Genomic DNA, 84,781 nt, shown 5'->3' on the forward strand with positions numbered 1-84,781 from the left:
CGCGCACCGCGCACCGCGCACCGCGCACCGCGCACCGCGCACCGCGCACCGCGCACCGCGCACCGCGCACCGCGCACCGCGCACCGCGCACCGCGCACCGCGACAAGCATGGGGTGCACCCCAGCACGGAGCGCCATCGCGCGTGGCGTCAACGGTCCCGCGCTACCGGCCATCCAGGCGCGCCAGGCACCACCGACCTGCCATCTGCGCGACCAGGGCGGCGATCCCCCGGGCTTGCACTACCAAGGCGGCTGCTGTCCAGGACAACCGGGGCGGTGGCCTCCTGCTGCTCGACCAGGCCGACGACCTCCGGGCTTGCTCGTCCAAGGGCGGTCCCGGCCTAGGGCAACCGGGGCGGCGATCTCCGGCACCCACAACCCAAGGCGGCGGCGTCCGGTGCCCGCAACCGGGGCGGTGGCCTCCGGCACCCACAACCAGGGTGGGCAACGCGAAGGCCCCGCACCCCACCAGGGGTACGGGGCCTTCGAAAACCAGGCGCCCTAGTCCAGGTAGTCCCGGAGGACCTGGGACCGCGACGGGTGTCGCAGCTTGGACATCGTCTTCGACTCGATCTGGCGGATCCGCTCCCGGGTCACGCCGTAGACCTTGCCGATCTCGTCCAGCGTCTTCGGCTGCCCGTCGGTCAACCCGAAGCGCATCGACACGACGCCCGCCTCTCGCTCCGACAAGGTGTCGAGAACGGAGTGCAGCTGCTCCTGCAGCAGCGTGAAGCTGACGGCGTCGGCCGGAACGATGGCCTCGGAGTCCTCGATGAGGTCACCGAACTCGCTGTCGCCCTCCTCGCCCAGCGGCGTGTGGAGGGAGATCGGCTCGCGGCCGTACTTCTGGACCTCGACGACCTTCTCGGGCGTCATGTCCAGCTCACGGGCGAGCTCTTCGGGCGTGGGCTCGCGGCCGAGGTCCTGCAGCATCTGCCGCTGGACCCGGGCCAGCTTGTTGATCACTTCGACCATGTGGACCGGGATGCGGATGGTCCGCGCCTGGTCGGCCATGGCTCGGGTGATCGCCTGCCGGATCCACCACGTGGCGTACGTGGAGAACTTGTAGCCCTTGGTGTAGTCGAACTTCTCGACGGCGCGGATCAGGCCCAGGTTGCCTTCCTGGATCAGGTCCAGGAAGAGCATGCCGCGGCCGGTGTAGCGCTTGGCCAGCGAGACCACCAGGCGGAGGTTGGCCTCCAGGAGGTGGTTCTTGGCCCGGCGGCCGTCCTCGGCGATCCACTCCAGCTCCGCCCGCACGTCGACGGGCAGGTTGTCGACCTCGCCGCCGAGCTGCTCCTCGGCGAACAGGCCGGCCTCGATGCGCTTGGCCAGCTCGACCTCCTGCTCCGCGTTGAGCAGGGGGACCTTGCCGATCTGCTTGAGGTAGTCCTTGACCGGGTCGGCGGTGGCTCCCGCGGCGGCCACCTGGGCGACCGGGGCGTCATCGTCGTCGTCGGAGAGGATGAGGACTTCTTCCTCGTTCTTCTCCGGCGCCGCGGCGGCGGCCGCGGCTTCGGCCTTGGGCTCTTCCTCGGCGTCGTCGTCGGTCTCTTCGGTCTCAGTCTCGGCCTCGGCGACGATCTCCTCGTCGTCGACCTCGATGTCCTCGAGGTCTTCGAGGTCGACATCGCCCTCAAGGTCGATGTCCTCGTCCTCGGCGCCGTCCTGGGCCTTGGGCTTGGTGTCGGCCGGGCCGGTGTTGTTGTTCTCCGGCTTGTCGGCCTTCTTGGCGGGTGCGGCCTTCTTGGCCGCCGGGGCGGCCTTCTTGGCAGGAGCAGCCTTCTTGACGGGCTCGGCTTCAGCCGCGCCCACGACCGCAGTCACGGTCTCGGGCTGCTGCTCCTTGGCGGCCGCTGCGGTCTTCGTCTTGACGGGGGCAGCGGTGCGGCGCTTTGCTGGACCACGAGACTTCTTCGGTGCCGCCGAATCCGCGGCGGTCACCACCACGGTCACGCCCTCTTTACTGAGGTTCCGCAAGAACGCGGCGGCGTGCGACATCGGGATGTCCGCCTCCTCGAAGGCTTGGCGGACATCCTCAGACTCGAGGAAACCCTGCGAGCGCCCACGCTCGAGCAGTCGCTGAATGACGGGCTCGTTCAGCTCTTGTGGCTTCGAGCGAGTCGAACTTGCAGGCGACACGAACACCTCTCGAACGAACGCGTGGCGACAATGGACCCAGATCCCCGCTGGGGGGCTATGCCTCTCTAGGAGTACGGCGAGGCCGTGCGAAGCGCAAACGGACCATCCAGCATTCTGGCATGCCCCAGCACTTCATACGGCCACCTCCCGGCGGTTGACCTCCACCCTAGGCCGACCCGGACAGTAGTGCGTACGTAAGGGCGGCACTGATACCCGAAAGCAACCCTTATGACTGTTTCATTCAGTCACTCTTCGTGGCCGGCGGAACATGAATGGCCAGCGCGGTAACGTCATCATCCTGTTCATATCCCGACAACATCCGGTCTACCAGGAAGTCCAGCAGCATATGCGAACTACTGACGACCTCGGGCGGAGCTTCGGTCACAACAGAACAAAGTTCCGCCAGACCGGCGTCCAGCCCGCGCTTCCTGTTTTCCACCAGACCGTCGGAGTAGAGCACGGCGGTATGGCCAGGCGGCACCACGAACCGGAACTGCCTTCGGCTGGTCGGCCAGCCTAGCGGAGTACCGGGCTCGGCGTCGCACAGAATCGCCGTGCCCTGCGGCGAAACCAGCACGGGCGGCGGGTGACCGGCCAGCGCCAGCGTCCCCTCGCCCGTCACCGGCTCGACCACCATGTACGCCAAAGTCGTGACCTGCTCCTCCTCTTCGGTGGCCTCGAAGACCCGGTCGAGACCGGTCAGCACGGCCGCCGGAGGCGGGTTGGTCAGCGCCAGCGCGCGCATGGCGTTGCGGATCCGGCCCATGCCGGCGGCGGCCTTGACGCCCTTGCCCATGACGTCGCCGACCACCGCGGCCACCCGGCCGTCCTGGAGCACGAAGGCGTCGTACCAGTCGCCGCCGACCTGCACGTGGCGGCTTCCTGAACGGAAGCGCTGCGCCAGCACCAGCCCCTTGACCACGGGCAGCCGGTCGGGCAGCAGGCTGCGCTGCAACGTCTCGGCGGTGCGGTGCTCGCGCTCGAACAGCGTGGCCCGCTCGACGGCGAGCGCGCACTGCCCGGCCAGCGCCTCCAGGAAGACGCCGTCCTCCTGTGAGATCTTCTGCGGCCTGGTGAAGGAGAAGCGCAGCGCGCCCAGCGCCCGGCCCGCGGCCAGCAGCGGCAGGCCCACCCAGGCCCGCTCGTCGCTGTGCTTGAGGTAGGCCGACAGGACCTCCTCGCTGCCGCCGGCTTCCAGCAGCTGCGACTTGAGGCTCTCCGGCGACTCGGCGAAGACCGGCCTGCGGCTGTTGACCGCGATCGTCATCACGCTGGTGTGGGCGAGCGGGATCTCCTCGCCCGCGGCTCCGGGCACCTCGGGCACGCCTTCGCCGTTGATCAGCTGCAGCATGGCGCGGTCGGGGTCGAGCAGCGCCACCGCGGAGCGGTCGGCGGCCAGCGCGGTGCGCCCGACGTCGATGATGACCTGAACCACGTGCTCGACCGTCAGGGCCTCGGCGAGCAGCGCGGTCGCGCCCTGCAGCCTGGCCGTGCGCAGTGCGGCGGCGCCCAGCTGGTCGGTCAGCCTGCCGCGCATCTCCTCGGCCTCGCGCTGCGGGGTCACGTCGGTGTTGGCGCCGACCCACTCGACCACCCGGCCATGCCTGATGATCGGTACGGCCCGCACCTCGAAGTGCCGGTAGCCGCTGGCCCGGGTGCGCACCCGGTAGTTCCACTCGAACATGGTCCGCCCGCGCAGGGCCTCGCGCCAGGCCTCCTCGGTCTGCTGACGCTCGTCGGGATGGACCGCGTCGAGCCAGCCCTGCCCGAGGTATTCCTCCAGCCCCTGGCCGGTGATGGCGCGCCACTGGGGCGCGTCCTCGACGACCGCGCCCGTGGGCGAGGTGATCCACACCAGCTGCGACTGCGCCTCGACCAGCGAGCGGTAGCGCTCCTCGCTGCGGCGCAGCTCCTCCTCGGTCTGGCGGCTCTCGGTCACGTCGAGCCCGACCAGCGCGACGGCACGCAGCTCGCCGCCCTCGTCGTGGATCGGCGAGAACGACAGCGACCAGTGCCGCGTGTCGCCGTCGGCCGAGCGCACGCGCACCCGGCTCTCGGTGACGGGCCCGTCGCTCTCGATCACGGCCTGTACGGCATGCGTGATCAGCTGGCTGAGGTCGGCGGCGAGCGTCTCGACAGGTGGCTTTCCGATCAGCTTGTCCGCGGGCACGCTGACGACGTCCGTGAACACGTCGTTGACCCGCTGGACGCGGCCTTCGACGTCGAAGAAGGCGAAGGCGAACTCCGCCTCGGAAAGCAGGCCCTTGAACAGGCCGGAGTCTGAGATGTCCACATCCGACTCCCGGGGACGGGGAACGGAGGTCTCGGCGCTCATGGTCGGCACCTCCGTCGCGTGCCAGGGTCTCCCACGCGGCACATCTCCATAACTGTGTATCGGCGTAGCGCAGCTCCGGGCGACCGGATTCTGCTGTACATCATCGGCGATGGGTGTGCGCGGACGGAAGCCCCCGCCACCCGCGGGTCTCCACTATGGACAACGCATCCTGTCAAAATCGCTCCACATTACGCAGCAAGATCAGGCTACTTGGCCTTCGCCGCCCTTTTGGCCTCTTGCTTGGTTGCCCTGACCTTGCCCAGGCTCTCCGGATCGGTGACGTCGGCCACCGACCTGTGGGAACCCTCCTCGCCGTAAAGTCCGGCCGCCTCGCGCCAGCCGGATGGCTGGACGCCGAGCTGCTTGCCGAGCAGAGCCAGAAAAATCTGTGCCTTCTGCTTGCCGTAGCCCGGAAGATCTTGCAGTCGCTTGAGCAAGTCCTTGCCGTCGGCGGCATCGGCCCAGATCCGCTCGGGCTCGCCCTCGTAGCGTTCCACGAGGTAGGCGGCCAGTTGCTGGACGCGGCTCGCCATCGACTTCGGATAGCGGTGCACGGCGGGTTTCTCGGCCAGCAGCGCGGCGAACGCCTCGGGGTCGTAGGAGGCGATCTCCCCGGCCGTGAGGTCGTGCCCGAGCCGCTCCGAGATGGTGTGCGGGCCGGTGAACGCCCACTCCATCGGGATCTGCTGATCGAGCAGCATGCCGACGAGCAGGGCGAGCGGGCTGCGGCCGAGTAGCTCGTCGGCCTCCGTCCGCTGGGCGAGCTGGATGCGCATGGCAACAGCTTCGCACGAAAGGGTCTCTCACGTTCGGTGGTCGGCCGTGGTCCACCACTAGGTGGGCGAGAACGTCTTGTAAACGTAGAGAACACAGTCGGCCTGGAGGCTTGACACCGGCCCGAGAACAGATGAAATGAGAGCGCAAGTCGCCCGCGTCCGCCTCCGGGGGGTTTGCCCTCGGGCTTGCAGAGGAATCTCACGACTATGCTCGCTCTGGCCACACGCATGCTCAAAGAGCCAGTTAGTCATCGGCTGGCCGAAGAGTTTCTCACCGTGCCCGTCGACACGATCGACCGATGTGTGGCCGATGTGTGCGCCTGCGCGGAGCACCTCGGCATCGAGGCGACTCCCCAGATCGTGGAGCGCATCGCGCGCGAGCACCTGCTCGCCATCGTGAACTCCGCGCCCCCGCCCCGTAGCGCCCGATAACATCGGGGTCACCAGGCTGCGTGAAACGCGCCGTTTGTGCCTGGAATGCGAGAGAGTGAGGGCGTGCGCCGACATCGAACCAATCCTGATGAAGTCTTCCAGGAGATGCTGCAGGCGGCGCGCGAACTTCTCGCCGTACGGACGCCGCTCGACGCGGAGCTGATGGTCTCCGACATGATCGGCGCCTGGTGGGGAAAGCGCGTCAAGGGCGGTGACGTCGAGCAGGTGCTCGGCGAGGGGCTGGTCGACTACGCGGCCAAGGCCGGCACGCCCGCCTCGCTGACGCTGCTCATCTGCCTGGCCTACCTCGGCACCGCGCGTCAGGGCGCCAAGGCCGAGGGCGCCGCGCTGGCGATGATGGAGGGCGGCGTGGCCAGGCCCGGCTGGGCCGACCGGGTGGGCGCGGTCAAGCCCACCGGCTGTTACGTCTCCCGCGACGCCTACGGCGACCAGGACACCGTGATCTGCACCTTCGCCTACCGGTGGGGCGAGGCCACGGCCGACCGTCCCCAGGACCGGCACGCGCTGGTGCTGGTCGTCGACCACAACATGAACGGCATGGCCCGCGACGCCTGGGTCTCCTCCCACGTGGAGAAGCTGCTCGACCAGGCCAGGACCGAGGCCGAGGCCGACCCGATGCTGCTGTTCGAGGAGATCGAGCCGCAGCAGGCGCGGGCGCTGCTGGAGTCGGCGATGAAGGCCACCATCGGAGCGCAGGAGCTCGACGGGAGAGAGCGAGGGACGAGCCAGCGAGCGGCGAAGCGGGCGCGACCATCGAACACAGTGCCCAAGACGCCGCCGCCGGTCAGCGACAGCTACAGCGCCTACCACGCCTTCGCCCGCTCCCGGCTGAAGGCGCTGCCGCCCGGCCGCAAGCGCCCGGCGCCGCTGCACATCGAGGCGCCCTACAGCCGCGAACGGCGGGCCATGCTGGCCGCGGAGTTCCTGTCCTCCGACGCCGCCGAGCACCTGTCGGACCCGTCGGCGGCCTCGCGCTGCGCCGACCACATCATCGACTACGGCTGTGAGCAGGACTTCAACCGGCCGATGCGGGTCAGCCCGGTCAAGTGCGAGACGTTCCTGCTGGACTGGCTGCCGCGCAAGGTGATGCTGAGCCGGGCCGAGCAGGAGGCGATGCCGCACGTGTTGTCGGCGTGGGTGCGCTTCGCGGCGGGCCGTACCGGATTGCCGGAGCGAGGACTGCGCGCGACGCAGGACGCGGTGTGGGAGGCGACGGCGAAGTTCCCCGAGGCCTACCGCGACCCGACCTCCTTCGGCCTGGACCTGCCGCTGCTGGAGCGGCTGCTGCCGGACGGCGACCTGTCGGCGCTGGCCAGGCGGGTCTTCGCCTTCCCGTTCCTGCAGGGCATGCACGGCGACATCGACCTCGACAAGCTGGACCCCGCCGACCAGGCCGACCGGCGCACGCTGCTGCGCTTCGACCACGTGGGCGACATCGACGAGGAGCACCTGGCCTGGCACGAGGAGATCGCGACCAGGTTGTGGGACGGCGACCCGCCGCAACTGTGGGAGGCCGCCCAGCGCCTGCTGGACCTGGGGCACGACCGCCACGACGTGCTGCACGTGCTGATCGAGATCGCCGAGCGCATCGGCGGCGACCCCGAGGAGCTCGCCGCCGCTCTCGACGACATCGCCGACATCCCGGACGAGATCTAGAACCATGCCGATGTACTCCTGGCTGGGCCCCGGCCGCTACCTCGCCACCGAACACACCCAAGGTCCCTGGCACCCGGGCTTCCAGCACATGGGCCCGGTCACCGCCCTGATCGCCTACGAACTGGGCCGCACCGCGCCGGTGCCGGGCCTGGAACTGTCCCGGCTGGCCGCCGACGTCTTCGGCCCCGTCCCGGTCGGTGAGCTGGAGGTGAGCGCGGAGGTCATCCGCGACGGCAGGCGGGTGCAGTGCCTGGCCGCCACCGTCCGGGCCGGCGGCCGCGAATACGTCAGGGCCACCGCCTGGCGCATCCGCGAGGGCGAGAGCCCCGAGATCGCCACCTCGCCGCCGCCCGCCCCCGTCCCGGACGAGCCGACCCCGCCGTCGTGGCTGTCGACCGGTTTCGGGTACGGCAGAGCCATGGACTGGCGTTTCGTCAAGGGCACCCCCGTGGAGACCGGCCCCGCCACGGCGTGGATGCGCATGCGCGTCCCCCTGGTCGAGGACGAGCCCACGACCCCGCTCGAACGCCTCCTGGCCGTGGCCGACAGCGGCAACGGGATCAGCTACGCCCTGCCGTTCGAGACGCACATGTTCGTCAACCTGGACCTCACGGTCACGTTGCTCCGCACGCCGGCCACCGAGTGGATCTGCATGGACGCCGAGACCGTCGTCGGCCCGTCCGGCCGCGGGCTCACCCGATCGGCCCTGTTCGACGAACACGGCGAAGTCGGCGCGGCCACCCAGACGCTCTTCGTCGCGCCACGGTAGAAGATAGGGCCATGGTGATCGACCTCAACGCGGATCTCGGCGAGGGATTCGGCATCTGGCGGCTCGGCGACGACCTGGCGCTGCTCGACATCGTGACCAGCGCCAACGTGGCCTGCGGCTTCCACGCCGGCGACCCCGTGACCATCAGGCGCACCTGCGCCGCCGCCGTCGACCGGGGCGTGTCGATCGGCGCGCAGGTCTCCTATCGCGACCTGGCCCACTTCGGGCGCAGGGAGATGGAGGTCGAGCCGGAAGAACTGTGCGCCGAGGTGCTCTACCAGCTCGCCGCCGTCGACGGCATCGCCCGCGCGATGGGCGGCCGCGTCTCCTACGTCAAGCCCCACGGCGCCCTGTACAACCGCATCTGCCGCGACCCCGGCCAGGCCGCCGCGGTCGTCGACGCGGTCGCCGACTACGACCCCACGCTGCCGATCCTCACGCTGCCCGGCTCCGTCGTGCACGGCGTCGCCGCCGCCGAGGGCGTGCCCACGATCGCCGAGGCCTTCGCCGACCGCGCCTACACGCCGTCGGGCGCGCTGGTGCCCCGGCGCGAGCCCGGCGCCGTGATCCACGACCCGGCCGCGGTCTCCGCGCGCGCCGTGCGCATGGCGCTCGACAAGAGCGTGCTGGCCGCCGACGGCTCCCAGGTCGAGGTCCTGGCGCGCTCCATCTGCGTCCACGGCGACACCCCTGACGCGGTACGGCTCGCGCAGGCCGTACGCGATCAGCTGCTGGAGGCCGGCGTGGTCCTGCAGGCGTTCGCATGACCGCGGCGGTGCGGTGATCAGGGCGGCCGGTGAGCACGGGCTGCTCGTGGAGACCGGGTCGCTGGAGGTGTCCCACCGGCTGGACGCACTGCTGCGTGCCGAGCGGCCGGGCTCCGTCGTGGAGATCGTCCCAGGCCCGGAGACCGTCCTCGTCGTCGCCCCCGGCGCCGACCAGCTACGCCTCCGCGAACGGCTGACGGACCTGGCCAGAGCCGCCGCCGAGCCGCCGTCCGGCGACCGGACTGCCGGGACCCCGGCCGTCGTGGTCCCGGTCGTCTACGACGGCGCCGACCTGGCAGACGTCGCCGGGGAAACCGGGCTGACACCGGAAGAGGTCGTGGCACGGCACAGCGGACGGGAACTGGTCGTGGGCTGGCTGGGTTTCTCGCCCGGATTCGCCTACCTGACCGGGCTCGACCCGGTGCTCCACGTGTCCAGGCTGGCCACACCCCGCACGTCGGTCCCGGTGGGCTCGGTGGCCATCGCCGGCCCGCACTCGGCGGTGTACCCGAGCGCCTCGCCCGGTGGGTGGCGGTTGCTGGGGCGTACCGATCTCCGGGTGTGGGACGTGCGGGCCGATCCGCCGTCCCTGTTCCGGCCCGGCACGCGTGTGCGGTTCGAGCCCGCATGATCGAAGTGATCAAGCCCGGTCCTTACGCGACCGTCCAGGACCTCGGCCGCCCCGGCTACGCCCACCTGGGCGTCCCCTACTCGGGCGCCGCCGACACCACCGCACTGCGCCTGGCCAACCGCCTGGTGGGCAACCCAGAGGGCCACGCCGGCATCGAACTGACCTTCGGAGGCGCAAGCCTGGCGTTCCCGGCAGGCGCGTGGGTGGCGGTGACCGGCGCCCCCTGCCCGCTGATCTCGGCCGGCGCGGGAATGACGGTGCCGGTCCGGGCGGGAATGGGCGCGCCGTTCTGGGTTCCGGCCGGAGGCGAACTGCGCTTCGGGACACCCGCAAGGGGCCTGCGCACCTACGTCGCCGTCCGGGGCGGGATAGCGGTCGAGCCGGTGCTGGGCAGCCGCTCGACGGACTCCCTGTCCGGCCTCGGCCCCGCCGTGCTCCGGCCGGGGACCGTACTGCCCGTCGGCCCGGTGGACGGGCTGGCGGAGATCTCGGTCGACGTGGCCCCTCTGCGTGAGCCGGGGCCGGCGGTGCTGCGGGTGGTGCCGGGGCCACGTGACGACTGGTTCGTGCCGGGAGCGCTGAAGGAACTGTGCGGACGGCCCTACGAGGTGACCCAGGACAGCAACCGGGTCGGCGTGAGACTGAGCGGGCCCGTCCTGGAGCGTGCCCGGCAGGGCGAACTGCCCAGCGAGGGCATGGTGGCGGGGGCCGTCCAGGTGCCGCCCAGCGGCCAGCCGATCATCTTCCTGGCCGACCACCCGCCGACGGGCGGCTACCCGGTGATCGCCGTCCTGTCCGCCGCTGACCTCTCGACGGCCGCCCAACTCCGCCCAGGCGACACCACTCGCTTCACCCTCCGCAAAACCCCCACCTGACAACAAGCCCCACAAGAGCCGACCGGCCTGGCGTGGATCCCGGTGGCCGGTCGGCGTGGGCCGTGACGGCGGGGACCACGTCCGACGTGAGAAGCGACCCCCACGATCGGCGCCCGCCCACGACGGCGGGTGGCGTGGGGGCGGCTGTGCCGTAACGGAAAGAAGGCGCGCCGTAACGGAAAGAAGGCGCCGTAACGGAAAGAAGGCACCGTAACGGAAAGAAGGCACCGTAGCGGAAAGAAGGCACCGTAGCGGAAAGAGGGCGCCGTAACGAAAGAGACCGCCGCAACCGACAAAGAGAGCTAGATATCGACGGCGCCGCGGATGCAGGTGACGGAAGAGCCACCGACCCAGATGACATCCGCTTCCGTGGAGATGTGGACGCGGCCGGCGCGGCCGAGGGCGGTGCCCTGCGAGGCGGTGTAGGGGGCGGTGGCGCGGCCGGTGCGGAGGAGCCAGCGGGCCAAAGAGGCGTTCAGGCTGCCGGTGACCGGGTCCTCTGCCGTGGCCCCGTGCAGGGGGAAGAACGCGCGGACCTCGAACGCCTGCGGCGACCCCTCCGGGTACGGCCCGGCCACCCCGATGTCCAGGTCCACCACACCGGGCCGCACCTCCAGCACCTCCTGCGCGCTGCCCAGCAGCACCGCCACCCACCCCGGCCCGTTGTCGGCCCACTGCGCGTCCACGATCGCGGTGCGGTCGATGCGCAGCGTCTCGGCCAGCCGTTCGACCAGTTCGTCCTCGACCGGCCCCTCGCGCAGCAGCGGCGGCGCGGCGAAGGCCAGGCCGGTGGCGGTGCGCCGGACGTCGACCAGGCCGGCGCCGCACTCCTGCACGATCGTGTCCCCGCCGGCGGGCTTGCCTCCGGCCTCCAGCCAGGCGTGGCAGGTGCCGAGCGTGGGGTGGCCGGCGAACGGCAGTTCGGTGGTGGGGGTGAAGATCCGGACCCGGTAGTCGGCCTCGGGGCTGGTGGGCGGCAGGACGAACGTGGTCTCTGACAGGTTCGTCCAGTGGGCGAAGCGCCGCATGTCCTCGGTGCTCAGCCCGTCGGCGTCGAGGACCACGGCCAGCGGGTTGCCCCGGTAGGGGGTGTCGGTGAAAACGTCGACCTGCGCGAAGTCTCGGGTCATGGGTCCAGTGTCACAGCTCGGCGAGCAGCGCCCGCATCCCGGTCACCGCTTCGGCGAGCGGGCCGGCGGGGACGTCCTCGAACAGCTCCACGCTCATGTCCTTGGGCTCCCACACCCCGGCCACCCGGCCCTGGTGGACCACCACGGGTGAGATCCAGCCCGCCGCCCGGCTGACCTTGGGCTTCACCGCGGGCGGGACGAGCGCGGCCAGGTTCCGGGGTGCGGCGAGGATGTACTGGTCGAAGCCGGGCAGCAGGTGGACCTCCTCCGACGGCCGGGTGGCGGCAAGGTCGTCCACGTGCTCGGTGAGAGCCTTCAGCGGCTCGCCGTCCACCTCCACCTCGGTCAGCTCGGGCGCCAGATCGCGGAACCAGCCCTTCAGCACCGACTTCTTCGCGACGCCGCCGAACAGCCACCTGTCGAACGTCTCCGGCGAGGCCGGTCCGTGGGCGCCCAGGTAGTCGCGCAGGAGGCGGACGCCGGCCTCTTCCTGGGGCGGCAGCTCGGCGGGCCAGGACGGCAGCCACGCGCGCGGCGCGGTGAAGGTGACCTTGCCCTCGCGCGGCGGGCCGTAGCAGAGCTCGCCCAGCCTGCTCAGGGGCTTCAGCAGCGCGCCCCATCCCGAGGTGAGCGCCTCGCGCAGGTGGGCGTCGCCGGTGCCGGCCACGACGGCGTCGACCAGTTCCTCGCGGGTCAGCGGGGTCTCGCCGAGCACCTTCGGGACCGCCTCGACGATCGCCTCGATCTCGGCCGCGGTCACGCCGTGGCCGCGCTGCCACACGCCCTTCTCCCAGAACCGCAGCGTGGCCAGGGCTGCGCAGTAGTCAGGCAGCCGATCGGCCGGCACCAGGTGCAGGGTGCCGCGCATCACCCAGGTCTTGGCCAGCGTGCGCTCCTGCCACAGGGCCCGGTCGATGGCGCCGGGATCGGGGCGCGCGCTGCGGAGCGCGACCGCCTGCTGGGCCGAGGAGGCCACCTGGGTCTGCACCCCGCACAGGCGCCTGGCCACCGCCACCGGGTCGTCGGCGCCCGGGCCGCTCACATGCTGACGCCGCAGGCGCCACGCCAAGACCTGCGACCACGTCACATTCACCTGCCCTTTCTACACCTGACCCACATGGACGCTCACCTTGGCCTCTCCTCGGGCCGCGACGGTGCGGCCGGAGGGAGAGCCGTCACTTGGTGAAGCCGATGTCCTGGTAGCGCAGGTCGTAGAAGCCGCGGGCGCCCGCGTTGGCGAGGTTGGCCTTGGTCGCCACGTTCTGCGGGCGCTGGTACAGCGGCAGCACGTTGACCTCCTGCCAGATCAGCCTGTCGGCCTGGTTCGTCTCGGTCCGCGCCTGCGCGTGGTCGAGCGCGGACCCGGCCCTCTGCATGGCCGCGTCGATGGCCGCCGAGCCGGTCCTGCCGAAGTTGGCGTTCCAGGTCTTGCCGCCGTCGGGCGAGTTCACGTAGATGCCGTAGCTGCTCGACACCGGGTACGGCGTGCCGATGTAGGCGAACGGCGTGATGTCGAAGTTGCCGGGGATGACGTACTTGGTGAAGAAGTCGTCGCTCGGCACCGCCTTCAGCGTGAGCTTGACGCCGATCTGGGCGAGCATGTTCTGGGCCAGCTCGCCCTCCGACTTGCTCAGCTGCACCCCGGTCGGCACCACGAAGCGCAGGTCCAGCGGCTTGCCGTCCTTCTGCCTGACGCCGCCGGCGAGCTTCCACCCGGCGGCGTCCAGCATCTGCTTGGCCCTCTCCGGGTTGTAGACGCCGAGCTCGCCGGCGTTGTCCTGGTAGCCCTCCTGGGTGTTCATGAAGAAGTGGTTGTTGAGCAGCGTGATCGGCCAGTCCAGGCCCTGCAGGTCGGACTGGGCGATGGCCTGCCGGTTGATGCCGAGCTGGATCGCCTGGCGGACGTTGACGTCCTTGAGCAGTTCGCTGGAGCCGTTGAAGGTGAAGTGGCGGAAGTCGGGGCCGGCGGCCTGGCGTACCTCGGCGCCCGAGGTGGACCTGGCGCGGGCGTAGTCGGGGGCCGAGGGGCCGACGTCGGTGATGTCGAGTTCGCCGTTGCCGAATGCGCCGATCAGCGAGTCCTGCTCGGAGGCGCGGTAGATGATCTGGTCGAGCTTGGCCCGGTCGCCCCACCACGCGTCGTCGCGGACGATCGTGATCGTCTTGGCGGTCTGGTCGAAAGCCTTGAAGGTGAACGGCCCCGCCGTCACCGGGATCTTGTTGAGCCAGCCGGTGTTGAAGGCCTCGGGCGAGCCGTTGGCTGACTTCGGCAGCAGCGGCCCGAACAACGACTGCCAGTCGGCGAAGGGCCGGGCGAACGTGACGACCACCTCGTAGTCGTCCTTGCCCTTCCTGACGCTCTCGATGTCCTGGTAGCCGGTCGGCGAGACGATGCGGAAGGCGGTGTCGCGGCCGTTGAGCGCCTTCCACTGGGCCGAGTAGTCCTCCCAGGTGATCGGGTCGCCGGTGGACCACTTGGCCTTCGGGTTGAGCGTGTAGGTGACCACCTGGTTGGGGTCGCTCTCGGTGATCTTCGCGTCGACGAGGTAGTCGGGGTTGACGGAGATCTCGGCCTTCTCGTTCGAGCGGAAGGGCCACGGGAGCAGGGCGTTGCTGACCACGGAGGCCATGAGGAGGTTGCCGTCGACGTGGTTGCGGTTCCACTGGGAGGGGAACTCGTTGAGCCCCCAGCGCAGCGTGCCGCCGTCGCGTACCTGATCGCGCGGCTGGAGGTTGATGTCGAACGCCTTGATCGCGGCGCCGTCGCCGGACGGTCCGGCGCCGCTGCCGCCCGCCGATCCGCCGCTGCCGCCGCCACCGCAGCCCGCCAGAGCCAGCGAGCCGGTCAGCGCGGCGGCGACGGCGAGACGTGATGCCTTCATGGATGTGACTCCTCGTGGTTCTGTACGACTTCGAGCTTCTCGGCGTAGTGGCAGGCCACGCCGTGGTCCTGGGCCAGGGCGCGCACCTCGGGCTCGCTCTCCACGCACCGGGAGCGCTCGTTCGCGGCGAGCGTCCTGAACTTCGGGCAGCGGGTACGGAAGCGGCACCCGGAGGGCGGGTCGGCGGGGCTGGGCAGGTCGCCGTCGAGCAGGATCCGGCGCCGGGTGCGCTCGCGCTCCGGGTCGGGCAGCGGGATCGCCGACAGCAACGCCTGCGTGTAGGGGTGCATGGGCCCGTCGTAGACGGTGTCCACCTGGCCGATCTCGGCGATCCGGCCCAGGTACATGACGGCCACCCGGTCGGCGATGTAGCGCACGACGGCCAGGTCGTGCGCGACGAACAGGTAGGACAGGCCGAGCCTGGACTTCAGCGCGTCGAGCAGGTTGATCACGCCGGCCTGGATGGAGACGTCGAGCGCGGAGACCGGCTCGTCCAGGACGACCAGCTTCGGTTCGAGCGCCAGCGCGCGGGCGATGCCGATGCGCTGGCGCTGGCCGCCGGAGAAGTCCTGCGGGTAGCGGGCGGCGTGGGACTCGTCGAGACCGACCAGCCGCAGGAGCTCGCGCACCCGCGAGCCGGTGTCGCCGCGCCGGTGGGTGCGCAGCGGCTCGGCCAGGATGTCGTGCACGGTCATCCGAGGGTCGAGCGAGGCCAGCGGGTCCTGGAAGACGACCTGCATGTCGCGCCTGATCGCCATCCGGTCGCCGGCGGCCAGGCGCGCGGTGTCCTGGCCGAGGACGACGATCCGGCCGTCCTGCGGCTTGACCAGCTCCAGGATCTCCATCAGCGTCGTCGTCTTGCCGCATCCGGACTCCCCCACCAGCCCGAGCGTCTCGCCCTGGCGGATGTCGAAGCTGATCCCGGCCACCGCGTGCACGGTGCCGACCCGGCGCTTGAACAACGAGCCCTTCATCAGCGGATATTGCTTGACCAGCCCGTCCACGCGCAGGACCACCTCCTGCGCGCCCCGCCCGCCACGGACGGCCGCCGCGGCCTGGGCGGCGTGCCGGCCCGGCGGCCTGACCCCGACGTCGGCCCAGCGGATGCAGGCCGCCTCGTGGCCGGGCCCGACCTCGAGCAGCGCCGGCTCGGCCACCGAGCACTCCTCGACCGCCATCGGGCAGCGCGGCTCGAACGGGCAGCCGGGCGGCAGCGCGGCGGGCGAGGGCGGCGCCCCCTCGATGGGCACCAGCGGCTGACGCCCGCCCCGGTCGACGCGCGGGATCGAACCGAGCAGCCCCACCGTGTACGGCATGCGCATCCGGTAGTAGATGTCGTCCACCGCCCCCACCTCGACCGGCCGCCCCGCGTACATCACCAGCACCCGGTCGGCGAACCCGGCCACCACCCCGAGGTCGTGGGTGATCATGACGATGGCGGCGCCGGTCTCCCGCTGGGCCGTCTTCAGCACCTCCAGCACCTGTGCCTGGATGGTGACGTCGAGCGCGGTGGTCGGCTCGTCGCAGATGATCACGTCGGGGTCGTTGGCGATCGCCATGGCGATGACCGCCCGCTGGCGCATGCCGCCGGAGAACTCGTGCGGGAAGCCCAGCGCCCGCTGCCCGGGGTTGGGGATGCCGACCAGGTCGAGCAGCTCCACCGCCCGGACCATGGCCTGCTCCTTGGTGACCTTCTGGTGGATGCGCACCGCCTCGGCGATCTGGTCGCCGACGCGGTAGACGGGGGTGAGGGCCGACAGCGGGTCCTGGAAGACCATGGAGATCGTCTTGCCGCGCAGGGCGGTCAGCCGCTTCTCCGGCGCGCCGATCAACTCCTGGCCCCTGAGCCGCACCGAGCCGGTGACGGTGGCGCTCGGGGGAAGCAGTCCCATGACCGCGGCGGAGGTGACGGACTTGCCGGACCCGGACTCGCCGACGATGCCGAGGACCTCGCCGGGCCGTACGGCATAGCTGACGCCGCGCACGGCGCGCACGTCGCCGAAGGTGACGTGCAGGTCGCGCACCTCCAGCACCGGCTCCCCCGCGGTCATCGGCGCACCTTCCTGGCGGCGGACGGGTCGAACGCGTCGCGCAGCGCGTCGCCGATGAGGTTGACGGCCAGCACGGTGACCACCAGCAGCGCGGCCACGAACCAGAACGTCCAGGGCGCGTAGACGGCGGTCTTGGCGCCGTCGGCGATGAGCGTGCCGAAGGAGACGTCGGGCGGCTGGATGCCGAAGCCGAAGTACGACAGCGAGGTCTCGGTGAGGATGGCGGCGCTGACGTTGAGCGTGGCGTCGACGATGAGCAGCGACGACAGGTTGGGGATCACGTGCCGGAAGATGATCTTCACGGGCGGGACGCCCATGAACCGGGCGGCCTGGATGTACTCGCGCTGCTTCAGCGAGATCGTCATCCCCCTGACGATCTTCGAGGTGACCATCCAGAGGAACAGCGCCAGCATGACCACGAACAGCACCCACTGCCCGTCGCCGAACAGCGGCGACATGATCGCCAGGATCAGGAAGGCGGGCAGCACCAGCAGCAGCTCGGTGATCCAGCTCAGCGTGCGGTCGGTCCAGCCGGCGAAGTAGCCGGCGAAGGCGCCGACCGTCGCGGCCAGCGCCGTGGACAGCAGCGCCGCCAGCAGGCCCACGATCAGTGACTTCTGCATGCCGCGCAGCGTGACCGCGTAGACGTCGGCGCCGGTCTGGAGCGTTCCGAACCAGTGCTCGGCCGACGGCGGCTGCAGGAACGCGGTGAAGTCCTTGTCGGTGTAGGTCCACGGGCTGAACAGCGGCCCGACGAAGGCCAGCAGGAACATCGCCGCCAGGACGGCGAAGCCGATCCGCCCCTGCGTCGAGCCGAAGAAGCGGCCGCCCACCATCCGCAGCCGCGAGGGCGCGCGCGGCGGCTGCCGGAGCTCTTCGGCGAGCTCCTCTTCCTGCAGGCTCATGCCGTTCTCACCCGCGGGTCGAGGGCGGCGTGGAGCATGTCGGCCGCGAGCGAGGCGGCCAGGACGGCGATGGCGGCCAGGAAGGCGATGGCGGCCACGGTGTTGACGTCGTTGGTGAAGATCGAGTTGATCAGCTGCTCGCCGAGCCCGTGCCAGCCGAAGATCTTCTCGGTGAACGTGGCCCCGGTCAGCAGCGTGCCGAAGGTGAAGGCGAAGTAGGTGACGACGGGGATCAGCGCGGTGCGCAGCGCATGCCTGGTCAGCGCCCTGCGCCTGCTCAGCCCCTTGGCCACCGCGGTGCGGATGAAGTCGGCGCCGAGCACGTCGAGCATCATGTTGCGCTGGTAGCGGCTGAAGGTGGCGATCAGGCCGAGCGACAGCGAGACCGTCGGCAGGATGAGGTGCTGCAGCCGGTCGAGCACGCCGCCCCAGAACCCGGTGTCGAGGCCGTCGGAGTATTCGCCGCTGACCAGGAAGACCTTGGCGCCGAAGACGTTCTCGTTGAGCCAGGTGCCGACGAGGATGAGCATGGTGGCCAGCACGACCACGGGGATCGCCAGGACGAGGAACGACATCCCCGTCGAGAGCCGGTCGAACAAGCCATATTGCTTGACCGCCGCGTAGGCGCCCACCAGCACGCCGACCAGGCTGCCGCAGATCAGCCCGAGCAGCACCAGCCGGAAGGTGACGCCGGCCCGCCGGGCGAGGTCCTCGTTGACGGAGGTGCCGGTGACGGTCCTGCCGAAGTCGCCGTGGAGCACCCCGGCCGCCCAGGTCGCGTAGCGCTGGATGAGCGGGGTCTTGTCGTTGAGGTTGAGCGCGGTCAGCTGCGCGTCGACCACGGCGGGCGGCGGCTTGGGGGTGCGGTCGGCGTAGTTGGAACGCGGGTCGAGCGCGCCGGCCGCCAGCATGTACGCGAGACTCGACGCCACCGCGACCAGCACCAGATAGTTGAGCAGCCTGCGAGCCAGGAACCCCGCCATCCACACCTCCCCTCCGTAGTCATAGTGCTACACCATGTAACGGAGGGGCCGCAGCCAAGTGTCAAAGAGGAGTTACGTTAGCGTCCGGATAGTTCGTCCACCGCTGCCCGGACATCCTCGCTGGTGATAGTGGTCAGCTCGGCGGAGCTGGCGTCGACGCCCAGCGCCGCCAGGCGCACGTCGCGCCGGAGCGCGGCCCGCTCGAACAGCGAGCGGGCGAAGCGGCCGTTGCCGAGCCCGTCGATGAGCTTCTCCCCGCACACCCAGGCGAACACCTCGTCGAGGTCGCGCAGGGCGGCCTCGTCGAAGCGGTCGCCGGCCTTGTCGGCCAGCAGGGCGGCGATCTCCGACAGCTCGCCCGGACTGTAGCTGGGGAAGGCCACGCGCTGGTTGAAGCGGCTGGCCAGGCCGGGGTTGGTGGCCAGGAAGGCGTCCATCTCGCGCTGGTAGCCGGCCAGCACGATGACGATCCGGTCGCGGTCGTCCTCGGCCCGCTTGAGCAGCATCTGCACGGCCTCGTTGCCGAAGGCGTCGCCGCCTGAATAGCCGGGGTTGACCAGGCTGTAGGCCTCGTCGATGAACAGCACCCCGCCGAGCGAGCGGTCGACGAGCTCGTTGGTCTTGATCGCGGTGGCGCCGAGGTGCTGGCCGACCAGGTCGGCGCGGTGCGCTTCGACGACGTCGGGCCTGGCCAGCAGGCCGAGCGCGGCGAAGATGCGGCCGATGACGCGGGCGACGGTGGTCTTGCCGGTGCCGGGCGGGCCGGCGAAGACGAAGTGCCGGGTCTGCGGCGGCGTGGGCAGCCCGCGCTCCTGGCGCATCCTGGCCACCTGGAGCTGGGCGGCGATCGCGTGGACCTGGCGCTTGACCGGCTCCAGGCCGGCCATGCGGTCGAGGTCGCCGAGCGCCTCCTCCAGCGTGGGCGTGGCCTCGTAGCCGCGGAAGCGGGCGGTCAGCTCGTCGAAGGCCTTGGTGAGGTCGGCCGTGGTGGTGGTGACGAGGTCCTCGGTGGTGGGGGTGCCGCCGGCGCCGACCACACGCACGTCGCGGGCCTGCGCGGCCGCCTCGACCAGGCTGCGCACGAAGCGGGCGTTGCCCAGCTCGTCGACCAGGCCGCGGCGCTGGACGTCCTCGAACAGGCCCAGCAGCGCGGCGGGCGCGCCCAGCCCCATGCGGTCGCCGCGGCGGCCCTGGAGCAGCTCGGTGATCTCGGCCAGCTCGGCCGGCGAGTAGCTGGGGAAGCGCACGCGGGTGGCGAAGCGGCTGGCCAGGCCCGGGTTGGAGCTCAGGAAGCCGGCCATCTCCTGCTCGTAGCCGGCCAGGATGATGATCAGCCGTTCCCGGTCGTCCTCGGCCCGCTTCAGCAGCGTCTGCACCGCTTCGGCGCCGAAGCGGTCGGGCTGGCCGTCGGAGGAGTTGATCAGGCTGTAGGCCTCGTCGATGAACAGCACCCCGCCGAGCGCCCGGTCGACCAGCTCGTTGGTCTTGATCGCGGTCGCGCCCAGGAACTCGCCGACCAGGTCGGCCCGCTGCGCCTCGACCACCTGCGGCGTCTCCAGCAGGCCGAACGCGTAGAAGATCTTGGCGAGGGTGCGGGCGACGCTGGTCTTGCCGGTGCCGGGGGGGCCGACGAAGACGAAGTGGCGGGTGGGCCGCTCGGGCGAATAGCCCGCCTCGGCGCGCAGCCGGGAGGCCTCGATGGAGGCGGCGATCGAGCGGACCTGGTCCTTGACCGGAGACAGCCCGATCATGCTCTCCAGCTCGGCGAGCGCCTCCTCGACCGAGATCGGCTTCTGCGGGGCGCCGCGCTCGGGCTGCGCCTCCTGCCTGCCGTCGCGGCCGCGTACGCGCACCTGCTCCTCGGAGGTCAGCTGGGCCTTGGCCCGGCGGGCCGCGACGAACCGGTAGAGCAGGATCGCGGCGGCGGCGCCGTAGGCCACCCACAGGGCCAGGCTCTCGGAGACCGGCGACAGCGCGGCGGCCAGCGCTCCGGCGGGCACGAGCGCCATGAGCGTGGTCAGCCAGGGCGGTACCCAGGTGATGAGGTGGGCGACGCCGGCCACCGGCAGCGCCAGCGCCATGAGCAGGATGGGCACGCCCGAGCGCGGCGGGAACAGCATCGTGAACACCGGCAGCAGCGCCAGCCAGCCGGCCACCACCAGCACGGTGGCGGCGGCCCGCGGGAAGCGCAGCGTCAGCGCCGTGAAGCCCAGCAGCGCCAGCGTCACCAGGAAGGTCTGGAACATGTCCCAGCCCAGCGCCGCGGCGACGCCCACGGCGACGACGAGCACGCCGACGTAGAGCACCCGGCGCACGGCCGGGGGAAGCTGGAAATACCGCAACCTCACCTGCTCGAACAGATCCCGTGCGGCGGCTCTGCCCGCCGGCCGGGCCCTGTCGGACTCCCGCATCACGCCTCCCCGGTCCGACCCCGGTTATACCGCACCGGACCGACGATTGGGCGCACCTGACACGCTAGGTGGCGGTGACGAATGCGGCGACGTGCCGGCCCAGCTCCGCGCCCGCGTCCTCCTGGAGGAAGTGGCCGGCCCCGGCGATCACGGGATGCTCAAGCCCGGAGGCCCCGGCCATGGTCCTTTTCAGGATGGGCGCCATGGCGCCGGTGATGGGGTCGCCGTCGGAGAAGGCGACGAGGAACGGCAGGCCGAGCGTGGTGAGGATCTGCCAGGCAGCGCGGTTGGCGGGCGCGGCCGGATCTTCGGGCGTGTCGGGGACCAATCCGGGCATGGCCCGCGGACCGGACTTGTAGCTCTCCTCGGGGAAGGGCGCGTCGTAGGCGGCGCGGACGGCCGGCGAGAGCTCGCTCGCGCAGCCGGACTGGACGAATCTGGCGATGTCGAGCACGGGCGCGGTCGTGATGGCGTCCTTGAAACGGTGCCAGACGTCGGGCATGGGAATGTCACCGGTCGGCAAGCCCGTGTTGGCGGCGACGATCCTGGCGAAGCGCTCCGGGTGCTCGGCGACGATCCGCAGCCCGATCAGCCCGCCCCAGTCCTGGCCGACGAGGGTGATGCCGGTCAGGCCGAGCTCGTCCAGCAGGAGGCGGCGGGTCCACTCGACGTGGCGGGCGTAGGTGTGGTCGGCGGGGTCGGCGGGCTTGTCGGAGCGGCCGAAGCCGACCAGGTCGGCGGCGATGGCGCGGAGTCCGGCCGCGGCGAGTTCGCGCATGACGTGGCGGTAGAGGAAGGACCAGCTCGGCTCGCCGTGCAGCAGCACGACCGGTTCGGCGTCTGGCGGGCCCGCTTGGTACCAGGCCATGCGGATGCCGTCCACCTCGGCGTAGCGCGGTTCGCAGGGGAAGTCCGGCACGTTCGCGAAGCGCGCTTCGGGGGTGCGCAGCAGATCCATCTCCCGACGTTAGCGGCGTTGGTGCCGCCCGGGGAACTCCCCGACCAGAACGTGGCTCGGTGTGACCCGCAGCACGTCGGAGTCGGCCAGGGCGATGCCGCGTACCTCCACCCAGAACCGGCGCTGCAGCGGGTCGGCGGCGAACACCGCGACCCTCGGGTCGGCCTCGACCGCGGTCCAGGCCCGCGGCTCGGCGATCAGGCGCAGCTCGCCCGCCCTGGTCACGGAGGCGACCGCGCCCACGACCCGGGGGCCGGCCGGGTCGGTATAGGAAAGCACCACGGATCTGGCATAGGCGAAGGCCTGCCGTACCTCCGGAGAAAGGGCCACGGACGGGGCGTCGCCGAGCAGCGGCTCGCACATGATCAGGGAGGGCCGCCACGGGCCCGGCGCGCCGCGCCACCAGGCGCGCGCCCCGCGCAGCGCGAAGAGCGCCACGACGGCGCCGAGCGCGCCCAGGCCCGCCCACCAGGCCCAGGCCAGCGCGAACACTCCCCCGGCCGCGCACGCCGGCGCCGCCACCACGACCAGCAGCGCCGCCGCCAGCAGCCACCTGTCCTCGCCGTGGCGGGCCTTGCGATAGGCCTCCATCAGCGGGTACGGCACCGCCAGCGCCACCACCGCGGCCTGCGGCTCCAGCACGAGCGCCCCCAGGACCAACGGCACCAGAACCGACCAGACCCGGCCGAGAATGATCCACAGCACGACCCCGGTGTTACGCCGCCCCTCGCGCTCCCCGCGGGCCAGCGCGAACTCCTCCAGCGCCCGCAGCGGCCGCCCCCGCCAGACGCCGCCGAGCGCGTGCAGCACGGCCAGGGCTGGCCAGCCGAGCACGAGGATGCCGGTCAGCCCAGCCCAGACCGGGTCGAACGCCGAGGTGAACGCGGGCAGCACCAGCCAGACGGCGAACGCCACCACCGCGACCAGCGCCGACACCACCGACGTGCCCAGCCAGGGCGCGCGGCCGAACATGGCCGGCACGTAGGCCCACACCCCGATCCTGCGCGCCTGCCGCACCGTCAGCACGGCCACGGCCACCAGGACAAGAGCGCCGCCCAGCCGGGCCTGCGGCCCCAGGTCGAGGCTCAGGGCGGCGAAGGCGATGGCCAGCGTGGCCACGGCGAGGAGCAGGCGGGTCTGGCGCGACCACACCTCCAGGGCCCGCCGGGCGCGGCCGCTCTCGCGCGGGTCGAGCGGCCAGGCGGGGTCGTGGTGGACGCGCGGGCTGTCCCAGCGCAGCCAGGCGAGGCCGAGGTTGACGCGGGTCTGCGGGTGGGCGATGTCACGCTCCAAGGCGGCGGCGTAAGCGATCCTGGCCCGGCGGTGCTCGCCGCGGATCAGGGCCAGGTCGCCGAGCTGGAGGTGCGGGGTCAGCTCTTCGGGGGCGAAGGCGCGGGCGAGTTCGGCCTGGCGTACCGCCCGGTCCCAGCCGCCGGGGGCGTGGCGCTGGGCGGCGGACAGGCGCAGGCGGGCCTGCCAGGATCCGGGGGCCAGCCGTACGGCGTGCTCGGCGTGGGCGAGTGACTCGGCGTCGCGGCCGAGCCGTTCCTCGGCGAGGCTGATCAGGCGGTGGGCCCATTCGGCGTCGGGGTCGAGTCCGGCGGCCTTCTGGGCGGCTTCGAGTGCGGACTCCGGGCGGCCGTCGCGCAGCCGGGCGGCTGACAGGGCGCACCATTCGCGCGGGGATCGATCAGGGTCGTCGCCTGTTTCGTCTTTCCCCACAGGGTCATGATCGGTGGGCCGGTAGGACTTTCATAGATCCGGACATATGCCTGTATCTCTCTAGAGAGGTCGGGGCGGGATGTGGATCATCCAATACCGCTGTCCCAAGTGCCGCACATCGCCTAAGCTGCCACGCATGCTTACGCGGGCCCGTTGCGACCGAGGCGGCCCGCAGGGAGTTCCATGACCGTCACCCAGGCCGTGCCCATCGTCAAACGGGCCCAGCGGGTCGGAAACGACAACCGCTGGGCCGTACTGGTGCTGCTGTGCCTGAGCCTGTTGCTGATCACCGTGGACGCCACGGTGCTCCACATCGCGGTGCCCGCGCTGACGGCCGCGCTGGAGCCGTCGGCCGTGCAGCTGCTGTGGATCATCGACGTCTACTCCCTGATCGTGGCCCCGCTGCTCATCCTGTTCGGCACGCTCGGCGACCGCTACGGGCGCAAGCGGCTGGTGCTGACCGGGTTCGTGATCTTCGGCGTGGCCTCGGCGCTGGCCTCGGCCGCGACCACCCCGGCCATGCTCATCGCGGCCCGCGCGCTGCTCGGCGTCGGCGGAGCCATGATCATGCCGGCCACGCTCTCGATCATCCGCCAGGTCTTCACCGACCGCCGTGAACGCGCCGTCGCGCTGGGCGTCTGGAGCGCGGTTGCCGCGGGAGGCGCCGCGGTCGGCCCGCTCGTCGGCGGCGTGCTGGTCGGCTGGTGGTGGGGCGCGGTCTTCCTGATCAACGTGCCCATCCTGCTCGTGCTGCTGCCCGCCGCGGCCCGCCTGCTGCCGGAGTCGCGCGAGCGCGGCGGGCGCCGCTGGGACGCGCTCAGCGCCGCCCTGTCCGTGTTCGGCATCCTGGCGCTGGCCTTCGGGCTCAAGGAGGCGGGTTCGGGCGGCCTGATGCCGTTCGGCGCCGCCCTGCTGGTCTTCTCGGCGGGGGTGGCGCTGCTGGTGTGGTTCGTCAGGCGGCAGAGCAGGCTGGCCGCGCCGCTGCTCGACGTCGGGCTGTTCCGGCGCCGGGAGTTCACCACCGGGGTCGCCGGGGTGCTGCTCGGCGTCTTCGCCCTGGTCGGGCTGCAGCTGATGCTGGCCCAGTATCTGCAGCTCGTGCTCGGTGACAGCCCGCTGCAGGCCGCCGTGCGCATGCTGCCGCTGGTCGTCTCCGCGATCTCCGGCGGGCTGGCCGCCGCGCACATCCTGCCGAGGATCGGCATGCGGGCCACCATGAGCGGCGGCCTCGCGCTGGTGGCGCTCTCCCTGTCGCCCACGCTGACCTGGGGCGTCGAGGGGCATCCCGTGATGCTCGCGCTCTGCTTCGTCGGCATCGGGTTCGGCGTGCAGGTGGCGCTGCTCGCGGCCTCCGACACGATCATGTCCGCCTGCCCCGAGTCGCGGGCGGGCGGGGCGGCGGCCATCGAGGAGACCGCCTACGAGCTCGGCGCCGGGCTCGGCGTGGCCGTGCTGGGCACCATCACCACCCTCGCCTACTCTCCCGCGCTGCCGGCCGTACCCGGTGTGCCGGAAGGCGGCATGGACCAGGCCAGGCAGTCGCTCGCCGGCGCGGCCCACGTCGCCGACCAGGTCGGCGGCGACGCCGGACGCGAGCTGCTCGGCGCCGCGCGCTGGGCCTTCGTCAACGCGCTGCACACGACGGTCGTGGTCAGCGTGGTCCTCCTCAGCCTGACCGCCCTCGCGGTGGCCACGCTGCTCCGCCGCGATTGAGGTGTGTGATGTCCCGTTCAGGGCAGGCATCTACCGTGAGACAGGCAATGCGAGATATAGCCGCTTTAGTGGCCCGCGTCGGCGTGGGCGGCCTTTTCTTCGCCAACGGCTGGAGCAAGCTGCAGGTCGGGCTGCTGGCCACCGGCGAGGCGTTCTCCAGGCAGGGCGCGCCGGCGCCCGGCGCCTGGGCGACCGTCACCATGCTCACCGAGCTCATCGGCGGCGCGCTGCTCATCGCCGGGCTGGCCGTGCCGGTGACCGGGCTGATCCTCTTCGTCGAGGCGCTGGCCGTCTTCCTGATCGCGCCGCCGCTCAACCCCATCACCACCAACGAGCTCATCGCCCTGGGCGCCGCCGCGATCCTGCTGGCCGTCGTGGGCGCCGGGCGCATCTCCGTGGACCACATGGTGGTCATCAGGCGCAGGGAGTCGGAGGCGGCATCGGAGTTCGCCGCCGACAACGAGGCCGACCAGGTCATCGCGTCGCTGCGGGAACCGTCGGCGCCGGAGATCCCCGCCCCCGCCAAGGAGGAGCCGCGGAAGCCCGAGGACCCGCCCGGCGCCAGCGAGGACACCGCGCCGCATCCCCGTCCGCGCCGCCGTAACGGGGGCCCGGACGAGGCGGCGCCCGGCGACACGCTCGTGGCCGGGCGCAAGAAGCCGCCCGCCGCGCGCGGGCGCAAGCCGCCGGAGGAGGAGTGAGCGCTCAGGCGTCCGCGCGGCTCTTCACCGGCCCGTCCAGCGGTACGGCCGCGCGTCGCCCCAGCCGGATCACCCCCTGGGTGAGCGCGATGGCCACCAGGATGACCACGGCGCCGACCGGCTGGTTCCAGGTCAGCGCCTCGCCCAGGATCACCAGCCCGGACAGGGCGGCGACGACCGGCAGCAGATAGGTCACCGTCGAGGTGGTCGTCACGCCCGCCTGCCCCTGCACCCAGTACAACATCAGGTAGGCCACGCCGGTCCCGAGCCCGCCGAGCGCGAGCATGCTCCACCACACCCCGGCCGAGACCGTGGTGTCCACCAGCGGCACCCCGGCGATCAGGGTGATCACGCCGAGCTGCGCGGCCCCGCTGAGCAGCTGTCCCGTGGCCAGCACCACGGGCGCCTCGGTGCGCCGCCCGGTGATGAACCGGCCCATGTACGCGCCGCCGACGCCGTAGCAGAGCGCGGCGGCGAAGCAGGCCAGGCTGCCGCCGAGCTGCCCGCCAGCCATCGGCTGCCAGACGCCGAGCACCACCATGACCCCGGCGAACCCGAGCCCGAGTCCGGCGACCCGGCTCGCGGTCGGCTTCTCCGCGCGCAGCAGCAGCGTGAAGGCGAGCGTGCACAGGGGCGTGGTGGCGTTCCAGATGGCGGCGACGACGGAGGAGACGTACTGCTCGCCCCAGGCGAACAGGGTGAACGGCAGTGTGGTCAGCACGATCGAGGCCACCTGGAAGTGGCCCCAGAGCCGCGGGTCGCGCGGCAGCGCCTTACGGCTGATCGCCAGGGCGGCAAGCAGCGTCAGCGCGCCGATCACCATGCGGGTGAACGACACCTGCAGCGGGTGCAGTTCGCCGACGGCGACCTTGATGAAGAAGAAGCTGTTGCCCCAGACGAGCGCCAGCACGAGGTAGGCGGGCAGCCAGCGCCGCATCGGTCCTCCCGGTCTGATGGATCGGCAGGAGCGTAGCGGCCTTTTCCTCGGTGCATGTAGGGATATCTCCCTATCTCACAGCTCGAACTTCGCGACCCTTCTGAGCTTGTTGACCGCGTCGAGCGCGGCGACCTTGTACGACTCGGCCAGCGTCGGGTAGTTGAAGACCGCGTCCACGAGGTAGTCGACGGTGCCGCCGCAGCCCATGACGGCCTGGCCGATGTGCAGCAGCTCGGTGGCGCCGGTGCCGAAGACGTGCACGCCCAGCAGGGAGCGGTCCTCGGGCGAGATCAGGAGCTTGAGCATGCCGTAGGTGTCGCCGATGATCTGGCCTCTGGCCAGCTCCCGGTAGCGGGAGATGCCCACCTCGAACGGCACGTGCGAGCGGGTCAGCTCGTCCTCGGTCTGCCCGATGAAGCTCACCTCGGGGATCGTGTAGATCCCGATCGGCTGCTGCGACGACAGCCCGCGCAGCGGCTCCCCGCACGCGTGGTGGGCGGCGATGCGGCCCTGCTCCATCGAGGTGGCCGCCAGCGAGGGGAAGCCGATCACGTCACCGACGGCGTAGATGTGCGGTACGGCGGTGCGGTAGAAGGAGTCCACCGAGATGCGCCCGCGGTCGTCGGCCGCCAGCCCCGCGGCCTCCAGGCCCAGTTCGTCGGTCATGCCGTGGCGGCCGGCCGAGTACATGACGGTCTCGGCCGGGATCTTCTTGCCGCTCTCCAGCAGCGTGATCGCGCCGCGGGGCCGCTTCTCGACGGCGGCGACGGTCTCGCCGAAGCGGAAGGTGACGGCCAGGTCGCGCAGGTGGTACTTGAGCGCCTCGACGATCTCCAGGTCGCAGAAGTCGAGCATGCGCTCGCGCCGTTCGACCACGGTGACCTTGGTGCCGAGCGCGGCGAACATCGAGGCGTACTCGATGCCGATCACGCCGGCGCCGACCACGACCAGCGAGTCGGGGACCGTGGGCAGGTTCAGGATGCCGTCGGAGTCGATGATCGTCTCTTCGTCGAACTCCACGGAGTCGGGGCGCGCGGGGCGGGTGCCCGTGGCGATGATGATCTTCGAGGCGCTGACCTTGACGTCACGGCCCTGCTCGTCGATGACGTCCACCGTGTAGGGGTCCACGAACCGCGCCGAGCCCGTCAGCACCGCGACGTGGTTGCGGGAGAGCTGGCTGCGGATCACGTCGACCTCGCGGCCGATCACGTGCTGGGTCCTGATGCCCAGGTCCGCGACCGTGACGTCGTCCTTGACCCGGTAGGACTGGCCGTACATCTCGCGCTGGTTGAGTCCGGTGAGGTAGAGCACCGCCTCACGCAGTGTCTTGGAGGGGATCGTGCCGGTGTTGATGCACACGCCGCCGATCATGTTGCGCCGTTCTACGACGGCGACCCGCTTCTCCAGCTTGGCGGCCGCGATGGCCGCCTTCTGCCCGCCAGGCCCGGAACCTATGACAAGCACGTCAAAGTCGGTCACAAGACCCACAGTACGGTCCCCCTCCGCCCCGGTCACCAGCCCCAGGCCTGCGGTTTCCCGGCCCGCGCGGCGGCACGGGCCGGGAACCGGCGGCGATCAGCTGTAGAAGGTGGTGGAGCTGTGGGTGACCGTGGTGCCGCGCTCGCCCCAGTAGGAGGAGATGTCGGCGCGGTACTGGGTGTCCTCGTAGGCCGTGGCCAGGCTGCCGCAGGTGTTGCCGGGGTGGCCGTAGTAGTTGTTCTTGTCGGTGATCGTCGGCGAGGGCCCGGGGCGGGACAGCGGGACGAGCTTGACCTTCACCCAGCGGGCGCCCTCGGTGTTGAACGCCGCGACGCAGAGGCTGTCGGTGCCGTCGTTGTAGCTGACGGTGCCGTCGCCCACGTTCCTGGAGAAGGAGTTGGCCAGCGCGGGCTGGGCGAGAGCGAAGCTGGCGGCAGCAACGGTGACGCCCACCACGGCGGTCTTGAGGAGGTTCTTCATCATTGCCCTTCGATCGGGAGCGGTGCGGGTTCCACCGCCCTCGCAGTGATCTTGGCCAACGACGCGTCCATGACAACAGGTCCTAACGGGAGAATTCTCCAGTTAGTCATTCATTCGTAGACAGCTATTCGCCCGGGACGTATCGATGACGAGAGGGACACTTCCGGCAGAGGAGACGGCGACATGCTGAACGTGATCGGCGCGGGCTTCCCGCGCACGGGGACCTCTTCGATGAAGGCGGCACTGGAACGGCTGGGCTTCGGTCCCTGCTACCACATGTTCGAGATCCTCGCCCGCCCGGACCGGGTGGACCGCTGGCTGCCCGCGATCGAGGGCCGCGCGCTCGACTGGAACCACGTCCTCGAGGGCTACCGCTCGGCCATGGACTGGCCCGCCAGCCACTTCTGGCGCGAACAGGCCGAGGCCTACCCGGAGGCCAAGGTCATCCTGACCGTACGCGACCCGGTGCGCTGGCACGCCAGCATGCAGACGCTGATCTCCGAAGGGCCCAGGACGCTGGCCATCGGCGACCTGCCTCCCGCGGCGGCGGAGATCATGGGCGCGATGCGCCGCCTGAGCCCTCTCCTGGACCTGATCGGGCGGGCCGCGTTCGGGCCGGAGTTCGCGATGGCCCGCGACATGCCGCCGGTCGAGGTGGCCACGGAGTTCTTCGATCTGCACACCGAGACCGTCAGGCGCACGATCGCGCCCGAGCGGCTGCTGGTCTTCGACGTGCGCGAGGGCTGGGAGCCGCTGTGCGCGTTCCTGGGCGCCGAGGTGCCGGACGAGCCGTTCCCCCATCTCAACGACGCCGACGCGATCAAGGTCATGATGGCGCGGCTGACGACGGAGGGCGTGGTGAGCACGCCGTTCTCTGGCGGTTAACCCCCAGCGGACTCGACGGCCCGCCCCCATGGCCTCTCACCTGGGCTTTCCCTAGCGTTGACGCATGATCACACTACGCGGGCTGACCAAGCGCTATGGCGCGCGCACCGCGGTCGACGACCTCACCCTGGAGGTACGGCCCGGCGCCGTGACGGGGTTCCTGGGCCCGAACGGCGCCGGGAAATCGACCACGATGCGCATGATCCTCGGACTCGACCGGCCGGACGCGGGCACGGCGCTCGTGGGCGGCCGGCCGTACCAGAAGATCGAGAACCCGCTGCGGACGGTCGGCGCGCTGCTGGACGCGCGCGCGGTGCATCCGGGGCGCTCGGCGCGGGCGCATCTGCTGGCGCTGGCCCGCAGCAACGGCATCGGCCGGGCCCGGGTCGGCGAGGTGCTGGAGATCGTCGGGATGGACCGCGCGGCGGGGCGGCGCGCGGGCGCGCTGTCGCTGGGGATGAGCCAGCGGCTAGGGATCGCGGCGGCGCTGCTGGGCGATCCGGCGGTGCTGATGTTCGACGAGCCGGTCAACGGGCTCGACCCGGACGGCGTGCGCTGGATCAGGCGGCTGATGCGCGGCCTGGCCGACGAGGGCAGGACGGTCTTCGTCTCCAGCCATCTGATGAGCGAGATGCAGCTGACCGCCGACCACCTGGTGGTGATCGGGCGCGGGAAGCTGATCGTGGACGCGCCGCTGGGCGAGGTGGTCGCGGCGAGCGCGGTGCGGATCCGCTCCCCGCACGCCGGAGACCTCGCGGTACGGCTGCGCGCCGCCGGCGTCGAGGTGTCCAGGACGGGCGAGAGCCAGCTCGTGGCCACCGGCGCGAGCACCGAGCGGATCGGCGACCTGGCCCACGAGGCGGGCATCAGGCTGCACGAGCTGAGCGCCCAGGAGGCCTCGCTGGAGCAGGCCTTCCACGAACTGACCGCGGACAGCACCGAATATGGGAGCCGAGTATGAGACGGGCGATCTCCGCCGAGTGGGTCAAGCTGTGGTCGGTCCGTTCGACCTGGTGGTGCCTGATGGGCGCCGCGGCGCTGATGGTGCTGGCCTCGGTCACGGTGGCCGCGGCGCTGGGCTCGCACAACGGGCAGCCGCGCACCGAACGGCTGGCCGCCACCGAGCCGGTCGTGTCGGCGGCGATCTTCGCCCAGTTCGCGCTGGTGGCGCTGGCGATGCTGGTGGTGACCTCGGAGTACTCCTCCGGCGGGATCCGGGTGGCGCTGCAGGCGACGCCGATCAGGGGACGGCTGCTGGCGGCGAAGGCGCTGGTGGTGGCGCCGGTGATGTTCGTCACCGGGGTGGTGAGCGGGGCCGTGGGGGCGGTGCTGACGTACGTGCTGCTGCGGATGGAGCCGTTCAGGGCGCCGGTCACGCTGGCGGCCGGTGAGACGGTGGGTGACCTGGTCAGGCTGGGGGCGTTCTGCGCGCTGGTGGGCGTGCTGACCGTCGGCGCGGGTGCGGCGCTGCGCAGCGCCGCGGGGACGCTGACCGTGGTGTTCCTGCTGATGATGGGGCTGCCGCTGCTGATCATGATGACCGGCGCGCCGGCGCTGATCGACGCCTCGATGCGGCTGCCGATGTTCGCCGGGCTGGCGTTCATGGAGAGCGTGGAGAACATGACGGGCGGGCCGATGCCGTACGCGGCGGGCGAGGGCCTGGCGTGGCTGCTGGTGTGGACGGCGGCGGCCCTGGCCGCCGGGTACGTCGTCCTGCGCCGGCGCGACGCCTAGACTGCGCAGCCGTGGCGGGACCTTTCGGGATGGGACTCATCGGGATGCGACTGGCCGGCGTGCTCGCCGGGCTGCTGTCCGGCCTGCTCGAACTCGCTCTGCTGGCCGTCGCCTGGCCCGCCAGGCGACGGTGGGGCCCGGCGGTCATGCGGCTCGAACACCGCCGGCTGACCTGGCTCGGCCTGGACGGCGACCCCCGGCCGCCCTCCTACCCCTACCTCGCGCTGCGGGCGCTGCTGGGCGTCACCGGCGGATACGCGGTGTTCGCGCTGCTCTTCGTCGCCGGGCTGTTCCTGGCCGGCTCGGCGTGGTCGCTGATCACCGGCAGCTCGGACATCGTCTCGCTGTCCTTCCCCGGCCTGCACCTGGAGACGATGAGCTGGACGATCGGGCTGAGCGGCGGCCTGGTCGTGCTCGCGCTGGCCGGCGGCGCGGTGGAGTCGGTCGCGTGGGCGGAGCGGCGGCTGGCCGTGCTCTTCCTCGGGCCGGGACCGGAGGAGCTGATGCGGCGGCGTATCGCCGAGCTCACCGACACCAGGCTCGGCATCGTGCGCGCCGTCGACGACGAGCGGCGCAGGATCGAGCGGGACCTGCACGACGGCGTGCAGCAGCACGGCGTGGCGCTGGCCATGCTGCTCGGCCGGGCCCGCCACAGCCCGGCCGCCGCGCCGGAACTCGTCGACCAGGCCTACGCCGAGTCGCGCAGGCTCCTCGACGAACTGCGCAGCGTCGCCTGGCGCGTCTACCCCACCGCGCTCGACGAGCTCGGGCTGAGGGCCGCGCTCGACGGAGTCGCCGAGCGCGCGGGCGTCCCCGTCACCGTCCGGTACGGCCTGCGCGCCCGCCCCGTCTCCGAAGTCGAGACCGCCCTGTACTTCGTGGCCCGCGAGGCCATCACCAACGCCGTCAAGCACGCGCACGCCCGTGACATCCTGGTCGATCTGCGCGAGGAAGGTGAGGCGATGGTGGTGATGACGGTCTCCGACGACGGCGGGGGCGGCGCCGATCCGGCGGGCGGCGGCCTGTCCGGGCTGGCCAGGCGGGTGCGGGCGCTCGACGGCCGGTTCGAGGTGGTCAGCGGCGCTGACGGGACGACCGTGCGGGCGGTGCTGCCGTGCGGCTGATCCTGGCCGACGACGCGGTCCTGCTGCGCGAGGGACTGATCAGGCTGCTGGAGGACGCCGGTCACGAGGTGGCGGCGGCGGTCGGCGACGCCGGGGCCCTGCTGGCGGCGGTCGAGGAGCATCGGCCCGAGGTGGCCGTGGTGGACGTGCGGATGCCGCCCACCCACACCGACGAGGGCCTGCGGGCGGCGCTGGAGATCCGTTCGCGCCGGCCCGAGGTCGGCGTGCTGGTCCTGTCGCAGTACGTGGAGAAGACCTACGCGGCCCGGCTGCTGTCCGGCACCGGCGTCGGCTACCTGCTGAAGGACCGGGTCTCCGAGGTCGGGGAGTTCCTGGACGCGCTGGAGCGGGTGCGGGCCGGCGGGACCGTCCTGGATCCCGAGGTGGTCAGGCAACTGCTGGCCCGTACCTCGCACGCCGACCCGCTGGCCCGGCTGAGCGCGCGCGAGCGCCAGGTCCTGGAGCACCTGGCGCAGGGCCTGGCCAACACGGCGGTCGCCGAGCGGCTGCACGTGTCGCTCAGCACGGTGGAGAAGCACGTCAACGCGATCTTCGACAAGCTGGAGCTGCCGCAGCACGGGGACTACAACCGCCGCGTGCTGGCCATCCTGCGCTACCTGGACGACTAGCCGGCCCTGGGCGGTTTCTAGACGTAGGCGTCGGCGCGGTCGACTATGCCGGTGGCGCCTTCCTGGCGGGCGCAGTGGGCGCAGCAGTACCAGGCGCGGTCCACCTGGACACCGTGGCCGATCACCCGCGCGCCGCAGTGTTCGCAGATGGGCGCCATCGCCTGGATCGCGCACTGGAAGGAGTCGAACGTGTGCACCGCACCCTGCGCGTGCACTTCGAAGCTCATGTCGTAGTCGTTGCCGCAGGTCTCGCAGGCTGCCATGGCCGTGCTCCTCTCGTTGGTCGATGCGTGGCGGAAATACCCCCTTCCACCTCGCCTTTTCCCCAACGGCGTCCCATATTCTTCACCGCCGGGCGGCGGCCACGAGCAGCGGGACGGCGAGCAGGGCCAGCGACGCCAGCGCCGCCGCCAGGCCGAACGCCGCGGACAGGGCGCCGACCAGGAGCGGGCTGGCCACGAAGCCCGCGTAGGAGATGGTGGAGATCGCGGCCACCAGCGAGCCGCCCGGGTCGTCGGCGGCCGCGCGGCTCAGCAGGGCCGGGACCGGCGGGCCGAGCGCCAGGCCGGTCAGCGCGAAGCCGGCCAGCGCCCAGGCGGGCGAGGGCGCGAGACCGGCCAGGACGATGCCGGCGCCGCCGCCCAGGCCGGCGACGGCCAGCAGCGTGCGGGTGCCGAGTCTCGGCCAGACCTGGGCCAGCAGGCGTCCCACGGTCAGGGCGGCCATGTAGACGGCGGGGGCGGAGCCGGACAGCAGGGCGGTGGCGCCCAGGTGGTCCTCCAGGAGCAGGGCCGACCACTGCTCGACCGCGTTCTCGATGATCAGCACGCAGGCGGCCAGGGCGCCCAGGAGTGCCGCCTGACGCCAGGGGGTGGGGGTGCGGCTCGCCGTACCGGATGGTGGGCCCTGGGGAAGGGACAGCGGCGCGAGCGCCGCGCCCAGCACCAGCACCAGCACCGCGACGGCGACCAGCGCGGGTCCCGGGCCGACGCCGAGCTGCCTGGCCAGGCCGGTGGCGGGCGCGGCGGCGATGACGGCCAGCGGGAAGGCCGCGTACACCGGCTGGAACAGCCTGCGCCCGCTCTGCCGCTCGGCCCGGCCTGTGGCGAGGTTCAGCGTGACGTCCAGCGCGCCGCTGGCCGCGCCGAGCAGCAGCAAAGCCCCCGCCAGCAGGTACGGCCCGCCGCCGACGGCCCCGGCGACCGCCAGGATGCTCAGGCCGAACAGCGCGGTGGCGATGGTGAGCCCGGCGCGCTCCCTGCCTCTGGCCAGGCGTCCGGCCAGCGCCATTGCCGGGATCGCGCCCACCGGGACCCCGCTCAGCGCGAGCCCGAGGTCGGCCGTGGAGATCGCGAGGTGTTCCTTGACCGCGGGTAGCAGCGCCGCCCACGAGCCCCAGAACACCCCCCAGACAGCGCAGACCAGGATGAGCGGCACGCCTACCGACGCTGCCACACGGCGGCCCGGCCGCCTTCGCCGTCGCAGGCGCGTTGCCACAGCACGGGCCAGCCGCCCCTTCCCAGCCAGGCGGCGGGGGCGAGCAGGCCGTGGGCGGCGATCCGGTCCCAGAAGGCGTCGAGGTCGGCGCCGAGCTCCAGGGCGCCGGGGCGGGCGTGGTGCCAGGGGCCGTCCTCGTCGGCGAGGCTGGAGGCCGGGTATCCGGGGATCTCCACGGCGGCCGGGCGCGCCACCGCCTCCAGGCCGTCGGACGGTCCCCAGGAGGTGACGGCCATGGTCAGCGCGCACAGCACGCCGGTGCCCGGACGGCGGGCCATCGCGCGGGCCAGCCGAGTGTCGCCGGCGCCGGCCAGGTCGCCCAGCGCCCTGCGCAGCCGCACCGCCACCAGCTCGGCCGTCCTGGCCTGGGCGATCGCCTCGTGCCTGGCCAGCTTCCGCAGCGAACCCAGCATCGGCTCGTCCCTGACCAGCGGCGCCACCCGGGCGGCCAGCGCGGGCTCAAGACCGCCGATCGCGACGCTCATCGGCCGGACGCCGGTCAGCGCCCAGAGCCCGGCGGCGCCGAACGCGTCGAGCGCGCCGCCGCACGCCCGCTCCAGCTCATCCCGACCGGCCCGCCGCAGAGCCACGAGACCGGCCTCGGCGTCCTCGTGGGGCGCGCCCCGGACGAGCGCGGACAGCTCGGGCAGCGCGTCCGCGAGCGCCCGCTCGGCCAGGGCCGTCAGCGGCTCCCCGGCCTCGCGGAACAACCGTCCAGGCCGCCGGCCGGGCCCCTTGACCGGCCGGGGCGCGCGCTCCGGCAGCCGTACCGACGGCACCGGCAGCCGGCCCACCCACGCCTGTACCCGGCGCTCCAGCTCCGCCTCCGGGTCGGCGTTGAACCTGGCCCGGATCTCCCCCACACGCCACCCGTACCGTTCGGGCTTGATCTCCAGGTTGGCCGTGATCTGTCCGTCGCCGTCGATGAGCGCGGCCAGCACGCTGCGTCCCTCCGACGCCTCCTCCAGGTAGTACGGCCCGGCGATGCAGTTGCCCATGTAGGCGGCCCACTCGGCGGGGGTCCGCGGGTCGCGTGCCCAGCGGACCGTGACCGTGGTGCCGGGCACCTGGGCGCCCTCCAGCCGGGCCAGTTCGCCGGGCAGCGGGAAGACGCCGGTCAGGGCCTCGGCGACAGCCGTACCCGCGAGAAGCCCGTCGACCAGCTCCGCCCAGGTACGGCAGCGCGAGACCCGTCCGCCCAGCGACACGAGCTGCGCCGCGCCCGCCAGGGCCAGCGCGACCGACTCCAGCCGGGGCACCAGCGGCGCGGGCTCGGCGGGCTCGGGGTCCCAGTCGCGGTGGGGGACGATCGGCCCGTGCGCGATCTCGGCGGCGTCGTGGCCGTGCGCGGCGGCGAGGGCGTCGGCCAGATCGGCCAGCCAGAGCAGGTCGCCCACCACCTCGGTCCCGTCCTGCCGCGCGGACAGCGGCTCGGCGCCGCCGCACAGGACCGGCTGGGTCCAGGTGCGGGGCGAACGGGCCTGGCTCAGGGGCACCGCCGCGCGCCAGGCGCTCAGGTCGCGGCCGGCCCACTGCCGCAGGTCCCCGTGGACGCGCTCGGGGATGTCGGCCAGCAGTTCCTCGACCCCTTCCAGCACCACGACGCCGTAGTCGCGGGCCCTGGGCAGCCGCTGGCGGGCCAGGTCGGCACGGTCCGGCCACCTGGCCAGGTCGCGGACGTAGGGGCCGGGGCGCGGCGGCAGCCCGGACAGCTTGCGCGGACCCTTCACCTTCGCGGCGGCGGCGTTGAGCTGCGCGGTCATGCTCGCCAGGGCCGCCTCGGTCCCGAGGTCGGCCACCGCCACCGAGGTACGTAGCAGGACGGTCGCGGCCATCGCGTCCTCGACCGCCGCCTGCAGCATGACCGACCAGTCGGTGGGGCCCGGCGTCCAGCGGGCGGCGTCGGCCAGCGACGGCGTCTCGCCGACGGTCATCCGGAGGCGGCGCAGCAGTTGCTCGTCGGCGTGGTGCCGGTAGAGCTCGCGCAGCTCGTCCTCACGGTCGACCTTCCCGTGCATCGCCAGCCTGGCCGCCCGCCGCGCGCCGGCCGCGTGGTGCGCGACGACCCGCTCCAACAGGTCCATGAGCAGCGCCGGCCTGCGGGGGTGTGGCACGTCCGCGAAGATCTGCCCCAGATGTACGGCCAGCCGCGACGCCCGCTCCCGCCCGACGATCCCGTCGTTCCCGGAGCATGCGCTCAGCAGGGTTTGCAGTTGCTCGGGGCCCAGGATGTCGCTGGCCGCCGAGGCCAGGGTGAGCGCGTCCCAGCGGCTCTCGGCCAGGGCCGTGGCGGCCGCGGCGCCGACCGGCTTGGTGGCGGCGGGCCCGAACAGCGCCACCAGCACCCCCGCGCGCTCCCCGAGCAGGTGGGCCCGCTCGGGCCCGAGCACCCGCAGCGCGGCGAGGACGGCATCGCGCCGGTCACCGGCCGCCCCGGCCAGCCGGGCGGAACGGAACCCGTCGCCCAGGTCCACCCCGGCCCCTGCGGCGTCCTCGCCACCGGCGGCCACCAGCCGTCGCAGCTCCGCCAGTGCGGGAGCCGGGTCCAGCCCCTCGGGCCCCACGGCGACCGCCGCGCCCGGCCGTGGACGCGCGGGGTCCAGCACCCGGACCCGCAGGCCCGGGTGGGTCACCACGCCAAAGGCCAGCCGTGTCATGATCCTCCCTCCGCTTTCCACGGTAAGGATCACGTATCCGAAATACACCTGCTTTTCGGGTGCTCAGATCGGCTGGGCAGAGACACGTCCGTGCGGAGAGGTGGCGTCTCTGCGCGTGATCAGCTGAACCGGGCCTTGCCCCGCTTGTTCCAGCCGCCGTCGACGTCGATGTAGTCCTTGGCGTACCAGTTCGTGAACTGCTTGAGCGCACGGGCGGCGCTGCCGGCGTACTCGATCTTGTCGGGGTTCCAGAGGCCGAGCTTGTGGTAGCGGTAGAGCTCCGTCCCGGCCTGCTCCTCGGACTTGGGCGGGTGGGTGTCGCCGTTCCGCAGGTCGTTCCAGGCGCGGCCCTTGGCGGTCAGGGCGCCGTCGCGGCCGATGAGCTCGTGCTTGCAGTAGGTGCGGTGCTGCCGCTTGGCGACCTTGGAGTTGTCGGAGTACTCGACCCGGTTCGGGGCGAAGGCGCACTTCTCTTTGGCGGCGGAAGCCGTACCGGGGAAGAGGGTGAGGGCGCCGAGCGCACCGGCGGCGAGGGCGGCCGTGATGATCGTTCTGGTGTTCATGCAGATGAAGATGCCCGCCCAGTCCCAAGGCCGTTTCTCGGTCACCACCCGGTTGCGTAACGGAAGTCCAGGAGAAATGCGTTGAGAGTGGCACCGGGTGGCGGTTAGGTTGCAACTGCCTGCCAACCCGGCGGCAACCGGTCCGGGTGACCGTGGAAGCGAGAGGGGGGCGGACCATGCGACGCGTCAGGAAGATCAAGCCATCGACCAAGAAACGCCCTGAGCTGGACCTGCGCACCCCGTCGGGGCGACGACTTCCTTACTGATTGTGGTCCTTACGACCAACTTACGGGTGGTTCTGTAGATAACATAGGTAACAGAAACATCACGCCGGGGGGCTGAGGATGAAGAGGCTTATGGTGGTGCCGCCGCGTATCGCCAGGCACAAGGTCCGTGACATCCGCTCGGGCGGCCGCCGCGGGCCCGTGGTCGCCGACCCCAAGGTCGTCGACCTTCGTGCCTACAGCGGCCGTAATGTGATCCTTTTCCCGGGCGGGCCGACGCCCGCCGCGTGATCACACCTTGTAGAGCTTGTCGGCGTATCCCTTGCTGTAGTACGCCTCCAGCTGCTCGACGCTCTCGGTCACCGTCTGGACGTCCTTGACGATCCGGGCGTGCGAGGGCAGCTCGTCAGGGCTCCAGGACTCCGGCTTCCACAGGGACGAGCGCATGAACGCCTTGGCGCAGTGGTGGAAGATCTGCTCGATCTCGACCACGAGCGCCAGGTGGGGCCGGTGGCCCTTGACGATCATCTCGTCGAAGAACGGCGCCTCGCGGACCAGGCGCGCCCTGCCGTTGATGCGCAGGGTCTCGTTCCTGCCGGGGATCATGTAGATCAGCCCGACGTGCGGGTTGCGCAGGATGTTGAGAAACCCGTCGGCGCGGCGGTTGCCCGGCCGGTCGGGAATGGCGATCGTGGAATCGTCGATCACATGGGTGAAGCCCGCCGGGTCTCCCTTCGGGGACACGTCGCAGGTGCCGTCGTCACTCGAGGTCGCGATCAGGCAGAACGGCGAGGCCGCCAGCCATGCCCGGTCGAGCTCGTGCAGTTTGGGCCGTTCCTTGGTCGCCGCCCTCGGCAGCACCTCGCCCAGCAGGTCGCGGAGTTCTTCAGCTGATTCGATCTCCATCCAGGTCATTGGCCCATTCTTGACCATCCGTGAACGCCGCCGGCAAGGGGGTCTACCATCGGCGGGCCCGCGCCATCACGTCCAGGAGGGCGTCGCGCTCGGCGGCGAAGGAATTCAGGTCCATGCGTTCGCGCTCGGCCCGCACGTGCAGCATGGTCAGTTCGGTGGCCGCCTGCTGGTAGTCGGACATCGCCCGGCCCAGCCCCGCCTTCTTCGCCCAGGCCCGCGCGTGTTTGCGCGCCTTCAGCGTGGTCAGCATGCCGAGGTCCTGCGGGCTGAGCAGGCCGGTGCCCTGGTAGCGGGGCAGCACGTCGCCCATCCTGGCCACCAGTGCCCGCCGCTCGCGTACCGTGACCAGGATCAGCACGACGAGCACCGCCATGATCACGAGGTAGGCGAGGCCGAAGAAGGCCGGGGAGCCGGTGGTGGCGCTGCCGTTCCAGAGCATGTGCAGCGACACCGCGCCCAGGTAGCCCAGCGGGATCGCCCAGTAGCGGCGGCGCACCGCCGCGTACGCCACCCCGATGCCGATCAGCGAGGTGTAGACCGGATGCCCGAGCGGCGAGATCACCCCGCGCAGCACGAACGTCGCCACCGCCCCGTCGATCCCGCCCTGCCCGAACGAGCCCAGGTAGTAGCCGACGTTCTCCACGGCGGCGAAGCCGAGCCCGGCCATCCCGGCATAGATGATGCCGTCGGTCAGCCCGTCGATCTCCCGCCGCCTGCGCAGCAGCGCCAGCAGGGCCGCGCCCTTCAGCGCCTCCTCGATCACCGGCGCGAGCACGACCGTGCCCACGTCGTTGGTGACGCCCGCGCTGTAGCCGAGCCCGGCGACGACCGCCTCACCCGCCATCGTGAGCGCGATCCCGAGCACGATCGCCACCCCCGCGCCCCACGCGAAGGCGAAGCCCAGGTAGAGCCGGGGCTCAGGCTCCAGCCGGTCCAGGCCGAGCACGGCGGACAGCAGGATCGGCAGCGGCGCCAGCGCGAGCAGCATCGACAGGCCCCAGCCGACGGGGCCGCCGCTGAGCAGCATGACGGTGAGCACGAGCGCGGCCAGCGCGCTGGATATCCCGAGGCCGAGCAGCAGCCGCAGGCTCGGCCGCGGCGCCAGGGCGGGGGGACGGAGGTCGACAGCCATGCCTCACTGTGCCCCCGTCCTGTCGACATCCGCTTAACAGCCGCTTGAATCTTTACTCGATCGCTTTGAGCACGGCGTCGGCGATCGAGCGCGGGTCCACGCCGAAGTGCTCGCGCACCGCCTCGCGGGTGTCGGAAAGCCCGAATCCGTCGGTGCCCAGCGAGGTCCAGGGGCGCTCGATCCACGGCGCGATCTGGTCGGGCACCGCCCGCATCCAGTCACTCACCGCGATCACCGGCCCGTCCGTCCCGGCGAGCGCCTGCTTCAGGTACGGCACGCCGTCCGTGGCCATCGCCTCCCTGCGCAGCTCACTCCAGGAGGTGACCGACCAGACGTCGACGCCCACGCCGTACTCCTCGTCGAGCGTCTTCTGGGCGGCCAGCGCCCAGTGCACGGCGGTCCCGCTGGCCAGGATGTGCGCCTGCCCGCCGCCGGAGGAGTATCTGTAGATGCCCTTGACGATGCCTTCCTCGACGCCCTCCGGCATCGCGGGCTGGGGCAGCGGCTCGTTGTAGACGGTGAGGTAGTAGAAGACGTTCTCGGGGGCGGGGCCGTACATGCGGCGCAGTCCGTCGCGCACGATCACGCCCACCTCGTAGGCGAAGGCCGGGTCGTAGGAGAGCGCGGCGGGGTTGGCCGAGGCCAGCAGGTGCGAGTGCCCGTCGGCGTGCTGGAGTCCCTCGCCGGTCATGGTGGTACGGCCCGCCGTGGCCCCGACCAGGAAACCCCGGCCGAGCTGGTCGGCCAGCGCCCACATCTGGTCGCCGGTCCGCTGCCAGCCGAACATCGAGTAGAAGATGTAGAACGGGATCATCGGCTCGCCGTGGGTGGCGTAGCTGGTGGCGGCGGCGGTGAGGGAGGCCATCGAACCGGCCTCGGTGATGCCCTCGATGAGGATCTGGCCCTGCTCCGACTCCTTGTAGGCGAGCAGGAGCTCCCGGTCGACGGAGTCGTAGCGCTGGCCGAGCGGCGAGTAGATCTTCGCGGTGGGGAAGAGCGACTCCATGCCGAACGTCCTGGCCTCGTCGGGCACGACGGGCACCCAGCGGCGGCCGGTCTCCGGCTCCTTCATCAGGTCCTTGACGAGGCGGACGAAGGCCATCGTGGTGGCCACCGGCTGTGTGGACCCCTTGGCCAGGGATTGGAAGGGCTTGTCGCCCGGTAGTTCCAGATTTTTCTGGACATATGTGCGCTTGGGGATGGGGCCGCCGAGGGCCTCGCGGCGCGCCAGCGCGTACCGGACCTCGGGCGAGTCGGGGCCCGGGTGGAGGAACGGCGGGAACTCGCCCTCCAGCGGCGGCACCGGCAGGCCCAGCCGCTCGCCCATCTCCCGGAACTCCGGCAGCGTGAGCTTCTTCATCTGGTGGTTGGCGTTGCGGGCCTCGACCCCGGCGCCGAGCGTCCAGCCCTTGACCGTCTGCACCAGGATGACCGTCGGCGCGCCCTTGACGGACTTGGCCCGCTGGTAGGCGGCGTACACCTTGCGCGGCTCGTGCCCGGCCCGGGAGCCGCCGACGACGCGGCGCAGTTCCTCGTCGCTCGCGCTCGTGCTCAGCCCGTGGAACAGGTGCTCGCGAATGTAGGCGCCGTCGGAGGCGGCGAACGTCTGGAACTGGCCGTCGGGGATCTCCCCCAGCCGGGCGACCAGCTCGTCGTCGTGGAGCAGGCCGTCCCACTCCCGGCCCCACAGCGCCTTGACCACGTGCCAGCCGGCGCCGCGGAAGACGCTCTCCAGCTCCTGGACGATGCGGGTGTTGCTGCGTACCGGGCCGTCGAGGCGCTGCAGGTTGCAGTTGATCACGAAGGTGAGGTTGTCGAGCCCTTCGCGGGCGGCCAGGGTGAGCGCCGCCGTGGACTCGGGCTCGTCCATCTCGCCGTCGCCGAGGAAGGCCCAGACATGGCTGTTGCTGGTGTCCTTGATGCCGCGGTTATGGAGATAGCGGTTGAACCTGGCCTGGTAGACCGCGTTGAGCGGGCCCAGGCCCATGGAGACGGTCGGGAACTGCCAGAAGTCCGGCAGGGCGCGCGGGTGCGGGTAGGAGGGCAGGCCGCCGAGGGTCTCGCGGCGGAAGGCGTCCAGCTGCTTTTCGCTCAGGCGGCCTTCGAGGAAGGCGCGGGCGTAGATGCCCGGGGAGGCGTGGCCCTGGAAGTAGACCTGGTCGTCGGCGCCGTTGAAGAAATGGTTGAAGCCGATCTCGTACAGCCAGGCCGCTGAGGCGTACGTGGCCATGTGGCCGCCCAGGCCCAGCTTGCTGCCCCTGCTGACCATGGCCGCGGCGTTCCAGCGGTCGTAGGCCGCGATGCGCTCCTCCAGCTCCAGGTCACCCGGGTAGGGCGGTTCCTCGGCCGTGGGCACGGTGTTCACGTAACGGGAGGACGTGGCCAGCCTCCGCAGCAGGTAGTCGGCCCGTTCGGGACCGGCGGCCCGCCTGACCGCGTCGAGCGACTCCAGCCACTCGGCGGTCTCCTGAGGATCCAGATCTTTCTCCATACCTACCATTAAACACCGGATGATCGATCATTGGGTGTTAGGGTGACTGGATTCGCGATTTAATCTTGAGTGTGAAACCCGTAGTGCGTTCCCCGCTCCGCGACGACATCCGCCGGCAGCTGCTGGACGGCCTGATCACCGGCCGCTGGGCCCCAGGCGAGCGCATCGTCGAGCGCCGCGTGGCCGCCGACCTCGGCGTCAGCCAGGCTCCGGTACGCGAGGCGCTGCGCGAGCTGGAGTCGCTGCGCCTGATCGAGTCATCCCCCAACAAGGGCGCGCGCGTACGCCCCGTCACCCGAGCCGACCTGCGCGAGGTCTACCAGGTGCGGGCCGGGCTTGAGGAGACCGCGGCCCGCCTGGGCGCCCCGGCGGTGGAGGCGCTGGAGGCCCACACCGCCAGCCTCGAAGCGGCCGCGGCGACCGGCTCGCTGTCCGGTCAGGTGTCGGCCGGGATCGCCTTCCACCGGGAGATCGTCGCCGCCTCGGGCAACGCGCTGCTGCTGTCGGTGTGGGACGGCCTGGGCCTGGAGGTGTGGACGCACCTGTCGATCCGGGTGTTCCGCGCCGAACTCCACGAGAACGCCGCCGACCACCAGCCGCTCGTGGACGCCTTCCGCACGGGCGACCCCCAGGCCCCGGGCCTCCTGCGCGACCACATCCTCAGCTACGCGCCATGAGGAAGCCCGGCCTCCTCAGCCACGCGCCATGAGGAAGCCCGGCCTGCTTAGCCACGCGCCCTGAACAAGCCGGGCCTCCTTAGCTAGACGCCGTGAGGAAGGCGGAGATGCGCGCGGACCAGGTGCGGATGTCGGCCAGGGTGGCCGAGACGTGCAGGGTGGCGGCCGGGAGCAGGTCGGCGAGGGCCTCGGCCGTGGACAGCGGGTGGCCGTCGTCGGTCTCCCAGGCCAGGATCAGCGCGGGGTGCGTCAGCGCGGGCAGTTCCGAAGGCGCGGGCAGGTCGGAGGCGGCCAGGCCGCGCATGACCGAGGGCAGCAGATCCCAGGAGACGTCCGGCAGCGGGTAGGCGGGCCCCTGGGCGAAGATCGCGGGTGGTTCCTCACCGGCCATCAGGTCGGCGAACCCCCTCGGCCCCCGGGTCTCCAGCGCCTCGGCCGCCTCCCGGTAATGGGCGGCCACCGGCTTCCTGGTCTCCCACGCGGTCGGCGGGATGATCAGCACCAGCCGTTCGAACGCCTCCGGCCGCTTCAGCGCGGCGTGCAGCACGGTGCCCGTGCCCATGGAGGCGCCCATCCCGGTGACCGGCCCGGCGTCCACGTGGTCGATCACCGCGAGCAGGTCGTCGGCCAGGTTCGTGAAGACGTAGTCATCGGGTACGGCCCGCCCGGTCGACTTGCCGTGACCACGGGCGTCGTAACGGACCAGCCTGGCCGCCTCCGCCACCGGCTCCCACAGGAACAGCCCGTGCCGCTCCTCGCCGGCCCGGCTGGACAGGGCGCCGTGGGCGTGGACCGCGAGCGGCCCGCCCTCCTCGCCGCTCACCGCGTAGGCCAGGTCGGCTCCCTCTCGGGCGACGGTCGCCATCATTTCCTCCTCAGCATGGTGTGGATGCCCACGGCGGCGACCGTACAGATCACCGCGATCGCCCACAACAGCAGGTGCCACGCGGCGGTGAAAGCCTCCGGCGCCGTCCCCTCCCCCGCCGCGATCCGGTTGGCCAGCGCGCCGTCGCCCACCTCGGCCCCGACCAGGCTCACCAGTGCCGCCCCGAACACGGCGATGACCACGGCCTCGCTCCCGATCCGCATCGTGTTGACGAACCCGGCCGCCATCCCGGCCCTCTCTGGCTCGACCATGCTCATGGCCAGCCCGTCGCCCACGCCGAACGCGATCCCCACCCCGGCCCCGACCAGCAGCAACGGCCCGGCCAGTTCGCCCAGCCCGGCCCCCGGGTGCAGCACGGTCAGCCAGGCCGCCCCGATCGCGAACATCAGCACGCTGCCCGGCACCAGCACCCCGGCAGGTACGCCCCGGTTGACCAGCCATCCGCCCACCGGCGGCACGACCAGCACGGGCGCGGTGAGGGCGAGCATCCAGGTGCCCGCCTCCCGCACGCCGAGCCCGTTCGCGCCCACGAGATAGGTCGGCAGGTAGGTCAGCAGCGTCACGAACCCGAACGTGATCGCCACCGGCACCAGGCTCAGCGCCAGGAAGGCCCGGTTGCGCACGAGCGTCAGGTCCAGGATGGGATGGGCGCTACGGCGCTGCAGCACGACGAACGCGACCAGCAGCGCGGCCGCGGCCGCGACCAGCCCGAGCACCTGGACGCTGCCCCACCCGGCCTGCGGCCCCTGCACCACGGCCACGGTGAGCAGCGCGAGCCCGCCGATGGAGGTGAGCGCCCCCGGCACGTCCACCGGCACCCGCCGCCCGGCCCGCGACTCGGCCACGAACACGGACCCGAGCAGCGACAGGCCAAGCACCACGGCGTTGGCCAGGAAGAAGGCCCGCCAGCCGAGCCCGCCGACCAGCCATCCCGCGGCGCTGGGCCCGAGGGCGAGCCCGGCTCCGGCCACGACGCCCAGCGCGGCGAAGGCCCTGGTCCTGGCGGGCCCCTCGAACAGGGTGGCCAGCAGCGCGGCGCCACCGGCCATCACGGCGGCGGCGCCGACGCCGGACAGGGCCCTGGCGGCGTCGAGCAGCCAGACGTTCTGCGCGATGCCGGCGGCCAGCGAACCGGCCGCGAAGACCGCGGCGCCGGTGGCGAAGACGCGCCGCCTGCCGTACAGGTCGGCGAGGGAGCCGGCGACCAGCATGAACGAGGCGAAGGTGAGGTTGTAGGCGTTCATCACCCATTGCAGGGGTGCGCCGGTGGCGGTCAGGTCGGCGCCGATGCGCGGCAGGGCGACAGCCGTACCGGAGATCGACATGGGGACGACGAGGAAGCCGAGCAGCACGACGGCGGCGGCTGCCAGGGGCCGGGCCGTGACGGCGCGGACGGGAGCGAGGACGGTCACACGATCTCCTTCGAAATTGCCACTCCGAGGAAAGTGCCACTGAGGGGCATTCGCTGTCAAACGGCATACGCGTTAGGGTTGCGCCATGGACCTTCGGGAGCTGCCCCTGCGCGAGCGCAAGAAGGCCCGCACCCGGCAGGCGCTGGCCGAGACGGCGCTGCGCCTGTTCACGGAGAAGGGCTTCGAGGCGACCACGCTCGACGAGCTGGTCGACGCCGTGGAGGTGTCCAAACGCACGTTCTTCCGCACGTTCCCCTCCAAGGAGGACGTGGCGCTGGCCACCGACAACGAGCTGTGGTCGGTCTTCCTCGCCGAGGTGGCCGTGATGGAGATCCGCGGGCCGGTCACCGCGGCGTTCCTGACCGCGGTGCGGACCGCGCTCGGCCGCATGGACGACGGCTGGGCCGAGCGGTTCCTGGCCACCCGGGCGCTGTGCGCGCGGGTGCCCGCCGTCGAGGCGCACAGCCTGCGCTACTGCAACGACACCACCCGCGCGGCGGTGGAACGGCTGGCCGCCCGCCTGGGCCGTGACCGGGGCGACGTCAGCCTCAGCCTGGCCGTGGAGATCTCCATCGCCGCCTGGCGCCACGCCGCCCTGACCTGGACCGACGACGGCGGCGAGGGCGGCCTGCCCGGTCTTCTCGACCGCCTCGACCACGCCTTCGCCGCCATCCCCTCAGCGGTGACGGTCTCCGCCTGACCAAAGCACCGCACCGCACTGACCGCACCGCACCGCACCGCACTGACCGCATCGACGAAAGGCCCGCGTCCCATGCCCCGCACGATCGCCACCGCGACCCGCGTCGACCTGCCCGAGCTGCTGGAGTTCTTGCGCCCGCGCCACCACGGGCTGCTGTCCACCGCCCGCGCGTCCGGCCGCCCCCAGCTCTCGCCGGTCGCCTGCGGCGTGGACGAGTCCGGGCGGATCGTGGTGTCCACCTACCCGGACCGCGCCAAGGCGCACAACGCCCGGCGCGACGAGCAGGTGTCGATCTGCGTGCTGTCCGACGACTGGAACGGCCCGTACGTGCAGGTCGACGGCCGCGCCGAGGTGCTGGACATGCCGGCGGCCGAGGACGCTCTGGTGGAGTACTTCCGGTGCATCGCCGGCGAGCACCCGGACTGGCAGGAGTACCGCGAGGCCATGCGCCAGCAGGACAAGTCGCTGATCCGGATCACCATCGACTCCTGGGGCCCGATCGCCACCGGCGGGTTCCCCGCGCGACTGGCGGACTGACATCGGGGATGCTGGAGGGGTGGCGGAAGGCATCTTCATCCGGCTGCTCGGATCGGTGAGCGCGCGGGACGGCTCGCGCGCGGTCGAGCTCGGGCCGCCGCGCAGGCAGGCCGTGCTGGCGATGCTGGCCGCCCGCGCGGGCACGCCGGTCACGCTGGACGGGCTGGTCGACGGGGTGTGGGGCGAGCGTGCGCCGCGCAGTGCCGTGCAGAACGTCCACACCTACATCGCCGGGCTACGGCGGGCGCTGGAGCCCGAGCGGTCGCCGCGCGCCCCGGCCGGGCTGCTGAGAGGCGTGCGCGGCGGCTACCTGCTGGCCTTAGACAGCTCCTGCGTCGACTCCCTGGTCTTCGCCGACCGCGTCGAACGGGCCCGCTCCTTACCCGCGGACCAGGCGCTGGCCCACCTGGAGGAGGCGCTCGGGCTGTGGCGGGGTCCGGCGCTGTTCGGCCTGCCGGGACCGTTCGCGGAGGTCGAGGGGCAGCGGCTGGAGGAGCTCCGGCTGAGCGCCGTCGAGGAAAGGGCGGCGCTGCTGCTCGACGCGGGCCGCGACGCCGACGCGCTGGACGGCCTTGAGCAGGTGGCGCGCGCCCATCCGCTGCGCGAGCGGCTGTGGGAGCTGCTGGTACGCGCCCAGGCCGCCGGCGGCCGCCGGGCGGAGGCGGCCAGATCCTTCGAGCAGGCCCGCCACAACCTGGCCGAGGAGCTGGGCGTGCACCCGGGGCAGGGGTTGCGCGAGGCTTTGGCGGGGCTGCGGCAGGCCGGTGACCGCCGCGCGCCGCAGCAGTTGCCACGCGACCTGCGCGCCTTCGTGGGCCGCGAGGCCGAGACGGCGGAGCTGTGCTCGCTGCTGGCGCCGCCGGGCGGCACGTCGCCGGCGTCCGTGGTGGCCGTCACGGGCGTGGCGGGGGCGGGCAAGTCCGCGCTCGCCGTCCACGTGGCCCACCTGCTGCACACCCGTTTCCCCGACGGCCGGCTGTTCACCAACCTGCGCGGCGCCACGCCCGGGGTCCGGGCGGTGAGCCCGCTGGAGGCGCTGGGCCGGTTCTTACGCGCGCTGGGCGTGGCGGCCGAGGACGTCCCGGTCGACCTGGACGAGGCCATCGCCCTGTGGCACAGCCGCCTGGACGGCCGGCGGCTGCTCATCGTGCTCGACGACGCCAAGGACCCGGCCCAGGTACGCCCGCTGCTGTCGGTGCCGGCGGGCAACGCCGTACTCCTGACCAGCAGAGAGTCCTTCTCCTGCGTCGACGACTGCGCGCAGGTGAGCCTGGCGACGCTGCCGGAGCCGGAGGGCGCGGCGATGCTGGCCGAGCTGGTGGGCGGCGAGCGGGTGCGGGCCGAGCCGCGGGCGGGCCGGCGGCTGGTCGAGCTGTGCGGCGGGCTGCCGCTGGCGATCAGAGTCGCGGCCGCAAGGCTGCTGGACGACCCGCACGCCGGCCTGGCCAGGCACGTCGCGCTGCTGGAGGACGAGCACTCCCGGCTGGAGGAGCTGCAGGCGGGCGACATCGCGGTGCGCTCCAGCCTGATGGGCAGCTGGAGCGCGCTGGCCGGCAGCGAGCACGAGCGCGACCGGCAGGCCGCCGCCGCCCTCGCCGCCCTGGGACTGCTCGACGTGGCCGAGATGTCGCCGCAGGTGGTGGCCGCGCTCATGGGCACCGAGGTCGCGGTCGCCGAGCGGGCGCTCAACCGGCTGGCCGCGGCGCATCTGATCGACCGCGTGCGCTCCGGCCGCTACCACCTGCACGACCTCGTACGGCTGTTCGCCCGCGAGATAGCCCCGGAAGGCCGCCGCGAACCACTGCTCAGAGCCCTGGGCTTCTACGCCGCCACGGCCCGCGCCGCCACGGTCCTGCGCGACCCGCACCGGGTGCAGCCCGCCGGCCCGCCGGTCACCGCCGAGCCGCAGCACTTCGCCGACCGGGACGAGGCGTGCGCGTGGCTCGTCGCCGAGGATCCGAACCTGGTCGCGGCGGCGTGGCAGGCGATGGGCGAGCCCGACGACGAGATCGCCGCGCTGGGCGTCGCCGTGACGTTCGCGCTGCTGTGGCACCAGATCGACGCGTGCGCCATGGCCGACATGCGGCGGCTCAACGAGCGCGCCCTGGTCGTGTCCCGGCGGCTGGGCCAGGACCGGCTGATCCTGGAGTGCCACAACCACCTGGGCCACACGGCCAACTGCTACCACCGCACGCCTGAGGCCATCTGGCACTACGAGCAGCAGCTCGACCTGGCCAGGCGGCTGGCGGACCCGTTCTGCGAGCAGCGCGCCCTGGGCAACATGGCCTCCACCCAGCACACCGGCGGCCTGTTCGCGCAGGCACTCGACTCAGCCCTGGCCCAGCTGGCGCTCGCCCGCAGGGAGGGGTTCGCCGTCGGGGAGCGTTTCGCGCTGTTCATCGCCGGTTCCGCCTACCGCGGCCTGGGCCGCTCGGCCGAGGCGCGGGACCTGCTGACGCGGGCGTTCGACCTGGCCGTCGAGGCGGGCGACGACTTCCAGGTCCTGTCGACCGGCCGCGAGCTCGCCGAGCTCTACCTGGACCTGTACGACTTCGACGAGGCGCTGGAACGGCTGACGCGCACCCACGCGCTGGCCGTCGCGCTCAACAGCAAGAAGTGCACGATCGCCTGCCTGATGGCCCTGGCCACGGCCTACCGGCGGCTCGGCGACCCGTCCAAGGCCCACGCCCACCTGACCGAGGCCGCCGCCCTCATCGAGGAGACCGGCGACGCCTATCACCTCGAACGCCTCCACCAGGAGGAACGGGCGGTCCGCCTTGATCTCAACTGAGGTTGAGGTTCTACGGTGGGGGTGTGAGACGTGGACGAATGCTCGCCGTGCTGCTCGTGGCCTGGTTCATGGCGCAGTTCGACTTCTTCGTGGTCAACGTGGCAGCGCCGGCCTTCGAGCGGGAACTGGGCGCGAGCCAGGCGCAGCTTGAGCTGATCGTGGGCGGCTACGCGTTCACGTTCGCCGCCGGGATGATCACCGGCGGCCGGCTGGGCGACCGCTACGGCTACCGCAGGATGTTCGTCATCGGGATGACCGCGTTCACCCTCGCCTCGGTCCTGTGCGGGCTGGCGCTCGACCCGGCCCAGCTCATCGCCGCCCGGCTCCTGCAAGGGCTGGCCGGCGCGATCATGGTGCCGCAGGTGCTGGCGATGGTCCCGGTGATCTTCGAGCCGCGCGAGCGTCCCAAGGCCGTCGGCTGGTACGGCCTCGCGGGCGGCGTCGGCGCGATCGCCGGGCAGGTGCTCGGCGGGCTGCTGCTCACCGCCGACGTCCTGGGCCTGGGATGGCGGATCGTCTTCCTGCTCAACCTGCCGATCGGCGTGGTCACGGTCGTCCTGGCCGCCCGCCTGCTGCCGAAGGCCGACTCGGGCGGGTACTCGCGGCTGGACCTGCGTGGGGCCGCCGGGCTGGCGATCGGGCTGGCGTTGGTGCTGGTGCCGCTCGGGCTCGGGCACAGTCTGGGCTGGCCGGTGTGGGCGTGGGTGTGCATGGCCGCCGCCGTACCGGTGCTGGCGCTGACCGGGCGCTGGCAGCGGGTGCTGGCCGCGCGCGGCGGTCAGCCCGTGCTGGACCTGGCGTTGCTGAAGGTGCGCTCCTACGTCGCCGGGGTCGGCGCGGTCACCGCCTTCACCGCCTACTTCGTGTCGTTCATGTTCACGCTGACGCTGCTGCTCCAGGGCGGGTTCGGGCTGGACGCGTTCCACGCGGGGCTGGCGTTCGCGCCGATGGGGCTGATGTTCTCGATCACCTCGCTGCTCGGCAGCCGCCTGGTCCGCCGGTACGGCCCGCGGGTCGTCGTGGCCGGCGGCTGCGTCACCGCGGCCGGGCTGATCGCGATGCTCTTCGTGGAAGGGGTGCCGTGGACCATCGCGGCGCTCATGGTGGTCGGCACCGGCAACGGGCTGGTGCTGCCGCAGCTGATCGGCACCGCGCTGGTCGAGGTGGAGCCGGGGCAGGCGGGCATCGCCTCGGGCTTCCTGACGACGGCGCAGCAGTTCGCCGGGGCCGGCGGGGTCGCGGTGATCGGGGCGGTGTTCTTCGCGGCTGCCGCGGGACCGGGCGGCTATCCGGGGGGCATGCGCTGGTCGGCCGCGATCGATCTCGTGCTGATCCTGGTCGTGGTCGCCGTGGTCGCCTACAACAGCCGCCGGGCGCTCACCCGAGCTGAGCTTCCAGTCCCTTCACGTCGGACATGACCCAGTACTCGGCGAATCGGCCGCCTTCGGCGCGCAGGATGTCGTGGCCGCTGAAGGCGACCGGCCTGCCCTGGTAGTCGCCGCTGAACGTCCAGCGGGCGGCCACGAGGTCGCCGGTGACGATCGGGCCCACGTCGAGCGTGACCTTCACTCCGGTGAAGGGCTCGTGCCCCTGCTTCAGCACCTCGATCAGCTCGTCGGGGCCCCTCACGTCCATGCCGGGCCAGTGGCCGACGAAGTCGTCCGTGACGAGTTCCCGGGCGAGTCCGAAGTCGCCGTTCCACATCTCCAGGAGCCAACGTTCGTACAGGTTAGTGACCATATCCAGCGACGTACCCACTAGGTTGCCCTTCATGAACGTTGCGATTACCGGGGGTTATGTCGTGCCCGTGACGGGCGCGCCTATCGAGAACGGCACCATTCTCATCCAGGACGGGAAGATCACCGCCGTCGGCGCGGACGTCGCCGTGCCCGGCGGCGTGGAGATCGTGGACGCGGACGGCGCCTGGGTGCTGCCGGGCTTCGTGGAGGCCCACGGGCACATGGGCGTCCACGAGGAGGCCGACGGCTGGGCGGGCCAGGACACCAACGAGATGACCGACCCGAACGGCGCCCGCCTGCGCGCGCTCGACGCGATCAACCCTGCCGACCTCGGCTTCGGCGACGCGCTGTCCGGCGGCGTCACCACCGCGGTGATCAAGCCGGGCTCCGCCAACCCCATCGGCGGCCAGACCGTGGCGCTCAAGTGCTGGGGCAGGAGCGTGGAGGAGATGCTCCTGCGCGAGCCGGTCAGCGTGAAGAGCGCGCTCGGCGAGAACCCCAAGCGCGTGTACGGCGACCAGAAGAAGCTGCCCTCAACCCGCCAGGGCGTGGCCGCGGTGATCCGCGACGCGTTCATGAAGGCCCAGGACTATCGGGCCAAGCGGGCGGCGGCGGCCGACGAGGGCAAGCCGTTCGACCGGGACGGCACGATGGAGGTGCTGGTCAGGGTGCTGGACGGGGAACTGCCCTGGTGCCAGCACACCCACCGGGCCGACGACATCGCCACCGCGCTGCGCCTGGCCGACGAGTTCGGCTACCGGGTGATCGTCAACCATGCCACCGAGGGGCATCTGCTGGCCGACGTGCTCGCCGAGCGGCGGATTCCGGTGATCATCGGGCCGCTGTTCACCAGCCGGACGAAGGTGGAGCTGCGGCAGCGGTCGCTGCGCAACCCCGGCATCCTGGCCAGGGCGGGGGTCGAGCTGGCCATCACGACCGACCATCCCGTGGTGCCGATCCACTTCCTGGTGCACCAGGCGACGCTGGCGGTAAAGGAAGGGCTGGACCGGGAGACCGCGCTGCGGTCCATCACGGTGAATCCGGCCAAGATCATGGGGCTGGACGACCGGGTCGGGGCTCTGGCGCCGGGGCTCGACGGCGACGTGGTGATCTGGTCGGGGGATCCGCTGGACGTCATGAGCCGGGCGTTGCGGGTGTTCGTGTCCGGGCGTGAGGTGTACACGTTCTCCGATGAGCTGGGCGAGGGCGTGGTGGCTGACCCGTACTACCGCGAGTCCTGATTTTTCACTACTTAACGCGCCGCGTCCCGATTGGGGCGCGGCGCGTTGGTTTCCCGGCATGCCGTACAGTGAAAAAATCTAACACTCGTTCAATTTGTTTGCGGAGGCTTCTCCCATGGCCAACCCCTATGCGGCGTTGTTCAGGACGCCCGGCGCCGTGGCCTTCTCCCTCGCCGGGTTCGTGGGGCGGATGCCCATCTCGATGACCGGTATCGGAGTGCTGACGATGTTGTCCCAGATGCGGGGCGGCTACGCGCTCGCCGGAGCCGTGGCCGCGACCTTCACGCTGTCCACCGCCCTCGCGGGACCGCAGGTGTCGCGGCTGGTGGACCGGCTGGGGCAGGGGCGGGTGCTGCTGCCCGCCGCCGGGCTCAGCGTCGCCGGGCTCGCCGCCCTGCTGTTGTGCGCCCGCTCCGGCGCGCCCGCCTGGACGTTGTTCGTCTTCGCCGCGCTGGCCGGGACGCTGCCCAACCTGGCCGCGATGGTCCGCGCCCGCTGGACCCACGCGCACCGCGGCTCTCCTCATCTGCACACGGCCTTCTCGCTGGAGTCGGTGGTGGACGAGCTGACCTTCGTCATCGGCCCGGCACTGTCGGTGGCGCTGTCCACGGCGCTGTTTCCCGAGGCGGGGCCGCTGGTGGCGGGCGTGCTGCTGATCGCCGGGGTCCTGCTGCTGGTGCCGCAGCGGCGCACCGAGCCACCCGTCCAGAGGTACGACGCCGCCGCCGGCCGGGGCCGCTCGGCCGTACGGATCCCGGCGGTGCGGCTGCTGGCGCTGCTCCTGGCGGCGGGCGGCGTGATCGTGGGCACGGTCGACGTGGTCAGCGTGGCCTTCGCCGCCCAGGCGGGCGCCCCGGCGAGCGCCGGGTTCGTGCTGGCCGCCTACGCGGGCGGGTCGGCGCTGTCCGGGCTGGCGTTCGGGGCGCTGCGGCTCACGGTGCCGCTGCCCCGGCTGCTGCTCATCAGCGTGACCGGGACCGCGCTGACCACGGTGCCGCTGCTGTTCGCCGGTGGGGTGGCGGCGCTGGCCGGGGCGGTGTTCGCCGCCGGGCTGTTCTTCGCCCCTACGATGATCGTGGTGATGAGGCTCGTGGAGCGCGCGGTTCCGGCCTCGTCGCTCACCGAGGGGATGACCTGGGCGATCACCGGGCTGAGCGCGGGCATCGCACTGGGCGCGGCGATCGCGGGCGCGCTGGTCGACCGCCACGGCCCGGCGGGCGGGTTCGGCGTCGCCGTAGCGGCGGGAGCGCTCGCGCTGGCGCTGGCCGTCCGGGCCGCCCGCACACATGCCGGAAAGGAGGCGGAAGGTGAACGAGCCGCTCACTGACGGACGCCGCATCAAGGGCGAGCAACGCAAGCGGGAACTGATCGAGGCGACGATCCGGGTGGTCGCCCGCGACGGCGTGGCCGGCGTCAGCCACCGCACCGTCTCCAAGGAGGCCGGCCAGCCCGCCACCGCCGCCGCCTACTACTTCAGGACCATCGACGACCTGCTCACCGCCGCGCTGACCTCCTGCATGGACGAGGACGCCGAGCGCATGCGCCGCCTGGCCGACGTGGACGACCCGGAGGAGGGCCTGCGCGCCCTGGCGGAGCTGATGTGCCGGGTCGTGGCCGCCCCCGCGCACCTGCTGGCCGAGTACGAGCTCTACCTCCTGGCCGCCCGCCGTCCAGAGCTGCGCGAGCCCACCCGGCGCTGGCTGGCCGCCGTCGAGCGCTTCGGCCGCCGCCACACCGACGATCCGGTACGGCTGCGCGTCCTCGCCGGCACGATCGACGGCGTGCTGATGCAGGCGCTGCTGACCGACACGCCGCCCGGCCGGCAGGAATGGGAGGAGATCCTGCGCGCCGTGCTGCTCACACCCGGTCCAGAAACCCGGCGATGAGCGGCGCGATCTCCGCCAGGTCCTCCTCCAGGGCGAAGTGGCCGGTGTCGAAGACGTGGAGCTCGGCGCCGGGCAGGTCGCGCAGGTAGGCGCGGGCGCCGGGCTCGGGGAAGAACGGGTCGTTGCGGCCCCACACGATCAGGGCGGGCGGGGTGTGCTCGCGCAGCCACGCCTGCCACCGGTCGTATTGCTCGACGTTGGAGTGGTAGTCGAAGGCCAGCGCGACCTGGGCCTCCTTGCGGCCGGGCAGGTCCAGGAAGTGCTGGTCGAGCGTCCAGCCGTCGGGCGAGAGGCGCTCGGGGTGGCGGGTGCCCGACTCGTACTGGCCGCGGGTGCCTTCCAGGGTGAGCAGGCCGCGGATGGTCTCCTCGGCGCCGGGCGTCTCGGGCCGCAGGGCGACGAAGTCGCGGGCTCCGGCCGACAGGCCCTCCTCGTAGGCGTTGCCGTTCTGGATCACGAGACCGGCGATCCACTCGGGGTGGCGCAGCGCGAGGCGGAAGCCGACCGGGGCGCCGAAGTCGAAGACGTACACGCTGAAGCGGGTGAGGCCGAGCTCGCGTACGAACCCCTCGGTGATGTCGGCGAGCCGGTCGAAGGTGTAGGTGAAGTCCTCGGGCGCCTGGGTGTGGCCGAAACCGGGATAGTCGGGGGCGATCAGCCGGTAGCGGTCGCCAAGCTCGGCGATCAGCTGCCGGAACTGGTGCGAACCGGACGGGAAGCCGTGCAGCAGGAGGAGCACGGGCGCGTCGGGCTTGGCGGGGACGGACTCGCGGTAGAAGACGCGCACGCCTTCGACGTCGACATACATGCTGGCTAATGCCTTTCGATAGTGAAGATGCATTAGTTGTAGCGTGTCGCGATCTAATGCGTCAACCCATGGATGTAGGATTAGTGCATGACGGACCCGCTGACCGGCGAACATCTCGCCCTCGACCTCGTCAATACCAGACCGAGCGTCGGGGACCTCCTCGCCACCCCCGCCGACCTGCGCCATTGGCTGATACTCCAACGGGGCAGGCTGCGGGACGAGCCGGTCGCGGAGCGCGACGTCGCCCAGGTACGCGAGCTGCGCGAGCTCGTGGCCGTCGCCGTCTCACACCTGCGCGCCGGCACCGCCCCGCCCGACGAGGTCCTGCGCGCCCTCACCCAGGCGCAGCGGATGGCGCCCGCCTACCGCGAGCTGTCCTGGCGCGACGGGGCCGTCGCCGCGCTCCCCCGGCGCTCCGGCACCCCCGGCGAACGCCTGGTGGCCCAGCTCGCCGATGCCGCCGCCGACCTGCTCGCCGGCCCCGACGCCGGCCGTATCCGGCAGTGCGAGGGACACGACTGCGTGATGCTGTTCGTCCCCGCGCACCCGCGCCGCCGCTGGTGCTCGACCGCCCGCTGCGGCAACCGCGCCCGCGTGGCCCGCCACTACCAGCGCCACAAGCCCGCTTGAACGCTTCCGGAAACGGCGTTTTCCGCGCATTCCCGAACCATTGATCGGGCCGGGGCGTCAAACGAGAGATCACAAAGCATCTGGAGTGGTTCATGTGATGATCTGGCCGAGCCCCGCCCGCGTGGGTGCGTCCCCGGCATGGTGACCCGCAAGCGCGCCGCGCGCTCCCGGCAGCGCATCGACGTGAGCCGCCTGCCCGAAGACGTCGTGGCGCTCCTCGACGACCTCCCGCCCGGCGAGAACCTGGTCGTCACCCGCGACGGCGTGCCGATCGCGACGATCGCCAGCACCATCGACGTGGTCCAGGGCGCCGTCGTCGACCGCGCCCCACCCGACGAGGTCCCCGAGGAGGCACCCGTCGACTACGACGGCGTGACCGTCGTGGCCACCGCGATGGAGCTGTCGACCGCGGCCCGGGTGGCGCTGTCCACCCAGCTCGGCCCGGACTACGTCGTGCTCGACATGAAGGTCGCGCCCCTGACGGCCGACGTGCTTCTGGTGCCACCGGGCAGCCCGCAGCTGATCGGGGCGCTCCGGGCGATGTTCGCGAAGGCCCGCATCGTCGTCGCCGAGATCGAGGACGACGAGCTCGGAGTCCAGTACCACGGTCCGGTACGGCGGCTGCTCGACGCCGGTGCCGAGGCGTATCTGCCTCCGGCGAACCTCCCGCGCCTGGCCATGCAGCTCGACTACACGCTCAACCACGGACGGGAGCTCTCCGGCGGGCCCGCCGCGCAGCCGCAGATCGCCCCGGCGGCTGACGACTCATGAGATCAGCCGAACGCCCGGCCCCTGTGCGGGACCGGGCGTTCGATCAAGTGGCTGTCAGCTGCAGCCGCTGGTGGAGCCGCAGCCCTCGCAGACGTAGCAACTGCCCGCGGGGCGCATCTTGGTGCCGCAGGTCATGCAGAGCGGCGCGTCGGCCGTGAAGCGCTGGTGGCTCTCCAGCGTCAGCTCGCGGCCCGGCGCCGGCTCGGCGGCCGGCTCCGGCTTCGCCGCCTCTATCGGGGCGGACTGGGCCAGGATCTCCCGGTCCACCGACTCGTGCAGCGGCGCCGGGTCCTCACCACGCTGCTGCGCGGCCCGCTCGGCGGCCGAGAAGATGCCCAGGGCGGCCCGCTCGTCAAAGGGCAGGTGGTCCAGGGCCAGGCGGCGGAAGATGTAGTCCATCACCGACGTGGCCATCCGGATGTCCGGGTCGTCCGTCATCCCGGCGGGCTCGAAGCGCATGTTGACGAACTTGCTCATGTACGTCTCGAGCGGCACGCCGTACTGCAGCCCGATCGAGATCGCCACGGAGAAGGCGTCCATGACGCCCGCCAGCGTCGAGCCCTGCTTGGACATCTTGAGGAAGACCTCGCCCAGTCCGTCGTCCGGGTAGGACGAGGCGGTCATGTAGCCCTTGGCGCCGCCGACCGTGAAGCGGGTCGTCGTGCTGGGGCGCTGGTTGGGCATGCGGCGGCGGGTCGGCCGGTTGACCTCGATGACCTTGACCTCGGGCTCGCCGGCGGCGGCCTCGGTGGTCTTGGCCTCCTCCTTCTTGCCCCCGGCCGACAGCGGCTGGCCGACCTTGCAGTTGTCGCGGTAGACGGCCAGCGCCTTCAGGCCGAGCTTCCAGCCCTCCAGGTAGACCTGCTCGATGTCGTCGATCGTGGCCGACTCGGGCAGGTTGACCGTCTTGGAGATGGCGCCCGACAGGAACGGCTGCGTGGCGGCCATCATCCGCACGTGGCCCATCGGCGCGATCGCGCGCTCGCCCATCGCGCAGTCGAACACCTCGTAGTGCTCGTGCTTGAGGCCCGGGGCGTCGACGACGTGGCCGTGCTCGGCGATGTACTCGACGATCGCCTCGATCTGCTCCTGCTGGTAGCGCATCTGCTTGAGCGCGCGCGGGATCGTCTGGTTGACGATCTGCATCGAGCCGCCGCCGACGAGCTTCTTGAACTTGACCAGCGCCAGGTCCGGCTCGATGCCGGTGGTGTCGCAGTCCATCATCAGGCCGATGGTGCCGGTCGGGGCCAGCAGCGACGCCTGGGCGTTGCGGTAGCCGTTCTTCTCGCCGAGCTTGAGGCACTCCGACCACTGCTTGGACGCCTCAGTGTGGATCTTGGAGTCCATGATGCCGACCGTGCGCAGGTTGTCGTTGGCGGCGGCGTGCTTGCGCATGACGCGCTTGTGCGGCTCGGCGTTGCGGGCATAGCCCTCGTACGCGCCGACGGCCCCCGCCAGCTCCGCGCTGCGGCGGTAGGAGACGCCGGTCATCAGGCTGGTGATGGTTCCGGCCACCGCGCGGCCGCCGTCGGAGTCGTAGGCGTGGCCGGTGGCCATGAGCAGCGCGCCCAGGTTGGCGTAGCCGATGCCGAGCTGGCGGTAGGCGCGGGTGGTCTCGCCGATCTTCTCCGTCGGGAAGTCCGCGAAGGTGATCGAGACGTCCATCGCCGTGATGATCAGCTCGGTGAGCTTCACGAAGTTCGCGATGTCGAAGGAGTTGTCGTCCTTCAGGAACTTCAGCAGGTTGATGCTGGCCAGGTTGCAGGAGGAGTTGTCCAGGTGGACGTACTCGCTGCACGGGTTGGACGCGGTGATCCGGCCGGTCTCCGGGCTGGTGTGCCAGTCGTTGATCGTGCCGTCGTACTGGATGCCCGGGTCGGCGCACTCCCACGCGGCCTTGGCCATCTTGCGGAACAGGTCCTGGGCGTCGACCTCCTCGATGACCTCGCCGGTCAGGCGGGCGCGCAGGCCGAACTTCTCGCCCTTCTCCACCGCGTTCATGAACTCGTCGGAGACGCGCACGGAGTTGTTGGCGTTCTGGTACTGCACGGACACGATGTCCTTGCCGCCCAGGTCCATGTCGTAACCGGCGTCGCGAAGGGCACGGATCTTGTCCTCTTCGCGGGCCTTGGTCTCGATGAACTCCTCGATGTCGGGGTGGTCGACGTCGAGCACGACCATCTTGGCCGCGCGCCGCGTGGCGCCGCCCGACTTGATGGTCCCGGCCGACGCGTCGGCGCCGCGCATGAAGCTGACGGGGCCGCTGGCAGTGCCGCCGCTGGAGAGAAGCTCCTTGGAGGAGCGGATGCGGGACAGGTTGATGCCCGAGCCCGAACCGCCCTTGAAGATCACGCCCTCTTCCTTGTACCACTCCAGGATCGACTCCATCTGGTCGTCCACGGAGAGAATGAAACACGCGCTGACCTGCTGCGGGGACTGCGTGCCCACGTTGAACCAGACCGGCGAGTTGAACGCGAAGACCTGGTGCGCGAGCGCGTACTTGAGCTCGTGGTCGAAGATCTCGGCGTCCTCGTCGGTGGCGAAGTAGCCGTGCTCCACCGCGGTCTTCGTGTACATGCCGACCACGCGGTCGACCAGCTGCTTCAGGCTCCACTCACGCTGCGGGGTGCCCACGGCGCCCCGGAAGTATTTGGTGGTCACGATGTTGGCCGCGTTGACCGACCAGAACTCGGGGAACTCGACACCCCGCTGCTCAAAGTTGATCGACCCGTCGCGCCAGTTGGTCATGACGACGTCACGGCGCTCCCAGGTGATCTCGTCGTAGGGATGCACGCCCGGCTTGGTGAAGATCCGCTTCATCTTCAGACCCTTGCGGGGCTTCTTGCCCCCGCGCGCCACTGAACCGCTTGCCGTCTCCGTCATGACTCCCCCTTCAGGCCCTTGACGGCCGAGTTCGTCTCGCCCTGCACGCTGCCGGTGCGGCTCGACTCCCTCTCCGCCTTCAACTGTTCGATCTCGGCCTCGAAGTCCGCCAGGCTCTCGAAACCGCGATACACCGATGCGAACCGCAGGTACGCCACCTCGTCCAGCTCACGCAGCGGGCCCAGGATCGCCAGCCCCACCTCGTTGGAGGGGATTTCCGCCGCGCCCCTGGCCCGGATGACCTCCTCGACCCGCTGCCCCAGCTGGGCCAGCGAATCCTCCGTCACCGGCCTGCCCTGGCAGGCCCGCCGTACGCCCGCGACGACCTTGTCCCGAGAGAAGGGCTCGGTCACCCCGCTACGCTTGCTCACCATCAGCAGGACCGTCTCCTGGGTGGTGAACCTGCGCCCGCACTCCGGACACGTCCGGCGTCGCCTGATGGCCGCGCCGTCGTCCGTGGAGCGGCTGTCGATGACCCTCGTGTCGGGGTGGCGGCAGAACGGACAGTGCACGCTGCTTCGCCTCCTCGAACGGCCGCGTAAAGCGGTTGTCCCCGTACGCTCGCGCACACCCCACGGCGAGCCATGGAGCGGTCACGGAAACACAAGTTGTGGTGAACTACATCGGTGTAACTACTAGATGTTGTGGTCCTAACGTAGAAGCGCGCGACCATGAACGCAAGTTGGCGCGGCCCTTCCCATCGAAGTCGCTGATCAGCGGGGTGATGGGCGCTGCGGCCGGGCGTGTCGGCGTAAACAAGCGGGGCGAGCCGGGTGTTCCCGGACCTGTTTTCGCAGGTCGATGGGGTGATGGCCGGTGTCGCTGCCCGGACGTTGATGATCTTGCCCGGAGGCCCGGAAGCCCTTCTGCGCCGAGGTTGTGGAGGTTTTTGGGGCTGGTGTGGGGGGTGGTGCCCCTGTGCCTCCGTGAGGCTGGTGCTGCTTGCCTGTCGAACACGAAAGCGCGCGCCCGCCCGGGCGCGCGCTTGCCTTCACGGTGTCCTCGCGAAGCCCTTCAGGGGGTACGGCGATGCGTCGTCAGCGGCCCGAGGGGATGTACAGGCGGGTGCCGGGGCGGATCAGGGAGCTCTTCAGCCCGTTCAGCCGCATGATGTCCCGGGCCACGGCGTCGGCGTCACCCTCGGGGGAGACGGTTCCGGCGATGGTCCAGAGCGTGTCGCCGTCCTCGACCACGACCCATGGCAGGCCCGCATGGCTGGGGACGGTCTGGCTCGCCGAGGCCAGGCTGACCGCCCGGGTGCCCAGCCACAGCCCGGCCAGGGAGAGCGCGGCCACGACCACCACCAGCGCCGCCCTGCCGCGCCGCGTCAGCCGTACGGGCGGCTTGGGCCGATTGACCCGCACCCCACCCCCACGCGACCCACCACCACGCCCGGCACCACCACGTCCGGCACTCCCACGCCCGGCACTCCCACGCCCGGCAGCACCACGTTCGGCACTCCCACGCCTGGCGGCACCACGTCCGGTGCTCCCACGCCTGGCGACCCCACTCCCGGCGACCCCGCTCCCACCGGTCCCGCGCCCTTTAGGACCGCTCTGGTGCGGGAGCGGCTGGGTGTCGTGCGTTCGGGTGTCCCCGGGAGCCCCCGTGGCCCCGGCGACCCTGTTCCGCGCACGCTCCTGACGGCCCCGCGACCGCCCGCCTTTCCTCGAACCGCCCCGGGCACGCTCCTGGCGACCGCGCGGCCGTTCACCCGAACCCCCGCGACCGTCCGCAGACCCGTTGCCCGGCACGGACGCGTCACGCGGCACAGACCCATCACGCGGCGCAGACCCTCCGCTCCGCACAGGACCGTCGGACCGCGCGGGACCGTCGAGTCGTGGGCCGGGTTCTGTGCCTGCGGACTCCGTGCGTGGTGGTGGGACCAGCCAGAGGGTCGGGCCACCGGGACGGCCGCGGCGCACGCGGCCGGGACGCGAGCCCTGCCCGGCCGTGCGCGCCGCGGCCCGCTCCGTGGAATCCCCCGGGCCGCCCTTGTTCGAACGTCCGGTGGCCCGGTTGTTCGAACGGCGGCGCTCGGCGCTCTCGGCGGCGCGCCGGGCGTCGGCCAGGACGATGTCGGCGATCAGCGTGAGCTCCTGGACGTCGTCGCTGGTCGATGATGTGGTGGTGGTCGCTCGCACGATTGGCCTCCCGCCCCTGTGGCCTCAGCAAAAGGCCCAATAAAGATCGGCAAATCGAACACGGTGTCGATCGAACTCCCGTACGATGTTGTACACCACGCGGGCGACATTTTCGAGGAAGACTCGAACAATTGTTTGAGGTTGATCTTCGACGGCGATATCGTCGCTGTGTGCGACATGAAGACCACAGACCGGCAGGCGCGCCGCAGAGGCGGCCGGCCGGGCGAGGAGGAGAGCATGAGCGAGCGGGATGACGCAAACGGGGTCAGCGACCTCGCGGTGCGCCGGCGTGACTCCCTGGGCCTGACCCCACGGCAGCGCAAGATCCTCGAGGTGATCCGCGATTCCGTCCAGCAGCGCGGTTATCCCCCGTCCATGCGGGAGATCGGCGAGGCCGTCCAGCTGACGAGCACGTCCAGCGTGTCGCACCAGCTGACCGCCTTGCAGCGCAAGGGCTACCTGCGCCGCGACCCACACCGTCCGCGCGCGCTGGAGGTCCGCCTGCCCGGCGAGCCGGTCCTGTGGGTCGATCCCGACGCCAACGACGACGAGCCCGCGGTCAGCCGCCCGACCGCGGCTTATGTCCCGCTCGTCGGCCGCATCGCCGCCGGTGGCCCGATCCTGGCCGAGGAGAGCGTCGAGGACGTCTTCGCCCTCCCCAAGCAGCTCGTCGGCGAGGGCACCCTCTTCCTCCTGCAGGTCTCCGGTGACTCGATGATCGAGGCCGCGATCGCCGACGGCGACTGGGTCGTGGTCCGCCAGCAGCCGGTGGCGGAGAGCGGAGACATCGTGGCCGCCATGATCGACGGCGAGGCCACGGTGAAGACCTTCAAGCGCAAGGACGGCCACGTCTGGCTGGTCCCCCACAACCCCAACTACGACCCCATCCCGGGCGACGAGGCCAGCGTCCTGGGCAAGGTGGTAGCCGTCCTCCGCCGCCTCTGACCCTCAGGGCCCGGCACCCCGCCGGGCCCTCTCCCCCTCACCCGGCCCACGACCTTGCGCGCGCCTGTCTTCGAGTACGGCGCCGCTCGGGCACCCGGGACACCGCGCTTTTCACCACCTCTTCGCGCCCCGGGGACCGCGCCTTTCACCACCTCTCCACGCAAGGCCCACGGCCCACGGAACGCCAGGGCACAGCAAGCGCCTTTACCGAAACGCCCCCCGCGCCTCTGACGGGCGATCACCGCGCCCACCCTCGACAACACGCCCCGCCACGCGGCTCCTCCTTGACGCGCGCCGGGTGCCGTTCGGGTGAGGTGCGAGGGTGGTCTGCTCCGCATGGGTGGTAGTGCGGGGCGGTGAGCAGGGGCGCGGGGTGGAGGGGTGGAGGGAGCTGGCGCGGTCTGGGATGAGGTGGGAGGTGGGTGAAATCCGGCCCTGTCGGGAAATGTCGGGAAAAATACAATGCTCGGGTGAAACGTGATGGGTTGAAGTGGAGCAAGGTCGCGCCGGGTGTGATTCCGGCCTGGGTGGCGGACATGGATCTGCCCACCGCCCCGGCCGTCGTGGACGCGCTCAAGGCGCGGGCGGAGGGTGATCTCGGCTATCCGACCTGGCTGGACAACCACCAGGCCGGCCCCATGTCCGAGGCGTTCGCCGAGCGCATGGCCGGGAAGTTCGGCTGGGTTCCCGACATCGAACACTGCCGCACCTACAGCGACATCAACCAGGCCCTCCAGGTGTTCCTGCAGGTCTGGACGCGCCCCGGTGACGGGGTGGCGCTTCATACACCCGCCTATCACCCGTTCCTGGGCACTCTGGCCGGAATGGACCGTCCGATGCGCCCGATCCAGCTGGAACCCGACGGCGACTCGTGGCGGTTCGAGGTGCCGGACCTGCGCGGGTGCCGGGTGCTGCTGCTGGTCAACCCGCACAATCCCACCGGACGCGTCTTCACCCGCGCCGAACTGGAACTCCTGGCCGAGCACGCGGTCCGCCACGACCTGCTGGTGATCTCCGACGAGATCCACGCCGACCTCGTGTACGCCCCCAACCGGCACATCCCGTTCGCCACGATCCTCCCGGACCGCACCGTCACCCTGACCTCGGCCACCAAGGCGTTCAATCTGGGCGGCATCCGCTGCTCGATCGCCCACGTCGGCGCGCCCGAGGTGCGCAAGGCCCTCGAAGAGCAGCCCCCCTTCGTGTACGGCTCAGCCCACCTGTTCGGCGTCGAGGCCACGGTGGCGGCCTGGCGGCACGGCGACACGTGGCTGGCGGAAACGGTCGCCCTCCTGGACCGCAACCGGCACACCCTCGCCGCCCGCCTCCCGGGCACGGTCGGCTACCGGGTGCCCGAGGCCACGTACCTGGCCTGGCTGGACGTCGGCCGTCCGGGCGTGGCCGACGTCCTGGAGCGCGAGGCCAGGGTCCTGCTGAACGACGGGGCCGCCTTCGGCCCCGGTGGTGACGACTACGTGCGGCTCAACTTCGCCACCACCGAGGACACCGTGGCCCAGATCCTGGACCGCATCGTGCCGGTCCTCGCCTGAAGAGACTCGCCTGAAGCGAAGGGTCAGGCGATGGGCGGAAGGTCGGGCGGCGTGGCCGGAGGGTGTTCCTCCAGCGCCGCCAGGGCCAGCTCCACCGCCTTCTCCAGCTGCGGGTCCCGTCCCGCGACCCGGTCCTGCGGCGTCATGACCACCTCGACGTCCGGGTCGACGCCGTAGTTCTCGACCCCCCAGCCGTGCCCCCCCTCCAGCCAGAACGAGTACCGGGGCTGCGTGACCACGGTTCCGTCGACCAGCGCGTACCTGGAGTCGATGCCGATGACGCCACCCCACGTCCGGGTCCCGACCAGCGGCCCGATGCCGCGGATCTTGATGCCGGCGCTGACGATGTCGCCGTCGGAGCCGGCGAACTCGTCGGTGACGGCGACGATCGGGCCGCGCGGGGAGTCCTCGGGGTAGCGGCGGGGTTCGTAGCCGCGGGCGCGCGCCCAGCCGGACACCCGCCGGGACAGCTTCTCCAGCACGAGCTCGGAGGTGTGCCCGCCACCGTTCTCCCGCACGTCCACGACGAGGCCGTCGTGGTCCATCTCGGTGCGCAGGTCGCGGTGGAACTGCGCCCACCCGGCGGCGACCATGTCGGGAACGTGCAGGTAGCCGAGCCGGCCGCCGGACAGTTCGTGGACACGGGCCCGGCGGCTCTCGACCCACTCGTGGTAGCGGAGCTGGGTCTCGTCGGTGATCGGGGTGACGACGACGCGGCGCGGGTCGCCGCCCGACGCCGGCCGTACCGTGAGCTCGGTGGGGTGACCGGCGGTCCCGGCGAGGGAGGCGAGCGGGCCGCGCACGGGGTCGACCGGGCGGCCGCCCACGGCGAGGATCGCGTCGCCCTCGCGGACGGCGACGCCTGGCGCGAGCAGCGGCGAGCGCGCGTCGTGGTCGGAGCTCTCGCCGGGCAGGATGCGCGTGACGCGCCAGGCGCCGTCCTCGTCGCGGGCCAGGTCGGCGCCGAGCAGGCCCTGGCGGCGCCGGGGGTCGACGCCGGAGCCGTTGGGGCGGGCGTAGGCGTGGGAGGTGCCGAGTTCGCCCTGTACCTCCCAGAGCAGGTCGATCAGCTCGGAGTAGGCGCCGATGCGCTCGACGAGCGGGGCGTAGCGGTCGAGCATGCCCTGCCAGTCGACGCCGTTCATGTCCGCGCGCCAGAAGTGGTCGCGCATGAGGCGGCCGGCCTCGTGGTAGCTCTGGCGCCATTCCGCGACGGGGTCGATGGTGACGCCGACGCGGTCGAGGTCGATGGTCACGACCTCCTCGCCCTCGCTCGCGGCGCGGGTCTGCAGGCCGTTCTTGCCGTTGGTGACCAGGCGGCTGCCGTCGGCGCTGACCTCGAACGCGCGGTACTCCTTGCCGAGCTCGGCCTTGGCGCGCTTCTTGAGGTCGTAGCGCTCCAGCACGACCTCGGGGGTGACGTCGCTGCCGTCGCCGAGCTGGCCGGTCAGCGGGTGGCGCAGCCACAGCAGGGCGTCCTTGGCGGTGCGCAGGTTGCCGTAGCGGCCGGCGGGCACGGGGACGGGCACGACGCGGGCGGCCAGCCCTTCGGCGTCGACCTCGGTGCGCGGCGGCGTGTCGCCGTTCTTCTTGTCCTTGCCGTCCTTTCCGCCCTTGTCGTCCTTTCCTCCCTTGTCGTCCTCGCCGTTGAAGCCGCGTCCCTGCAGGCTCGGGTCGAACGGGCTGGGCGTGGTGGCCTGCAGCGGCACCATGTACGGCCGGCAGGCGTTGGGAAAGGACAGGTCGAAGACGTGCGAGTCGTAGACCGGATCGAAGGTCCGCATGGACAGGAACGCCAGGTGCTTGCCGTCCTTGGTGAAGACCGGCGAGTAGTCGGCGAAGCGCGGCTGGGTCACCTCCAGCGTGGCGGTCCCGTCGATCCGCCCGACCTTGATCTGCGTGAGCGGTTCCGGATGCGGATGGACCCAGGCGAGCCAGGCGGAGTCGGGCGAGAAGGCCAGGTCGCCGATGTCGCCGTGGACGGTCCTGTCGAGTTCGCGCAGCGTGCCGCTGTCGAGGTCGACGGCGAGCAGGCGGCCGTCGTGGGTGGCGACGGCGGCGTGCTTGCCGTCGGGCGCGGCGACCAGTTCGAGCACCCGTCCGAGCTCCCCGGCGGCCAGGGTGCGGATCTCGCCGCCGGGCACGCCGGTCTCCAGCGCGTCCTCGCCGGTGGCGTCGGAGACCCAGATGGCGCGGCCGTCGGCGTCGAGGGTGCGCGGCAGCCGTACCCGCACGCCTGCTTCGGCGCGTAGCGCGCCGGCGGGACCGTCGCGGTGGGTCACCCAGTGCGCGGTGCCGCGGATCTCGATCGCGCTGGCGCGTCCGGTCGCGTCGGGCGAGAAGCCGCCGACACGGGCGGGCGCCGGGCGCTTGGCGCGCGCCGGTCGCGGCCCGCCAAGCGTGATGTCCAGCTTGTACGGCTCCGCGTCCAGCCCGTCCAGCAACCAGAGGTCCCCCGCATGGCTGTAGACCACGCGCTGCCCGTCGGTGGCCGCGTGCCGGGCGTAGAAGCCGTCGTGCGTGGTGTGCCGACGCACGTCGGAACCGTCGGCCAGGGCGGAGTAGAGGTTGCCGGTCCCGTCCTCGTCGTTGAGGAACGCCAGCCGCTCCCCCACCCACATGACCGACCAGTACGGCGAGAGCCGGTCGGCGAACAGCCGCTCGAACTCGCCGTCGCCGTCGGCGTCCACCCAGATCTTGCCCGCGGTCCCGCCGCGGTAGCGCTTCCACTGCGACGGTTCGCGCCACACCGCGGAGACCACCGCGACCCGCTCGCCGTCGACGGCGGCCTCGCTGACCCACCCGTAGGGCAGCCGCGTGGCGGGCCCGCCGTCGAGTGGCACGGAGTAGGCCCAGGTCCGGCTCCGGCCGCCTTCGCCGCCGGCGGTCACGGCCAGCACGTTCCCGTCGGCGGTCCAGCCGCGTACGCCGGTCGTGGCGTTGCCCCAGAACGTCAGCCGGTCGCCGGCCCCGCCGTCGATCTCGGCGGCGAAGGCTTCAGGGGCGCCTTCGCGGGCGCCGGTCCAGGCGATGCGGGCGCCGTCGGGAGAGAAGCGGGGGAAGCTGACCGGGATGCGGTCGGCGGTGAACCGCCAGGCGCGGCCACCGCCCAACGGAGCGAGCCAGACATCGTCGTCGGCGACGAAGGTGACCAGGTCACCGTGCAGATGCGGATATCTCAGGTATGCGCCATTTGTCACATCTGAACCCTAGTGCTCGGTCCGCGGTGACGGCTCGTGCTCGCTCCCAGCGAACAGCCCGCTAAAGCGGTCTAGTACAAGAACAGAGGATGAAGTAGCGTCTCCACCGCAGACAGCTAAAGCGATTTAGCATCGAGGAGAGCTTCATGACCCGTCGTCTGTTACCCCTGCTGTGCGGGGTCCTGGTCGCGACCGCCCTCGTCGCCCTCCCCGCACGGGCCGCCGCCCCCGGCGACCAGCCGTACGCCTCGTACTGGCACCCCAACAGCATCCTGTCCTGGAACCCGGCGAGCGACCCCGACGCCCGGTTCAACCGGTCCAGCGTCCCGCTGCGCCCCCGCGTCTCGGACCCGGCGCTGAAGGCCAACGCCAACGCCCGCGCCGGTGAGGGCCGCGTCGCCTCGCTGGCCGCCTTCGCCCCGACCTCGGCCAACCCCTCCCAGGGCGGACTCGACCCGAACTACTACGCCTTCACCTACTGGCAGTACATCGACACGCTGGTCTTCTGGGGCGGCTCGGCGAGCGAGGGCCTGATCCTCGCCCCCAACGGCCCGGTGATCGACGCCGCCCACCGCAACGGCGTCAGGGTCTACGGGACCGTCTTCTTCCCGCCCACCGCCTACGGCGGCCAGATCCAGTGGGTACGCGACTTCGTCCAGAAGCAGGGCTCCGCCTACCCCGTGGCCGACAAGCTCGCCCAGGTGGCCCAGCACTACGGCTTCGACGGCTGGTTCATCAACCAGGAGACCGCCGGCGGCGACGCCGCGCTGGCCACCGAGCTGCGCAATGTGATCTCCTATCTACGCGCCAAGGGCATGCAGGTCATGTGGTACGACGCCATGACCGAGTCCGGCGCCATCTCCTGGCAGGACGCGCTGACCAGCGCCAACGACAGCTTCTTCCAGGCCTCCGACAACATGTTCATCGACTTCGGCTGGTCGGGCCTGACCTCCTCTCGCGACCTGGCCCGCACGATGGGGCGCAGCGAGTTCGACCTGTACAGCGGCATCGACACCGAGGCCAACGGCTACAACTCGAGCGTCAACTGGAACGCGGTCTTCCCCGGCGGCCAGCCGCACGTGACCTCGCTGGGCATCTACCGCCCCGAGTGGACGTGGAAGTCCGCGAGCGGCCCGGCAGACTTCCGCACCCGCGACTCCCGCTACTGGGTGGGCGCCAACGCCGACCCGTCGAACACGAGCACCACCTCGGCCTGGAAGGGCCTGGCCAACTACGTGGCCGAGTCGAGCCCGGTCACCGGCAAGCCGTTCGTCACCGGGTTCAACACCGGTCACGGCGACTTCTACAACGTCGGCGGGACCCGGGTGCGTACCGGCGGCTGGAACAACCTGTCCGTCCAGGACGTGCCGCCCACCTACCGCTGGGTCATCACCTCGTCCGGGACCAAGCTCACCCCCTCGATCGACTACGGCGACGCCTACGAGGGCGGCTCCTCGCTCCGCCTGACCGGCACCCTCGACGCCGCCAACACCCTGCGCCTCTACCAGACGCGCCTGCCGGTGGCGGCCGACACCAAGCTCTCGGTCGTGGTGAAGACGCCGTCCGCGGGGCCGACCCGGCTGAAGGCGGCCGTGGCCTTCACCGACGCCCCCTCGACCTTCGTGCCGCTGGACCTCGGCTCGACCGGCGGCACCGGCTGGGAACGCAAGACGCTCGACCTGTCCGCCCACGCGGGCCGTACCATCGCCCAGGTGGGCCTGCGCGCGGAAGGCACGGCGGGCGCCTACGACGTCCGGGTCGGCCAGCTCGCCGTCTACGACGGCGCGGTCGACGTGCCCGGCGCCCCCTCCGCGCTCACCGTGCTCGGCGCCACCGACGTCTCCCCCACCCGCAAGTCGCTCCGGCTGAGCTGGACCGGCTCCGGCCGCCCGCACCACTACGACCTCTACCGCCGCAACGCCGACGGCACCCGCACCTACCTGGGCGCCACCCCGGGCGACGCCTACTTCGTGCCGCAGCTCGACCGCGCCGGATCCGAGGCGAGCACCACGCTCGACGTCGAGGCGGTCAGCACCGAGTACGGCCGCTCGGCCCCGGCCAGCACCACGGTCTCCTGGTCCGGCACCGGCGCGACGAACCTGGCGCTGAACCGCCCGGTCACCGCCTCCGGCCAGTGCAACACGAACGAGGGCCCGGCCAAGGCGGTCAACGGCAGCGTGGGCGGCGGCAACACCGACAAGTGGTGCGCCCTGACCGCGACCAAGTGGATGGAGGTGGATCTCGGCGCGTCCAAGGCCCTGACCAGGTTCACCGTCAGGCACGCGCAGGCAGGCGGCGAGTCCGCCTCCTGGAACACCCGGGCGTTCACCATCCAGGTCCGCGCCTCGGCGTCGGACCCCTGGACCACCGCGGTCACGGTCACGGCCAACACAGCAGCCGTCTCCGACCACCCGGTGACGCTCACCGCCCGCCACGTACGCCTGAACATCACCACACCCACCCAGAACGGCGACCCGGCGGCCCGGATCTACGAGTTCGAGGCCTGGGGCGGCTAGCGGCCCTAGGCCCAGCCGCGCTGCGCGGCCTGCCAGCCGAGCTGGACCCGGGTACGCACGCCCGCCAGGTCCATGAGCTGCCGGATCCGCCGCTGCAGCGTGCGCAGGGACAGACCGAGCTGACCGGCGACTGCCTCGTCGGTCAGCCCGGCCAGCAGGAGGCTGAGGATCTTGGCGTCCAGCTCGGTGATGTCCGGGTCCGCGCCGGCCGCCGAGGCGTCCATGCGCAGCGGGTAGGCGCGCTCCCACACCGCCTCGAACAGGGCCTCGACCGCGGCCAGCAGGCCGCTGCCGTGCAGCAGCACCGCGCCGGGCCGGTCACCGGCCGAGGTGCTCAGCGGGACGAGGGCGAGCGCCGAGTCGGCCATGATCAGCTTGATCGGCAGCCGGTCGGCGACCCGTACCTGCACGCCCTGCCGTAGCGAGGTGACGGCCTCCTGGGCGGCGCCGGGCGCGGTGAGCAGGTCGCGTTCGACCACCACGCGGTAGCTCACCCCGCGTTTGACGCCCTGTTCCTCGGCGGCGTTCTCGCCGATCGGCACCGCGACGAACGGCGCGGTGGAGAAGCTGCGGACCTGTTCCTTGGCGGCGTGCTGCACCTGGGCGAAACGCTGGCGCAGCGCGTCGACTCCGGACACGACCTCGATCAGGTCGCCGATGGCGCGACCGGCGGCGGCCGAGCGATGCTCCTCGGCCAGGGCGATGAGGGCGAGCTCGGCCGTGCGCAGTTCGTCGCGGCGGACGGTGAGCAGCGCGCCGAGCGCGACCGCGGGCGGCACGGCGCAGAACCGCTCGCCGGGCAGGGTGCTGACCAGGCCACGGGCGGCGAGGCTGCGCGCCAGCTCGTCCGCGCGCGGCCCCGGGAGGGTGAGCGCGGCGCCGATCTCGCCAGCAGAGGCGGACGGCCGGGCGACCAGGTGGCGGTAGACCGCCTCCTCCTCGTCGGTGAGGCCGAGCGCCTCCAGCACGTTCCCCGCCCTTCCCCGCCGTGTCGGGACGCGGATCAGTATGGGGGCAGGCCCGAGGCCGAAGCCGGAAATCCCGTCTTCGGCCCCGGATCGTGATTTCACGGTTATGTCAGCGCAGGCCGAACGCCCGGATGATCTCCTGGGAGACCGTCCTGCCCTGCGCGTCCTTGGCCGTCGCCTTCAGCGAGACGAACCCCTTCCTGCCCAGCGTGACCAGGTCCGCGCGCCACGCACCGGCCCCGGCCGGGCGCAGCCGTACCTGCTGCCAGGTCGCGCCGTCGTCGAAGGATGCCTGCAGCGTCGCCTCCGTCGCCTTGCCCGGCTTGTCCAGCCACTCCTGCGTCGTGCCCGACAGCCCGATGCGCGCCACCGGCCCGCGCACGTCGCCCGCCAGGTCCGTGCGCACGTCGTAGTCGAGCTGCAGCAGCGGGATGTCCACGTTGAACGGCCCGTCCGGGTCGTTGGCGTCGGAGGTGAACCCCCACTCGGTGCGCGTGCGGGTCGAGGTCCGCCACGTCCCGCCGTCCCTGGCGCTGTCCAGCACCAGCCGGTACGGCAGCGCCGCCTCGGCCAGCGGGTCACGCGGCGAGAACGCCCGCCCCTTGGCCCGCTGGATCAGCTTGTCGCCCTGGTAGAGCGCGATCGAGGTGGTGTCGTACTCGTCGTCCGGCATCGATCCCGCCCGGCCAGGACCGCCGTCCGTCCACGGCGTGATGTTGAACTGGACGTAGCCGTTCGTCTGCCGGAACGGGCCCCAGTAGGTGTCGCCCAGCCTGGGCCTGGCGACCGGGTGGAACCACTCCTGCTCCAGCCGCTCGCCCGCCCGGTAGGTGCGCGGCGACTGACGCATCTCCCAGGCGGCGAAGTAATTCAGGCCGACGCCGTGGTTCTCGTACCAGATCGAGCCCGGCTGGGTGGAGACCCACTCGGTGCGCTGCTTGGGGAACGTCTCATATTCCTCGAAGCCGATGGCCGGGCCCCAGCCCTCGCGCATGTCGTAGCGGTAGCCGCTGCCGACCTTGGCGCCGCTGCCGTAGTAGGTGGACTCGACCTTGGCCAGGCCGCGCGGGTGGTAGGCCAGGTCGCGGTCGGGGACCGCCTCCGGGTGCACGTCGACCAGGTCGTACAGGTAGTCGGCATACCGGGACTGCTCGGTGGCCAGGAGCAGGCGGCCCTTCCTGGCCAGCTCGGCGGCCTTCGCCCCGGCGTCGCGGGTGAGGGAGGCGACGGGGATCGTGACGGCTTCGCCGTACACCTCCATGAGGCGGCCGGGACGGTCGTTGACGACGAGCAGGAGCTTGGCCCCCGCGGCGATCGCCTTCGCGGCCCGCGCCTGCGGGGTGACGGCGTCGGAGCGCTCGACGATCACGGCCTTGCCGCGCGCGTCGATGCCGGTGTAGTCGTCGCCCTTGCCCGCGAAGACGCCCTTGAGCAGGGCCCGGCCGTCGGTGATCGTGGCGTCGATCTGGACCAGCGCCTCGATCGGCGGCAGGCCGGGGGCGCTGACGCCGAGCATGGGCTGGCCCTTGCGCCAGCGGGTGAGCAGGCCGAACGAGCCCTGCGTGACCTTCTCGGTGGGGCTGACGTAGACGTCCTCGATCGCGACGGGCGTCTGGTAGGCGCCGCGCGCGCCCGCGCCTTCCGGCGGCGAGCGGTAGAAGTCCACCTTGACCTGGCGGTCCTCGGTGCGCTGCGGGACCTTCGCGCTGACCCGCCGGGCGCGGGCGGCGTCGAGGACGACCTCGGTGTCCTTGTTCAGCGTGATCTCGGGATCCACGAGTACGGCGGTGCCGAGCGCGTCGGCCCGCTCGCCCGCCACCGGCAGGTAGCTGGTGGCCATGTACGAGCCGGGCGGCAGGCGCAGCGTGCGCTTGCCGTCCACGGCGTACTGCCACGGATAGCGGTCGCCGAGCAGCGAGAGCACCACGTATCCGGCGGCGGGCTTGCCGGAGCGGTCACGCAGTTCGAGCGTGAGGTCGTAGAGCTCGCGCTCCTTGACCGCGGCGAAGGCGGTGCGCACCGTGATCGTGCCGTCGGTCGCGGTGACCAGGCCCGACAGGGTCTGGTCGGCCTCCAGCCCGGCCGGCTCGACGCTCAGCTCGACCGTGGCGCTCCCCTTGGCGGGGACGGTGACGGACGGCGCGGACAGCTTGGCAGGCGCCTGCGCGGTGAGGTTCAGGGTGGCGGGGGCGTCGCCGTCGTTGCGGTAGGTGATGGTCCGCTTGACCGGCGCCTCGCCCGCCTCGTGCGGCCAGTCGAACATCGCCACCGGCACCGAGCCGGTCGCGCTGACCTTCGCGCCGACGGCCGCGGCCACGTCCAGGCGGCCGGTGCCCTGCTCGTACGGGGTGTTGTCCAGGCCCTTGGCGCTGCTCATCAGCGTGTCCTTGAGCTGCTGCCAGGTCCAGTCCGGGTGGCGCTGCTTGAGTATCGCCGCCGCTCCGGCCACGTGCGGGGTGGCCATGGAGGTGCCGTCCATCGCCACGTACGGGCCGCTGCCGCCGGCGAACGACGACCGCGCCGCGTTGATCTTGACGCCCGGGGCGGAGATGTCCGGCTTGAGGCCGTAGGTGAGGGTCAGCGGGCCCTGGCTGGAGAAGGGGGCGCGCTGGTCAGATTTGTCCACGGCGGCCACGGTCAGCGCGCTGGCCGCCGAGCCCGGCGAGCCGATCGAGCCGGGGTTGTAGGCGTTGCCCGCGGCGATCACGAAGAGCGTGTTGTGCTTCCTGGACAGTTCGTCCACGGCCAGCGACATCGGGTCCGAGCCGGAGTCGGGCAGCGGCGAGCCGAGGCTCATGCTGACCACGCCCGCCTTGCTCGCCGCCCACTCCATGCCCGCGATGATCCACGAGTCCTGGCCGCTGCCCTCGTCGTCGAGGACCTTGCCGACCAGCAGGTCCGCGCCCGGGGCCACGCCCTTGTTGGCGCCCGAGGAGGCGGCGCCGGTGCCGGCGATCGTGGAGGCGACGTGGGTGCCGTGGCCGTTGGCGTCCTTGACCTCCTGGCCGGGCACGAAGCTGGCCTGCTCGGCGATCTGGCCCTGCAGGTCGGGGTGGGTGGCGTCGACGCCGCTGTCGAGCACGGCGACCTTGACGCCGTTGCCGTCCAGGCCCTGTGCCCAGGCCGCCGGGGCCTGGACCTGCGGGACGCTCTCCTTGAGGTTCGCCCTGGCCTTGCCGTCGAGCCAGATCTTCGCCGCGCCGGAGGTGGCGAGGCCGTTCCAGAACTCGCGGACGTCCTGCTTCTGCGCCCGCAGGGCCGCGCCCCTGACGCTGGGCAGCGCCCGCACGATCGAGGCGCCGCGCGGAGCCGAGCGCGGGGCCGCGCCCTGGTAGGTGGCGATCATGGGCACGCCGCCGCTGCGCGCGTCGTCGTAGCCCATCTCGACCAGGTCGGTGACGTTGAACAGGCGCGGGTCGAGCTTGCCGGCCGCCAGCAGCGGGGCCGCCTCGTCGGGGACGACGTGCACGTCGCCGCCGGTGTAGTACGTCTGGACGCCGCCGGTGGCGTCCTTGGGACGCTCGACGGAGACCACGTCAGCGTCGCCCGGCCGGTCGGTGAAGCGGACCTTGTGCCCGGTGATCAGCGTGACGGCGACCTCCTGCGGGGCCGTTTCCAACGTCGTCTCTAAGGCGGCGTGGGCGGTCGCGGGGGTCAGCGCGGTGGCCGCGAGCGCGGTCGCGGCCACCGCCCCGGCCAGCCGCCGGGAGGAGGGAGTGAGGGGCATGCGACCGATCTAACGCCGGGCGATCGGCCCGGCATAGGCGACGGCCTGGCGGAAACCCGCCCTGGCGGCGACCCGCCACCTAACCCTGGGTCACGTACGCGTTGACGGCTCCGGCCAGCTCGATCTGGTGGAGGAAGTCGCTGCCGTCGATGCCGAAGCCGACCTCGGCCGCGCCCGCCTCGGCGAAGGCCGCCACCCGTTCCGCCGCCTCCTGCGGGGAACCGCTCACCGTGGCCTCGCGGATCTCCTCGGGCGAGAGCTGGAAGAAGCCGGCGAGCTGGGCCTCCATCGCCCGCTTCGCCTCGGGGTCGTCGCCGAGGACGGCGTGCACGCCCACGTGGACGAAGGGGGTGGGCCTGCCGTACTCGTCCGCGAGCTCCCTCAGCCTGTCCACGGCGACCTTGAGCTGGGCCGGGGTCAGCCCGGACGGCAGCCAGCCGTCGGCGTAGCGTGCCACCCGCCGCAGGGCGGCGTCGCCGGTGCCGGAGCCGACCAGCAGGGGCGGCACCGCCGTACCCGGAGCGAGCGTCACCTCCGGGCCGTCACCTACCTGGGTGGGCCGGCCGGCGATCAGGCCGGGCAGCACTTGCAGGGCCTCGTCGGCCGCGCGGCCGCGGTTGGCGCCGGTCGCGCCGATCGCCGTCCAGAACGGCGAGCCGGGAAAGCCGCCGATGCCCACGCCGAGCCGTACCCTGCCCCGCGAGAGGTACTGCAAGGTCTGCACCTGGGCCGCCATCATCGCCACCGGCCGGGTAGGCGCGGACAGCACCCCGAAGTCCAGCTTGACCCGCTCGGTGACGGCGGCGGCCGTGGCCAGCGTGACCACGCTCTCCAGCGCGAGCGTCCCGTCGCCGATGAGCACGTCGGCCGCGCCCACGGAGTCGAGACCGGCCTCCTCGGCCAGCCGCGCCGCGCGGGCGACGCCGTCCGGGCCGAGCTTCTCTGTCTCCTGCATCGTCGGAAGTCCGACGCCGATCTTCACCATGGGTCCACTGTGCAACCTCAACTCGACTTGAGGTCAATTCGTGTCGAGAAAGGGCGGTGCCGTTCGTATAGAAGGTGACCGAGGGAAAGGACACGGACATGAACTACCTGCTCGCGATCTACCAGCCCGACGGCGAGCCGCCGGAGGGGCTGCTGGACGAGGTGCTGCCGCGCGTCATGGCCTGGGACGAGGAGGTCAAGGCGGCCGGGCAGTGGGTGTTCGCCGCCGGGCTGCACCTGGCCTCGACCGCGACCGTCGTGCGCGCCGAGGACGGCGACGTGCTCATGACCGACGGGCCGTTCACCGAGGGCAAGGAACATCTCGGCGGCTTCACCGTGATCAGTGCCCCCGACCTGGACGACGCCCTGGAGTGGGCCGGCAAGCTGGCGGCGGCGACCGGCCTGCCGATCGAGGTGCGCCCGATCCACGGTGACTGACCAGGTCGAACGCGTCTTCCGCGAGGAGTACGGCCGCGCGGTCGCCGTCCTGGTGCGCTCCTTCGGCGACATCGAGCTGGCCGAGGAGGCGGTTCAGGACGCCTTCGCGACCGCGTTGCGCCGCTGGCCGCAGGACGGACCCCCGGCCAGCCCGTCCGGGTGGATCATCACCACCGCCCGCAACCGGGCCATCGACCGGCTGCGCAAGGAGTCCACCCGCCAGGACCGGCACGCGCAGGCCGCGCTCCTGCACGCCCGCGAGGAGCCGCCCGCCGAGGAGGGACCCGTGCGCGACGAACGGCTGCGCCTGATCTTCACCTGCTGCCATCCGGCCCTGGCCAGGAACGTCCAGGTCGCGCTCACGCTGCGGCTGCTCGGCGGGCTCACCACCGCCGAGATCGCGCGGGCGTTCCTGGTGCCGGAGCCGACCATGGCCCAGCGATTGGTGCGCGCGAAGGGCAAGATCCGCGACGCGAAGATCCCTTACCGGGTGCCGAAGGAGTCCGACCTGCCCGGCCGGCTGCGGCCGGTGCTGGCCGTCCTCTACCTCATCTTCAACGAGGGCTACACCGCCGGCTCCGGCGAACACCTGGTCAGGGCGGCCCTCTGCGCCGAGGCGATCCGGCTCGGACGGCTGCTGGCCGCGCTCATGCCGGACGAGCCCGAGGTGATCGGGCTGCTGGCCCTCATGCTGCTGATCGAGGCGCGGCGGGCCGGCCGTACCGGGGAGTCGGGTGAGCTGGTCCCGCTCGCCGAGCAGGACCGCGCGCGGTGGGACCGCGCGCTCATGGCAGAAGGCCGTGAGCTGGTACGGCGGTGCCTGCGCCGTGGCCTTCCCGGTCCCTACCAGATCCAGGCGGCGATCAACGCGGTCCACAGCGACCCGCCGCCGACGGACTGGGCGCAGATCCTGGCCCTCTACGACCAGTTGATCGCGCTGGCCCCGACGCCCGTCGTGGCGCTGAACCGGGCGGTCGCGCTCGCCGAGGTCCGGGGACCCGCCGAGGCGCTGCCCCTGGTCGAGGCGCTCCCGCTGGACGGCTATCACGTCTGCCATGCCGTCCGCGCCGACCTGCTGCGCCGCCTGGGCAGGGATGCCGAGGCGGCGCGGGCCTACGAACGCGCGATCGCGCTCACCGGCAACGCGGCCGAACGCGCGTTCCTACAGGACCGGCTGACGGCCCTGCGGTAACGAACGCGCGTTCCGCGGTCCGGCGGGCGGCCCTGCACTGACGAACGCGCGTTCCAGCTCGCGGCCCCGCGGTGACGTCCGTCGGGGTCAGGGGACGATGTTGACCAGCTTCGGCGCGCGGACGATCACCTTGCGAGGCTCGCCCGACAGGTGCGCCCGCACCTTGTCCGAGGCCAGCGCCAGCGCGCGCAGGTCGTCCTCGGAGATGTCGGGGGCCACCTCAAGCCGGTCGCGGACCTTGCCGGCCACCTGCACGACGGCGGTCACCGAGTCCTCGACCAGCAGCGCGGGGTCGGCCACCGGCCAGCCCGCCAGCGCCACCGAGCCGGTACGGCCCAGCCGCTCCCAGCCCTCCTCCGAGGTGTAGGGCGCGACCAGCGACAGCATGACCGCCAGCGACTCGGCCGCCTCGCGCACCGCGGGGTCGCCGGCGCCGGGGCCGGAGTCGATGGCCTTGCGGGCGGCGGAGGTCAGCTCCATCAGGCGGGCTATCGCCACGTTGAACCGGTAGGACTCGATCAGCTTGGTGACCTCGTCGATGGTCTTGTGGGTGACCTTGCGCAGCGCCAGGTCGCCCTGCGCGAAGTCGCCGCCGGGCGCACTGGCGACCTCGTCCATCACGCGGAAGGCGCGGGCCAGGTACTTCTGCGAGGCCTGCGGCGAGACGTCGGCCCAGTCGATGTCGTCCTCGGGCGGGCTGGCGAACAACATCGTCAGCCGGACCGCGTCGACGCCGAAGTCGTCGATCTGCTTGCCCAGGTCGACGCCGTTGCCCAGGGACTTCGACATGGCCTTGCCGCCGTTGATCACCTGGCCCTGGCCCAGCTGGCGCATGAACGGCTCGGTGAAGCCGACCATGCCCATGTCGTGCAGCACCTTGACGAAGAAGCGTGAGTAGAGCAGGTGCAGGACCGCGTGCTCGACGCCGCCGACGTACATGTCGATCGGGCCCCACTCGCGGATCTTCTCCACGTCGAACGGGCCGTCGGTGTAGTTGGGGTCGGTGTAGCGCAGGAAATACCAGGCGGAGTCGACGAAGGTGTCCATGGTGTCGGTGTCGCGCTTGGCGGCGCCGCCGCACTTGGGACAGGCGACGTTGACCCACTCGGTGGCTCCGGCCAGCGGGGAGATGCCCTTGGGGGCCAGTGCCTCGCCGCGCAGGTCGGGGAGCGTGACCGGCAGCTGGTCGTCGGGGACCGGCACCTCGCCGCAGTCGGGGCAGTGGATGATCGGGATCGGCGTGCCCCAGAAGCGCTGACGCGACAGCAGCCAGTCGCGCAGGCGGAAGTTGATCGCGCCCTTGCCCCGGCCGTCGGTCTCCAGGCTCCGGATGATCGTGGCGATGGCCTCGGCCTTGGTCAGGCCGTCCAGCGGGCCGGAGTTGACCAGCGTGCCCTCGCCCGGGGTGGCCTCGCCGGTCTCGCCGGGGTCGGCCAGCCCGGTGTGCACGACGACCTGCACCGGCAGGCCGAACTTCAGCGCGAAGTCCAGGTCGCGCTGGTCGTGCGCGGGCACCGCCATGATCGCGCCGTGGCCGTAGTCGGCCAGGACGTAGTCGGCGGCCCAGACCGGGATGCGCTCGCCGTTGACCGGGTTGATCGCGTAGCGGCCCAGGAAGACGCCGCTCTTGTCCTTGTCGGTGGACAGGCGCTCGATGTCACTGAGCTTGGCGACCTCGGCGCGGTAGGCCTCGAACTCGGCGCGGTGCTCGTCGGTGACGATCTCGTCGGCCAGCGCGGCGTCCACGGCGACCACGAAGAACGTGGCGCCGAACAGCGTGTCGGGGCGCGTGGTGAAGACGTGGACCGGCTCCTCGCGGCCTTCGATCTCGAACACCACGTCGGCGCCCTCGGAGCGGCCGATCCAGTTGCGCTGCATCGTCAGCACGCGCTCCGGCCAGCCGCCCTCCAGCTGGCTCATGTCGTCCAGCAGGCGCTGCGCGTAGTCAGTGATCTTGAAGTACCACTGCGTCAGCTCGCGGCGCACGACCTCGGCGCCGCAGCGCTCGCACTTGCCGGCCACGACCTGCTCGTTGGCCAGCACGGTCTGGTCGTTGGGACACCAGTTGACCAGGCCGCCCTTGCGGTAGGCCAGGCCGCGCTCGAAGAAGCGGTTGAACAGCCATTGGTTCCAGCGGTAATACTCGGGGTCGCTGGTGTGCAGGCGGCGCGACCAGTCGAAGGAGATCGCGTAGCGCTTGAAGGAGTTGGCCTGGACGTCGATGTTGGCGTAGGTCCACTCGGCGGGGTGGGCGTTCCGCTTGATCGCGGCGTTCTCGGCGGGCAGGCCGAAGGAGTCCCAGCCGATGGGGTGCAGGACGTTGTAGCCCTGCTGGAACCAGTAGCGGGCGACGACGTCGCCGATGGCGAAGACCTCGCCGTGGCCCATGTGAAGGTCACCGGAGGGGTAAGGGAACATGTCCAGCATGTAGCGGCGCTCGCGGGGGTCGGCGGCGTCCTCGCTGGCCCGGAACGGGTCCTGCTCCTCCCATCGCTGCTGCCACTTGGCCTGCAGCGCCTGCGGGTCGTACTCACTCACGGCGGTGTCCTTCTGGTTTGATTCTGACCCCATAAGAAAACCCCTCGTGTGACACGAGGGGTAGCCGCGACGGCGAGATCTCAGGGCCGTCGCGGCCCGCTAAGAAGCAGGGTCGCGGAACGCATAGGTCAAGCCTAGCGCACGTCTTCGGAAGAATGAGGGGACTACGCCTGGGCCACCCGGCAGAATGGGCCCTTCAGGTCCTATGAGACCTCGTTGAGATCTATCCGTTGTGACCTCATATGTCCCTTTAGAATACTCTCGTCGCCGTGGCCAACCCTGCTGAGCCTGAACGATCAGCGGCCGACCTGCCGATGCAGGATCCGCCGACGGATCCGCACGGCTTCGCACGTTTCCCTGCGGAACCCCACGGGCCACATGAGATCATGCCGGATGCGTCTAATCCGGACATAACCTCGGGAGGTACGGCAGCAATGGCAACGGAGAATTCCGGAGCACCACACTTGCCGCCATCCTGGCCCGAGGTGCCCACGTCCTGGCCGGAAGCTCGCGACGAGGTGCCGACCTCATGGCCGGAGGCGGGACCGCCGCCGCAGCCCACCTGGCCGGAACCACCCCAGCGTGACCCCCTTGGCGGCAGGGACCCCGTGGTCGATCCTCTTGACCCTTTGGGTGATCTGTCGGGTGGCAGACGAGGGGGCCGGGACGCACAGGGAATGAGAGACCAGCAGAGCATGCGTGATCAGCAGAATATGCGCGAACAGGGCATGTGGGAGCAGGGGATGCGGGAGCAGCCCCCTGTCCGGGATCCGTTGCCCGCCTGGTCCGACACCCCCGCCCCCGCTCCTTGGCCGGAGACCGCGCAGCCCGGCGCCCACTCCGCCCCGCAGAGCCCGCTCCCGCAGCACCTTTCCGGGCAGAACCCGCTCCCGCAGAGCCCGTCGCCGCAGAACCCGCTCCCGCAGAACCCGCTTCCGCAGAACCCGTCCATGCAGAGCCCGTCAGCGCAGAGCCCTTCGGGGCAGCAGAGTCCGGGTCAGCAGGTGTGGCCGGAGATGCCGCCGCCCGTGGACGGCGCCTGGTCCAACCTGTCCAGCCCCGCTCCTTGGCCCCCGGCCGGACCGCCGCAGAAGGACCCGTGGCCCCCGGCCGCGCCGCCGCCGGTGGACGCCCAGCCCGACCCGCGCGCCTGGCAGCAGGACGGCCGCCCCGATACCCCTGCCTGGCAACCGGACGGGCGCGGCGCGGAGGCCCAGGGGTGGCAGCCCGACGGGCGCGGCGCGGAGGCCCCGGCCTGGCAGCCTGGGCAGCAGCCGGGTCAGCCCGGTCAGCAGGCCGCACCCAAGGGTGACCCCATGGATCGGACGATCACCTACAACGAGGCCTACCCCACCCCGGCCGCCCCTCCGCAGGAGCCGGGCGAGCAGCAGGGCCAGCACGCGCGGCCGGGTTCCAACCTGAGCCGCGACCCGTCCGACCCCGACCGCCCGTTCGTCACCGCGGGTCAGATCAGCGGCTCGCGCACCCCTCCGCCCGAGCGCCAGCAGGAGCTCTGGAACACCGTCTTCGGCGACAACTACCAGGAGATCGGCGAGGACGGCAAGGAGTCGCTCGACGAGCCGGGCAAGCCGGTGTGGCTGTTCGCGCTGGCCGCCTCGGTCGCGGTGGCGCTGGTGATCGCGCTGGTATGGGCGTTCGTCGCGGGACCGCTGGCCAGCGAGAGCGAGCCGACGGACCCGCCCGCCGCCAAGCCCCAGGCCACCGGCAAGCCCACGCCGGTCAAGACGTCCACCACGATCGGCCCGCTGAAGCGCTTCCCCGGCAAGGCCGCCCCGGTCATGGGCGTGGTCCCGGACCAGCAGGCCGGCATCTCGGTCCCCCGCCTGGGCGGCACCTGGCTGCTCGACCAGCGGCCCCTGGTGAAGACCACGTACGGCTACGACACCCGCCAGTACGTCCAGGTCGGCGTCGACAACTACGCCAACCTGATGACCGGCCCGCTCCCCCAGCGCCTGGCCGCCTCCTACACCTCCAAGGACGACCTGGAGCCGGTGATCAAGCAGGTCGTGCTGAGCGCCCGCAAGCGGTTCTTCCCCGAGGACAACAAGGTCAGGAAGATCGCCCAGCAACCGCTCAAGATCAACGGCTCGACCGGCCGCCTGATCGCCTACGAGCTGACCTCCGGCACCGGCAAGGCCACGATCGTGACCGCGGCGATCAACACGGCCAACGAGCTCCCGGCCATCGTCTACATGTCGGTCCCGGGCGACGCCAAGCGGCTCCTGCCCGACATCAACACCGTCGTCAAGCAGATCAAGGTGACCAACCCGGCCCCCTGACCCTCAGAAGGTGCACTCCATGTGCTTGATGCCGTTGATGAAGCTGGAGTGCAGCCGGTCCGGGTGACCGACCTCCAACTGGGGGACGCGGCGCAGCAGTTCGCGCAGCATCACGGTGATCTCCCTGCGGGCCAGGTGGGCGCCGAGGCAGAAGTGGGGGCCGGGCCCGCCGTACCCGACGTGGGGGTTGGGGTCGCGGGTGATGTCGAAGGCGTACGGGTCGGCGAAGACGCGCTCGTCGCGGTTGGCGGCCCAGTAGAACAGGACGACCTTCTCGCCCTCGCGGTACATGTTGCCGTTCATCTCGTGGTCGCGGGTGACCTTGCGGCGCATGAAGTTCACCGGCGACGCCAGGCGGACGATCTCCTCGACGGCGCCGGGCAGGCGGGCCTCGGTGTCCGCCAGGAGGAGGGCGCGCTGGTCCGGGTGGTTGGAGAGCAGGCGCATGCCGTACGAGATGGCGTTGCGGGTGGTCTCGTTGCCGGCCACGACCAGGAGGATGAAGAAGGAGCCGAGCTCCTGAAGCGTCAGCTGCTCGCCGTCGATGTTGGCGTTGACCAGGGCGGAGATGAGGTCGCTCGTGGGGTGGTCCGCGCGGTGGGCCGCTTGGTCCTGGACGAGCTGCTGGAGTTCCATGCCGGCGTTGAGGAGGCGTTCGGCGACCTTGGTGATGTCGTCGCCGGCGTACTCGGGGTCGAAGCCGCCGAGGATCTGGTTCGAGCGTTCGAAGATGAACTGGTAGTCCTTCTCCGGGATGCCCATCATGTCGCAGATGATCTTCAGCGGCAGGCGGGCGGCGACCTCGGTGACGAAGTCGCAGCCGGGGCCGGTGACGAGGAGGTCGTCGACGATCCGGGCGGCGGCGGTCTCCACGTCGGCCTCGAACTGCTTGATCATCTTGGGCGTGAAGGCCCGGGAGACGATGCGGCGCAGGCGGGCGTGGCGCGGGTCGTCCATGTTGATCATCGAGCCGAAGTACTCGGCGAACTCCGGGGGCATGTCGGGGATGTTCGTGGCCCCGCCCCTGCCCGAGCTGAACACCTCCGGGTTACGGCTGGCCTCCAGGATGTCGGCGTGCCTGACGAGCGCGTGGTAGCCGATGCCCTTGGGGGCGAAGGACACCTCCATCTCCTCGAAGAAGGCGGGGGTGTCCCGTGCGCGCAGCGTGTCGAATGCCGCTTCGCGCTCGGCCATGGGCCTGGCCCAGAAGTGCTGATCCGACAGATCGAAGTCGAGTGCGCTCATATGCCCATGATTCGAGAAAGCGCCTACTTACGTCAATACTTTGGACGTACACCGTACGTAGGCCCAGGAAAATCGATGGCCCGCCGTCCCGCGGGCCCGATAGCTTCGGGCGTATGACGTTCTTCTTCCTGCGTTAGCGACCCCGTCGGCGGGCACGCGGCTCGTGACCCACCGCCGGCGATGCGGGACGGCTCCACGCCCTCCCGAGTCGCGACGTGGGAGAAGGACACGTGCATACCCTTGCCGTGGCCAGGTCGGTGCACGGCATCGAACACCTGGTCGCCACGGAGATCCGTCATGCCGGGCTGGGCCTCGTGCGCGAGGTGCGGCACCGGGAGGTCTGGTTCGAGGTCACGGGGCCGGGGGCGCTGGAGCTCCGCATGGCCGACGACGTACTGCTCGTGGGAGCCGTGGTCGACGGCGTCGGACCGCGCCGTGACGCGCTGCGCCGCCTGGCCTCGGCCGCCGCGACCATCGACGTCCACCGCCTCACCGCCGCGCGCCCCCTCGAACCCGGCGCGCCTGAGCCTGGCGTGCGTCCGCTTGAGCCTGGCGTGCGGCCTTCAGGCGTGGAGGTGTCCGCCTCGTTTCTGGGGCGGCGGGCCTACAACCGCTACGACGTCGAGGACGCGGTCGGGCCCCTGCTCGGCCGTCCCTATCACTCGCGGCGCGACGGCCGGGTGCCTCCGGCCGGCGCCGCGTCGTGGCGGGTGACGGTCGAGGGCGAGCGGGCCGTGATCGCCCTGCGCGCGGGCGCGCGTCCGCTGCACCGCCGTGCCTACAAGGTGCGCTCGGTGCCGGGGACGCTGCACCCGCCGCTGGCCGCCGCGATGGCGTACCTGGCCGAGCCGAAGGGGCTGGTGATCGATCCGTGCTGCGGCGCGGGCACCACGCTCATCGAGGCCGCCGCCCTCGCGCCTGAGGCCCGCACGCTCGGGTTCGACCGTTCCGGCGAGGCGATCGCCGCGGCCGCCGTCAACGGGCCGCGGCTGGCGTGGGTGCGCGCCGACGCGGGGCGGGTCCCTCTGCCCTCGGGGAGCGTGGACCGCGTGCTGGTCAACCCGCCCTGGCAGCGGCAGGTACGGCTGGCCGGGTCCGGTCACCGGCTCTGGACCGAGCTGCGCCGGGTGCTGGCCGACGGAGGGCGGGTGGTGGCGCTGGTGCCTGAGGTGCCGCGCGGCTGGGCCGTACAGGAAAGGGTGGATATTTCGCTTTTTGGGCGGCATCCCATCCTGGCCATGATGACTCCGGACAAATCCTGATCACGGTTTTGGTGGGCGCGGGACATCAGGGCCGGGTCCGGCGGCTGGCAGCGTGGACGCATGAGTAGCCCTGTGTCAAGCAGCAGCCGGTTGATCTTGGTTGAGGAGTTGTTGGAGGGCTCTGTGCTGGGTGGGGTCGTAGGCGATGCCGTCCTGCCAGCAGTGCCAGATCACGAACAGCCAGGCGCGGGCGAGGATGCGGACG

The 84,781-nt window shown here is 71.7% G+C and carries 66 protein-coding genes; 31 read left to right on the plus strand and 35 right to left on the minus strand.

What is annotated here, in order from left to right; translation table 11 throughout:
- Window positions 1-500 precede the first annotated feature (500 nt).
- The 3 genes from HNR40_RS49165 to HNR40_RS49175 form a co-directional block, all read right to left on the minus strand.
- Window positions 501-2,141: an RNA polymerase sigma factor gene (locus HNR40_RS49165; protein ID WP_184974430.1), complete on the minus strand. Its 1,641-nt coding sequence runs from the start codon at window positions 2,139-2,141 to the stop codon at window positions 501-503.
- A 241-nt stretch (window positions 2,142-2,382) separates the two neighbouring features.
- A complete protein-coding gene (locus HNR40_RS49170) occupies window positions 2,383-4,476 on the minus strand; it encodes a SpoIIE family protein phosphatase (protein ID WP_184974432.1) in 2,094 nt (697 codons plus the stop codon).
- 206 nt (window positions 4,477-4,682) lie between these two features.
- Complete coding sequence (locus HNR40_RS49175) at window positions 4,683-5,252, minus strand: HhH-GPD-type base excision DNA repair protein (protein WP_184974434.1); 570 nt, start codon at window positions 5,250-5,252, stop codon at window positions 4,683-4,685.
- A 207-nt stretch (window positions 5,253-5,459) separates the two neighbouring features.
- Between HNR40_RS49175 and HNR40_RS49180 the strand changes: the two genes are divergently transcribed.
- The 6 genes from HNR40_RS49180 to HNR40_RS49205 all read left to right on the plus strand — a co-directional run bounded on the left by HNR40_RS49180 (window position 5,460) and on the right by HNR40_RS49205 (window position 10,403).
- Window positions 5,460-5,684 (plus strand): hypothetical protein, encoded by a 225-nt coding sequence (locus tag HNR40_RS49180; protein ID WP_184974436.1) that lies wholly within the window; start codon window positions 5,460-5,462, stop codon window positions 5,682-5,684.
- A 105-nt stretch (window positions 5,685-5,789) separates the two neighbouring features.
- Window positions 5,790-7,361: a hypothetical protein gene (locus tag HNR40_RS49185; RefSeq protein WP_246510774.1), complete on the plus strand. Its 1,572-nt coding sequence runs from the start codon at window positions 5,790-5,792 to the stop codon at window positions 7,359-7,361.
- A 10-nt stretch (window positions 7,362-7,371) separates the two neighbouring features.
- Window positions 7,372-8,130: a thioesterase family protein gene (locus HNR40_RS49190; RefSeq protein WP_184974440.1), complete on the plus strand. Its 759-nt coding sequence runs from the start codon at window positions 7,372-7,374 to the stop codon at window positions 8,128-8,130.
- A gap of 11 nt (window positions 8,131-8,141) precedes the next feature.
- Window positions 8,142-8,897, plus strand: a complete 756-nt coding sequence (locus HNR40_RS49195; protein WP_184974442.1) for a LamB/YcsF family protein — start codon at window positions 8,142-8,144, stop codon at window positions 8,895-8,897.
- 13 nt (window positions 8,898-8,910) lie between these two features.
- Window positions 8,911-9,528 (plus strand): 5-oxoprolinase subunit B family protein, encoded by a 618-nt coding sequence (locus HNR40_RS49200; protein WP_184974444.1) that lies wholly within the window; start codon window positions 8,911-8,913, stop codon window positions 9,526-9,528.
- The gene (locus tag HNR40_RS49205) at window positions 9,525-10,403 is read left to right on the plus strand and encodes a 5-oxoprolinase subunit C family protein (RefSeq protein WP_184974446.1); all 879 of its coding nucleotides are present in this window, start codon (window positions 9,525-9,527) and stop codon (window positions 10,401-10,403) included. The genes HNR40_RS49200 and HNR40_RS49205 overlap by 4 nt, the downstream gene beginning before the upstream one ends.
- A gap of 302 nt (window positions 10,404-10,705) precedes the next feature.
- On the opposite strand, the gene HNR40_RS49210 is transcribed toward HNR40_RS49205, so the two are convergent.
- The 9 genes from HNR40_RS49210 to HNR40_RS49250 form a co-directional block, all read right to left on the minus strand.
- Window positions 10,706-11,533, minus strand: coding sequence for a PhzF family protein (locus HNR40_RS49210; protein ID WP_184974447.1), 828 nt, complete (start codon window positions 11,531-11,533; stop codon window positions 10,706-10,708).
- 10 nt (window positions 11,534-11,543) lie between these two features.
- Complete coding sequence (locus tag HNR40_RS49215; protein WP_312896828.1) at window positions 11,544-12,626, minus strand: winged helix DNA-binding domain-containing protein; 1,083 nt, start codon at window positions 12,624-12,626, stop codon at window positions 11,544-11,546.
- A gap of 82 nt (window positions 12,627-12,708) precedes the next feature.
- A complete protein-coding gene (locus HNR40_RS49220; protein ID WP_246510763.1) occupies window positions 12,709-14,415 on the minus strand; it encodes an ABC transporter family substrate-binding protein in 1,707 nt (568 codons plus the stop codon).
- Window positions 14,412-16,466, minus strand: a complete 2,055-nt coding sequence (locus HNR40_RS49225; RefSeq protein WP_184974449.1) for a dipeptide ABC transporter ATP-binding protein — start codon at window positions 16,464-16,466, stop codon at window positions 14,412-14,414. Before HNR40_RS49225 ends, HNR40_RS49220 begins: the two co-directional genes overlap by 4 nt.
- Complete coding sequence (locus HNR40_RS49230) at window positions 16,463-17,371, minus strand: ABC transporter permease (RefSeq protein ID WP_184974452.1); 909 nt, start codon at window positions 17,369-17,371, stop codon at window positions 16,463-16,465. Before HNR40_RS49230 ends, HNR40_RS49225 begins: the two co-directional genes overlap by 4 nt.
- Window positions 17,368-18,354: an ABC transporter permease gene (locus HNR40_RS49235; RefSeq protein ID WP_184974456.1), complete on the minus strand. Its 987-nt coding sequence runs from the start codon at window positions 18,352-18,354 to the stop codon at window positions 17,368-17,370. Before HNR40_RS49235 ends, HNR40_RS49230 begins: the two co-directional genes overlap by 4 nt.
- A gap of 77 nt (window positions 18,355-18,431) precedes the next feature.
- Window positions 18,432-20,765, minus strand: a complete 2,334-nt coding sequence (locus HNR40_RS49240) for an AAA family ATPase (protein WP_184974459.1) — start codon at window positions 20,763-20,765, stop codon at window positions 18,432-18,434.
- Between the two features lie 64 nt (window positions 20,766-20,829).
- The gene (locus HNR40_RS49245; protein WP_184974462.1) at window positions 20,830-21,723 is read right to left on the minus strand and encodes a haloalkane dehalogenase; all 894 of its coding nucleotides are present in this window, start codon (window positions 21,721-21,723) and stop codon (window positions 20,830-20,832) included.
- Window positions 21,724-21,732: 9 nt separating this feature from the next.
- The gene (locus HNR40_RS49250; RefSeq protein WP_184974464.1) at window positions 21,733-23,445 is read right to left on the minus strand and encodes a tetratricopeptide repeat protein; all 1,713 of its coding nucleotides are present in this window, start codon (window positions 23,443-23,445) and stop codon (window positions 21,733-21,735) included.
- 183 nt (window positions 23,446-23,628) lie between these two features.
- Here HNR40_RS49250 and HNR40_RS49255 point away from each other — a divergent pair, with 183 nt between their 5' ends.
- A complete protein-coding gene (locus HNR40_RS49255) occupies window positions 23,629-25,158 on the plus strand; it encodes an MFS transporter (RefSeq protein WP_184974467.1) in 1,530 nt (509 codons plus the stop codon).
- Between the two features lie 47 nt (window positions 25,159-25,205).
- Complete coding sequence (locus tag HNR40_RS49260; protein WP_184974470.1) at window positions 25,206-25,859, plus strand: DoxX family protein; 654 nt, start codon at window positions 25,206-25,208, stop codon at window positions 25,857-25,859.
- Window positions 25,860-25,863: 4 nt separating this feature from the next.
- Here HNR40_RS49260 and HNR40_RS49265 read toward each other — a convergent pair whose 3' ends face one another.
- From HNR40_RS49265 to HNR40_RS49275, 3 genes are all read right to left on the minus strand, one after another.
- Complete coding sequence (locus HNR40_RS49265) at window positions 25,864-26,796, minus strand: DMT family transporter (RefSeq protein WP_184974473.1); 933 nt, start codon at window positions 26,794-26,796, stop codon at window positions 25,864-25,866.
- A gap of 75 nt (window positions 26,797-26,871) precedes the next feature.
- Window positions 26,872-28,275 carry a Si-specific NAD(P)(+) transhydrogenase gene (gene sthA, locus HNR40_RS49270; protein WP_184974476.1) on the minus strand — a complete coding sequence of 468 codons (1,404 nt, stop codon included), beginning with the start codon at window positions 28,273-28,275 and terminating at the stop codon, window positions 26,872-26,874.
- 96 nt (window positions 28,276-28,371) lie between these two features.
- On the minus strand, window positions 28,372-28,758 hold the full coding sequence (locus tag HNR40_RS49275) for a hypothetical protein (RefSeq protein ID WP_184974479.1): 387 nt from the start codon (window positions 28,756-28,758) through the stop codon (window positions 28,372-28,374).
- A 180-nt stretch (window positions 28,759-28,938) separates the two neighbouring features.
- On the opposite strand from HNR40_RS49275, the gene HNR40_RS49280 reads away from it, so the two are divergent.
- The 5 genes from HNR40_RS49280 to HNR40_RS49300 all read left to right on the plus strand — a co-directional run bounded on the left by HNR40_RS49280 (window position 28,939) and on the right by HNR40_RS49300 (window position 33,127).
- The gene (locus tag HNR40_RS49280) at window positions 28,939-29,640 is read left to right on the plus strand and encodes a sulfotransferase family protein (RefSeq protein ID WP_184974482.1); all 702 of its coding nucleotides are present in this window, start codon (window positions 28,939-28,941) and stop codon (window positions 29,638-29,640) included.
- 64 nt (window positions 29,641-29,704) lie between these two features.
- Entirely contained in the window at window positions 29,705-30,601 is an 897-nt protein-coding gene (locus tag HNR40_RS49285; RefSeq protein WP_184974485.1) for an ATP-binding cassette domain-containing protein, read from the plus strand.
- Window positions 30,598-31,374, plus strand: a complete 777-nt coding sequence (locus HNR40_RS49290) for an ABC-2 transporter permease family protein (protein ID WP_184974488.1) — start codon at window positions 30,598-30,600, stop codon at window positions 31,372-31,374. Before HNR40_RS49285 ends, HNR40_RS49290 begins: the two co-directional genes overlap by 4 nt.
- Window positions 31,375-31,385: 11 nt before the next feature.
- Entirely contained in the window at window positions 31,386-32,498 is a 1,113-nt protein-coding gene (locus HNR40_RS49295; RefSeq protein ID WP_312896829.1) for a sensor histidine kinase, read from the plus strand.
- Window positions 32,489-33,127 carry a response regulator transcription factor gene (locus tag HNR40_RS49300; protein WP_184974491.1) on the plus strand — a complete coding sequence of 213 codons (639 nt, stop codon included), beginning with the start codon at window positions 32,489-32,491 and terminating at the stop codon, window positions 33,125-33,127. The genes HNR40_RS49295 and HNR40_RS49300 overlap by 10 nt, the downstream gene beginning before the upstream one ends.
- 17 nt (window positions 33,128-33,144) lie before the next feature.
- Here HNR40_RS49300 and HNR40_RS49305 read toward each other — a convergent pair whose 3' ends face one another.
- From HNR40_RS49305 to HNR40_RS49320, 4 genes are all read right to left on the minus strand, one after another.
- Complete coding sequence (locus HNR40_RS49305; RefSeq protein ID WP_184974494.1) at window positions 33,145-33,390, minus strand: metallothionein; 246 nt, start codon at window positions 33,388-33,390, stop codon at window positions 33,145-33,147.
- Between the two features lie 82 nt (window positions 33,391-33,472).
- A complete protein-coding gene (locus HNR40_RS49310; RefSeq protein WP_184974497.1) occupies window positions 33,473-34,564 on the minus strand; it encodes an MFS transporter in 1,092 nt (363 codons plus the stop codon).
- A 2-nt stretch (window positions 34,565-34,566) separates the two neighbouring features.
- Window positions 34,567-37,281 (minus strand): hypothetical protein, encoded by a 2,715-nt coding sequence (locus HNR40_RS49315; RefSeq protein ID WP_184974500.1) that lies wholly within the window; start codon window positions 37,279-37,281, stop codon window positions 34,567-34,569.
- 119 nt (window positions 37,282-37,400) lie between these two features.
- The gene (locus HNR40_RS49320; protein ID WP_184974502.1) at window positions 37,401-37,844 is read right to left on the minus strand and encodes a hypothetical protein; all 444 of its coding nucleotides are present in this window, start codon (window positions 37,842-37,844) and stop codon (window positions 37,401-37,403) included.
- A 344-nt stretch (window positions 37,845-38,188) separates the two neighbouring features.
- Here HNR40_RS49320 and HNR40_RS49325 point away from each other — a divergent pair, with 344 nt between their 5' ends.
- Window positions 38,189-38,359 (plus strand): hypothetical protein, encoded by a 171-nt coding sequence (locus HNR40_RS49325; RefSeq protein WP_184974622.1) that lies wholly within the window; start codon window positions 38,189-38,191, stop codon window positions 38,357-38,359.
- Here the strand turns inward: HNR40_RS49325 and HNR40_RS49330 are convergent, their stop codons facing one another.
- From HNR40_RS49330 to aceE, 3 genes are read right to left on the minus strand one after another with little or no spacing between them, the layout of a single operon-like run.
- Complete coding sequence (locus HNR40_RS49330; protein ID WP_184974505.1) at window positions 38,360-38,983, minus strand: pyridoxamine 5'-phosphate oxidase family protein; 624 nt, start codon at window positions 38,981-38,983, stop codon at window positions 38,360-38,362.
- Window positions 38,984-39,026: 43 nt separating this feature from the next.
- The gene (locus HNR40_RS49335) at window positions 39,027-40,115 is read right to left on the minus strand and encodes a PrsW family intramembrane metalloprotease (protein WP_184974507.1); all 1,089 of its coding nucleotides are present in this window, start codon (window positions 40,113-40,115) and stop codon (window positions 39,027-39,029) included.
- Window positions 40,116-40,167: 52 nt separating this feature from the next.
- Entirely contained in the window at window positions 40,168-42,606 is a 2,439-nt protein-coding gene (gene aceE / locus HNR40_RS49340; RefSeq protein ID WP_246510764.1) for a pyruvate dehydrogenase (acetyl-transferring), homodimeric type, read from the minus strand.
- Between the two features lie 71 nt (window positions 42,607-42,677).
- Here aceE and HNR40_RS49345 point away from each other — a divergent pair, with 71 nt between their 5' ends.
- Window positions 42,678-43,283 (plus strand): GntR family transcriptional regulator, encoded by a 606-nt coding sequence (locus HNR40_RS49345; RefSeq protein ID WP_184974513.1) that lies wholly within the window; start codon window positions 42,678-42,680, stop codon window positions 43,281-43,283.
- Window positions 43,284-43,362: 79 nt separating this feature from the next.
- On the opposite strand, the gene HNR40_RS49350 is transcribed toward HNR40_RS49345, so the two are convergent.
- Window positions 43,363-44,151, minus strand: a complete 789-nt coding sequence (locus HNR40_RS49350) for an alpha/beta fold hydrolase (protein ID WP_221341761.1) — start codon at window positions 44,149-44,151, stop codon at window positions 43,363-43,365.
- Window positions 44,148-45,581: an MFS transporter gene (locus HNR40_RS49355; RefSeq protein ID WP_184974516.1), complete on the minus strand. Its 1,434-nt coding sequence runs from the start codon at window positions 45,579-45,581 to the stop codon at window positions 44,148-44,150. The genes HNR40_RS49350 and HNR40_RS49355 overlap by 4 nt, the downstream gene beginning before the upstream one ends.
- An 85-nt stretch (window positions 45,582-45,666) precedes the next feature.
- Here HNR40_RS49355 and HNR40_RS49360 point away from each other — a divergent pair, with 85 nt between their 5' ends.
- The 4 genes from HNR40_RS49360 (at window position 45,667) to HNR40_RS49375 (ending at window position 51,027) form a co-directional block, all read left to right on the plus strand.
- Entirely contained in the window at window positions 45,667-46,281 is a 615-nt protein-coding gene (locus HNR40_RS49360) for a TetR/AcrR family transcriptional regulator (RefSeq protein WP_184974519.1), read from the plus strand.
- Window positions 46,282-46,353: 72 nt separating this feature from the next.
- On the plus strand, window positions 46,354-46,818 hold the full coding sequence (locus HNR40_RS49365; RefSeq protein WP_184974523.1) for a PPOX class F420-dependent oxidoreductase: 465 nt from the start codon (window positions 46,354-46,356) through the stop codon (window positions 46,816-46,818).
- A 19-nt stretch (window positions 46,819-46,837) separates the two neighbouring features.
- The gene (locus HNR40_RS49370; RefSeq protein ID WP_184974526.1) at window positions 46,838-49,609 is read left to right on the plus strand and encodes an AfsR/SARP family transcriptional regulator; all 2,772 of its coding nucleotides are present in this window, start codon (window positions 46,838-46,840) and stop codon (window positions 49,607-49,609) included.
- A gap of 23 nt (window positions 49,610-49,632) precedes the next feature.
- Entirely contained in the window at window positions 49,633-51,027 is a 1,395-nt protein-coding gene (locus tag HNR40_RS49375) for an MFS transporter (protein ID WP_221341762.1), read from the plus strand.
- Here the strand turns inward: HNR40_RS49375 and HNR40_RS49380 are convergent.
- The gene (locus tag HNR40_RS49380) at window positions 50,987-51,349 is read right to left on the minus strand and encodes an ester cyclase (protein ID WP_184974528.1); all 363 of its coding nucleotides are present in this window, start codon (window positions 51,347-51,349) and stop codon (window positions 50,987-50,989) included. The genes HNR40_RS49375 and HNR40_RS49380 overlap by 41 nt on opposite strands.
- 31 nt (window positions 51,350-51,380) lie before the next feature.
- Between HNR40_RS49380 and HNR40_RS49385 the strand changes: the two genes are divergently transcribed.
- The 3 genes from HNR40_RS49385 (at window position 51,381) to HNR40_RS49395 (ending at window position 54,475) form a co-directional block, all read left to right on the plus strand.
- Entirely contained in the window at window positions 51,381-52,589 is a 1,209-nt protein-coding gene (locus tag HNR40_RS49385) for an amidohydrolase (protein WP_184974531.1), read from the plus strand.
- Between the two features lie 115 nt (window positions 52,590-52,704).
- A complete protein-coding gene (locus HNR40_RS49390; protein WP_184974534.1) occupies window positions 52,705-53,916 on the plus strand; it encodes an MFS transporter in 1,212 nt (403 codons plus the stop codon).
- A complete protein-coding gene (locus tag HNR40_RS49395) occupies window positions 53,897-54,475 on the plus strand; it encodes a TetR/AcrR family transcriptional regulator (protein WP_184974536.1) in 579 nt (192 codons plus the stop codon). Before HNR40_RS49390 ends, HNR40_RS49395 begins: the two co-directional genes overlap by 20 nt.
- Here HNR40_RS49395 and HNR40_RS49400 read toward each other — a convergent pair.
- Window positions 54,447-55,283, minus strand: coding sequence for an alpha/beta fold hydrolase (locus HNR40_RS49400; RefSeq protein ID WP_246510765.1), 837 nt, complete (start codon window positions 55,281-55,283; stop codon window positions 54,447-54,449). The two genes, HNR40_RS49395 and HNR40_RS49400, sit on opposite strands and share 29 nt — an antisense overlap.
- A gap of 87 nt (window positions 55,284-55,370) precedes the next feature.
- Between HNR40_RS49400 and HNR40_RS49405 the strand changes: the two genes are divergently transcribed.
- Window positions 55,371-55,913 carry a CGNR zinc finger domain-containing protein gene (locus tag HNR40_RS49405; RefSeq protein WP_184974542.1) on the plus strand — a complete coding sequence of 181 codons (543 nt, stop codon included), beginning with the start codon at window positions 55,371-55,373 and terminating at the stop codon, window positions 55,911-55,913.
- 138 nt (window positions 55,914-56,051) lie between these two features.
- Window positions 56,052-56,684, plus strand: coding sequence for a hypothetical protein (locus HNR40_RS49410; RefSeq protein WP_184974546.1), 633 nt, complete (start codon window positions 56,052-56,054; stop codon window positions 56,682-56,684).
- Window positions 56,685-56,738: 54 nt separating this feature from the next.
- Here the strand turns inward: HNR40_RS49410 and HNR40_RS49415 are convergent, their stop codons facing one another.
- From HNR40_RS49415 to HNR40_RS57705, 3 genes are all read right to left on the minus strand, one after another.
- On the minus strand, window positions 56,739-59,567 hold the full coding sequence (locus HNR40_RS49415) for a vitamin B12-dependent ribonucleotide reductase (RefSeq protein WP_184974549.1): 2,829 nt from the start codon (window positions 59,565-59,567) through the stop codon (window positions 56,739-56,741).
- Window positions 59,564-60,079 carry a transcriptional regulator NrdR gene (nrdR, locus tag HNR40_RS49420; RefSeq protein WP_184974552.1) on the minus strand — a complete coding sequence of 172 codons (516 nt, stop codon included), beginning with the start codon at window positions 60,077-60,079 and terminating at the stop codon, window positions 59,564-59,566. The genes HNR40_RS49415 and nrdR overlap by 4 nt, the downstream gene beginning before the upstream one ends.
- A gap of 525 nt (window positions 60,080-60,604) precedes the next feature.
- The gene (locus HNR40_RS57705) at window positions 60,605-60,931 is read right to left on the minus strand and encodes a LysM peptidoglycan-binding domain-containing protein (RefSeq protein ID WP_184974556.1); all 327 of its coding nucleotides are present in this window, start codon (window positions 60,929-60,931) and stop codon (window positions 60,605-60,607) included.
- 957 nt (window positions 60,932-61,888) lie between these two features.
- Here HNR40_RS57705 and lexA point away from each other — a divergent pair.
- Together lexA and HNR40_RS49435 are read left to right on the plus strand one after the other, a co-directional pair.
- Window positions 61,889-62,656, plus strand: a complete 768-nt coding sequence (gene lexA / locus HNR40_RS49430; RefSeq protein ID WP_376773608.1) for a transcriptional repressor LexA — start codon at window positions 61,889-61,891, stop codon at window positions 62,654-62,656.
- Window positions 62,657-63,126: 470 nt separating this feature from the next.
- Window positions 63,127-64,206, plus strand: coding sequence for a MalY/PatB family protein (locus HNR40_RS49435; RefSeq protein WP_312896830.1), 1,080 nt, complete (start codon window positions 63,127-63,129; stop codon window positions 64,204-64,206).
- Window positions 64,207-64,229: 23 nt separating this feature from the next.
- Here the strand turns inward: HNR40_RS49435 and HNR40_RS49440 are convergent, their stop codons facing one another.
- Window positions 64,230-67,406 (minus strand): S41 family peptidase, encoded by a 3,177-nt coding sequence (locus HNR40_RS49440; RefSeq protein ID WP_184974559.1) that lies wholly within the window; start codon window positions 67,404-67,406, stop codon window positions 64,230-64,232.
- Window positions 67,407-67,552: 146 nt separating this feature from the next.
- On the opposite strand from HNR40_RS49440, the gene HNR40_RS49445 reads away from it, so the two are divergent.
- The gene (locus HNR40_RS49445; RefSeq protein WP_184974563.1) at window positions 67,553-69,922 is read left to right on the plus strand and encodes an endo-beta-N-acetylglucosaminidase; all 2,370 of its coding nucleotides are present in this window, start codon (window positions 67,553-67,555) and stop codon (window positions 69,920-69,922) included.
- 5 nt (window positions 69,923-69,927) lie between these two features.
- Here the strand turns inward: HNR40_RS49445 and HNR40_RS49450 are convergent, their stop codons facing one another.
- From HNR40_RS49450 to HNR40_RS49460, 3 genes are all read right to left on the minus strand, one after another.
- A complete protein-coding gene (locus tag HNR40_RS49450; RefSeq protein ID WP_184974566.1) occupies window positions 69,928-70,890 on the minus strand; it encodes a DUF7436 family protein in 963 nt (320 codons plus the stop codon).
- 109 nt (window positions 70,891-70,999) lie between these two features.
- Window positions 71,000-74,617 carry a S8 family peptidase gene (locus tag HNR40_RS49455; protein WP_221341764.1) on the minus strand — a complete coding sequence of 1,206 codons (3,618 nt, stop codon included), beginning with the start codon at window positions 74,615-74,617 and terminating at the stop codon, window positions 71,000-71,002.
- 79 nt (window positions 74,618-74,696) lie between these two features.
- Window positions 74,697-75,602: an LLM class flavin-dependent oxidoreductase gene (locus tag HNR40_RS49460; protein WP_184974570.1), complete on the minus strand. Its 906-nt coding sequence runs from the start codon at window positions 75,600-75,602 to the stop codon at window positions 74,697-74,699.
- Window positions 75,603-75,700: 98 nt separating this feature from the next.
- Between HNR40_RS49460 and HNR40_RS49465 the strand changes: the two genes are divergently transcribed.
- Together HNR40_RS49465 and HNR40_RS49470 are read left to right on the plus strand one after the other, a co-directional pair.
- Window positions 75,701-76,039, plus strand: a complete 339-nt coding sequence (locus HNR40_RS49465) for a YciI family protein (RefSeq protein WP_184974573.1) — start codon at window positions 75,701-75,703, stop codon at window positions 76,037-76,039.
- A complete protein-coding gene (locus tag HNR40_RS49470) occupies window positions 76,032-77,231 on the plus strand; it encodes an RNA polymerase sigma factor (protein ID WP_184974576.1) in 1,200 nt (399 codons plus the stop codon). The genes HNR40_RS49465 and HNR40_RS49470 overlap by 8 nt, the downstream gene beginning before the upstream one ends.
- Before the next feature lie 87 nt (window positions 77,232-77,318).
- Here the strand turns inward: HNR40_RS49470 and leuS are convergent, their stop codons facing one another.
- Complete coding sequence (gene leuS, locus HNR40_RS49475; protein ID WP_376773609.1) at window positions 77,319-79,769, minus strand: leucine--tRNA ligase; 2,451 nt, start codon at window positions 79,767-79,769, stop codon at window positions 77,319-77,321.
- A 695-nt stretch (window positions 79,770-80,464) separates the two neighbouring features.
- Here leuS and HNR40_RS49480 point away from each other — a divergent pair.
- Complete coding sequence (locus tag HNR40_RS49480) at window positions 80,465-82,069, plus strand: hypothetical protein (protein WP_184974581.1); 1,605 nt, start codon at window positions 80,465-80,467, stop codon at window positions 82,067-82,069.
- Window positions 82,070-82,072: 3 nt separating this feature from the next.
- On the opposite strand, the gene HNR40_RS49485 is transcribed toward HNR40_RS49480, so the two are convergent.
- On the minus strand, window positions 82,073-83,314 hold the full coding sequence (locus tag HNR40_RS49485) for a cytochrome P450 (RefSeq protein ID WP_184974585.1): 1,242 nt from the start codon (window positions 83,312-83,314) through the stop codon (window positions 82,073-82,075).
- Window positions 83,315-83,544: 230 nt separating this feature from the next.
- On the opposite strand from HNR40_RS49485, the gene HNR40_RS49490 reads away from it, so the two are divergent.
- Window positions 83,545-84,576 carry a TRM11 family SAM-dependent methyltransferase gene (locus tag HNR40_RS49490; protein WP_312896831.1) on the plus strand — a complete coding sequence of 344 codons (1,032 nt, stop codon included), beginning with the start codon at window positions 83,545-83,547 and terminating at the stop codon, window positions 84,574-84,576.
- Window positions 84,577-84,781 lie beyond the last annotated feature (205 nt).

Origin of the sequence: Nonomuraea endophytica, from assembly GCF_014203235.1 — a bacterium.
In the GTDB taxonomy this organism is placed as follows: Bacteria; Actinomycetota; Actinomycetes; order Streptosporangiales; family Streptosporangiaceae; genus Nonomuraea; species Nonomuraea endophytica.

Excerpts from the sequence above, each read along its gene's own strand:
- HNR40_RS49265 (WP_184974473.1), bottom strand. The coding sequence starts at position 26,796 with ATGCGGCGCTGGCTGCCCGCCTACCTCGTGCTGGCGCTCGTCTGGGGC.
- HNR40_RS49225 (WP_184974449.1), bottom strand. The coding sequence starts at position 16,466 with ATGACCGCGGGGGAGCCGGTGCTGGAGGTGCGCGACCTGCACGTCACC.
- HNR40_RS49480 (WP_184974581.1), top strand. The coding sequence starts at position 80,465 with ATGCGTGATCAGCAGAATATGCGCGAACAGGGCATGTGGGAGCAGGGG.
- HNR40_RS49285 (WP_184974485.1), top strand. The coding sequence starts at position 29,705 with ATGATCACACTACGCGGGCTGACCAAGCGCTATGGCGCGCGCACCGCG.
- HNR40_RS49330 (WP_184974505.1), bottom strand. The coding sequence starts at position 38,983 with ATGACCTGGATGGAGATCGAATCAGCTGAAGAACTCCGCGACCTGCTG.
- HNR40_RS49380 (WP_184974528.1), bottom strand. The coding sequence starts at position 51,349 with ATGGTCACTAACCTGTACGAACGTTGGCTCCTGGAGATGTGGAACGGC.
- HNR40_RS49445 (WP_184974563.1), top strand. The coding sequence starts at position 67,553 with ATGACCCGTCGTCTGTTACCCCTGCTGTGCGGGGTCCTGGTCGCGACC.
- HNR40_RS49385 (WP_184974531.1), top strand. The coding sequence starts at position 51,381 with ATGAACGTTGCGATTACCGGGGGTTATGTCGTGCCCGTGACGGGCGCG.
- HNR40_RS49415 (WP_184974549.1), bottom strand. The coding sequence starts at position 59,567 with ATGACGGAGACGGCAAGCGGTTCAGTGGCGCGCGGGGGCAAGAAGCCC.
- HNR40_RS49350 (WP_221341761.1), bottom strand. The coding sequence starts at position 44,151 with ATGATGGCGACCGTCGCCCGAGAGGGAGCCGACCTGGCCTACGCGGTG.
- HNR40_RS49220 (WP_246510763.1), bottom strand. The coding sequence starts at position 14,415 with ATGAAGGCATCACGTCTCGCCGTCGCCGCCGCGCTGACCGGCTCGCTG.
- HNR40_RS49210 (WP_184974447.1), bottom strand. The coding sequence starts at position 11,533 with ATGACCCGAGACTTCGCGCAGGTCGACGTTTTCACCGACACCCCCTAC.
- HNR40_RS49170 (WP_184974432.1), bottom strand. The coding sequence starts at position 4,476 with ATGAGCGCCGAGACCTCCGTTCCCCGTCCCCGGGAGTCGGATGTGGAC.
- HNR40_RS49255 (WP_184974467.1), top strand. The coding sequence starts at position 23,629 with ATGACCGTCACCCAGGCCGTGCCCATCGTCAAACGGGCCCAGCGGGTC.
- HNR40_RS49280 (WP_184974482.1), top strand. The coding sequence starts at position 28,939 with ATGCTGAACGTGATCGGCGCGGGCTTCCCGCGCACGGGGACCTCTTCG.
- HNR40_RS49400 (WP_246510765.1), bottom strand. The coding sequence starts at position 55,283 with ATGTATGTCGACGTCGAAGGCGTGCGCGTCTTCTACCGCGAGTCCGTC.
- HNR40_RS49230 (WP_184974452.1), bottom strand. The coding sequence starts at position 17,371 with ATGAGCCTGCAGGAAGAGGAGCTCGCCGAAGAGCTCCGGCAGCCGCCG.
- HNR40_RS49180 (WP_184974436.1), top strand. The coding sequence starts at position 5,460 with ATGCTCGCTCTGGCCACACGCATGCTCAAAGAGCCAGTTAGTCATCGG.
- aceE (WP_246510764.1), bottom strand. The coding sequence starts at position 42,606 with ATGGAGAAAGATCTGGATCCTCAGGAGACCGCCGAGTGGCTGGAGTCG.
- HNR40_RS49245 (WP_184974462.1), bottom strand. The coding sequence starts at position 21,723 with ATGGATCTGCTGCGCACCCCCGAAGCGCGCTTCGCGAACGTGCCGGAC.
- HNR40_RS49175 (WP_184974434.1), bottom strand. The coding sequence starts at position 5,252 with ATGCGCATCCAGCTCGCCCAGCGGACGGAGGCCGACGAGCTACTCGGC.
- HNR40_RS49315 (WP_184974500.1), bottom strand. The coding sequence starts at position 37,281 with ATGACACGGCTGGCCTTTGGCGTGGTGACCCACCCGGGCCTGCGGGTC.
- HNR40_RS49455 (WP_221341764.1), bottom strand. The coding sequence starts at position 74,617 with ATGCCCCTCACTCCCTCCTCCCGGCGGCTGGCCGGGGCGGTGGCCGCG.
- HNR40_RS49465 (WP_184974573.1), top strand. The coding sequence starts at position 75,701 with ATGAACTACCTGCTCGCGATCTACCAGCCCGACGGCGAGCCGCCGGAG.
- HNR40_RS49305 (WP_184974494.1), bottom strand. The coding sequence starts at position 33,390 with ATGGCAGCCTGCGAGACCTGCGGCAACGACTACGACATGAGCTTCGAA.
- HNR40_RS49390 (WP_184974534.1), top strand. The coding sequence starts at position 52,705 with ATGGCCAACCCCTATGCGGCGTTGTTCAGGACGCCCGGCGCCGTGGCC.
- HNR40_RS49185 (WP_246510774.1), top strand. The coding sequence starts at position 5,790 with ATGCTGCAGGCGGCGCGCGAACTTCTCGCCGTACGGACGCCGCTCGAC.
- HNR40_RS49360 (WP_184974519.1), top strand. The coding sequence starts at position 45,667 with ATGGACCTTCGGGAGCTGCCCCTGCGCGAGCGCAAGAAGGCCCGCACC.
- HNR40_RS49275 (WP_184974479.1), bottom strand. The coding sequence starts at position 28,758 with ATGATGAAGAACCTCCTCAAGACCGCCGTGGTGGGCGTCACCGTTGCT.
- HNR40_RS49260 (WP_184974470.1), top strand. The coding sequence starts at position 25,206 with ATGCGAGATATAGCCGCTTTAGTGGCCCGCGTCGGCGTGGGCGGCCTT.
- HNR40_RS49205 (WP_184974446.1), top strand. The coding sequence starts at position 9,525 with ATGATCGAAGTGATCAAGCCCGGTCCTTACGCGACCGTCCAGGACCTC.
- HNR40_RS49290 (WP_184974488.1), top strand. The coding sequence starts at position 30,598 with ATGAGACGGGCGATCTCCGCCGAGTGGGTCAAGCTGTGGTCGGTCCGT.
- HNR40_RS49190 (WP_184974440.1), top strand. The coding sequence starts at position 7,372 with ATGTACTCCTGGCTGGGCCCCGGCCGCTACCTCGCCACCGAACACACC.
- HNR40_RS49240 (WP_184974459.1), bottom strand. The coding sequence starts at position 20,765 with ATGCGGGAGTCCGACAGGGCCCGGCCGGCGGGCAGAGCCGCCGCACGG.
- HNR40_RS49335 (WP_184974507.1), bottom strand. The coding sequence starts at position 40,115 with ATGGCTGTCGACCTCCGTCCCCCCGCCCTGGCGCCGCGGCCGAGCCTG.
- lexA (WP_376773608.1), top strand. The coding sequence starts at position 61,889 with ATGAAGACCACAGACCGGCAGGCGCGCCGCAGAGGCGGCCGGCCGGGC.
- HNR40_RS49460 (WP_184974570.1), bottom strand. The coding sequence starts at position 75,602 with ATGGTGAAGATCGGCGTCGGACTTCCGACGATGCAGGAGACAGAGAAG.
- HNR40_RS49235 (WP_184974456.1), bottom strand. The coding sequence starts at position 18,354 with ATGGCGGGGTTCCTGGCTCGCAGGCTGCTCAACTATCTGGTGCTGGTC.
- HNR40_RS49320 (WP_184974502.1), bottom strand. The coding sequence starts at position 37,844 with ATGAACACCAGAACGATCATCACGGCCGCCCTCGCCGCCGGTGCGCTC.
- HNR40_RS49325 (WP_184974622.1), top strand. The coding sequence starts at position 38,189 with ATGAAGAGGCTTATGGTGGTGCCGCCGCGTATCGCCAGGCACAAGGTC.
- HNR40_RS49365 (WP_184974523.1), top strand. The coding sequence starts at position 46,354 with ATGCCCCGCACGATCGCCACCGCGACCCGCGTCGACCTGCCCGAGCTG.
- HNR40_RS49195 (WP_184974442.1), top strand. The coding sequence starts at position 8,142 with ATGGTGATCGACCTCAACGCGGATCTCGGCGAGGGATTCGGCATCTGG.
- HNR40_RS49410 (WP_184974546.1), top strand. The coding sequence starts at position 56,052 with ATGGTGACCCGCAAGCGCGCCGCGCGCTCCCGGCAGCGCATCGACGTG.
- HNR40_RS49485 (WP_184974585.1), bottom strand. The coding sequence starts at position 83,314 with ATGAGCGCACTCGACTTCGATCTGTCGGATCAGCACTTCTGGGCCAGG.
- HNR40_RS49405 (WP_184974542.1), top strand. The coding sequence starts at position 55,371 with ATGACGGACCCGCTGACCGGCGAACATCTCGCCCTCGACCTCGTCAAT.